The sequence below is a fragment of the Nostoc sp. MG11 genome (genome assembly GCF_014904695.1).
Classification (GTDB): Bacteria; Cyanobacteriota; Cyanobacteriia; order Cyanobacteriales; family Nostocaceae; genus Komarekiella.
In genome coordinates this window covers 1-115343 of sequence record NZ_JACXXN010000006.1, presented here as the reverse complement: position 1 = coordinate 115343, position 115343 = coordinate 1, and the positions used below count along the sequence as shown (strand labels likewise).

Below are 115343 nucleotides of genomic sequence, written 5' to 3'. Positions count from 1 at the left end.
AATACGAACAACCAGCGGAAAATCTCCAGCTAGCTATTGATGTCTATAGTGAAGCTCTCAAGTATCGCACTCCAGCACAGGTTCCTAGCGCCTGTGCCGCGACACAAAATAATCTAGGTACTGCCTACTGGCATTTAGCAAACCTATCTCAAACAACTAAAGAAGTACGGCAAAAGTATCTGCAACTATGTATTAGTGCTTACGAAGAAGCTATTGCTCTGGCTTACTCACTTAATGATACTTCTTTGAATTTTGATTTGCTAGCTACTCACAATAATCTGGGACTAGCCCATTATCAGCTAGTAGTAGATAATTCTTTCAATGGGGATAAGACGACGCGTTCTCAACACCTAGAAGCATCATTAGATAACCATTTGCAAGCTTTAAATGGATTAAACAAACAACCAGAAGTCTATCAAACAACTTTTGCTTATGTGGTAAAAACTATTCGTGCTTTCCATAATGAGTTAGGAATACAAGGACAAAATCTGGCTTTATCTAAAGTTCCTAGTCAGTTATTACCAGAAATTTTGTCCAAGTTGTAGTTCTATCAACATTCAACTTTATTACTCTAGAATTTTTGTATCACGGCATCTTTTTGCATTTAAGGCGATTTGAATTGAAGAAGCGATCGCTTAGTCAGTTTTTAGTTATGAATATATTAAGATTTTAACAATCTCCTGCTGGAAGTGACGACGATAATTAAGGAAAGTAGCCACAGTATAGGTAATTGAAGCTAAAAACCAATGACTACAAACACACATTTTAACGCTAGAGTTAACAACGGAAAAATTGAAATACCTGTTGAGTATAAAAACAAAATACGCAACATTTCAGATAAAATTGAAGCTATTAACCAATTTGAATAAGGTGCGTAATTGCTTTGATTGGAGCAAGTTTAACACAATAAAGCTTGTTAAGATTGAAATAATGAAGTATGGCGATCGCTTTTTTGCTTGCGTTCTGCATAAGTAGTTGATAACAAGCCTATAAAATCATAAATAATATGCTAACTTTTCTGTGTTTCTTGAATTTTGCATGAGTTAATTTATTAGCTAAAATATTAGCAGCATAACTAAAGTAAAAGGCGTTAGTAACAATAACATAAACGTTTTACCACTTAATGGGAAAGGTCAGATAATAGAAAATATGGACGCAGTTATTTCTGGTTTCTCAATTTAATAATCCCACATAGTGAGGCAACAACCATGCAAAATATCACTAGAATTACCCGCAATACAGAAGTGATGGGCGGTAAACCCTGCATTCGAGGAATGCGTGTCACTGTTGGTACTATTGTTGGGTTAATGGCATCTGGACACAGTAATAACGATATTCTCAAGGCATATCCCTACCTGGAAGAAGCTGATATTTATGAGGCGCTTGCCTATGCTGCATGGCCAGTTGAAGAAATTGAAGTGCCTCTAAGAAGTGCATGAAAATTTTGATTGATTATGAACCTTTCCCCTGATTGGGTTGCGGTTTTTGAGAGGTACAGTATTTTATCTGTCCACTGGTCTACCATTGGCAACCCCCGTGAGAAGGATTCAATAATTATGGAGTGGGCAAGATTAATGGTTATATCGTTTTTACCCACGATTTAGATTTCGGCTCCTTGTTAGCTGCAACAAGTGCTGATAGCCCTAGTGTAATTCAAGTTCGCACCCAGGATATTTTGCCGAACAGTATCGAAAATCTAGTGATTTCAGCTCTAAATCAGTTTGAGTCTTTACTAGAGTCAGGCGCATTGATCACGATTGACCAAGCTCAATCGAGGGTGCGTATTTTACCAATTAGACGTGAATAGCGGGTAGCTTTGATTCTGGCATTTATTGCTTGTTAGTAACAACAATATAAGCATTTGCCACAAATATCACGACATTCGTTACCAACATTACGACTTTCATTGCTAACATTACGACGTTCGTGACCAACATTACGACTTTCGTCATCAACATTACGATGTTTGTGACCAACATTACGACGTTTGTGACCAACATTACGACGTTCGTAACAAATGGGCAAGCTGTCATTACTGACCGCACGACATTTGTAACGTCGCTGCTGCAAAAGTACTTAAATTATTCTTGTGAAGAGGATTTCCTCTAAGCTTCGCATTGCACGAGTAGAAAACTTGGAGTAATGCCAAGCTTGATAGAAATCGGGGTAAGGCATATTCTGGGCGCATTCCCAAAAGACACCATAGCAATTATAACCACTTAAAGCTTTGATTACCTCAAAGCGATGCTTATTATACTGTAAAATTATCCTTAAGCTATGTGCTGCCTGCTTACGGGTGGAGTCATTCACAGTTTTTGATTGCAGCAGTTGCACCAAGGCAGCGATCGCAGTCACAATAGCCGTCAGCGTCACAGGTTCCATAAATTCACTACAAATAAATAGTGTCAAAATGTTATGTGTATAGTTTATTCGCAAAGTTACTTATGCCGAAAGCAATTTGGAATGGAACTGTTTTAGCCGAGAGCGATAATACCGTAGTTGTAGAAGGCAACCATTATTTTCCTGCTGATGCAATTAACAAGCAGTACTTTCAGGAAACTAACACCCATACCACTTGTCCTTGGAAAGGTGTCGCTAGTTACTACAGCATCGATGTTGATGGTCAAGTCAACAAAGACGCTGCTTGGTACTATCCCAGCGCTAAAGAAAAGGCTAAGAATATTGAGGGCTATGTTGCCTTCTGGAAAGGTGTAAAAGTTGAAGCTTAATAAAAGACTCTGGAAGTATTTCATTTCCAGAGAATTAACTCAGAATTTACGACAATAATCAAACTAAATATATGATGGCTGACATAAATCAAACATCATATATTTAGTAAGGTTATGATAGAAAATCCTTAGTTTGCCTGATAAGTTTTGACCAACTATTAAGTGTAAGTTTCCTAAAAATTGGTATTAATAAAATACCTTCTATTCCCTAGCAATGACTATATCATTGGACTTGATGACTGCATAGGCTTCTGTTCCTTCAGACAGTTCTAATTCCTCTGCTGACACTCTGGTGATCATCGAGGTTAACTCAACTTTGTGAACAATCTCTAGCGTTACCTCAGTATTAACTGCTCCTGTAATCACTCGTTTAACAACTCCCTTCAGCACATTACGGGAGCTAACTTTTAACAGTTTCTTTTGACTATTAATTTTTATATCAGGAGCGTCAACATTCTCCTTGATCTTCTGCTTGGTTGGTATTGGTGCTGGTGTTGAAGAGTGATCATTCAGACCGCGTACTAGTTCTCGAAGGATCTCAGTTTTTGTACGCTGAGACTGCTGGCAGAATTCTTCTAGTATTTTCCGCTCCTCTTCTGATGTTTGAAATGTAACCCATCCTTGTTCTTTTCTTGGCATATTTTTACCAATTGAATTGGTATATATTTCTGATCTTGGTATGATTTTACCAAGTGTCAATCCTCCAAAGCAGAATCTATCTGAGGCTATATGGCAGGGAACAGGGAATAGGGAACAGAGGACAGGCTTGAAAATTTTTTAGGAAAAAGACACTTACTACCTGACACAAAATCCCCGGTTGAATTTAATTAGATGTCGCTCCGGCTACAGTACAAATTATTTCATCCATTGTTCGTAGTAATTCTTGCTCGTTATAAGGTTTAGAGAAGTAGGCTCGCGCACCTAGTTGCATTGCCAGTTGCCGATGTTTATTACTGCTACGAGAGGTCAGCATGGCAACGGGAATATTTCTCATATCAACGTCTGTATTTACACGATCTAGAAAGCCATAACCATCAAGGCGAGGCATTTCAATATCACAAATCACGGCCTGGACTTGCAAACCACTCTGAAGTTTTTCTAAAGCATCTTGACCGTCTTTAGCTTGTTCTACTTGATACCCCCCTTTTTCCAAAGTCAGGGCTAAGAAGCGACGAACATTAATCGAGTCATCTACGATCAAAATTGTGCCTTTCTGATTAGCAGGGGTTGCTGGTACTTTTTCGTCCTCAAACATGAGGAACGCTGTTTTTAACCTGGCTGACGGCAACTGATTGCTTCTAGGGGTACGCTGATTAGTAGCAATCCAATACAGCAACTCGTTGGTATTAACTAGGGCTACTACTCGACCATCGCCGAGAATCGTACAATTGCTAAAGCCTTCAGGTAGAGGTATGTTTCCCTCGACTTGACGGATGGCAACTTCCTGTTCACCCCAGCAACGGTCTACTTGTATGGCGACTGGCTGATTATTGCTTTTGACTACTAACACGCTGCTAGCATTAATCGCTGGCGGAGTTTCTAGTTCTGGGCTATCGTAACGCGGGCAATTAAACTCTAAGTAGCGGCCAAGGCGAATCAGCGGTAGCATAGTTCCTTGCCAATTCAAAACTTCACTACCCGCCATTGGGAAAACTCGGTCGTTTTGAAATAAGAATATTTCCGAAATGACATCTGTAGGAAATGCCAAGAGTATTCTGTTGATTTCTACCAACAAAACTCGTGCTACGGAAAGTGTAAACGGTACTGATAGGGTAAAGGTCGTGCCGATACCCCACTCTGTATCAACTTTGACATCTCCACGAATCAGTTTGAGGTTGTTGCGAACTATATCCATCCCGACACCGCGACCAGATAATGCTGTAACTTGGTCGGAAGTGCTAAAACCTGGTTCAAAAATTAGTGATAACAGTTCTTCATCGCTAGCACTAGCGAGTAGAGAAGCATCTAATCCCATTGCTAGGGCGCGAGCGCGAATTTTCTCTAAAGAAATGCCCCGACCATCATCACGCATAGTGATAAGGGTGCGATTACTGTGGTGAGTGGCTTTAATTTCAATCAATCCTTGTTCTGGTTTACCCAAGGTGCAGCGTGTCGCAGGTTCTTCGATACCATGATCGAAGGCATTCCTTAACAGGTGCATTAAAGGCTCATTCAAAGCCTCCAAAATGCTGCGTTCAATTAGGGTGTTGCCACCTTCAAGTTTTAATTGTACATTTTTCCCATACTCTACATTTAGCTCGCGCAAGGCTCTAGGAAAACGTTCGACTAAATCGGACAGCGGACGCATTCGGATGTGATTGAGTTTTGTCTGTAACTGTTTCGATGTTTTATTAAGTTTGCGAGCAATCTGATCTGTATCGTCAACGCTCAGTTGAATATCAGTTGTGACTTCCTGTACCTGAACAATGGTTTCCATGACTTCCTGTGATAACAGGTTTAAGTCGTTGTAGCGATCCATTTCTAAGGTATCAAATCCTCTTTTTATGCCTTGTGTTTGATAGTTATCTTCAGATATCGAGTTAGGTTCTATATTATTAGATGACATACCGGATGGCATCACAGTTTGAGTCGCCATTTTGTCGTATGCTGTACGAAGTTCTTGATTTTCTCGTTCGAGAACTTGTACTCGCTGATTCAGGTGACGTACTAGCTTGCGTAATCTTTCTAAATGCGAGTTCAATCCATTACGTTGGACAATCAGTTCTCCAAATAAATCATTAATTTGCTCAAGTTGTTTGCTGGGAACTCTGACGTTATTTTCTTGAAGTTCACGCTCTTTGCCAACACCAACTGACTCATTTTTGCGTTCAACAAATTCCGAATCTGTAGCAACTTCTCCAGCAACTATTGTGCTTGGTGGGATGTTGACAGCAGCCACGTCATTAGCAATATCTGTATCCAAAAAAGTGAAATTGGTAGCAATTGGTTCATTTACTAGCCAATTCTCTTCAGTTTGCTCTGGTTGTAAATTATCCGTTGAGATTATTTCTATATCGTGGAGATTGGTGTCAGTTACATCTGTGGCGAGGAACTGAGCTATTGTTTCTGCTGTTGAGAATGACTCAGATTGAGTGTATGTATTTGCCACTCCACCGAATTCAATTTCTGTAGGCAGATTATCTAATTGATTTGTCAGAACTAAAGCTTGCGATCGCCGCCACGCTTCTAATGCTAATTGGGCAATTTCGGGAATGCGATCGGAGGTTACTGCTTCTAAATGCTGCGTTACTGACTCACACAGCTGGGTAAAAGCTGGTAACTGGAGCATTTCCCCCAAACCGCCTAATTCCGCTGCCATGATCACAACTTCTTCGTGCAAACCAGGCTGCTCGCTATCGCCCAATATAGATTCCAAACGCTGTAAACAGCCTTCTACCTCTGTTTCAAATAGCAAGGGGATGATATCTTGTCCATCCTCTGGTGAAAGCATGGTCGTGGCGTCTTCAGGAGTGGGGTCGCCTAGGCGATCGTGCAGCTCATCAAAAATGGGGTAACAAAAGGTGGCCAACCACTGTTCTTCAACAGTATTTCCTTCTGAGAGCAAGTCCACTATTTGACGCAGCCAGTCAACTCCAGATAACAGTAAACTTTGCAACTGAGTGTCAATTTCTAGGGAGTTTTTTCGGGTTTTTAAAACTTTAAAAGAATCTTCTAAACGATGAGCTAAATCACTCAGTGCCCGAAATCCCATCATGCCCGCACCACCTTTAATGGAGTGAGCAGCTCGGAGTGCAGCATTGATTTTATCCAAATCGATGCGGTTACTGGTGTCGATTTCCAGTAATACCCCTTCTAATGTATTCAAGTAATCAGTTGCTTCTTCCAGAAATTGCATCTGGATTTCTAATTCTTTGTCCTGTGACATGGTTTTTGTCCTTAGTCATTGGTCATTAGTCATTGGTCATTAGTCATTGGTCATTAGTCACTAGCAAATAACGAAGGACAAAGGACAAAGGACAAATGACACATAACTTACTTAACTGACTTTAAATGTACCAACTGTCTCCTGCAACTCTTGAGAGATCTCGACAGTTTGTTGCAGAGATTCAGAAACCTGGCGAGAAGAATCGCTGGTGCGTTGTGATACAGCAGAGAGGTCTTTCATTAATTGTCTGACAGTTTGGGATGTTTGTACCTGAGATGTGGTTGCAGTAGAAATTGACTGTACTAAAGAGTCGATTTGACGTGATACATCCAAAATCTGACCTAGACTTTGCTTTGCCTCCTCCACAATTCGAGTACCTTCTACTACTTGGGTAGTGCCTAGTTCCATTGCTTGCACCACTTCACTGGTTTCTCGTTGGATATTACCAACAATTTGTTCAATTTCTTGGGTTGCAGCTGCACTTCGGACTGCAAGTTCACCGACTTCTTCTGCAACTACGGCAAAACCTTGACCTTCTTCACCCGCACGTGCTGCTTCAATACCGGCGTTGATGGCGAGTAAGTTGGTTTGGATCGCGATTTGGTTAATCAAAGATACCACGCGGGAAATCTGTTGAGAAGATTCTCCCAAACGCTTGACTTTCTTGGCAGTTTCACCAATGGTTTCCCGCAGAGACAGGATATTTTGTACTGTCAAATCCATTGCGTATCCACTCTTGGTGGCAGTTTGGGTAGCATGGTTAGCAATGGTAGCAGCTTGTTGAGCGTTTTCGGCTACGACTTGCATAGACTGCGTCATTTGGTCAACAGCATCTAGAGTATGGTTGATTTCGGCAGCTTGGGTGAGTGCTTCCTCTGCTAGTTGGCGGATGGCTACTTCATTAGAGCCAACTGCACCATTCACCTGAGTAGCAGCTTGTTTAACTTGGGTAACAATATCCCGGAGACTTTCGACAATGGAGTTGAAAAAGTCGGCAACAGTGCCTATTTCTCCAGCGGTTACGTCTGCACGCACTGTTAGGTCGCCTCTGGCTGCACCTTCTACATCGTTGAGCAGTTCTAAAAGTTGCTGTTGTAGTGCTTCTTTTTGTTGCCGTTCCTGATCTGAGCCTTGTTCTGCCGTTGTCTTGGCTTGTTCTATCTTTTCAAGCAGTTTGGCTTGTTCTAAGGCGTAGCCGACTTGAGTTGCTATTTGTTGAAACAAGTCAATTTCCGGCTGTTGCCAAATCCTAGGAATTTCGCAATGATGAGCAATTAGTAAGCCTAGGAGTTGTTCTTGAGCAAAAATCGGTATGCTCAAAATACCTTTGACGGCAAATTTATCCAACAGTTGAATGTAACTATCGGCATTTTTCAGGCTTTGGTCTTGATGAATATTGGCGATTGCCTGCACTCGATGATCTTGATGCGCTTCTACGTAGCGTTCTTGAAAATAGGGGTCGTCGATTTGTACTCCAAGCATTTTCGGCCAATTACCAGTTACCGATTCTGCAACAACGATGCCATCCCAAGTATCTGGATTCAAGTTATAGATGATTACCCGGTCTGTATTCAGCGCTTGCTGCACTTCTTTGACTGCTGCTTGATAAATATCTTCGGTTTTCAGAATTCTCCGAATTCGCAGGGTAATATCTGCAAGTAACTTTGCTCCTTCAATATCTAGTTCTTGTTCTTTAACTAAGACCTGCAATTGTTCAGCCATCTGGTTAATCTTTGCATTCAATACTCCTAATTCGTCTTCTGTTTCTATCACCAGACGGGTATTGAATTTACCTTTACTTAGCTCTGTCAATGCCGCAGTCGCATTCAGAATTGGCTGCGTGGTACGCTTGGCTAACCAAGATGCGATCGCTCCCACAATCAAGGCTGTTAATGCTGTCCCAATTGCGATAATCCACAATAATTGTTTTTGAGGCTCAAATGCAATTGCTGTATCTGTAGATAAAAGCACTTGCCAATTTAAATCTGGCAAGCCATCGAGCTTTCTAAATGGCACATAACTTACTAGTTCTTGCTTGTTGTAAGTTTTAGGAACTGCTGTGAAACTATCTACCTTTTTGTCCACTAGCAGTTTAGCTATAGGATACTCAGCCTTTGCCTGTTTACCCAAGAATTGCTTTTGTGAACTCAGAAAAACTTTTCCCGAAGCATCAACTAGAGAGTATTGATGTCGGGTTGCGTAGTTTTCAATTACCTCGTTTAAAGATTTTAGGGGCATACGCGCTCTTACCACGCCGATGCTTTGACCTGTAACTTTATCTTTAACGGGTGCAGCTATGTAAATGCTGATGACACCTGTACTTTTTGAAGCTTCAGCCTTACTGATAACAGGAGCGTCTTTTTGCAGAGCATCTTGAAAATAGTTACGGTCTTTGTGATTATCCAGAGTTTCGCCTGTGGATTGGACAATCGAGTTGCCTTGAAGATCAAAAAAGGCAACACTGTCATAAGCTTTATAAGCTTCGACAATGCCATCTAGAACTGCTTGCTTTTCTTGAGTAGTTGTGCTGACGCTAGCTTGAGGATTTGTCAACACTGGCGAATTCGAGAGGACTTGAATATCTCCATAGCGTTCCAACATGAAACGGTTGACTTTATCGCTTAAGCCAGCTGCTTCAGCTTCTTGAGATTGAGTAATTTGCTTAGTAATCGATTTGTTGACAAAACTGTAGGCGATCGCGCCTATGCCCAATACTGGTAGTATACCGATTGCGATCGCCAAAATTGTCGCTTTCGTATCCAAGCTAAGCCTTTTAAAATAGGCATCTGCTTGGTTGCGTGGAGAATTATGAGAAATTTCCGTAGTTGGGTTATTCGTTAGTTGCACTCTACCATTAATAACTTTTTGAGATGAAATCATTGATGCCCGATTTTGAGCATCACCACTCTTAGCCGTGTCAGTTTTATTAAACATAAAGGATTTCCCCTAAGTATGTGAATAAGAACACTAAAAATCTTTTTAGTAGTAGACCCTAATCACTGCGGAGAATGGAAGACTGCACAATCGCCTGTGCATCTAATACCAATAATATTTCTTTCTGTTGCACAACACAGCCACGTAAATAAGGAACTAAACTAGATGCAACCTGTCCCACAGGAGAATGAACATCATCAGATAAGAACTTAGTTGTACCTTTGATTTCTTGCACAACTAAGCCCAACAGCAGCGATTCCACTCTGATAACAATTGCATTGTACTGCCGTAGTCTATTATCTAGGGATTGTAAATTTAGCATTCTTGGCAGATCAATTACCCAAATTATCCGACTCCGCCAATTCATTAATCCTAGTATACAGGCGGGCATATTTGGCATCGAGGTTACAGACTCAACAGGCACAATAATCGCTTCTTGCGTATACTTCATCGATAAAACAGCAGCAGTCTGCTGATTTAGTTGAAACTTCAGATAGCCATCTCCCGAATTATTGTAGGTTTGTTTCGAGGAAAGTGTAATTTTTGAACTAGTCATTGATTCAAATTACCACTGATTTAATAGTATGCAGGAGATGGTCACGAGTGTAAGGTTTTGTTATATAAGCATCAGCACCTTGTTTCATCGCCCAAAATCGGTCAATCTCCTGATTTTTAGAACTGCAAATCACAATCGGCACTTTTTCAGTAATTGGGTTTCTTCTCAAAGAGCGACACAATTCAAATCCACTCATTTCAGGCATAACCACATCGGTAACAATCACATCGGGCTTTTGTGACGCAGCTTTTTCTAAAGCTTCTTTTGCACCAGTAGCTTTAATTACGTTGTAACCACTCTCTTTGAGATAATGGCTCATTAGTTCCAATTCGCTGGGAGAATCTTCTACAATTAGAATTGTGCCAAGTAAAATCAGGCTCACTACTAAATCTCCTAAAAACTAACTTAAAACTATTAAATTTGATTATTTTTATTTACTATTACTACTAAATTAACCAATGTATTTAAAAACCATTTTTAGTAAATCTGATTGTGTAAAAGGTTTAGTCAAATAGCCTGATGATCTGACCATTTTGGCTTTTGCCCTGTCGATAAATCCTGTTCTGCCAGTCACCATAATAATGGGCGTATTTTTAAAAGCTGAATGTTTTCGTAATAATGAACATAGCTCATATCCATCTAAACTTGGCATTTCCACATCTAGTAAAATCAGGTCTGGTTTACTCCGAAGAATTTGCATTAAAGCTTTCACTGGATCATTGATCATCACAACCGAGAATGTGTTTTCATCCAAAAAATGTTTGATAGAATTCAAGACTGTTTGGCTATCATCAATGCAGGCAATTGTATAGAGGGTCTTGCCAATAGATGATTGAGTAGTTTTATTATTCTTATTATCAGGAAGATCAAAATTAATTTTTTTAGGCAATTGTTGCCCAAGTTTTATTTGCAGTTGTGGCTGAACTTGAGGCGGCTGCGTTGTAGGCGAAACTTGGGAACTCCCAGCCGCAGGAATTGATGACTGGATATTTTGCCGAGTTCGTAGCTGCTTTTGACAATGTTCAACTAGTAGCCGCAAATCTAGGCGACAGAACTTTGGTAGTTCATTCAAGGAGTCTTCAGGATTAAATTCATAGCTCCCTTCTTTTAAGCACAGAAATGACTCCAGCACTTCTTTCGCCAATTCATCTATCAGGTTTCCTGCTTGCACAGAGGTGATGTAATTCTGATTAACTAACCAAGAAATAGCTTGATAATCTGCATTCACTATCGATTGATTTTCATTCTGATTTTCAAACCTCAGCCGCATCTGCACGCGAGTAGCGCTGTTGAGAGCGGGAATTTGCTGGCTCAAGCGTCGCAAGTGACTATCAAGCCGCTCAAACAGTTTATCTGAATAGGAGGCATAAGTAAGTTTACCGTCCTCTAGATAGATTGACCAAGAAACTGTCCCGGTAAATACCCGTAAACAACCTGTAGCATGTCGGCTGGTTAATTGTGCCAACAGAGATAGCGGATGTAGTTTCTGGAACAACCTGTAGCTACCTATAGGAGTTGTGCTCATTTTACTTCAGCTAAATTCGATATGTGTAAGCTTAATTCGTGCAGTAGCTTTCTTCCACAATTAAAATTAAATATGAAGTTAAATTTTCGTATCATAAACATACAGAAGTTCATATCCAGTTTTGTGGTAAGAGTCCACAGCAGAATTATTTTCAGATTTTCAAATCTCAGTAAACTCATAAGTTGCTGTTATTTTACTTACCACTACTGAGATTAATAAACACGTTTAGAGAATAATGCACAAAAATGTCAAGACTAGATGAAGCCACTTTCCATTGAGTGACCCCTATCTGACTACAGGAATAATACTGATTTTATTGACATTAATATAGTTAAGTCCCAGTATTTACTCGTAAGCGAATACTAGGACTTAATTCAGATAAACTTTCAGACAATCTAAGTAAAATTATTTAGAATATATGAATTTTGATAATAAATTTCTTCAGTTTTGACTGTTGTTACTGTCTATTTTAGTTCTGTCAAGGTGATAATCTCTACAATTTTGATGAAGTCAGTCATTATTGATTAGTACTATTTGATACAAGGTATAATTTGTATTTATTTAAATCAAGAGGTTTGCAAATATAATTCAAAGCTAGTATTGCTTTTACCGTTTATGCGGGCAATTTTCCTAGTATATTACCGTAATTAAATTAAGACTATTTATACTTTTAACAAATGTTCAGTGTTACTGAGATTGACATTTTGCGTTTTCAGCATCTTTGTATATTTTATTTAATTGAGTACTGAGATTTAAAAGCATTGGGCATCGCTTCATCTCGATGTATTGTGACACTAGGTCGCACAAAACATTAGACCAATCTAAATTATGCCCGTTTGTAACATCAATTTGGATACGTAAATTCTAAATTTTCTACGCCCAGTTAGGATATGGCAATCTCTCAAAAGTGCGGATGAAAGGACTTGAACCTTCACTCCTTTCGGAACTAGAACCTAAATCTAGCGCGTCTGCCAATTCCGCCACATCCGCATCAGTTTACTATAGTACCATAAAAAATTGTTTATGGGAATAGGTATTAGGGAATGGGGAAGAAACCCCATGCCCAATGCCAAGGCCCCATGCTTACATAACTGCAACACGAGGCAGACGATGCTTGAAACCACAAAGAATTTCCCAAGAAATAGTATTTAATTGTTCAGCCCAATCGTCCGCTGAGATTTGTTCGTTTCCCTGTTCTCCCAGTAAAGTGACAACTTCTCCTTCTTGGACGTTGGGTATGGCACTTACATCCAGCATCAGCTGATCCATTGTAATTGTCCCGATCTGTGACACTCGTTGACCACGAATTAACACCTGCATTTTATTGGAAAGGTTTCGAGGGACACCATCAGCATAACCAATTCCCACGACGGCGAGGCGAAGTTCACGCGGGGCAATAAATTGATGGTTATAGCTGACACCGGTTCCTGGGGAAATTGTTTTTACTTGAGTGATTCGCGCATTAAGTTGTAAAACTGGCTTCAGGTCGATCACATTTTGTAAATGAGGTGCTGGGTAGAGTCCGTAAATCGCTAAACCTGCTCTGATAATATCGTAGTGCAATGTTCGATCTGTGAGAGCTGCCGCTGAGTTTGCCAAGTGCAAACAGGGTGGTTGTATTCCCATTGCCTTGATGTGAGCGATCGCTTCCTCAAATCGGCTATGCTGTTCTTTCATGACTGTGGTGTCAAAACTATCGGCTGTTGCCAAATGAGAATAGACGCTGGCAATAGAAAGATGTGGTAACCGTTGCACCAACTGCACAAACTCACCCGCTTCTTGCCAGTTAGTTCCCAACCTAGACATTCCCGTGTCTAATTTAATATGTACAGGTACGGGTGAATCATAGTTCATCTCTTCTAGGATGTTGGAAAATACCAAAGCTTGTTTGGGGCTGCACAATGTTGGCTGAAGTTTCCAGTGAGCGATCGCATGAATTTGCTCTGGTGTATGGGTTGCCCCTAAAATCAAAATTGGAGCTTTAATCCCGCCTTCTCGCAATTGAATAGCCTCTGGAACTGTAGCCACTCCTAACAAACTTGCTCCAGATTGTAGTACTGTCTGGGCAACTGTTACGGCTCCATGCCCATAGGCATCAGCTTTCACCACTGCCATTAGCTGAGTCCGCGGCGATAAAAACTGTACTAGCTGCTGTACATTGTACGACAACGCCCCCAAATCAATTTCTACCCAAGCTCGTTGTGAGAACCACGCATAAGTGTCGCATTGCTGATTAGAAACTACACCAGGGGTTTGCTTGCGGCTTAACATTTTCACTAACTCCTATCACACCACTGCTAAACATCCAGAATATCTATTGACGCTCTGAGAAGCGATATCAGATTAAACAGGAAGTTTACCGTTCATCCGGGAATTGATACAAGATGCTTATAGCGGTTTTTAGTTACTTGCAATGCACTTTCCCTTGGATAGTCAGAAGTCAGGTTGGCTCCTAGTATTCCCGGATAGTAGCAACTGCTGTCCATAATTATTCCTCTACGAATATTTCCTGACTCACTGCTACAAACCCCCTGGACAACGAGTAGAATCGGAATTGCAATCCGATATTCAAATCTCATCCCTTTGTGGATAAGTTCTCCTGACTCTTATCTCTTGTCTCCCAAATTTAATTCTTGAATTATCTCGGAAGTATAATTTATTCTTCTCTCTCTGGCAGAGTATATTTGTGTTAATATATGTAAAACTAATACCCTGAGCGCAGATCAATGGGGAAGGTTTTAGTCTTAAACGCTTCTTACGAACCGCTCAACATAACGAGCTGGCGTCGCGCTACGGTTCTGTTAATCAAGGGCAAAGCAGAACGCGTGGAACATAACGGTAAATTCCTGTACTCGGATTTCCCGCTGCCAACTGTGATCCGTTTGCGTCACTATGTGCGCGTTCCCTATAAGGAAATTCCCCTGACCCGCCGAAATATACTGCACCGTGACGGTCACACGTGTCAATATTGCGGTTACACAGGGGATGAATTGACCCTAGACCATGTGATACCGCGATCGCGCGGCGGGGGTGACACTTGGGAGAACATTGTTACAGCTTGTGTCCGTTGCAATGTTAAAAAAGGCAACCGCACGCCCCACGAAGCCCATATGCCTTTGCGTCATCCCCCCCGTCAACCTTACAGCAGCCTCTATTTCGAGGTTAGTAAACATCTCAAGAGTGGACTGCACCAAGAATGGCAAAAGTATGTTATTGGTCTTTGACATGAAGCAATTTAGCCCCAGAAGCGCAGAAGAATAGTCATCTGTTGATCTCTTTGCTTGTTTGTTGCCATAGCTGTCTATCCTTTTGGAGGGCAGCTAAACTTTTACTGAATGCATTTGACCTTGATCGCTTGTTCCCTGCGTAAGAATTGTCTGAGGCTTGTGAGGTAAGTTTTCAGGCATTAGGAGATAAAGTAATTTGCACAAATTTCAGCGATCAAGGTAACAGCCTATTATTTTACCTCATGAAAGTGAAAAATAACTGAAATGCGCTTTAATTTATTCAAAATGATGTAGATACGAAAAAAGCGTATTTCGTTAAAAACAATTGTTAATTGCTCATTAATCACAAGGATGAGAATATTGACATAATAAAAGGCTGTCAAATAAAAAATTGAGTACAAAGTGCGAGGTGGTTAGTATACCTTAAGTGAGATAAATTTTGAGGTTAGCGAGCAACTTTAAACAAAAATTCAGTTTATTCAAACTATAGAAGAGAAAAAAATTTGTGTTCCAGATACAGTCAGAGATATACGAAGTCATTATTTGTAGAACTGACATACGTTCTGGATGGATTTAGTTGATTGATAAGTGTGGTAGCACTGCTACTAACAAAAAATATACTTAGGTATATAGTGCAATGATTTTATATTTTTGCGAAAATTATAATATATGACTAAATCAGTAAATTGTTAATTTTAGTATTTTTTAATGAATCAACGGAGCCTTACACTTCAAACAACGTTTCCTATGTACTTGAATTCTCCTGTTACTCAGTTTGATAGTTTTTCATTAACCACAGAGCCAAACTCAGATGAACCTGAAATAGAGAAACCAGTGGAACTTCCACTTACCCGCCCGTCTTTACCGTTATCGACAGGTGAAGGTGGCACTTATCCAGCGCAGCGTGGTAATTCTCTGGCAAATCAGAAATCAGAAGAACTGCAAAAAACCCTCTTGGCGCACCGACACGATCGCCAATTGGTAATCCTGCAAGATTTCCCTGATCCAGATGCTCTATCCTCTGCTTGGACTTATCAGTTAATTGCTCAGCAATACGATATCAAATGTGAAATCATTTATGCAGGCGCTTTAAGCCACCAAGAGAATATTGCCTTGGTGAGACTGACTAATTTGCCTGTTCAACGCTGGACACTGCAAACCTTGAAAAGTAAAGATTTGTCATCTTATCAAGGTTTTGTACTAATTGATAATCAGGGAACTACTTCTCAGCTATTATCAGCGGTACAGCAGGCTGGAATTCCTTTAGTAGCGCTGATCGACCATCACAGCTTACAGGGAGAACTCAACTCAGAGTTTGAGGATGTTCGTCCTTATGTACGAGCCACAGCAACAATTTTTACTCAATACTTACAATCGGGATTACTGGCTCTAGATAGCAGCATAAATCAACATGTCAAATGTGCTACTGCCTTGATGCATGGCTTGCGATCAGATACAAATCGGCTAATGCAAGCGCAAGAAGAGGATTTTATGGCAGCTGCATATCTAAGTCGATTTTATGACGCCCAACTGCTCAACGCGATTTTACAAGCAAATCGTTCCAAGCGGGTAATGGATGTGATCGAGCGATCGCTTAAAAATCGCATCGTCCAAAATAACTTTTCTATTGCTGGTGTGGGTTACTTACGCTACGACGACAGAGACGCCATTCCACAAGCTGCTGATTTTCTCGTCACCGAAGAAAACGTCCACACTGCTGTAGTTTACGGCATTGTTCACGATGAAGATGAAGAACTGGAAATAGTCATCGGCTCCTTAAGAACCACCAAACTCACCCTTGACCCTGATGAATTCATCAAAGAAGCCTTTGGCCAAGATAGCACTGGGCGCTTTTTTGGCGGTGGACGGACAAGCGCAGGTGGCTTTGAAATCCCAATGGGCTTCTTATCTGGCAGTAATGAAAATTCTGCTTATGCGAAAATGAAATGGGAAGTCTTTGACGCTCAAATTAAGCAAAAGCTGCTGAGGTTAGTAAATCCCAAAGACAACCCAATTCAGTCGGAGTAGAGGGACAAGGAGATATTGATACTGGTCGCGGTGTTCTTGAAGCAGCAACCTGTTTGCAAAATTTGAAAGCCAGTTCTGCCTTGGCAATTAGCATAGTCACACAAATGGAACTAATGATTGGTTGTGCTAACAAAGCAGAACTACAAATACTAGAAAATTTCCTCAAGCACTTTTACATCATCAAGATTGACCAGGCTGTGTCAGACAGAGCAGTTGATTTATTGCGGTCTTATCGCTTAAGTCATGGCTTGCTCATTGCTGATAGTCTCATTGCAGCTACAGCAATAGTGTGCAATTACCCGTTCATTACAAAAAAGCAACGGGATTACAGGTTTATTCAAGGTTTAAACCTATTGCCATATTCATAACACTTAAAACACCCAATACTGTGCTGCACCGAACGGATGCAGATCAACGAATACGTAATGATGATTAGGGTTAGGATATGTTAATTCACATCAAGCATAACTACTAACTCAGCACGCGCTACGCCACGCTGCGATCGCAAAATTCAGAGTATGGAACTTTACTTAATTCGTCATGGCATCGCCGAAGACAGACAAGCTGGTATCAAGGATGAACAGCGAAGTCTGACCAAAGAAGGGTTACAAAAAACCGAGAAAGTTGCCCAGCGAATGAAAAAACTGGGTTTGCAATTTGATTTGATTGTCACTAGTCCTCTAGTACGTGCTCACCAAACTGCTGAAATTCTTATAGCACAAAGACTCAGTTCCGAGTTAGAGGAATCGACTCACCTTGCCCCTGATGGGCAAATTTCCGGTTGGTTGGCTGACTGGCTAGAACCCAGAAATTTTTCCCAAAATACCCAACTTGCTTTAGTAGGACATGAACCTTGTTTGAGCAATTGGGCGGAAATTCTTCTTTGGGGGGAGGTCAAGGCCAGTCTAGTCTTGAAAAAAGCAGGTATGATTGGGATAAAACTACCAGAAACAGGCTCGGTTTTGGGTCGTAGTCAGATGTTCTGGTTGACACCACCCAAGTACCTGCTGTAACAGTTTTTCAACCTTTCTCTAAGGATTGTTGTTAGCTCGGCTACTGTTATGGCAAAAATAATTTTCTGGTAAATTAGCTAGTCGGATATTTCACAAAGCAAATGGTGTTGCCATGATGGTGTGCGAATACAAGCCTGGTCTAGAAGGCATTCCCGCCGCTCAATCGAGTATTAGCTATGTTGATGGGCAAAAGGGAATACTAGAATATCGTGGCATTCGGATTGAGGAACTAGCAGAAAAAAGTACATTCCTGGAAACTGCTTATCTCTTAATCTGGGGCGAACTGCCAAGCAAGGAAGAACTGGAAGCATTTGAGCATGAAGTTCGTTACCACAGGCGGATAAAATACCGCATTCGGGACATGATGAAATGCTTTCCAGAAAGCGGTCATCCAATGGATGCCTTACAAGCTTCTGCTGCCGCTTTAGGCTTATTTTATTCGCTCCGGGATTTACATAATCCTGCCTACATTCGAGATTCGGTGGTTCGCTTGATAGCAACCATTCCCACAATGGTGGCGGCCTTCCAGTTGATGCGAAAAGGCAATGACCCCGTACGTCCCCGTGATGACTTAGACTACTCCGCCAACTTCCTATACATGCTCAATGAGCAAGAACCCGACCCCTTGGCAGCACGGATTTTTGACATTTGTTTGATACTTCATGTCGAACACACGATGAACGCTTCCACCTTCAGCGCTAGGGTGACAGCTTCCACTTTGACTGACCCCTACGCTGTCGTTGCTAGTGCAGTGGGAACTTTGGGAGGGCCCCTGCATGGTGGAGCCAATGAAGAAGTAATTCAGATGTTGGAAAACATTGGCTCTGTAGAGAATGTGCGTCCCTACATCCAAGATTGTCTGGAACGCAAAGCTAAGATTATGGGCTTCGGACATCGTGTCTACAAAGTAAAAGACCCACGAGCCACGATTTTGCAAAAATTGGCAGAACAGTTGTTTGAGAAATTTGGGCACGACAAGTTCTATGACATTGCCCAAGAGATGGAACGAGTGGTAGAGGAAAAACTCGCCTCCAAAGGGATTTATCCCAATGTTGACTTTTACTCTGGTTTGGTGTATAGAAAAATGGGGATTCCCACAGACTTGTTTACACCAATATTTGCGATCGCCCGTGTTGCAGGTTGGCTAGCCCACTGGAAAGAACAACTAGCAGAAAACCGAATTTTCCGTCCTACACAGATTTACAACGGTCGGCACGAAATTCCTTATACACCAATTGAGCAACGTTAACTAGCAGTTTGATTGCCATTCATACTAACCTCAGTTCACAGGAAGCACAAAAATCAAAAGCAGATAACCGTTACTGAAATGGCAGCGGAAGTTTTGTGTTGACATGCTAAGGGAATGAAAAGATGAAAAGAGGGGGAGACAAGAGTAATTGTTCACTCACTCCCCCTACTCCTCCTCAAAATAAACGGCTTTGTTCGCTAATCTCAATGCCAACCATAAGTAGAAGTTCTCATATCGCTTCAGGGTGGTCAAACCATCCAAGGATATACTAGGCATGGGAATTAGCAACAAATCTTCAATCAAGTATCGTCTGAGCAGAGATTATAAATCGGTGAATTTACAGGTATTAATTGAACTAATAGTTGTAACTCACCATGACTCGATGACTTAAAGAGCGGAAACATGAACTCAGGAATTGACCTCCAAGGAACTTTTATTGAATCCCTCAAGGATTTAGGAATACCAGCAGGAACAGCCAAAGCGATTTGGATGCCACTGCCAATGATACTGATGCTAATTGGAGCAACAGTAGGGGTTTTGGTCGCCACTTGGCTAGAGCGAAAAATTTCCGCCGCCGCGCAGCAACGGATTGGCCCAGAATACCAGGGGCCTTTTGGGTTGTTGGTGCCTGTAGCGGATGGTCTAAAGTTGGTCTTTAAAGAAGATATAGTTCCAGCCAAATCAGACCCCTGGCTATTTACCCTCGGCCCAATTATTGTTGTGATTCCGGTGTTTCTGTCGTTTCTGATTATACCCTTTGGACAGAATATCGTAATTAGCAATGTGGGCATGGGTGTGTTTTTGTGGATTGCCTTGTCTAGCATTCAACCTATTGGCTTATTGATGGCTGGCTATGCATCTAATAACAAATACTCCCTTTTAGGAGGCTTACGAGCAGCAGCACAGTCGATTAGTTATGAAATTCCTTTGGCGCTGGCGGTACTTGCGATCGCTATGATGTCTAACAGCCTCAGCACCGTTGACATTGTTAATCAACAATCAGGCTACGGTATCCTAGGCTGGAACATTTGGCGTCAACCAGCCGGGTTCGTGATTTTTTGGATAGCAGTCTTAGCTGAATGCGAACGATTGCCTTTTGACCTACCGGAAGCAGAAGAAGAACTGGTAGCAGGCTATCAGACTGAATACGCTGGGATGAAATTCGGTCTATTCTACCTAGGTTCCTACGTTAACTTGATACTTTCTTCCCTATTGGTAGCAGTTTTGTACCTAGGCGGTTGGGACTTTCCCATTCCCCTCAACCTCATAGCTAGTTGGCTGGGAATCAGTGAAGCAAATCCCGTATTGCAGATAGTCACTGCTTCTTTGGGTATTACCATGACCGTACTCAAAGCCTATTTACTGGTATTTGTCGCCATCTTGTTGCGCTGGACAGTGCCACGGGTGCGGATTGATCAATTGTTAGATTTAGGATGGAAGTTTTTGTTGCCTGTTGGTTTAGCTAATCTCCTATTAACAGCAGCTCTGAAACTAGCCTTTCCTTTCGCCTTCGGCGGATAGTTATTAGTCATTAGTCATTAATCATTTGCAAAGGACAAAGGATAAATGACAAAGGACAAATAACGCTGATAGCTTAAATAGAAAGAGTGAGACACAATGCTAAAGTTCCTGAAGCAAGTTGGTGATTACGCCAAAGAAACCGTGCAAGCTGCGCGTTACATTGGTCAGGGTTTGTCTGTCACCTTCGACCACATGCGGCGGCGCCCAATTACCGTACAGTACCCTTACGAAAAACTGATTCCTGGCGAGCGGTTTCGCGGTAGGATTCACTTTGAGTTTGATAAGTGCATCTCCTGCGAAGTCTGTGTTCGAGTTTGTCCAATTAACCTGCCTGTAGTGGATTGGGAATTCGACAAAGCGAGTAAAAAGAAAAAGCTCAACCATTACAGCATTGACTTTGGAGTTTGTATTTTTTGCGGTAACTGTGTGGAATATTGCCCCACTAACTGTCTCTCCATGACAGAAGAATACGAGCTTTCCACTTATGATCGCCATGAATTGAACTATGACAGCGTAGCACTAGGTCGTCTGCCCTACAAGGTAACAGATGACCCAATGGTAACGCCACTGCGTGAACTAGTTTACCTGCCCAAGGGCGTACTCGAACCTCACGGTCTGCCTGCGGATGCGCCTCGTGCAGGTGCGCGTCCAGAAGACCTTGTAGAACAAATGGAAAAATAAATGTCAAAAGTCCAAAGTCAAGAGTCCAAATATTGACCCTTGACCCTTGACTATTGAACGCCAGTCGCCTCAAGTCGGGAAACCCTTTCGGCAGTTCCTCCTGGGGGACTCGGGGCCCCCACGGAGTGGGGATTGGGGGAGAACCCCCATCGCCCTTGGCGTCTCCGCTTGGGAGAAGACTGGACTGTCTCACCACGGCGCTGGATCCCCTTGACCAATGACTATTGAGGACAAAAAACAGTGAATTTAGCGGAAGGAGTACAGATTGTATCTTTTGGCGTGCTGGCTACGATGATGATTGGGGCAGCTATTGGCGTGGTGCTGTTTGCCAACATTGTCTATTCCGCTTTCATGCTGGGAGGTGTGTTCATCAGCATAGCGGGACTGTACCTATTGCTGAATGCTGACTTTGTTGCAACCGCACAAATACTAATTTATGTTGGGGCGGTTAACGTGCTGATTCTGTTTGCCATTATGTTGGTGAACAAACGGCAGAATTTTGTGCCGTTTCCCAACTCTTGGGTGCGGAAAGTACTAACGGCCATAGTCAGTCTAGGGTTGTTTGCTCTTTTGAGTACGATGGTACTGGCGACCCCTTGGGCTTACTCAACTGCTCCTGTAGCTAGTGAAAGTTCTATAGTTTTAATTGGTGAACATTTCTTCACTGACTTTTTACTACCTTTTGAACTGGCTTCCATTTTGCTGCTGATAGCGATGGTAGGAGCAATAATTTTAGCGCGTCGCGAGTATTTGCCAGACCAAGCTACATCATCCGAACAGCGGCAAACCGTTTTGACTTTGCCAGAACGTCCTAGAGAACTGATATCCACAAGCACCAGTACTGGAAGTGATACTGATACCTTTCGTGGTGGTTCTCGTCGCGAATAGGGAACTGGGGGCTGAGATTAGGGACTGGGGATAAATAACTACTACCTTTTGCCTCCTGCCTCCTGAATTTTGACAACTGACAACTGACAACTGACATAAGATTCATGCAACTCCAGTACTTTTTATTACTAGCAGCCGCTCTATTCTGCATTGGCATCTATGGCTTAATTACCAGCCGTAACGCCGTACGGGTGTTGATGTCAATTGAGTTACTGCTCAATGCTGTTAATCTGAATTTAATGGCATTTTCCAATTTCCTTGACTCAACATTAATTAAAGGTCAGGTTTTCACCGTGTTTGTGATCACCGTGGCAGCGGCCGAGGCGGCGGTAGGTTTAGCGATCGTGCTTGCAATTTATCGCAACCGCGATACCGTCGATATGGAGCAGTTTAATCTCCTGAAGTGGTAATAGTGCGTGCAACTAAAGCAGGTAATCATTGCTTATAAAGCGCGAGACGCCCAGAGTAAACGCTGGGCTGAAATCTGTGCTAAACAACTAGAAAATCGCGAGTGCCAAGTTTTGATGGGGCCTAGCGGGCCAAAAGACAATCCATATCCAGTGTTTTTGGCTTCGGCGGGTCAACCAATCGATCTAGCTTTGGTACTCGGTGGTGATGGTACTGTATTAACTAGTGCCAGACATTTAGCCCCAGCTGGCATCCCCATTCTGGGAGTGAATGTAGGAGGTCATCTGGGGTTTTTAACTGAATCAGTTGAAGAATTTCAGGATACAGAGCAAGTTTGGGATCGGCTGTTGGAGGATCGCTATGCTATCCAGCGGCGGATGATGTTGCAAGCAGCGGTGTATGAGGGTCATGGTTCCAATTTGGAACCAGTGAGTGAGCGTTATCTCGCTTTGAATGAATTTTGTGTCAAACCCGCTTCCGCTGACCGAATGATTACCTCAATTCTTGAAATGGAAATTGATGGTGAGGTAGTCGATCAATACGTAGGAGACGGGTTAATTATTTCCACTCCTACAGGTTCCACTGGTTACACCGTTTCTGCCAATGGCCCAATTATGCACGATGGTATGGAGGCAATTACCATCACTCCCATTTGTGCAATGAGTCTTTCTAGTCGCCCTCTGGTTTTGCCCCCTGGTTCTGTGGTCAGTATTTGGCCTTTGGGGGATTACGATTTGAGTACTAAACTGTGGACAGATGGCGTGTTAGGAACTTCAATTTGGCCAGGACACCGCGTTGATGTACGGATGGCAGAGTGTCGGGCTAAATTTATTATTTTACGGGAGAACAATTCGTATTATCAGACGTTGCGAGAGAAGTTACTCTGGGCAGGTACAAGGGTTCGCTACAGTAATAATCATCGAAATTAATTGAGTAGCTCAAGAGTGCATTTGCCGCAGATCGTCTGTAATGCTCCCGAAGGAGTCGCAAAATTATTCCAGCCCTCGGATTTATCCGGGGGCTTTCTTACCCTATCGTGACTTTCTTCGCATAGCGTATATAAAAGAAAAATTTTGTATCTTATTGCCAGATCTTTTCAGCAGTCAAGCTCATAATAAAAACACCCTACACCTTATCCAAGAAAGCAAGCAGAAATTGTGGGTAATAAACCGGACATAATATCGAGGGAGGATTTAGCAAAAAACGCTCTCTGGAGAATCTTTTCTCGAAAACTATCCTAATCATGCTTCGGCACATTAATACATAATGTGATCTGCTAAATCCTCATAGAAAATTCTCACAATTTAAGTAGGAAGACAGATGGAATCTGGACGCAACATCAATTACCCACTAAGTCCTACTACCCCCTTCGCAGATTTTCCCGTTCTTCAAACCGAAAATTATATCCTACGGCTTGCCTCAACTGATGAAGAATTAGAATCCATTTTCCAATTGCGCTTTGAAGTTTTTAATCAGGAACTAGGCCTAGGGTTTTCTACTTCTAACCTTACCCAAATAGAGCAAGACAATTTTGATGCGGTTTGCCATCATTTAATACTCATTTCCAAACAGACTGGTAAAACGATAGGAACTTATCGGATGCAAACCTATGCAATGGCTTCTCAAGGGCTGGGATTTGATGCTGCTGACATATTTAATCTCAATGCGATTCCTGACTCTGTGCTTCAGGCATCTGTAGAAGTTGGGTATGCATGTATAGCTAAAGAGTACCGCAATATTCAAGCGCTTTTATTACTCTGGCAAGGGCTAGCAAATTATCTCATCCAGAGTAGAAATCAGTACTTTTTTGGCTGTGCATCATTACTCACACAATGCCCTTTGCAAGCTGCTTGTGCTTTTGATTATTTTCGGCAGAATCAGTTGATGCATCCAAGTATTTTAGTTTATCCAAATTCACAATTTTGTCTAGAACTTACTCAACAATGTCAAGATGCATGTAATGTGGAGCTTCCTAATATTTTGCAGGCATATTTAAATATTGGAGCTAAAATATGCAGCTTTCCAGCCATTGATCGACAGTTTAAGACTATTGATTTTTTAACTATATCTAATGTTGCAGACTTTGCCAGATGGCGTTACCCAATTTTGTAAAAATGATCTTTTGCCATCACTACTGTAAGTCGGGGTTACACGACCCAAGTCTGCTTACAGAGAGTAGATAAAAGAGAGATATTTAAAGCGGTTTTGATATAAAAGTTATAAGTTATTACTCAATATTTTTTAACTAAGACACAAACAAACTCAGTCTCAAGTTCTGCCCAATATTTGTGATGTAAAATGAGCATAATTTCCTAAGTGTTTAGCAATAACTTGGAAACCTGGGCAGGAGTTGAAGGGTGGCAAGTACGCTATTGAGACAGAGTTAGGGCGGGGGCGCTTTGGCATTACCTATCTAGCTAGGGATAGAGATGGCAATGGTCATGTGATCAAAACTCTCAACGATCAGGTGCTTAATGACCCCTTAGAATTTGAGCGGTGGCAAGACAATTTTGCGGGAGAAGCCTTCAAATTAGCTCAGTTCACTGATATCTATTCTTTAGCAGCAACGCTGTATGTTTTACTAATGGGAGAACTGCCTGCTAGTGCTAAAGAGCGCAAGTTTGCCAATGCTCGTTTAGTTCCACCCAAGGAAATTAATTCTGGGATTAGCGATCGCACCAGCAGAGCAATTATTGCAGGAATGGAGTTAGAAGTGGTGTATCTAATATTTCTCGGTCACGCCGCACTTGCATTGGTTGAGGGCTGACAATCAGCAAGCAAAGTAGGAGCAAAGTTAAAGGGATTGTCTGTGGCTGCTGACAAAACTTGCAATTTGAAGCAGTTTTGCGGGATTTGATACAACCTTAGCCAATTCTTTTCAGAGTTAATAGAGAAGAGGTGTTCATCCCCAATCTCCCAAATCAAATGACCCTCAATGTACAGTTAGTTGATGTCTTACACCTGTCACAACAACCGCCTGGGAATTTATGGTGCTGTGGCATAATTAACCGCAGGGTTTAACCCCTCACCCCAAAAACCTTGATTTTAGACTATTCATCTGTAACAGCACAAATGCGTTATAACGCACTGAAATCAAGACAGATTGTGACTGACGGGTCATACTCCCCCATCTATCCGCCCACAATATCCTTCAAGTTATGGGCTGGTGCTAATGGAGAATGCTGCAAGCTATGAGGTTGGCGATGTTTAACGAATAAGCTCCACTTGACGTTTTAGCGATCATCGCACTTCATCCAGTCTGCTTTACTGGATTATTTTGGACAACTTTTTGGGAAACCTAGTTATGCGCCATCTCAAACTTGGCCCGAGTTGGTTGCGTTTTTTAGTTGTGTTTTTGTTGGTGATGAGTATATTGTTTCGCTTTGTTAATCTTGATAGCAAAGTTTATTCGCATGATGAAACTCATAGCTCATTACGAATTTCTGGCTACACAACAACTCAAGTAAAACAGCAAATTTTTAACGGTCTGATCATTGCCAGAGAAAGCTTTGCTAAGTTTCAAGGTGTAAATCAGGAAAAAAACTTAAATGACACAATTATGACTTTGGTAACGGCAGATTCTCAGCATCCACCACTTTATTATCTAATAGCTCGATTGTGGATGGGAATCTTTGGCAACTCGGTGATAGCTATTAGAAGTTTGTCTGTCTTGATTAGCTTTTTGGTTTTTCCTTGCGTTTATTGGTTATGCCAAGAATTATTTAATGTGCCGTTATTAGTATCTGGCATAGCGATCGCACTTATGGCAATCTCTCCAATTCACCTAGTCTATGCCCAGGAAGCACAAGAATATATTCTCTGGTTAGTCACCATATTGCTATCTAGTGCTGCACTGCTGCAAGCAATAAATCTGGAATCAAAAGATAAAGACGAATTAGCAAAAGAACAGCAACGATCAGATCGCTTCGCCACCTGGAGCATTTATTCAGTAACTTTAGCGCTGAGTTTTTACACATTTTTGTGGAGTGGATTTGTGGCAGTTGCTCATGGAACATATGTAATTATTACTAACAGATTCCAATTGACTGAAACTGTTAGAGCTTATTTGCTAGCATCCCTGGTGAGTTTTTTAGCCTTCATGCCTTGGATGACAGTTGTAATAGCTGACTTTTTCCAATTTTTAATTTCAGCAGAGGTGACAACTAAAGATTTATCTTTAGTGCCTGTATTGCCCTTTTTAGTAATGCAATTAAGCCGGATTTTTTTTGATTTGAATTTAGCTTGGGAAAATCCTTTCAGCTATTTAATTGCATCATTGTTTTTAGTTTTGGTGGGATATGCAATTTATGTTATTTGTCAGACAACTAACCAAAAAACTTGGTTGTTTATTGTGACATTGATAGTAGTGCCAGCACTACCCCTAATGCTACCTGATTTATTTTCTGGGAGCATTCGAGCCGCTTCTGAACCATATTTAATACCAGCTTATTTAGGTATTCAAGTAGCTGTTGCTTACTTGATAGCTACGCAACTATATAATGGCAGCGAGTCACGCCGGAGAAACTGGCAAATAATCATAGGGCTACTGATTATTTGTGGTATAATTTCTTCGAGGGTAAGTTCCCAGGCAAAAACTTGGTGGAATAAAGGTGTGAGCTACGGGAATCCCCAAGTTGCCCAAATTATTAATCAGACTGCTAGCCCATTGTTAATTAGTGATGCTTCTGGCATTAATTATGGGAATGTCTTTTCCTTAAGTTATCTTTTGGAACCTAAAGTACGATTTCTGTTGGTACAAGACCAAAAAGTTCCCAAGATTCCTGATAAGTTTACTGATATATTTTTACTCAATCCTTCATATGATTGGCGTCAAATAATCGAAAAAAGATACGACTCGAAGACGGAGATTGTTTATAGTGATAATTATTATTCAGTCTGGAAACTAATTAAACCTCGCAGCTTGCGCCGACGCGATATCCCACGTAAGAATAAATTATCTACTGCTTGACAGTGTGATACACAATGTGAGAGAAACTTAAACTCTGGAGACTTATTTGTGAAACCTGGTTATGCGGCATCCCAAACTTTCTCCGAGTTGGTTACGATTTTTTATCGTCGTAATATTAGTACTTGGCGTTTTTTTCCGGTTCTTTAATCTGGATCATAAAATTTATTGGCATGATGAAGTCTACACTTCCTTCCGAGCCGCTGGATTCACAGGTCAAGAAATTGGTGAAGAAATTTTTCAAAACCAGGTTATTTCACCACAGGAATTACAGAAGTATCAGCGTCTAAAACCAGGAAGCACTCCAGTAGATACAATCAAATCTTTAGCAGTTGAAGACCCGCAACATCCACCGCTATACTTCTTGATGGCTCGTTTCTGGATGCAGGCATTCGGCAGTTCTAGTACAGCATCGCGGACTTTGCCAGCTTTATTGAGTCTGCTAGCGTTAGTGTCGATGTACGCTCTTGGACGAGAGCTTTTTACCTCCCGAATAGCAGCTTTGTTAGCGACAGCGCTTTTAGCTCTATCTCCGTTTGATATCTTATTTGCTCAGATTGCAAGACAGTACAGTTTTCTGACAGTATGCATCATTGCCAGTAGTTTTTTCTTGCTTAGGGCGTTGCGCTTGCCAACTTGGTATAACTGGGGACTTTATGCACTGGCAATTACACTCGGCTTGTATAGCCAACCATTTTTTGGGCTGACTTTGAGTGGTCATATAGTTTACATGCTGTTAGCGCATCTTTTGGCTAAAAATCCCAAGATGAGGGCAGAAGATTCCCAGAATTTGCCTGGAAATCAAAACAGATTTGCAATTTCTAATTTAATATTTTTCGGACTAGCGATCGCCACCTCACTGATTCTCTACAGCCCGTGGTTATTTGTGTTGAAAAGCAATTACCAGCGGATTTTGGACACTACAAGCTGGGTTAAAGGCGGTGACGTTCTTTACCGCGTAAAGCTGTGGATTCTAAGTTTTACTGCCCTATTTTTAGATTTAGATTTTGGTTTTAACAATATCTGGACTTATATACCCAGGTTGCTAATTCTGCTGCTGATTGCTGCGGCTATCTACCAATGTCGTTACACCAGTCGGAAAACCTGGTTATTTATCCTAACTGCGATTTTTGTGCCTTTTTTGATATTGGCTGTGTCAGATTTTGTTTTAGAAACGCAGCGGTCTGCGGTTAGCCGCTATTTAATTTCTTGTTTTCCTGGAGTGCAGCTAGCTGTAGGTTATTTTCTGGCAACTAAAATACTGAATAGACAACGCTTCTGGCGGGGTGTCATGGTGGTACTAATTACATGTAGTGTCGTATCCTGTACAGTTAGCGCTTTTTCTAATACTTGGTGGAGCAATATCCCTAGCCATTTTAATGCTGAAATGGCACGGCGAGTTAATGCGGTTTCTTCCCCGGTTTTACTTAGCGATGGTGGCTATGACGGGACTAATTTAGGAGACTTACTGTCTTTGAGCTATTTACTAGATGATGATGTGCAATTGGTACTGTTTGGTCAGCCTCCTAAGCTAGAAGCATTAGATTTAAAGTCTTTACTTTCAGGAAATTCTGAAACATTCTTGTTCCGTCCTTCGCCACAACTCGTCCAGGCTATTGAGTCGAAATATGGTCAACTAGTGCAGGTAGTTCCGACTGGGGGACTTTGGCAACTAAAAAGGCTATGAGTTCTAATACACCTAGTAGTGCTATGGTCTGCACCTATAGCTATAGTTTATTTTGCTAAACTAAGTGCAAATAAAATCAGGATTGACGGAGCCATGAGTGCTACGACAACTCGACCTCTAACCCTAGAAGAGTTTCTGAAGCTCCCAGAAACTCAACCAGCTAGTGAATATATTAATGGAGAAATTATTCCCAAACCAATGCCAAAAGGGAGATATAGCCGTTTGCAAGGAAAATTGTGTGCGGTAGTAAATCAAGTTGTAGAATTGCCAAAGATTGCATACGCATTTCCAGAACTACGGTGTAGTTTTGGAGGACGCTCAATATTACCAGATGTGGCTATATTCAACTGGGAACGCATACCATTTACTGTCGATGAGCAAGTACCGGATAACTTTGAACTGCCACCAGATTGGACAATTGAGATTCTCTCACCAGAACAAAAACCGAACAAAGTGATTGGTAACATTCTCCAGTGTTTGAAGTATGGTAGCCGCTTGGGGTGGTTTCTTAATCCTGATGACCTGAGTATTTTGGTATTTTTGCCAGAGCAATAACCAGAGTTACTTCAAGGTGAAGATTATTTACCAGTTTTAGAAAAAGTTGAACTGACACTAACTGTTAATCAAGTTTATGGATGGTTAAAAATGGGTGGTTAAAAATGCTGGCATTTGTCAGCTATCTATCACTAGAAACTATTTAATCGAATATCCTGAAAAATATCAGAAACCTGCCATCCTGAGTTACCAATACCATTTGTTCCACTAGCTAAGTAAGGACTTTTCTTAAAGCGAGCGCTTACTTTTTAACCCATTTGTAGTTAGACTTTAGAAACTGCGATCGCACTTACATCGGCTTTTCGATCAAACAAAATTCGTGGTTTCAGCAAGATTTTCAACAGTAACAAAAATGAGCCAAATTCTCTTGGTGTATTCTGGCATTTCCACTGTCCTGGACGACAAAATAACATTTCTATCAAGTGGCGATGTTGATTCAAATTCACTGATTCAAACCGGACGCGCACTGTGGGAAATTCATTATTAAACCCTGTACGCACAATCTCACCAGCTAAATGAAGATTTTCCTCAACAATTTCGATGTTTACTAGCTGATTTGCAAATAAATTTCCGCAGGGTAGCTGAGTCAGAGCAACTTCAGTGCCTACTTCCGAAATCATTGTAGTCACACCCCATAAATTTTGTTTACCAATTTTTAACCGCACCACTCGCCGCAAATCAAACCATTCATAAACATCTTTTCTAGGAGCATCTAGCAAAATCAACAAAGCAATGCCAATCATGAACAAATTATAAGTACTCCACAACCAACCTAAGCCTACACCTTTAATTCCTTGAGCAACTTCTGGCGGTAATGAGGTAGCCGACATTTCTTGAACCATACTAAGACCAAGATTACGCCACAAGCTAATAGCAGTAGCGATAAATATAATAATTAAAGGTAAAGCTAAATTCCAGTTGAAAATATAGCGATCGCTTGCTATTCCTTTAGGTGTGACTTTAAACCCTTTCGAGAAAGGATTTAGCATAACTTTGATTACAGTCAGAGCTAAAGGACAACATAGTAATAGAGAGTAAACATCTGATAATAAGGCTGAACGCGATTGGTGATTTAACCAACTAAAGACTGTAAAGCTTACCAAATAACAAGGTAAGATGAAATACATTATTTCCGCTAAAGTTGCTCGAAGCGGAATCACACCTAAAAACGAATAAGCTAACGGCATCAGAAGGAAATAAACGCGAGATATCGGGCTAAACCAACTTAATAATCCCTCGAAATGAGCTAATCTTTGAAAGATATTTAATCCAGGAATAGTTAAAGGATTAGATTTAATAAAAAATGCTTGTAGTGTACCCTGTCCCCACCTTAATCGTTGAACCGCATAAGCAGCAATATTTTCTGCTGCTAAACCAGCGCTTAATTTTTCATTTAAATAAATTAATTGGTAGCCTTGAGCAGTTATCCGAATTCCCGTGAAATAATCTTCGCTTAATGACTCAGTTACAAAACCCCCAGTTTCTTCTAAAGCACTGCGACGAACAACGAAGGAAGTACCAGCACAAATCACGCTACCTGTAACATCACGTATTGGTTGAATTAGCCGATAAAATACTTCTTCGTCTGAGGTAATAACATTTTCTAATCCGAGATTATGGGCTACGGGGTCAGCGTTGTAGAAGCTTTGAGGCGTCTGTACAAGGGCGACTTTATCATTTTGAAATAAGCCAACAGTGCGAGTGAGAAAGTTTTTTGTTGGGACAAAATCGGCATCAAAAACTACAATTAACTCACCCTGAGTTTTGGCGATCGCATGATTCAAATTTCCAGCTTTGGCATAACTATTATCGGGTCGTATTACATATTTACATCCTAATTCTTTAGCTAAACTTTTGACTTCTGGACGTTTAGTATCATCCAAAAGATAAATGTTTTTATTGGCATACTCCAGGGCTTGACAACCAATAATCGTGCGGCGCAAAATAAACGTTGGTTCATTGTAAGTCGGTATTAAAATATCCACAGATGGAACAAAGCTACCATGAATAACAGCTAATGATTTTTCGTCTGCTTCACGGTGTCGGTCTTTGACATTCAACATGAAAAATAGTTGGATAATATTACCCACGAGCAATGTCATTTCCATGAAGAATAACCCTAGACTAAACACCCCATTTAGTGGGTCTACAACATTTAGAGTAGAGAGCGATCGCCAAAGAACGTAACGTAAAGTGAGAATAATTAAAATTCCCACTACTAGCCGTCGCGACCAAACACGAGGCTGAGGCGAAATTTTCATCACTAAAAATACTGTTAATAAAAGTACCACAGTCGGTGCAAGTAAATATTCGACCTCCACCCTTGGCACTTCTAACCACGTTGGTGGCTGCTGTTGTAAAGTATTAATTTGAGAAAAAATTTCCGTAATTCTGCCTTCACCAGCAAACCATGCTGTGACGAAGATACCAGATAAGAAAACGATACCCAATAAAATCAGCGTTGCTGTTCTAAATTGAAAAATTCTCTTGGAAACAAGAGATTGAGAGGATTTATAGCTTAGCTTTGATACTCTTATTTCGCGCTTCTGCACCTAAAACTCTCCTGAAAAACCAAGAATTTTGTCTGATTATTGTGACGTAATTATTGAAAAAATGTTACAAAAAATTAACTATAATATTTTACATTATAAAAGTGCAAGACTTGTGCTTTTTAATACATAAGCTTGCTGTTTGCGCCAGTCATGATCTTTTGTAAAATGGTTAGCTGTTTACTTTTAATAAATCAGCCAAAAATAACGATAATTAAGAGTAATACACAAAAAAAAATTGAGCCAATAGCTGAACTAACTTACTAAAAATTTATACAAATAAGAGTTGCTGCTCACATCTAAAATAAATGTCATATCTAAACCATTACATTTTTCATAGTGTTAGGAATTGACCGACATTCCTTTATGCTACAGAGCAAGCAGATTTATCTGTGGGATAAATCCAAAATCTAAAATCCAAAATCTAAAATTGAGTGACTTTCCAGTATTCTAAAATCAATTATTCATTTCGCGGTTTATTCTCAACCAATTCTCAGGTTAAATTAATTTTAGTGATGGCACGAGGCTTTAAATTATCTTTAGAGATGAATTTAAGGATACCAAAGCTATGAGATTTCAGCATTTAGCTATTCTTGGGATCGTTGCCGTTATAAATATCAGCTGTACAAGCAAAGAAACTTCAAATCTGCCCAATATTCAAGCGCAATCTACAACAACCTTAGCTAGTGCAGCGGTAGGAACTGGAACCTTTAAAGCCGGGGAACATCCAACTACAGGAAAAGTTAGCATTGTCACCGAACAAGGAAAACGCTATCTTGAGTTTGATCAAAGTTTCAAAACTAATAAAGGCCCAGACTTATTTGTAATTCTGTATCGTTCTGATGCACCGCCAGTATATGGTATTAAAGAGAAAGATTATGTAAGCATTAGCCGCTTACAAAAGACAAGTGGTTCTCAACGCTATGCTTTGCCTGAAAATGTCAAGCTGACAGATTTTCGCTCAGTAGCGGTATGGTGTCGTCAATTTAATGCTAATTTTGGTTATGCTTCTTTGCCTAAATAGTTTGATTAACGGGTAATAGCTAATTAACAAGTAAGAAATTTCTCAATTTAGGTTGTATGCAATTAACAGATTTTTTGGGACTTATACATCCGGCGATCGCAGTTATTTTTGTGTTTCCCCTCATTGGTATGGTGGTTAATTTCGCTTGGCAAACACGTCAACGCCGCTTGCAAAACTTAGCTGGAAATAAAAGCAAAATTCCCCCAATAGTTGGTTCAGAACATAGAGATTTAGGAAAATGGCTAACAAGTGCAGTTGTGGGATTAACTTTACTAGGTTTAGCTTATCCAATTGGCAAAAATATTCTGAATAATCAATTATGGAGTAAAGTACCTTTCCAAGTTGTTTTTATCTTATTGATGTTTGCTGCAACTATTATTTGTTTGGTATTACTTTATCGAGCAAATCAGAAAGTATGGCGAGCAGTTTTTGCAACTTTAACAGGTGCAGGCTTAGTAATTTTGGGCTGTCAGGATGGAGTATTTCGCCGTACAAATGAGTGGTATTGGTCACATTATTATATTGGCCTTAGCGCAGCATTGTTGATGATTTTTTCATTAGCAATTGTTCAAGATATCTATCAGGATAAGTCTCATCGCTGGCGCACCATCCATACAATTTTAAATTGCATTGCCTTGTTATTATTTATCGGGCAAGGTATGACAGGTACACGAGATTTATTAGAAATTCCCCTAGGTTGGCAAGAATCTCATATTTATCAGTGTGATTACGTTAATAAAACTTGTCCGACACTAAACCCCCAAGCACCAAAGTAAATCTCATCAAACTTACTTCAGATAAATCAGCAGATTTAATCCTGGAATTGTGCGGGAAAGAGTCCACAAAACTAAGGTAATATAAATAACACCCAAACTCCACTGATACCAAGCAAGTGCAGAGATAATACCAGGTAGGTGTTCGTCTCGTAAGCGAATGTCATTAAAACCTAATCGCAATAGGTTGTTGAGGCTAAAATCATAGTAGTTGAGCCAATTCCAGCGACGATTCCATAATAATGGCATATATCGTTCGCGGAAAGTCTCATTTCTAGGAATAACTGGTAAGCGTCCAATTAACAATCGTAACTGTCGAAATGTTCCATCTTCTGTAAAGTAGGAAACGTTCATTAAGTCGTGATAACGACCTTGTTGATAAAGTTTGAATAATAAAGCTATTGGTATAGGAATAATGATAATTAAAAGACAACCTAGTGTCAGCCAAGGTTGTTCAGCATTACGAAAGATAGCTAATAAACTAAATAGTGTTAACAGGCTAAAACTAACTAACATTGAAGTGGTTTCGTAGTATGTGGGAATAATTGGTATAGGATGCAAGCGGCGGTAGCGATCCACTAGCCAAAATAGCAAGCCAAAACAGGCGATCGCTAATCCCCCCACACCAAAAACTAACCAAAAATCTGTACCATAGCCACTCAACAGCAACAATACACTTAATGTCAACCAACTCCAAGCTTGCAATAACCACGCACCTGGAGAAAGGGGTTCACTAACAACTAAGCGATCGCTCAGCTGCATGTATTTCTCTAAATCAATGTCTGCTAAAGTTAGTAACTCGCTGCGACTGCGAAACGATTTTATCCGACGGCGGTAGGCGATCGCTTCTGCTTGAGTTTTGGAAAAACCCAGATTAATCAAACTTGCAGGAGTTGCACTATTAATATTTGTAGCCATCAAACTGCGGCTTAACTGTGTTAATCGCAGCTGTTGTTTTGTGTATTCCAGTTGATTTGCATCAGTAACTTGCTGCTGCTGACGGAAATTTTGCCCCAAATTACGCAAAACGTTTTGATTACCTTGCAAAGTAGGTATGGAAAACATCTTACCAATCTGACCGGGATTGCCTAAAATTTTCGCTTGATTAGAGTTAAAAGTTAAACCAGGTACACTTAAAAAAGCTGCCGTGGCAAACCTCGCATCGCTAAAGTCTGCTTGGTTGAGAATACTAGCCCCACGCAGATTTACAGGTTCGTTAAATTCCGCTTCCCGAAAGCTCACAGCTTGCTCAAAAGTTGCTTCTGTTAGTAGCAACTGATTGAAACTAGCTTTAGTAAACTGTGCTTGATCAGAAAAACGTACATCAGAAAAATCTGCATTATCTTGCCACTGCCCACTACTAAATTTAGCCAATTGTTTAAAACTTGCTTGATTAAAGTTAGCAGTATTTACAAATATGCTACCTTGAAAATTAGCGGTTTCCTGAAATTGGGTTTGTTTAAAATTAGCTTTGTCAAAAAAAACACTGCTTTGAAAATTGCTTGCTTGCCGGAAGTTAGCACTCATAAAGCTAACAGGACGGCTGAATCTGGTTTCAGTCCAGTTAGTGGGTTGGAGAAAGGTGGCATTTTGAGCATCCACAGACTGAAGAAAGAATGTATTGAGAAACTTCACTTCTCCATTAAAGCGAGTTTGCACCAATGTTAAAACCCCACGAAAGACGGTGATTTCACTAGCTGGAGTTAGCTGAGTTCCTAAAAGCGATCGACAATCTTTTGAATTGGGTAAAGCAATCGCAAGTGACTGCAAACATACAAAACGCAAGCGTTCCAGTTCTTTTTGTTCAGTTGCAGTGAAAATAGGGGCAATCGCTTGAGCGTAGAGGGGTGTTCTTAAACCCAAATCGCTACCCACAAAATCCCCTTGAATCAAAGAATAGCTGAGGTCTAAACCTAAAGGTTTTGCACCCAATTCTTTTCGCAGCGTTTGGTAAAAAGCATCACGAAAGCTGCCATTTTCTGGACGCAAATCGATCACCATTTGCCGCAAATCCACTGTCAAACTGCCTTCACGAAGCATCGGTGTACGCAGCCGCTCTTGCAATAATTCCAGAGTTAAGGGTGTGCGTTCTAGTTGTACCTGTGCTGCCCAAGCTGGTAGAGGTAGAAAAAGGAGAATTAATAAAACGCAGAGGCTAAACGCCAAGGTACACAAAGGCTTTTCGCTGCGTTCCTCTGTCTTGAAAAGTTTCCTACGCCGGGAAACCCGGCTTTCCTTCGGAACGCTTATGCGAACGAGGAACTTTTCGTTGCGCTTCTCTTCGCGTTCCTCTGCGTTTAAAAAATAACTTATGCAAATTGCTCGCTCATTCATCACTAATCAGCAGAACAATTTTACCTGTAATAGACCCAGTTTCAAGTAATTGGTGTGCTTTCGCCGCTTCTTTTAGAGGAAACTTGTGACTAACGTGGATTTTTAACCTGCCCTGATCAATCCAGTTAGCAGACTGTTCGAGAATTTCTGCGTGGTGCTGAAGGCTCTCCTTCAATCCTAGCAACGCTGGTGTCAACATTAATTCTAAACCAATGCGGAGATTACGCATTCTGGCATTTTTCCAAACAGTATTGGCATCTGGTTCGAGAATCGTCACGATATCGCCATACACTCGCACCGCTGGGAAAGTTTTATGAAAAGTTTCTCCACCTACAGTGTCAAAAGCCAAGTCTACGCCTTCGCCATTAGTCCAATCTAAAGCCGCTTGCACAAAGTCAGTTTGTTTATAAAAAATTACATGGTCAGCACCGAGTTGTTTGACAAAATTAGCCTTTTCCTCAGAACTCACGGTAGTAGATACACTAGCACCTTTGAGCTTAGCCAATTGAATTGCTACATGACCAACACCACCAGCACCCGCATGAATCAAAACCCGTTCCCCAGGTTCCAATCGTCCGCGTTCATACAAAGCTTCCCAAGCGGTAATTAACACCAAAGGCGCTGCTGCCGCTTCTGCAAAGGAGATGGAAGCAGGTTTCCGCGCCACAAACCGCTCATCGACAACGGTATATTCGGCATAATTACCTTGGTGTGCGCCTAAGCCACCTAGGCAAAAATATACTTCATCTCCTGGGCGAAAACGCTGGACACCAGCCCCTACTGCTTCAACAACACCCGCACCATCACATCCTAAAATTGCAGGCATTTGATCGGGGTAGAAAGTACCTCGGCTACGAAGTTTAGTATCAATGGGGTTAATTCCAGCCGCAACCAAGCGTATTAAAAGTTCAGTATTCCCTACAGGAACACCAGGGTTTGGTACTTCCTGTAATTGCAAAACTTCAGGACTGCCAGCTGCCGTCATCAAGACTGCTTTCACGACTCTTTCCTCCTGGTAGATGCACGCTCATTTGCAACTTTAGCGTAGGTACTACCCCGAACACAAAACAAGCAACCCGTTGTGTATGGGGTTTTAAACCCCTTTTAGTAGGATAAAATGCCGTACCCCTGGCAGCCAGATGAGTAGAAATGATGGCGATCGCTCCTAAAGCATCGGCATTGCTAGCATATTTAATCAGCAAAAAGGCATATTCCTTTACTAAAACTTCATATTCAATAAGCAAAAGGGCATTTGACTTACTAAAAAAGCCATTTGACTTACTCAAAATGACGTTTAACTTGCTCATTTTGGTGTTTTCCGCAAGCAAAATAAGCTTTTACCTACTCAAAATGACGTTTGACTTACTCATTTTGGTGTTTTCCGCAAGCAAAATAAGCTTTTACCTACTCAAAATGACGTTTGACGTACTCATTTTGGTGTTTTCCGCAAGCATTTAGGCATTTGGCTTACTCAAAATGACGTTTGACTTATTCATTTTGCTGTAGCGTTGACCTAAAAGCTAGCGATGTCTGTCTTGAAAAGTTCAGAGACGCTCGCGGACTCGCTACCGCTGCGCTAACGGCGGAAACCGCCGCTCCGACGCCAGTTGCTTTCCGACGCAAGGCGACAGGAACGCACTGGCTCGACTTTTCGCTACGACGGGCTACGCCTACGCCATCGGTTTATACCAATTACCTAAAATAAAACTACAGATGGAAACCTCAAAACCCAGATGAAATATGACTTTCATAATTATGAATTATGAATTATGAATGTGTACATAGTACCTACTTCTGAGGCCAGCGCCAATTGTAGCGATTCCATTCGTAGATTCCTTGAATTTCGTACTCAGCGCCGTTGTAGAAGCGGACGACGCAATTAGTAGAGAAATCATCACCATTGCTAATTTCCTCAACTTGAATCACCATACAGGGAAACCATTCACGCTTACAGGGGCCATCCTCTTGCACCCATTCCCATAACGCATTTGAAACTTCAATGCGATCGCCTAGTCTCAACTTCAATGCATCCTCAAAATAAGAATACTTATCAAAATGGTATGACTCAACACGATTTAGCCACTGCAAACCATAGCGCTGGCGGATAAATTGTACTGTTCCAGAGTCATTTTCCATTAACCAGTCGTTAAGTAATTGCACTTTCCAGGTGCGGTTGCGTAGTTCTTCATCCTTAACAAACTGTAAAAATGCTTCTAATTCCTCTGAGTTAAGTTCGTCTAAGGGATTAGCAATATCTGACGCCCCAGATTTAGAATTTCCCTGAATTTGCTCGACTACTTGCAGTAATATCTGTTTCTGCGTATCAGTGAGAGGACAGCCTACTGCATCACAACTATTGAAGGCTGCTTGCAAGACTGTTTCAATCTCATCTGGAGTCATAAGTTAATAACAATTGAGGGTTTGTTTACCTAATTATTACAAAGGTTAAATTAAAGTCTCCAATCTTCTAGTAGTGAAATTCAGGTAAGCTGGGGTTAAAAACAGTCTCGTTCGTGATGCGCTGGTGATACAGACTATCGGATAGCACCGATTTGCTGTTTCCGCGTCGTAAGCTGACCCTTGGACTTCTCACACTCATGCTGAGTTAGTTGCAGTGCTTTCCTTTGTACAAAGTTTAATTACTTTTATTTACCACCATTTTGAGATATGGAAAAGAAAAACAGCATAGTATCCTTATTGAATTCCCTAGCTTTGGTTAGATCGAACTACTCACAACTCAGGAAACAGTACTCATTACCACTAAAGGTCGTCTTTATTTCCTGCTTGATCACCTTTTTATCGTGGGTGATTACTCCCCCAGCCCAAGCGCTGACACAGATTAAACTATCTGATATTTCTTATAAAGAATGCCCACCAGAACTAGCACAAGGGGCAGTTATTAGTAGCGGTTCTGCGTCTGCCAATTGCTTTATTGTCATTGGCAAAGCGGAAAATGGCACTAATAAAACAGTTTACGACGCAGACATTTTTGGACGCATCTATGATGCAAACAATGACTCGGTGATGCAAAACCGCACTCGCTTGGGTTCTATTGCCGAAGTGCCACCAGGTACTAGCGATTTTGAATTGAGAATTTCTGTGCCTGCTAATCAGCCGTTACCCTTAAAGCTGAAGCAGTTTAAGGCAGCTGGGTTCAGCGGACAAGTCCGGCGTTAATAGACAAAATAAATGAGTCTGGACTAAACTAGCCCAGACTTAAGAATGTTTTACTTAAATTGCAATAAACTGCAAATTTTGTGTTGTCTACACAGCTTGCAAACCGCCACCTACTATTTGAAGCAGTATAATAGCTAACATCGGCGAAAAATCCATGCCACCTAATGGAGGAATAATTGAGCGGAACAGATTTAGATAGGGATCGGTTATCTGGCTCAGAGTGGTAAATGGTTGGTTGTACCAGTTGATAGTGGGGAACCAGGTCAATAAAACCCGAATAATTAGCAGAACAGTATAAATCTGGATGAAAGTAGCCAGAGTGTTGACCAGTAATTGTAATTCCATAGATAGCTTGGTTTCCTGCTAGGTGTCAAAAGTGGTCTTGTTATTGATTTTAATTTAGCCCATGTCATAGTGTATGCAGATTACGCATTTACCACACTTGACACTTTCACCATGCCTAAACAAACTTCAAGAGTCTTTAGTGACGGATCGGTCATTAATTGCCTGTGGTGAGCCACCATTCACATTCCCCAGTTGCTTTCGCACTTCATCAATTGTGGAATTAAGCTGAGCAATTTTATCTTCTAGCGATCGCCGGGCCGTTTCCATTGCCATACCCTCACTTTCTACAGCTCTCATCTGACGTCGTTTCGCTGATATTTTCTTAGCTTCGACTTGGCTATCTGTAAGTTCTGTGTCCTCCTCACCTGTCAATTCCAGATCACGTCGAGAAGCAATCAGTGCCCCGACGACGCCACCAAAGACACCTCCGACAAATGCTCCTGCGACAAAACCACTGGCAAAACCATCTCGCTGACTCATATCTTTACCACCTTCAACAAACTTTGCAACTGTTACATATAGTTAAGCTATTTTTCTGCCTTAGCTGCATACTAGCTTAAGTCCCAAAGATGCGATCGCCTGCATCTCCCAATCCCGGTACAATATATCCCTTGCTGTTGAGTTTTTCGTCGATAGCAGCCGTATAAATAATTAAACCTGGATAAGCAGCACTGAGTTTTTGCAAAGCTGGCGGAGCCGCCACCACGCAAACAATCCGCGTTAAAGCTGGATCAATACCTCGTTGTGTCAATTCTGTCATTGCAGTCATTATCGATCCTCCTGTCGCCAACATCGGATCGGTAATTAACACCCTTGTTTGAGGATCAAATTTTTCTGGCAATTTATTCAAGTAACATGAGGGTTCCAGCGTCTCTTCGTCTCGGACTAAGCCAAGATGGTAAATCGATGCTAAAGGCAATAAAGTCTGCGCTCCCTCTAGCAATCCTAGCCCAGCCCGCAAAATCGGCACTACTACCACAGGCATCTGTGGATCAATCAAAGTTGCCGGACAAGAATCCAACGGACTCTGCACCATTGTCTCTTGCGTTGGCAACCAATCTCGCGCAGCTTCATAAGTCAGCCATCTTCCCAACTCAGTCATCGCACTGCGGAATAATACTGAAGGTGTGGCAGCATCACGGGCTACTGCCAGCCAGTGCTTTATCAGCGGATGGGGTGGAACATAAACACGCAGTTGTAGCGTCATAGCCAGAACTAGGCGACTTTTTATTGTACAAGAACTGAAACATCATAATACTCTTTCCTGCCTCCGACTGACAGCTAAAATCAACATACTAAAAATTATTGATAAAGTTTTTCATTAGCAGTTGACATCTATTCTCAATCAAGGCTATATTGTTATACAGTGTTCTCCTCTCTTTAAGGATCGGCAGACGGGATTAGCCAGCGGTAGCAGGCTCGTCCCTCTTTTTTTGTCAGGAGTCAAGGGTCAAGCGTCAAAATAGGTTACTCTTGACTGTGAACTTTTGACTTTGAACTTTGCAAAGTTGACATGCAAGATATTGACGTAATTGTAATTGGCTCAGGCATTGGCGGATTAGTGACAGCAACTCAGCTAGCAGCAAAGGGCGCTAAAGTGCTGGTACTAGAACGTTATCTGATCCCCGGTGGCAGCGCTGGTTATTTTGAACGCCAAGGTTATCGATTTGATGTTGGGGCGTCGATGATTTTTGGGCTAGGACATAACGGCACTACCAACTTACTCACCCGCGCCTTGGACGCTGTGAATGTTAGCCAGCAAACAATCGTCGATCCTGTGCAGATTCACTATCATCTACCTCAAGGTCTAGACCTGAAAGTTGACCGGGTTTATGAAAAGTTTTTGCAAAATCTTGCTGCTTATTTTCGTCATGAAGAACAGGGGATTCGTCGCTTTTATGACGAATGCTGGAAGGTTTTTAATTGCCTCAACAGCATGGATTTGCTGTCGCTGGAAGAACCTCGGTATTTAATGCGGGTATTTTTCCAGCATCCCTTGGCATGTCTCGGTTTAGTCAAGTATCTGCCCCAAAACGTTGGCGATGTGGCGCGACGCTACATCAAAGACCCCCAATTATTGAAATTTATCGATATGGAATGTTATTGCTGGTCGGTGTTTCCAGCTAACATGACACCAATGATTAATGCTGGAATGGTCTTCTCTGACAGGCATTATGGCGGAGTTAATTACCCCAAAGGCGGCGTGGGACAAATTGCCCAAAAACTAGTTGAAGGTTTCGAGAAAGCTGGGGGTATGATTCAGTACCAAGCCAGGGTTACAAAAATTCTCACAGAACAAGGAAAAGCCGTGGGTGTGCAACTGGCTAATGGTAAAGTATATCGGGGTAAACGCATAGTCTCTAATGCTACACGCTGGGATACTTTTGAACAATTACTACCAGTAAAGGAAATACCCCATAATGAGAAAAAATGGCAACAAAATTATCAAAAATCACCGAGCTTTTTGAGCTTGCACATAGGGGTGAAAGCGGAAGTGTTACCTAGGGGGACAGAGTGCCATCATATTTTGCTGGAAGATTGGGAGAAGATGGCAGCAGTGGAAGGCACAATTTTTGTTTCGATTCCCACATTGCTTGACCCAGATTTGGCACCAGCCGGATATCACATCATTCATGCTTTCACGCCTCACTGGATTGATGATTGGCAAAGGCTTTCTCTGGGTGAGTACGAGGCGAAGAAAGAAGAGGCGGCTTGGCGAATTATTGACCGATTAGAAAAGATTTTTCCCGGTTTAGATGCCGGATTAGATTACCTGGAGGTGGGAACACCACGCACCCATCGCCGCTTTTTGGGTCGTGAGGATGGCACTTATGGGCCAATCCCTCGGCGCAAGTTGCGGGGGTTATTAGGGATGCCGTTTAATCGCACCGCTGTTCCAGGACTTTATTGTGTGGGGGATAGTACTTTCCCAGGTCAAGGATTGAATGCGGTAGCTTTTTCTGGGTTTGCCTGCGCTCATCGCATTGCCGTGGATTTGGGATTGTGATATTTTCCCAAATTAGTTGAATATTTCTCAAAGTTCTCATAATAACTTGCAAGCGATCGCTTTTTCGCCTAAGTGCATGATTCCGAAAAATTTTAGGATTGTGCTTTAATGGTGAGCGCCTTTTGTTTTTTGATGAATCCTCCTCACACAGCAAGTTACCATTGATGCGACTTACACCCAAAGCAAATATTGTGAAAGTAAGCTGGTTTCTACCCAGCTTTTTAAGTGTGTTCCTACTTGGGTCTAACGTCCAAGCTGTTGCGAAGTTTCAAGAAATTAGCTCGGTTCAACCCAGTACTGCCCCAACAGTTGATGATAAAAGTTTATTTGCTGATGTGGTTCCCTTACATTCACCAATGAAAGTGCTGGAACCTCAAATTAAAGCTTTAATGGCTCGCTACAGTTTTCTGAAAACAGGAATGTTTTTCCTGGATTTGGATACTGGGAATTATCTAGATGTTGGGGGCGATCGCATTTTCCCAGCTGCTAGTACAATCAAGCTACCAATTCTCATTGCCTTTTTTCAGGATTTAGATGCTGGTAAAGTCACCCTAAATGAAAAACTAACTATGCGGCGCGACTTAGTTACCAATGGCTCTGGGACAATGCAGTATGAGCGAGTTGGTAAGAAGTACACAGCTTTGGAAACCGTCACTAAGATGGTTACTATCAGTGATAATACTGCCACCAACATGATTATTGATCGCTTGGGTGGAGCAGCACGACTCAATCAGCGTTTCCGTAGTTGGGGACTGAAAGACACAGTAATTCGGCGTCTTTTGGCTGATTTGCGAGGAACCAACACTACAAGCTCTCAAGACATGGCGCGGACGCTGGCTTTGTTAGTCAATAACAAGCTAGTTTCCCCGCAGAGCCGGGAGCAAGCCTTAGATATTTTGTATCACACCGTCACTAATACACTGCTTCCCGCAGGTTTGGGTAAAGGTGCAGTGATTGCCAACAAAACTGGAGATATCGGTTTTCTCATTGGCGACGCTGGATTTATTACTATGCCCAATGGCAAACGCTACTTAGCAGCCATCTTTGTCAGGCGTCCATATAAGGACTCCAGAGGAAGAGACTTTATTCGTCAAGTTTCCCAGCTAGTCTACAATTACCTGAATCAGCCGAACCCAGTCGCTACTGTTGATTCTCCCAACAGTGCTACGAGGTAAAACGCTTTAAGACAACATTTGAAAAGTTATGTTCGCCTAAAGTTTGGATTCGGAGGAAGCCGGCGCACTCTACGGGTTCTTGCTTACTACATACTTTTCGCAGTGTCTTGGTGGTTAAAAAAACTGACTTTTCAACCACTAAGGCACTAAGACACTAAGGTGAAAAGGCTAATGATTAAACCTAGCTCCTCGTCGTTGTAAATCTTGGCGTTGCAACTGTGTTAATCCGATTCCTGCTCCAAATTCGCACTCATCTACTAGCGTATCTAACCAAATAGTCTCATTCAGAGTTGCACATCTTAAATCTGCATTTCTTAAGTTAGCTCTTGTAAAATTGACAAATAAGAGATCTGCGTTAGCTAAACTGCTGCCTTGCAAATTAGCTTCTGATAAATTCCCCTTGATGAAATTTACTCCATCTAAAATTAAACCAGATAAATCTGCTCTTATCAGATTAGGAAATTTTAGTTTATTTGGATATTGTAAAAACTGGATTGTACAAATTATATTTGCTTCATTTAAGCGGATTTTAGTTAAGAATTCATAACGAGCTATGCCTAATTGCTTGAGTATTTGTAGACGCTGGGAGGGACTTTGTTTTAAAAATTTGATGGCTGTAGAGCGTAAGTCTTGAGTAGAAGAATTTAGCATTATTATCAGATGGTAATACTTTTGATGTGACAAATTTTAAGCAGAAGCTACTAGTAAATAACTTTGCCCCTTGCTGAACATTAAGACTTGATGAGTACGAAAGTAATATTTCACTATTTGCAAAAGTTGATAACAAAATTTGCTGGTAAGCAAGACGTTGATAAGAGTTCTGAAATGCAATAACAATTGGATGTTTGTGTACTTAAGTATAATTTATACATTTTTTTGAAATTTAACTAGTTTTTGTAACACAACCAAAATTGTTTACAACACAACCATTGAAAGAGTGAATTCATCTAACAACTTACGATGAGAAAACCTCTGTCTAAGGAAAGATTTGGCTGATAAGCCAGATGAAGTAAAAATAGTAAGCTAAATCTCGTACAGATTGTATTCTATGAAACTAAATTATTTTACGAAACGGCTTTCGACTGTAGGACGCTGGATAGCTACAACTCTATTTTGTGTATCAGCGATCGCCTTCGTTTGGCAAGGTGCGTTTTTCTCAAACACCTCAGCAATGGCTGAGCCTGCTGTAACCTTGATCGCATCAGCAGACGCAGGCAATCAAGTTAAAGGCAAAGCCAGTGAAGATGCTGGACGAGCCAAGAACTTTATCCGAGATACAGCAGATAAAGTTGAGAGCACTGCAAAGAAAAATGCCGCTAAAGTTGATCAAGCAACAGACAGTGGTAGTTTTGTTGAACGCAAAGCAAAAAGAGATGCCGCTCGAATTGAGAAAAGAGCAGAGGAAGATGCAGCTCGCACACAGAAAGCAGTAGACAACACAAAGAATGTTGTTGAACGTACTGTTGATAGCATCAAGGATGCTTTTGGCAACTAAATAGAGCTAGCTTGGACTGGGATTGGGGACTCTTAAGAGGGGGAAAAGGTTAAAGGTTAAGGGGTAAAGGGTAAAGAGATGGTTTTTCCCTTTTCCCCTTACCCTTTTCCCATACCCAATGTCCCTTGTAGGATGATGAAAGACGCCGCTTTGAATAAATTAAAAACTCCACAGGTACATTTTGCTCGGTATGATATTTAATCTGCAAGCATTTACCGAGTAAAAACTAGCTATGACTCAGAACTACCGCATTACCTTACTCTCTGGCGATGGCATTGGCCCTGAAATTATGGCAGTGGCGGTAGATGTGCTGAAAGTTGTAGGGAAGCAGTTTGATATTCAGTTTGAATTCCAAGAAGCCCTCATCGGCGGTGCAGCAATAGACGCTACAGGTGAACCTTTACCAGCTGTGACGCTAGATACCTGCCGCAATAGTGATGCTGTATTACTCGCTGCTATTGGTGGTTATAAGTGGGATTCTTTACCATCTCACTTACGCCCAGAAGCAGGTTTATTGGGACTACGCGCCGGATTGGGACTATTTGCCAATTTGCGCCCAGCAAAAATTTTGCCTCAGTTAATTGACGCCTCAACTTTGAAACGCGAAGTTGTGGAAGGCGTGGATATTATGGTAGTGCGCGAACTCACTGGTGGAATTTACTTTGGTAAACCCAAGGGAATTTTTGCCACGGAAACTGGTGAGAAGCGCGGTGTGAACACAATGGTTTACACAGAGTCGGAAATTGAACGCATTGGGCGAGTGGCGTTTGAAGCAGCGCGAAAACGTGGTGGTAAACTCTGTTCGGTGGATAAAGCGAATGTATTAGAAGTATCTCAGTTGTGGCGCGATCGCATCACCCAACTTTCTCAAGAATATCCAGATATCGAACTTTCTCATCTATACGTCGATAATGCTGCTATGCAACTAGTACGCGCTCCCAAGCAGTTCGATACCATCGTTACAGGAAATTTGTTTGGCGATATTCTCTCTGATGCTGCTGCCATGCTCACAGGTAGTATTGGGATGTTACCCTCTGCTAGTTTGGGTGCTTCTGGGCCTGGCGTGTTTGAACCTGTCCACGGTTCCGCCCCAGATATTGCAGGACAGGATAAGGCAAATCCTCTAGCACAGGTTTTGAGTGCGGCGATGATGTTACGCTACGGTTTAGACCAGCCAAAAGCGGCAGATCACATTGAACAAGCCGTATTCCAAGTTTTAGAACAAGGCGATCGCACAGGCGATATAATCTCTCCAGGAAAAAATCTTTTAGGTTGCCGCGCGATGGGCCATGCACTGATTAAGGCTCTTGGAGAAAAATAATTTTGTAGTTTAAACCGGGCGATTTGGCAACCTTGGCTAGAAGTTTCGGGTAGACTATAGGGAAATCTAGCAATTATATAGCAGTCGATAGTGTACGCATTACGACAAGGACAAACAAATTTTACTGCCCCTAAGAATCAGCCTCCTTTGATTGATCCCGCTGTAATCAGAGCCGCTGGGCAAATTTACTATACCCACTGTGAGGTTCATCCCGAAATAGCTGGGCAACCTTCAGGTGTAGCAATTAATCGTGTAACTCATCGAGGTAAGGTAATTTTTACTAACCAACCAGTTCTCTTACCTCAAGAGTGCTTTGTACCATTGAATCAAATTGAGTCACACATGTATTAGTCATTGCTCATTGGTCATTAGTCATTGGTCATTAGTCATTAGTCAAGATTGATTAACTTCTCGACAAAGGACAAAAGATAAACGACAAATGACACAGGACAAATGACAAAGGACTATATGAACATTTTGATGGTCGTCTCGGCGAGTGTCATTGTTTTTACATTAGGTGCATCTATTGGCAGCTTTATCAATGTTGTTGTTTATCGGCTACCTGCTGGGTTGTCGATTCTTTGGCCTCCTTCTCGCTGTCCCCATTGCTTAAACCAGCTAAAAGCCTACGATAATGTTCCAGTACTGGGATGGGTATGGTTAAAAGGGCGATGTCGATATTGCAAAAGCAAGATTTCTGTCCGTTATCCAGTGGTAGAAGCGATAACTGGCATAGTATTTTTACTTGTATTTTTTATATTTAAAGTTTCAATTTTAACTATAAGCTATTGGGCTTTTTGCAGTTGGTTATTGGCATTATCGCTCATAGACTTAGATACGATGACCTTACCCAATGCACTTACTCAGTCTGGTTTGGTAGTAGGGGTTATATTTCAAATGATGGTTGGTTTTTTACCAGAGGCTAGTTGGGAAGCATTGATAAATCACCTGATGAAGGCAATAGTTGGTGCAATATTGGGCTTATGGCTGTTTGATGCGATCGCAATAATTGGCTCAATTGCTTTTGGTAAAGCGGCGATGGGTGCAGGTGACGCCAAGTTAGCTGCGATGATGGGAGCTTGGTTAGGATGGAAGTATTTGCTCCTGGCTAGTTTTGTTGCCTGTGCGCTGGGAGCGTTAGCGGGTGGCGGTGCAATGATGCGATCGCGACAGTTGGGACAAAAAATACCTTTTGGGCCTTTTCTAGCTTTAGGATCTGTAATTACTCTATTTGGCGGCGAAGCTATTTTGTCTAGCTATCTGAGGCTATTTTTTCCAGCATCTTGAACAACACACAGACTGGATACTAGGGGAATTTCTCAAAAAGTTGAAATGTGTTGAAATTCGGTGAGAAACCTCATCCCCATTCCTCATCACTTATTATCCGCTCGTGATTGTAACCTGCATTACCCCATCTGTCCTTCAGATTTTGATAATATCAGGCTGTGACTTGTATTACCCTCTTAACGACGATTACCCGTTGGCAAGCACAGCTAATGCAACAGATGCTCATTGCTCATGACTCAGCAACACGAATGATTAATTTGGGTGCAAAGGGTACAGCATCCTATTTGGAGGTTGGTATTCTCATGGCTTTGTCAGTACGTTTACATAACAAGTCCTCTAGAAGACGAGCAAGAGACTTGTATTGGCATGAGTATTTTCGTTAAGCTGGCAACCAAAGATGCAAAATAAGGTCTGAATTGCTTACAAACGTAATTTGACGATGTAGTCAAGACTAAATGAGTGAGACGCACTCAAAAAGCGCGTCTTTACAAGAGTCAAGAGTCCAATTTAATTGGACTTTAGGCTTTTTACCTTAGACTCCTCATAGCGGCTTGACCTATTTTCTACCACATAATCCCTTGAATAAAATAAAAATGGCGAACAACGAAGAATCACGCGGTTTAAAGTCTCTATTTGATTGGTTTGCAAATCGACGTAAATCAGGATCTACCAGCCTCGAACGCCAAGAACGTGAAATTGCTGATGGATTATGGCATAAATGCTCAAAATGTAGTGTATTAGCTTATACAAAAGATCTGAGAGCGAATCAGATGGTTTGTGTCGAATGTGGTCATCATAATCGGGTGGACAGCGATGAACGCATCCGTCAATTGATTGACCACAATACCTGGAGAGCGATGGATGAGCATTTACGTCCAAGCGATCCGCTGCAATTTCGCGATCGCAAACTATACAGCGATCGCCTACGAGAAACCCAAGAGAAAATTGGCTTATTAGACGCTGTTAAGACAGGTTTGGGTCAAATAAATGGCTTGCCCATTGCTCTTGGAGTAATGGACTTCCGCTTCATGGGTGGTAGCATGGGTTCAGTCGTGGGGGAAAAACTCACCCGCCTAATTGAGCAAGCCACTCAACGGCGTTATCCTGTTGTAATTATTTGCACCTCCGGTGGTGCCAGAATGCAAGAAGGAATGCTTTCTTTGATGCAGATGGCGAAAATCTCCGCAGCCTTACAACGCCATCAAGATGCGAGACTATTGTACATACCCGTTTTGACAAATCCCACCACAGGCGGCGTTACCGCTAGTTTTGCGATGTTGGGTGATCTCATCCTCGCAGAACCAAAAGCAACCATCGGTTTTGCCGGTCGGCGAGTGATTGAGCAAACCCTGCGGGAAAAACTGCCCGATGATTTTCAGACAGCAGAAGATTTACTTAAACACGGTTTTGTCGATGATATCGTACCCCGTACCCAGTTAAAGAATACATTAGCGCAGCTAATTTCCTTGCACCAGCCTGCACCAACTGCACCACACATGGTGTTGTGGGAAACAATGTCCTTGAGTTCTACCGCCGCTGAGTAGAGCAGAGGGGCAGAGGGGCAGAGGGGCAGGGGGGCAGAAGAACACGAGGAGAATGAATACTGACCCTTGACTCTTCTATCTTCTCGCCCTCATCCCCCTGGCTCTTGGACAAACATGAGTGGAATAAGCGCTGCTAGTCGAAATAGACTAGAGAGAGCAAATAATCCTAGTAAGCCTCCAGATTCGGCAAATTGGACGATGAAGCCACCTATAGTTGTGCCTAAAGCACCACTTGCCCCAGCAACGGCGGCTGCGATCGCAAAATAGATAGACTGATTTTTAATTGGTGCAATCCCCAGCTGCATATTGTTATTGCACAAGTCAATTGCTGCCCCAGTACCGCCACAGAAGATGTGTAATAGTGGCAACCATACCCAGAGATCAAGGCGATTAGCACCAATCCCCAGCCACAGCAATGGTGTAACTGCAACCAAAATACCAACGAAAATCAGGATGGGACGATTACCTATCTTGTCTGCTAATTTGCCCCACAGGATGAGCATCAGCAGATTCGCCCCTGCTTGCAGGCTACTATAGACAGTCACCCAACTTACATCAATATCCAGCGTGTCCAGCATGTAAAGATTAAAAAAAGGAGCGCTGAGATTAATAGCAAGCATCCACAAGCCCGAATAAAGCAGGAACATCAAAAAGTTAGTGTTTTGCCAGATGTCGCTATTTAACTGGTTTTGGGAAGTAGGCGGCTGTGGTAAACAGATTGATTCAGATATCTCACAAGATTCATTTTTTTTAGCGTTTGACTGAATCTCACTTTGAGGTAACTTAGCAACATAAGTGTTTTGCGATCGCGGATTCACATCCACCTGGAAATACTGACAGCCTATTCCCACAATCCCGAACACGATACCTACCAGTAGAACGACTCCATAACCTTGTAGAGTTCCTCCGTACCAGTGTGATACAGCTAGACCTGCCAAAGGTAAGCAGACTAAATTAGTTAAGCTAGCGGCACTGTTACGTAACCCGAAATACCGACCTCGCAATCGCCGAGGGACTATCATCGCCACCCAACTTAGCCAAGCTGCGCTTCCTAGACCTCCCAAAAGATGGGTGAACAAGACAATCAAAAGCGTCAATATCACCAATTGATGATTATTAACTCCACCCCAGCTTGTGGCTAAAATGCCAATTACTAGAATTAGCCACAGTGGTCGAGAGATTCCATGAGTCAAAAGAGAATACTGAAAGCGGCTGGTAGTGGTCTCAGAGAAGTAAGCACCCAACGGCTGAATTAGATTCGCAATCATGGGGATAGAGGATAGCATCCCAAATACCACTGGACTGGCGTCCAACTCCACCAAGAAATTAGAAAGCAAAATCCCGCCAGTAGTCAAGGAGAAAATTGCTGACAAAACAGCATCCCCAGTGGAGGCTCTCAAGCTGGTGCGAATCGCATCCTTAGAAATTGGGAGGCTGGGTTGTGAGGTAGGATAAAGTGCTGTGGGTGGTGAGGCAATCTGGGAAATTTCTAAAGTTAAAGGCGTAGCAGTTTCAGCTGGAACAGAATTCATACACTATCGTCTACGGGTGAAGCATTCTAGCAAGAGTCTAGGTGCTAAGAGTAAATCTTTTTATCAGCATTGTTGATAATTCTTAGTCATTTTAGCTTGTGTTTTTCAATAAAATTTTAGAGAAGTCAAATATTATTTATTAGCTACAAAAGATATTAAGTTAGGTGAGAGAAACCGTCATTCGTCCGTGAGCAAAAGAAGTTTATTTAACTTTTTGGGATTAATAATAGCGATCGCTATCACTATTATTGGTTATCACAACCTACAAACACTAAGCAAACCGTCAGCACCTACAGCAATCAACATCAAACTCAGTGGTTGGGGAGGCTCTCCTGTTGAACAAAAGCTCTTGAGACAAGTACTGCAAGACTTTGAGGTGCAGCACCCCACTATCAGAGTTAAGTATGAGGTGATTTCTGACCAATACATGGATGTAATCAAAACGCGTTTGGTTGGGGAAGCCGCGCCTGATGTTTTTTATCTCGATGCTCTTGAAGCTCCTTTCTTGATGAGTCAAAATGTCTTAGAACCGCTAGATGCTTACATTACCCCAGAATTTGACCTAGCAGACTTTGAGAATACTCTACTTGATAGTTTCAAATACCAGAACCAAATTTACGGTCTTCCTAAAGACTATTCTACTCTTGCCTTGTTTTATAACAAAAAAGCATTCGCTGCTGCTGGCTTGAGTAATCCGCCAACTACTTGGGATGAATTACGTACTTATTCCCAAAAGTTGACAGGCAAACTTAATAAATACGGCTTTGGCGAAATTCCAGAATTGGCACGTCAAGCTTACAAAATCACAGCCTTTGGTGGGCATGTCGTTGACCAAAAGGGTTATGCTACCTTCGCTAGTACAGCAGGTGTGCAGGGTTTACAGCTAGTAGTAGACCAGTATCAAAAAGACCGCTCCTCGGCACAAAAATCTGATGTAGGCACAAACTCAGGTAGTGAGATGTTTGGCCAAGAAAAAGTGGCAATGGTCATTGAAGGCAACTGGGCAATTCCCTATTTAACCGAAACCTTTCCCAAATTAGAGTTTGCTACCGCAGAAATACCAAGTATAAATAACAAAAAAGGCACAATGGTATTTACTGTTGCCTATGTGATGAACAAGCAAGCGCAGCATAAAGCCGAAGCCTGGGAGTTGATTTCTTATCTCACCGGTAAAGAAGGGATGCAGAAGTGGACAGGAAAAGGATTTGCACTGCCAACACGTAAATCAGTAGCAGAGAAATTGGGTTATGACCAAGACTCATTGCGATCGCCATTAGTAGCGGGAGTTAACTACGCTACACCGTGGCAGGTAGGCAAGTATCCAGCGGCGATTGTAAATAACTTTGATAACCAGTTTGTTAGCGCTTTGCTAGGGCAACAACCATTAAAGCAGGCAATGCTGCGGGCGCAGAATGAAGCTAATAAGCAAATTAAAGCAATGGAGTAATGCATAGTCTGAGTAAGCAATCTTTCTTGCCTCTACCAAATCACTTCTGAGTAGAAATTTGCTATTTCTTTATCCGCTGTAATTATTGCAGCTTGATTGCTTCTAGCTAGTGCTACAACGACTCGATCTGCTGGATCTCGATGACCCCATTCTAAATTGACACTTTCTATCCAAATATTTTCATCAATGGGTACAATCTGAACGGCACTAGACTTTTTTAGCGTTACTACGTAATCGTTAAGATTGACTCCTAAATCTAGTTTTTGATTTTTGATTTTTATAGCAATTTCCCATACAGCTATAGACGGAACAAGACCATTTTTATCCCTTTCCATGTAGTTGCACGCTTCTTTGGCTTGTTCAGAAAGTCTGGCTGGATCTAAACTCCACCAGATCAGGGCACAAGTGTCAAGGACTATCTTCACAATTGTGTCCATTCCTCAGTGGTTGGTGTAGTTAAATCCTCAAAGTACTTCACTTGACCACGCATCTCCCCAAATAACTCTTCTGTTGAAGGTGCTTGTGCGTATTTGGAAATTTTCACGACTGGCTTACCGCGATCAGTAACTACAATTTCTTCTCCCTCTGACTCTACAAGTCTTAAAAACTCAAGAAGCTGAGCTTTGAGTTGACTTTTAGAAATTGATTTCATAATAACCGTAGTTATGACTATAGTCATATTTTAAAAGGCATAGCATAAACTATTGCTCAATATTTATCAGCTATGACCAAGACTCATTGCGATCGCCATTAGTAGCGGGAGTTAACTACGCTACACCGTGGCAGGTAGGCAAGTATCCAGCGGCGATTGTAAATAACTTTGATAACCAGTTTGTTAGTGCTTTGCTAGGACAACAACCATTAAAGCAGGCAATGCTGCGGGCGCAGAATGAAGCTAATAAGCAAATTAAAGCAATGGAGTAGCTAAAGGGTAAACTACTCACTCTCTCGAAATTATCTCAGGCGATGTCTGAGAATAAGCCGCTTTGCGTCTACGCTTGACAAGTTTCTTAGGTAAATTCTAGTAATAAATTTACCATAGCCGTTGGTTTCGACTTCTCTGCGAGACGCTACGCGAACGCTCAACCAACTGAGTGGTCGAAAGTTGAGCGACTCGTGCCGAGCTTGTCCTGAGCGTAGTCGTTGGCGTAGCCTCCCATAGGGAAAGGCGGAGCCGAGGTAAGTCGAAACTCGTCAACATAAGTATTTTGGCATTGCTGAATTGAAGTATGAAATTTAAAAACTTAACATCTTAAACTCTAACTCTTACTCTCTGCGCCTCTGCGTCTCTGCGTGTTAGCAAAGCGGGGCGTAGCCCGGTAAATTCATACCTGGATTCAGCAACGCCAGTATTTTTTCATCAGAAATCACCTTAGTTTTGCTAAAGCGTTCATTGCAAACCTTCAATACTCATAGGTAAATATTCAAGTGTTTATGGCAAATGTTTGAATGTTCCTTATGAATGTCGTAATGTTGGTCATCAATATGACGATGTTGACCATCAATATTACGATGTTGGTCATCAATATTACGATGTTAGTCATCAACATTACAATGTTAGTCATCAACATCATTATGTTGACCCAATTATTTATAAGATTGCAATTTGGAATTTCCTGAAGGGCTGCGCTTGGTGAATAAACCAACACCTAATGCACCAAACGCTACTAGTGTACCCAATACAGAAGTCGGTTTGCGGAGGTTCAATTGTGTTTGAAATTAGCAGACGGCGGAGTAACCCCAGGTGGAACATAGCAGAAGACTTGGCTGGGTACATATTCATGATGCCCACCATTTTAGTTTTGGGGACTTTTGTAGTTTTACCTATTCTCTACGCCGTTTTTCTTTCCCTGCAAAAAGTCCAACTTCTTGGCGGTATCGAGTACGAATTCATCGGTTTGCGGAACTTCACGCGTTTAGTTGAAGATGAACGGGTTTTGATTGCTTTAAGAAATACAGCAGAATATGTAGCAATTGTTGTACCAACTCAAACTATTCTGGCTTTAATTCTGGCAGTAACTCTCAACTCTGGGATTCGTGGCAAAAATTGGTGGCGCATACTTTATTTTTTGCCAACAGTCACGTCTTCAGCAGTACTGACGCTCATTTTCATGTGGATTTATAACACCGATGGGCTACTAAACAATTTTCTCGCTTCTATAGGACTACCTACTTATAACTGGTTGGGCGACCCAGCAGTTGCCCTCAAAGGCATTATGCTGATGAATATATGGTCAACCGCGCCGTTTTACATGGTGATTTATTTGGCAGCGTTGCAAGATATTCCGCAAACACTTTACGAGGCGGCAGAACTTGATGGAGCTAATGAGTGGCAAAAGTTTATCCGCATCACTATTCCTTTGCTCCAGCCTGTAACATTCTTTGTAGTAGCAATAGGGGTAATTGGCACTTTTCAACTATTTGACCAATCTTATATCTTCTCTGGCGGTACTGGCGGGCCAAACAACGCTACTTTGACTGTGGTGCTGTTAATTTACCAAGCTGTGTTTCGGAATTTGCAGATGGGATATGCTGCTGCGATCGCCTTTTTACTAGCGGCAGTTATTATTACTATTACTTTGATTCAGCAGCGACTTTTTGGAGGCGATAGGATTTGACTAAAATCTCTGGCTCGTCCTGGCTCAAAGTACTATTATACGTATTACTGACACTCTATGCTCTGATTACTCTGATTCCCTTTCTTTGGGCACTTTCAGCATCATTTAAGTCGCTTACAGAAATTGTTAGCGGTGAACCCAATTTTTTCCCCAAAAATTTTACTCTCGATAACTACAGGCAAATCTTCCTGCAAGAACCGTTATTTTGGCGCTGGTTATTCAACAGTGTGGTAATTGCTGTCAGCGTCACTATTTTAAATTTGTTGTTAAATTCAATGGCGGGTTATGCCTTGGCGAGACTGCGCTTTGTGGGCAAACGCTTTTGGCTTTTCCTAATCTTGGCAGTGCTGGCAGTGCCGGCGCAAATCACGCTGATTCCGACATTTTTGATTTTAAAAGCGATCGGCTGGCTGAATTCCTATCAGGGCATGATTGTGCCTAGCATGGTTAATGCCACTTTTATCTTTATGATGCGGCAGTTTTTTGTTAATTTTCCTAGAGAACTAGAAGAAGCCGCTCAACTGGATGGCTTAAACACCTTTGGGATTTTCCGACATATTGTCTTACCTTTAGCAAAACCAGCACTGGCAGCACAAGCAGTTTTTGTGTTCATGGGGAGTTGGAATAATTTTTTGCTGCCGATAGTTATCCTATTTGATCCAGAAATGTTTACCCTACCTTTGGGGCTGAACACCTTCAAGGGTCAATACATCAGCTATTGGAATTACATAATGGCAGCTTCTATGGTGTTCACCTTGCCAGCTTTAGGCATTTACGCCTTTTTCAACCGCTACTTTATTCAAAGCGTGACGTTTACCGGGGGGAAAGGTTAATAGGTGTTGGGCATTGGGTATTGGGTATTAGTTATTAATATTCTCCTTTATTCCCTATATTCCCCTTATCTCCACCTTGCTTCTATGCTTCATGCCCTATGCTCCATTCCCCAAACCGTATTTTAGGCAACAAATTGCACTCTTAACGTGATATTGGTATTACAGCGACTCAATCTCTATCTGTCAGTTAACAAACATTATGGGTTTTGCAGACCTATCGATCGCAGAGATAGCAGCAGACTACAGTATTCCTGTGGAAAAGGTGTTTTCTCTGTGCGACCAACTAGGAATTGCCTATAAACACCAAAAGACCCGTTTGGCGTTAGAGGATGCAAAGGCAATTATTTCGCAAATATTGTCTGAGATACACCCAAAAGGGACTAGCGACTCGGTGGGCGATACCGGAGTCACCTAAAGGGCTATTTTAGACTTTGGCTAATCGCTAATGACAAAAGACAATGAGCCATTAGTAATTAGCAGCATGGAGGGAGATTGAGAATCGCTGTATTAGCTGTGTTGAGCGTCAAAATCTTTAAGGGGAAACATGTTTAGAAGACTAATTGGCGTTGTTGTGGCTACTGTTTTACTCACGTTTCAGTTGATTGTCGGTAGCGCGACAGCAGTGGAACTAGACGAAGCTATCCGAACAGTGCCATTAAATGATCAGGGAGATACCGTCGTACTCAGCCTAAAACAAGTCAAAGAAGGCAAACGCTTATTTAATTACGCTTGCGCCCAATGTCATGCTGGGGGAGTTACCAAGACAAACCAAAACGTGGGACTCACTCCAGACGACCTGGCACTGGCAACACCAAACCGTAACAATATTGAAGGCTTGGTGGATTACCTGAAAAATCCCACTACTTACGACGGGGAAGAAGAGATTTCGGAAATACACCCCAGCATGAAGAGTGCAGATATTTTCACAGAAATGCGAAATCTGACGGATGATGACTTGGAGGCAATCGCTGGTCATATTCTCTTGCAACCAAAAATTGTTGGCACTAAATGGGGAGGAGGTAAAATATATTACTAAATCTCCAATAATAAATCGCCATACTGTGTGATGTAGGGGCGGGGCAATTCTGCCCTTACTGTCCGGGAAGTCCTGAGTTCTAAGTCCTGAGACTTGAGCGTATTCAAGGAAGACTTTCAGACTTTCGTTATGTCCCGGTTTCGATTCTTGACTTTTTCTCTGGAATCAGGACTGAGAACTCAGAATTTTAACATCCTCAATGAAATAAAATTTCCTACATTTAGGCGATCGCTCCATAATATACTTACTAGCTTCTGATGCTGTGTCGATTTTTGGCTCGTTTCCTAGTTTTAATCTTTGCTTTTGCAGTTTATTTCAGCTATAGCTTACCTGCTCAAGCTGCTAATATTGACCCCTATATAGTCCGATATTTGCATGTTACTGAGCCAATTGCTTTAGAACTGGATGAACAGGGCAATACTCGTCTGTTTTCACCACAAGAATTATCTGCGGGCAAAAAACTGTTTGAAACCAACTGCCTTAATTGTCATGTTGGCGGCGCAACTTTGCCAGATCCGCTAGTGTCTCTATCTCTGAACACACTTAAGGATGCTAATCCCCCTCGCGATCGCATTAATACTCTTGTTAGCTTTATGCGCCAACCCATGACCTACGATGGTAGTGAACAAACTTATTGGTGCCGTCAGATGCCTCCTAGCTTGTTATCACAACAGCAGGTGGAAAGTTTAGCTGCTTTCGTACTCACAGCAGCACAAAAGGCTCCTGGTTGGGGCACAGAAAATTTTTGAAAAGCCTATGAGTACTTCTAAACAATAATAAAAATACTTTTTTATTCTTTAACTCTTTTTACAGCCTTTTTGGTGTATGGCAGTCTAGTACTTATTACCGATTGCATGATTTTTTGCTATTGATTGCTCCCCATTATTGAAAAAAAAAATTGCATCTACGACAGATTGTCATATTTGGTGTTGATTTTATTTAAAATAAAAAAGAGAAAATAAAACTATTTGTTAGGAGAGAGCCATGAAATCGATTGCGGCAAGCTGGCGACGCTTTAGTTTAGCTGTGTTGACAATCCTTTTAGTTGTTAGTAGCTTCGCTGTTTTTACTCCCAGCGCTGCGGCTGAAACATATAAGGTAAAATTGGGTAGTGATAAAGGAATGCTGGCATTTGAACCTGCCAAGTTGACCGTTAAGCCAGGCGACACAATTGAATGGGTGAACAACAAAGTTCCTCCCCACAACGTTGTATTTGATGCTGCTAAAAACCCAAATAAGAGCGCTGATTTAGCCAAAGGTCTGTCTCACAAACAGTTGATGATGAGTCCTGGTCAAACCGAAAAGACTACCATCCCCGCAGACGCACCAGCTGGGGAATACACCTTCTACTGTGAACCTCACCGTGGTGCTGGTATGGTTGGCAAAATCACTGTTGAAGGCTAGACATAGTACTTTTGGCATCAGATGATTTTCCTTGCTTGTTAGCATTAGCGAAAAGCAAAACGCCATAGTCTTAAGGTGGCAGACAAAATGGATAAAGGAGGCTGGGTAATATGAATTGGGTACTGAAGAAGAAATCCACCTATGAAGAACGGGATTTTAACCTTCTTTAAGATGAAGAATTACGCTCACCAGAGGCGGGTTTTTAGCCAAATCTTCCCAGTCTCCAATGCTTAATGAAGGGCGGTAATGAGTCCTATCCCTGGCTAAAATGCTAAACGCCGCGTGGTGATAGAAGGGATTAGTCGTTACCGCCAATTTTGAGCAAATTTGCCTAAATTATGAATTAATCGCGTTTATACTCTATAGAGACTAGAGCATCATGATGTAAAGTACACATAGCAGTTGGCAACTGTAGTTGCTGAGGCTTGTTACAAGGAGAATTTCTTGAGAATATTTTTATTAATCTTGCTGTTAGCGATCGCTCTGTCCAGATTAACATTCGTCCGTCCAGCATTAGCTGCTGAAACATCCAATGGTGCCAAAATCTTTGATGCGAACTGCGCTTCTTGCCATATAGGTGGTGGTAACATCCTCATTAACCACAAAACCTTAAAAAAAGAAGCATTGTCAAAGTACCTCGCAAATTATGATAGCGACTCAACCAAGGCAATTATCTACCAAGTGCAGAATGGTAAAAATGCCATGCCTGCTTTCAAAAGCAAATTAAGCTCTCAAGAAATTTTAGAGGTAGCCACTTACGTTTCCCAACAAGCAAAGCAAGGTTGGTAAGTAACTAGAAGATTTATTTGTCCGCATATAATGAAATCCCTTTGGTTTTCCAGAGGGTTTTTCTGTTAGAACTTACGGACGGACAATCTTAAACTTTATGTACTCCGCGCATCCCATCAGAGCAAGCTTAAAAAAGTGGAAACCTCAAATTTTCCCTTTATAAAGAGGAATATCTTCTGCATAAATCTGAATTCGGTATCAAATAATCATGATTTTTTTAGAATGAATGATAAATCTTAAATTTTTATCATTCATCATTTTTCGCTTATACCTAATCCAAAACTGCCAACGTATTTTTATTTCTCTTGAGCAGATTTTTCTCTTTTTTCCTTCAACTGACGCAACTGTTCTAACAGCTTTTGATCAGACTCAGCAGAGAGTGCAGATTGATTGTTATTCACTGTTGGCACAGATAATGGTTTGAGCGTAGCTGCTGATGATGACGCTGGTTGATTGGTTCTATTTCGCAGTTCCAATAATGGTTTTGGCTTAGCTGCTGGTTGATTATTTCTGTTTCGTAATTCCAGCAATGGTTTGGGATTGCCTGTGGGTAAGGGTGCTAGCTGGTTATTTCTGTTTCGCAATTCCGATAATGGTTTAGGAGTAGTTACCGATGATGGCGTAGGCTGGTTGTTCCTGATTCGCAGTTCAGGTAATGGTTTGGGATTAGATGCTGGTAAGGGCGCTAACTGGTTGTTTCTATTTTGCAGTTCTAACAGAGGTTTAGGAGTAGCTTGAGTAGTCCCAGTAGTATTGCTGTTATTTTGGAAACTCAGGCTAAACGGGTAAGAACTAGTTTTCTTTTCTCCTTTGGGGGTTTGCGTGTTGAAATATTCTCTAGCTTTTAATTGCAGTTCAGGAGAGACTGACTTATTTTGGAACTTGATATCTAAGACCTTGCCATCGGGATCTACTACTAATACACCCAAGACAGTACCTTGCAGATTCGGTTTATCTGTAGGGATTGTGTCACGGATGACTGCTTTTTCTTCCGCATTAGGGTATTCTTGCCGGACTATTTTTCTCAAGTCTTCATAAGAGTTTACCTGAGCGATCGCTTGTTCGATCGCTTTTGAGGGTAACTCAGGCGTATTCGGCATAGTTCCCGGCTGCAATTGCGGCAAGCTTTGTCCTGCTAGGGCTAAGTTGTCTGCACCTTGTAGAGGTTGTCCTATGGGAGCTACTGGTTGCTGGTTTTGAGCAATTTGAGATACATCACCCGACGGCATGGTTGGCGGGGTCGTATTTACTGGCGTTGCTGTATTAGAGGCAGTCTCAGAAAGGTTGGGATATTGGGTATTTCGCAGAATATCATCAGGTATTTTCTGCGACTGCAATTCTGGTAACTTGTTTACAGGCAGCGGCTTAGATGCTTCGTATTTGATGTCACTATCACTCAAACGAGGAACTGCTGATGAGGAAAATTTTCCACTGGCATTGAACCCAGCGGCGTTAAATCCCAAGTTTGCTCTGGGAACCATCCGCACTGACTGCTTTGTGGGCAATGAGGAGACGCGATAGTTGTTAAGTGATTGAGGTAGTGGTGGCAGTGTGAACTGGCTAGAGGCAGCGGGTGGCAGTGGAGGTAATACAGTCTGAGCACTAAAATTCGGAGGCGAAACTTGCCCCATTTGGGGAAGTTGCTGTTGTAGGGCCACTTGGGGTGTGTTGGGATTCTGTGGCAGACGTGCTTGGTCGGTTGAGCTTAATTCCAAGAGTCCAACTGTTTTTGCTGCTTCTCTAGGTTTGCTAGAGTCCACAGGCATTAATGGCACAATTAACGCAATAGCACCGTGGATGCCAATAGAGGCAATAGCTGCTATCCCAATTGGCTGGCTTAAGATATCTGGTATATTTTTTAGCAGGGAGACGTAAGACATAGCTGTTATCGTTCACTCGGCTCGGTTGCAGTTGAATAGTGATCTTATCTTTCAAACTATATTGCTGTAGATTCTTCCCTTCACAAATAATAACTTCTTACGCTTGGCACTCAAAACAGCAAGATTGGCATTATTTGAAGCATTCAATTTTTATAATGATGCAATATTATAATTTAAAGTTGCACTTGCTAGCGAGAGATGTTAAAAATTACTACTTTTGATTTTTATGAATTGCCCGAAAAATCAGAGATTAAGCAGTTGGCAGTTTAGGCGATCGCAAAATTCCTGTATGTATAACTACAATCTACTCAATTTTTTGTTTTACTTTACTTTTTTTAGTTAAACCTGACGCTTCTGTAACAGTTGTCACAATTGAATCGTAGACTGAAAGACTTTCGATAATATTACCACATCCGCAGACTCTAAAACTGTTTCCAGCTTTTCCAATTTGTTGAGTATTCCATGAATAAACGCCATTATTAGGTATTCAGGTATTTGTAAAAAAAAATCTCAAATCAGACTTTTCTTTGAACATGCCTGACTCGACATTTTCGCTACGTGCTTGCATCCAAAATCTAAAATGCCATTACCGATAGTTATTTTACCTGGGTATTTAGAAAGCGCGATCGCCTACCGCCAACTAGAACAATCACTACAACAGTTGGGTTTTCCTACGGTTACAGTACCCCTGCGACGACGTGATTGGCTACCCACTCTCGGCGGAAGACCAGTAACACCGATTCTGTGGCAACTTGATCGGACTGTAAAGCAGATATTGCAGCAATACAACGCTACTCAAATTAACTTGATTGGTCACTCAGCCGGGGGGTGGATATCTCGCATCTACATGGGAGAAAAGCCTTATTCAGCACGCGGTGAGCTTAATCCATCCCTATGGGAAGCGCATTCCCTAGTTGCGACCCTCGTCACCTTGGGTACACCCCACACTAGCCAAGAACGCTGGACGCGCTGGAATCTGGATTTTGTCACCAATAACTACCCTGGAGCTTTCTACAAAAACGTTCGTTACGTTTGTGTAGCTGGCAAAACTATTTTTGGGGAAAGGCGGCGCGGTAGCTGGTTAGCTTACAGTAGTTACCAATTAACCTGTGGCAAGGGTAACACTTGGGGCGATGGGATCACGCCCATTGAAGCTGCTCACCTAGAGGGGGCAGAAAATCTTGTTATTGAAGGTGTAAGGCATTCTCCCAGAAACCCTGGTATTTGGTATGGTTCACCAGAACCGTTAAAAGCTTGGGTACAGTATTTAGTTTAAAAAAATTTATCAGACTCTTAAAAAAGTAAAATATCTTAATTTTTCTTAGCTAAAATTGTAATTAAGAATAAATACTCACTTAAGCCAGGAGAGCTTAGCTATGCAAAGCACTCAATTCGATATAATTTTGCGGCGACTGGCGACGACATTAGCAGTCGTAATTCTTACTCTGTGTTTAATTTATCTCTCTACCGGAGTTTTACTTTCTTTTGATTACGAACCTACAGCAGGCGGTGCTTATAATTCTTTGAGAAGAATTAATACGGAAGTGCCTTATGGCTGGCTGTTCCATAGAGCACATGATATTTCTGGTAATGCAGTAATTGTCGTTGCTCTAATTCAAATTGTAGTGATGTTTTTAGGTCGGCAATTTCGCAAGAGTTGGCTGGCTGCTTGGATTAGTGGAATTTTGTTTACCCTGAGTGCGATCGCGCTAGATTGGAGTGCGATGCTTTTAGACTGGACTCAAGAAGGATACTGGCGTTTTAGCATTGAGCTAGGAACCATCGAAGCAATTCCTTTTATCGGTGGGCAACTGCGAGACATCCTGACTGGCGGTGGAGCTATTAGCACTGTTACCATCCAACACCTTTACACCATACACAGTTATCTGATCTCGGTGGCTACCCTAATTCTTGCTGTAGTACATTTATCTGCTTTACTGTGGCAGGAAAAGCAAATGTATCAACCGAAATCTGAATTCGGTAATTTACAACAACCACCAGAAGGCAAGTTTATCCCTTCCGAAAGTTAAGAAAAAGAAGTGCTAAGTCAAGAGACAGGAGTCAGCAAGCAGGTAGAGGAGTAACGGCTTTTAGATTGTTCAATCCAAAATCCAAAATCTAAAATCTAAAATTCTTCTGCTCCCCTTGCTCCTTTTCTCATCCTCCAGGAACCTCACTAGTTGAAAGTTGAGATAATTGGGCTAGGGTGACTTCCTCAACCTCTGGTAACTTTTCTAAAGAGAGGCGAGTAGACTGGGTAGCGCCAGATAAGCGTTTTAAAAGCTTAGGTCTGGGGTCATACAATAGATAAATAATGCGATCGCCAGCTTCCCACTCTTGATTTGCTGGCATTACTTGTAGGCGTTCTTCTCGCTCTAGCAATAACGGTATCAACACCTTAGTCCGAATCATTTCTTGGATGCGATCGCTTTGATTAGAAAATTCTGACTCAACCAATGTAGTTGTCCCCAGCTTAACTCGCCCATCACTCAGATATTCATTCCAAGTCTTAATTGCTAAATCTGGGATGAAGGCTTGGTTAACTTTATTCTCGTTGGCTGAACTAGTAGCTTGCGGATCACGAGGAAAAACTGCTAATACACGCGGCGGATTAAACTCTTCTGCTGCACGTTGAGCCAAGACAAAATTCACTTCGCCATTCTTAGTCATAGCCAGAAAAGTTCCCACAGAGGCAAGTCCCGCCTCTTCCAAAACATCCGCATTCAGAGCACTGCTGGCAATAACCCGGAGATTTTGGGCTTCAGCTTGCTCAAAACAGTCTGGATCAGTATCAATCATCACTACGTTTTCTCCCCGCTCTTGAAAGAATCGCGCAATCAAAAGACTCAGGGGATTACAACCAACAATTACCGCCCCAGTTGCATCTTTGGATGTGATTTTTAAGCACTGAGCAATCCATCCAGCTGTTAGCCCTTGGCAGACAACTGTCATGATAATTGTGAGAAAGACTAAAGCTTTGATGGCATCACCGCCGTTGAAGCCATGCTGTGTTAGCAAAATTGCAAATAAAGAAGCAACAGAAGCAGCAACAATTCCTCTGGGAGCAACCCAACTCAAAAACAGTTTTTGTCGCCAGTTGAGATCACTGTTCCAAGTACATAAAAGGATGTTAATCGGACGAACGACGAACATCAGTACCAGAACGGTGAATAAACTACCCCAACCCAAGGCAAACACACTGGCAATAGACAAGTCAGCTGCTAGGAGGATGAATAGCACTGAAACACTGAGAATTGTCAACTGACCTTTGAAGTTTCTCAATAAACGTTCTTCTGGCACCGAAGAATTGGCAAATACCGCTCCTGCGACTACTGTTGTCATTACTCCTGCTTCACTGCGGATTGTCTGAGCTAAAGCAAACAGACTCCAGAGTACCGCTAGCACCACTAGATTTTTGAGTTCAATTGACAGAAAATTGGCGCGTTTAAAAATCAAGCTCATCAGATAACCGCCAGCACCACCAATTGCCCCACCAATACCAAGACGCAAAAGCAAACCGATGATGGCATTGATTGGGTCAGCATCGCCGTTCAGAATTGTATCTAGAACAACGAAGGCAAGGATAGCTCCTACTGGGTCAATTAAAACCCCTTCCCCTTCCAAAAGAGTCGCTACTTGTCGATCTACGCTGATTTGTTTGAGCAGGGGACTAATGACGGTTGGGCCTGTAACTACGACTATGGAAGCGTAGAGAAAAGCTATGTTCCAAGGAAATTCACCCAGCCAGTGAGCTGCCATGCTACCGCCAAGTAGTGTAATCAGTGTTCCTAGAGTCACGAGCAATTGCAGGCTGAGTGAGACTCTACCCAACTCTCGTAGATCCAAATTGAGTCCGCCCTCAAACAAAATTATTGCCGTCGCTAGGGAGACAATAACTTCTAGTCCAGTGCCTAGCAAATGCGGGTGCAACAGCCCCATACCATCAGAGCCAAGTAAAATGCCCAACAGCAGTAACAAGACGATGCTGGGTACCCGGAGGTATGCAGCCACTACCTGGGCGCTAATGCCTGCAAGGACAGTGATCACCATTTGTAGGGTGATTTCAAAAGATGCTTCCATGTTGTAGATTTTGAGCGATATATTTCAAAATCTTTTGTAAAGAATCACACATATTAACTCTTAAGGGTACAACATCATACCTTTTATTCCTTGCCAATTCAGAGATCTTGTCATATTGAGTTCTCCATAAGACAGCATTTGCAACTGATTAGTTGCACAAGGTGTTCTTTGAATTAAGAACAAACTTAGGCTGTTTGAAAATTCTCCGTGCTTCATGCAGAGAAGGATGTCGGTTGTTTGGTTTATGTTCCGCTTAGCGACAAGGACAAGTTTTGAGTAAGAGTTTGTAGACGTTTTTGCTTGCATTCATAGCTACTACCAAACTTTTTTAGCAAAACCTGTTGACATCAGCAGGGAAATTCGTTAATTTATAAAAGGTCTGAGTCCAATGCCCCCATCGTCTAGAGGCCTAGGACACCTCCCTTTCACGGAGGTAACGGGGATTCGAATTCCCCTGGGGGTACTTAAGGTAAAAAGCAAGAATATCCTTGGTTGTGTTAATCAACCTATCGCTTCATATGAATCTGAATGATATGAAGGTATTAAGGTTCTTTGCTGGCTAGTTCTCCTACACGTTGGTGAATCGCTAGCATGTTTAACTGCAAATCCTTGCTTAAGCGATTTTCAATGATTGCTACTGGCATGGTGAGTTTAGGCCAAACTTGAATTGTGTAGCAAAGATTTGTTCCTATGTACTCACCGAAGGAATAAGGCTCTAAACACCAGCTACCAGAAAAGCCTTTGAAATCTCCCTCTACCATGCGGAAATTAATTTCTTTAGGGAAGTATTCTTCCAGATCCAAAACGACACGCGCACAAAAGTTGAAATTTAGTAAGCGCCCAGAGCCTATTTGCTCCACTCTAATGCCACCGTTGGGATGCTCAATTAGACGGCTCTTGGCAAGGTTGGGGATAAAGTCAGCCAAGGCTTCATAATCTGTCAAAACCTTCCAAATTTGTTCTACTGGTTGGGGAATTTGGATTGTAGCACTGATTCGCCTTTGTCGCTCTGCTATCTTCTCGACTTGGACTTCAACTTTAGCTGGCACAACTGTATCAGCAAGCAAATCACCTTCTAGGTTGGTGTCATCACTAGAGGACTGGAAATCAAAGTCTTCTGTTGTGTTATGTTCTTTAGTCACTTTCAGAATATGGTTTGCTTTCAGAAAATTGGGGCAGAGTCAGGGTAAAGCAAATTTCGCTCAGTTGAGAATCTGAGATTGAAGCACTCTTAACAGTGATCGCTCCATTTAAATGCTGCACTAAAGACTTAACTAAAGCAAGCCCCAAGCCAGTCCCCGGAGTCCAGCGCCCTTTACCGCGACGGAACTTATCAAATATATATGTCGCTTCTTCTTCGGAAATGGCACGTCCTGTATTCGTCACTTTAATAATAACTTGATCAATCAGTTGATCAACTTGGTGAGAGGCTTGCAAGTGGACGAGAGTATCATGCTCCGAGTATTTACAGACATTAGTTAATAACTCTTGGAGGATACGGTCAAAACTTTCTAGTTCGGTTTGCAGTGTTAACGGCTCTTGTGGCAACTCTACAGAAATTTTTAATCCTTTCTCTGCAAGTTTTCGCTCAAAAGAGACTGCTATATCCTTGACTCTGTTATTTAAATCAATAGTTTCTAATTGTGGAGCTTCTTGATGAGACTCTAGTTTTTGGAGTGTCAGCAAGTCATTAATTAAGTTGATTTCCTTTGTACATTCTTGTTCTAAGATGTCCAAATACCTAACCTGACGCTCTGGTGCTATTCCTGGCAGACGTAAGTTACGAATTGACATTAGCATGTTTGTCAGAGGATAGCGTAAGCGATCGCTCATGTTACTCAAGAATTCATCTTTAAGTTCATTGAGTTTCCGCAGTTGCTCAACATATTGCCGCGTTCTTTCATGCAATTTTGCCTGAAGTTCTAGACTGCTTTGTAGTTTTGCTGTTCGCTCATCTACCAAAGTCTGAACTTGCCGCAATGTCTGTGACTGAATTATGGCATTGCTGACTTGGGCGCAAACCATTTCCACAAGATTTAATTCTGCTGATTGCCAATTGCGAGCAACCGTTTGCTGTAGCACTAAAAATCCTAAAACTTTGGCCTGACTTTCTAATGGCATTAACAATGCCGTAGGCAATTCTTCTATAGCAAATAATGAGGCGGCTGGATAGGTATCGTTTTGCTCTGTATAGTCATCAATGATTACTGGTTTTCCAGAGTCTATGAACACACGCTGGCATAAACCACACTCTGAGAGCAAGAAGGACTTATCTAAAACATCTGGTTTACTAGTACCGGAAATTTGTGTTGCTCTATTCCATTCAGCATGTACGGTAGCTTTTGCTCTAGGAACTTGTTTTTTGGGTCGAGTCCTAAACAGTGGATCTGTATATTTGAGTAGTATAAGCAAACCGCGATCTGCTTGTAGAGATTCAGCGGTAGAGGCGATTACTAACTGGAGCATTTGATTCAACTCCAAATTACTCCGACTCAATAGAGTTAATTGCTTGATCAAGCTTTGATGCTGGTCGCTTTTTTGTAGGTACTGCTGTTGATGAGCAATCAACTGAGCTTGTGCTACTCGAGAAAAAGCGATCGCGCAAGACGACTCCAGTGTTTTGAGTAACTGCTTTTCTGATTCACTCCAATCATAGGATTGAAATTTAATCAGACTAATCACCCCATTATTATTGCCACCAAGCCGGGTAGGAATTGCCAAAACCGCTTTTATCGGTAGTGGTAAATATTGACACCCGATTACCAAACTGTTCTGAATAATTGAAATATCCTCAATAGTCAATGGTTCAGCAGCACATTGCACTACTGGCGAGTCCATAAGCAACTGTTCCATCGAGAATATCTCGTTTGGGTGTGGCAACCCTAGATACTCATCAGCACACCAATTAGCAGTAGTCGCTTCGCTAGTAGATTCCTCACTCGTCACTGGAACCAAGCAACAGCAATCTACCTGGAAGACAACTCCTAGCAATTGGGCTATCTCTTGCAGCATCAATGTAGTCGCTGAGCTATTGGCGATGATTTGGTTAATCTTTTGTACCAACTGGTGGGCTGGTTCTTCCTGATGCTGCATCAGCTTGATTTGGTATGGTTGTAGTTGATCTACGTCATCTGGGGATTGTGGCGGCGATAAAGGCTTTTTCATTCCTGGCACGCCCTTGGATAATGGCCCCATTGTTTTTGCACCCAACCTCTTGGCATATTCTTTACTAATAGTGGTGTTGTTGCACCCTGATGATTTGCAAATTTTGTACGAATACTTTCTCTCACCTGTTATAGCCTCTTTCTATGTCAGATGACCAAGTTTGTGGTGTATTAAACAAATCTCTACATAGGTAATAAGATACTTAGAATATCCTAAAATGCCTCAGCCAGGTTATACTTGGCTTCCTGATGTTGAGGTAATTTACTCACTTTGGCTTAGAATATCCTGTCTGTAAGTATACATAAACCGTAATTTCTCTGGAATTAGGGCAATATCTCTAGAAAAACTCACCGCGTTAATACTGAAGTATCTATAAAAATTTTGTAATATTTTTTATCATCCGCACGTTGAACAAGCTACTCTTATATCCGTTCAACTTTCAAGAAAATATTGTTAAGGCAAAGCTTCAGGAAAATTTTGACAGTTCTTCGAGGATAATAGCTAAGGATTTATCGGGGTATTTTTGCCTAACTTCTATTCTTTATAATCATTTTGATATATGTTAAATGTTGTTAAATATTATGTTCAGAGAGCCAGGAATCGTCTAGTAGCTGGTTGCTTTACAATTTAACTACTATATATATGAGATAAATTTTACAAACAAAATTCTGAATGCAGTCCAGTTACCCTCAGTAGTAACTGGACTGCATTCTCCTGAAGATAAGACTATCCAGCCAAACTCTCGACACTGAGAGGAACCATGTCCCCATTCCTCGTCAGTCCTAACAACATCGGTTGTTGGGGTTGAATTAATTGACCTGTAAGTACGCAGCGTTCTTCTTGCTGAGCTGTGGCAGCTATGCTAGCTCGAATGTCGGCTCGCGAAAATCGAGGCTTCCACTCACCTGATTTTTGCTGTACATAATTCCAGAGGATATCTCGGATCAGAGCTTGATATCCCTGATTGCCTGCTATTTCTTTGAGTTTATCTTTGAGTTCTCGCTCTAGGCGAATGCTGGTAACTTCCATGTCAGTAGTTGGGGTGCGCGCGATCGTATGCATGACTTTTTCTCCTTAAAGGTATAGACAGGATAGTAATACAAGTGTAGTATGTTTAAAGGAATGTTCAATAGGTGAAATTTTCTGTGAAATCCATTTACCCCATCTCTACTACCTTACGTGCTACTAACTGCCGAGCCGGTTGGGAATTAGCCGTTGTGGAAGTGGAGTATTTATTTATGGGCGATGGTAGCCGAAATCATGGGCAAATCACAGAGGGTAATAATGATTTTAGATATCTCAGCATTGGTGTGCTGAATGCAAAACTACAACTAGATGAAGGAAGTGGGAGGTACAGGCATAGAAATACTGTACCGATATAAGACCAGAAAATTTTCCGGTCAATTTCTAACCCCCGCTTCACCTAAACAAGAAGCGGGGGTTTTTTTATGAGGAGTGAAGCTGTGACGATATCTTCTCTACGAGATGCGCCAAAGCGAACGAGACGCTGTGCGGTGGTGCAAAGCACCTACCTAACGGCGATCGCAACGCAAATGTTAGAGCAATCTGTGGTGGTTTCTCAAAATTACTTGCCACTATGCCAAGTCAATATTAAGCGGGCGATGATGCTGTTAGTCACAAACAAATCCCAAGCACTAAGTTTTGTGATCCAAGGCGGATGGCTTCACTCTCCCAGCTTGGTTATTGAAGCGCCGAAACACATTCGCTTAACGATCGCTACTAATGAGCGAATGTGGAAAGTTTGGCGGCGAAACAATCACAGTTGCCAATATTTTACCGTTAGCGCAGCTTGGCGCGATCGCGCTACACAGTTCTGGATAGATGTGCAAGCAGACCTGGAATAACAGGAGAGCATAAGGAATGCTGAAATTAACTTACACCGATAGGAGCTTTTATTTAGAGTGTCTCACTCTATCACTGGAAGAATGGGTAGCGCAGCGAGTGATTTTGGCAATGCGAGTCGGTCAATGTCTATGCGTTGAACCTAGTACCGCTTCCTTTTTGCTTCCTATTGATTTACCAGGAGTAGAAGTACTAAAGACTGAGGTGAAGCGCGATGACAGAGAAATCATTACTCTGTGTGCCTGTGATACTGAGTGTATGGAGGTCACTCTGCGGGGTTCTTGGCTATCAGATGGTTCTGAGGATGCTGTGGGTGTGTTTGTCACTACTATCAGCGATCGCGCTGAGTTCTTTTTGCACAAACTTTGGCAGGAATCTCAAGAAAGCAGCGCTTCTGTCATGAGCGAGTAAACGAAATAGGAGGATTAGTATAATTTTTTACTAAGAATCGGCGGTAAAGAAGCCCATTTTCTTCTATGGATGGGAAGAATCACCGCCGACTGAGACTATAATAACTCAGATTAAACAATCGATAGCGCAGCTAAATTACCATTAAAACCAGTAATTTCAATGATGCCGTCACTTGTGGCAGAGAATCCATTACTAGCATCATTAATAGCCAAGAACGTCCGTTGAATAGCACCCGTACCTAGCTTAAATGTTGCTGCCTGATTGGCAACAAAAGTGGTTGTGTTCAATAAGCCTTGGATGTCAGACTCTACCAGGGTACTAATATTACCAAGCCGAGCAAGACTGGCAGCATTCACTGCATTGGGTGCATCAATGACATCTACACCAATCTTTAGGTCAGTGATTACATCAAAGTTGGATAGTAACGAATCGCTTAAGTACTCAAATATAAACTGATCACGACCACTACCACCAGTCAGGATATCAGCACCAGCACCACCAATGAGGGTATCATCACCCTTGCCACTTATAAGTTGGTCATTGCCAGGAAATCCCGATAGTTGGTCGTTACCGTTGTCACCAAAAAGTTGGTCATTGCCATCAAATCCTACGAGATCATCATTACCTTTACCACCGTAGAGAGAGTCATCGCCAGCTAATCCCAACAGTTCATCGTTACCGTTGCCACCAAAGATTTGATCGTTACCAGCATCACCGATTAATTCATCGTTACCACTGCCACCGTTGAGGATCAAACCTTGTACTAGTTGATCGTTAAAGGTCTTGGATGTAAGTTGACCGTTGCCATTATAAATGTAGCTAACAAACGCATCAGTGACGCCATCGTTATTGTTATCAATCTGCTCAGATGTCAGCTTGCCATTGGCATCATAGCTGTAAGTGGTAACGGCGTCTGTTATGCCATCGTTATTGTTATCAATCTGCTCAGATGTCAGCTTGCCATTGGCATCATAGCTGTAAGTGGTAACGGCGTCTGTGATGCCATCATTATTGTTGTCGCTCTGCTCAGATGTCAGCTTGCCATTGGCATTGTAATTGTAAATAATAACCGCATCAGTTATGCCATCGTTATTATTGTCATAAGTTGCAGATGTGCGATCGTAAGTATAGTTGTAAACAAATTCAAAAATGCCGTCGCCATCGTTGTCATAACTCTCAGATATTTTGTTGCCGTTGGCATTGTAAGTAGCAGTATAGATAGATTCAAGGATGCCGTCGTCATGATCATCACGGCTCTCAGATATTTTGTTGCCGTTGGCATCGTAAGTAGCGACGTAGATACTGTCAGCAATGCCGTCCCCATGATCATCACGGCTCTCAGATATTTTGTTGCCGTTGGCATCATAGATAGTAGTATAGACATAGTCAAGGATGCCATCGCTATTGTTGTCATACCTTTGAGATGTTTTGTTGCCGCTAGCATTGTAGGTAGCAGTATAAACATACTCAAAGATGCCGTCACCATTTTCGTCACGGCTCTCGAATGTTAATCTGTCGTTGGCATCGTAGGTAGCGGTGTAGGCATATTCAAAGATGCTGTCGCCATTGTTGTCATAGTTTTCGGATGTCTTTTTGCTGTTGGCATCATAGGTAGCAGTGTAAACGTACTCAAGGATGCTGTCGCCATTGTCGTCACGGCTCTCGAATATCTTGTTCTTATTGGCATCGTAGGCATAAGTGTAAACACTGTTAGGAATACCGTCGCCATTGTTGTCATAGCTTTGAGATGTCTTGTTGCCGTTGGTATCGTAAGTATAAGTGTAGACACTGTACGCAATGCCGTCGCCATCGTTGTCATAACTCTCCGATGTCTTGTTGCCATTGGCATCGTAGGTAGCGATGTTGATACTGTCAGCAATGCCATCGCCATTATCGTCACGGCTCTCGGTTATCTTGTTGCCATTGGCATCGTAAGTATAGGTGTAGACGCTCTCCGCAATGCGATCGCCATTGTTGTCATAACTCTCGGATGTCTTGTTGCTGTTGGCATCGTAGGTAGCGGTGTAGATATATTCAATTGTGCGATCGCTAAAAACAGAGCTTTCGGATATCTTATTGCCATTGGCATCATAGACAGATGTAATAACCTTGTCAACTGTGCCGTCGCCATAGACATCAATGCTTTCAGATGTGCGGTTACCGTTAACATCATAAGCAAAGGTAAAAATAGTTATATCCTCAGATTCTTCGCCATTAATTCTTCTAGAAATTAGCCTGCCGTTGATATCGTACACATAACGGCTAGCGCTATAGGTATACTGATTAAAAAATTCTTCAAAAATCAAGTTACCGTTGGCATCGTAGGTTTGAGTGCGACCAAATGTAGCGTAGTCAGCGCTTCCTGGGTACATCCTATAGAATGTTTCTCTGCCGTTGACATCGTAGATGTAAGTTTCGGCATATTCAATCGTGCCGTCGCTGTAGTAGTATTCTGAGTTTTTGGTACTTACATTGCCATTAGCATCGTAACTACCAGCCTCGACATAGAAAAGATTACCTTCATTATTGTATACATAGCTTTTGTAAGTAGTCACGCTGCCGTTGGCATCGTAGGTATAAGTTTCCACAGGTTTAACTGTATCGTCGTTACCAGACTTATAGCTTTGAGATATTAGATTATATCTGTAGGTGATGACCGAGTCCGTTATTTCATCACTGTTATTGTCAATCTTCTCGGATATGACGTTTCCATTTTTGTCGTAAGTATATGTTGTAGCTGATGTCATTAATTTTATCTAGATGTACTGACCCCAGGTATTGTAGCCGGTGCTAAATTACTCTGCCTACCAATTAATTTATTGCAATAAATCAGCCGACTATAGAACTAGATATAAATCCTGGGGCCCTTGGCTTGCTAAAATTATGTTAAGTTGATCTACCTAGGGAATGATTTTGTTGTAAATATAAATAGCAGCAACTTCATTCCACAGACCGATTCAAGCATTAATGCCTTCAAAGTAGAAATATATAGGCGAACCATAAATGAAGAATCTGGTCAACGCAATGTATTCATCAAATAGTGGGTAGAGTATTTACTCATTACCCATTAATGAATGGATGCAGAATACAAAGACAATTTCTTTCGTAAAGTTCGGTTGAACAAGAACTTTAAGATGGAAGCACATCTATGAATTCGACTGGTCAAATCGACTATGTGAAGGCGTGAGTTTCCCTCTCCAAGTAAAAGTTCTGCGTTGTTAAAGCTGTTATTGAGGATTCCAAATGAAGATTATTGCTTCTGTTCTATCTATCTTACATCCAGTACGCTTTCTAGTTGTGGCTTTTACCTGCGCCTTACTATTTTTATCTAGTGCTTTTCCTGCTTTTGCGATCGATAGCTATCAAAGTGACCCTACCGAAGCTACTACACAACTACTTGAAACTCAGAGCGAAACTGACGAAGTAGCAAAATCACCACCACCAGGACTGAAAGAGGTTCAAAAGAAGTCAAACGAAGGACTCAATGAGGTTCAGGGAGCTGCTGATATTGACAAGATGAAGCGTCCCAGCAATTCACAGAGTTCAACCTCAGTAGAAGAAAACGTAAAGAACTTTTTGGAAAAAGTTACAGGTAAGTAACAAAACGAATAAGTTGAGCATGTATCAGTAATAATGGGTAATTGCGTAGAAGCAGTTACCCATTATTTATTAGTAATATTTAAGCTTGCACCTTCTTAAGGTATAGGCATAATTATAAATCTAGGACTTAATTTAAATTAACAATCTTTCCTTGGGTTGATGTGTATTATGTCTTGAATTTGAGAACTTAGTAAATAAGTTCGCTTAGGGATGGAAAATAATGCGTGCGATAAACATTGGTTTGACAGAAGAACAGCGTCAAGGTGTGATTAATCTGTTGAATCAAGATTTGGCAGATGCCTATCTACTGTTGGTAAAAACCAAAAAGTACCACTGGGATGTAGTCGGGCCTCAGTTCCGCTCTTTGCATCAGCTTTGGGAAGAACACTACGAAAAGCTGACTCTCAATATTGATGCACTGGCAGAGCGGATTCGGGCTTTAGGCGGTTATCCAGTTGGCTCAATGGAGGGATTTCTCAAGATTGCTACCCTCAAGGAACATGCTGGTAGTGTTCCTACAGCAACGGGGATGGTATCTAATCTGGTAGAGGATCACGAGCAGGTTATTCGCAACTTAAGGGATCATGTGGATCAGTCTGATGATAAGTTCCACGATCAGGGAACCGCTGACTTTTTGACTGGACTGATGGAAGAACATGAAGAAATAGCTTGGATGCTGCGTTCATTTATTGAAGGACAGGCGCTCGAAGGAGACGGTACACAGCCTGCAACACAAACTAAAACTCCTGTAGGTGTGTAGCTATTAATAGACACAGGCAAAAATATACAGTCTAAGTAGAGGGTGCTGTGTAGCCAGTTGAGGGAGGATTAATTCCTCCCTCAATACTGGTGTTGAGATATTAATCTCCCGCATCTGTTTATTCAGTTTGTCTACTGCAAAGATAACATAATACAAGGAGTATTCAAGTGCCAGAAACGTATAAAGCAGAACGTACTATCTCTGCTGCATTTAAAGAACAAAAGCAAATTGATGATGTGATTCGACGTTTATTAGACAGGGGTGTGCCGAGAGATCATATTTCGGTTATGGGCAGAAACTTCCAGTCTGAAACTCGAATTTCTGGCTTTATTACTAAAAAAGATGTGATTCTGGGAGGCTTGAGAACAGGGGCGATATTTGGTTCGTTGTTTGGCTCTTTCCTGAGTTTACTTACAGGTGTAGGCGTACTATTTATTCCCTTTGTCGGTTCAATAGTTGCAGCAGGCCCTATTAGTGCAGTGCTGCTAGGAGCTGCAAGTGGAGCGATCGCAGGTAGCGCTGGTGCAGGTTTAGTATCAGTTCTGACTACTTTGGGTATGCCAGAAGATAAAGCCGCAATTTACCAAACCCGCTTACAAGCTGGTGAGTTCTTATTGATGGCAGAAGTTCCGAGCGATCGCGCTGGAGAATTTCAATTACTGTTAGAAAGTGCTGGTGGTGAAGAAATTCACACAATTGAGAAAACTTTGGCTCGTCCTTGTGCTGGTACATGCAACAGTCCAGAAGATTTGTCTCCTGAAGTTCGATCTCATCTTTCTGATGAAGCTCAGCGTACATTCATTGAGCGGTATAACGCTGTCTTTAATGAGAAAAATGATGAGTTTACGGCTGAAAACGCTGCTTGGGAAGCAGTTCACCAGCAATTTGATGAAGATGAGAACGGCGTTTGGTCAAAAGCTAAGGCCAACGTATAAACTATTGAACGTTAGCAATTATAGATTTTTGGGTGTTGTTGGTAATTGGTAACTATTAATGGGTAATGGAGTAAAATCCATTACCCATTGTCTATTTTATCTGCGATTCCAAATTCTAATTAAGGCAATTTGTAGCTAGCAACACGTAGAGTTAACTGACCTTGGTGAGGATTCTGACTAAATACAAATGCGCCTTCCTCCATTTCACCGCTAGATAAAAAGTCAATCTGTTGCTCTCCTGATTCTGCAACTTTGCCGTTAATCAGTAACTCAGCCATAATCTGAACTGACTCAGCTGTGTCTCCTCCAGTGTTAACGACTTCAAAAGGAACATAAAATTGCCCATCAATTTCCCGAATAGTTTCTTTATTGGTGACAGAAAGTATCGGTGGTTGATTCTTGTCGTTTAGCCAAGTGTAGCCTACCAAGCTAACAACCACTGCGAGGATAAATGAAGCAGCGCTGAATGTCACCCATTCGGCAACTGAACGCTCTGGTTTCTGCTGTTCGGTTTTAATCATATCGCTAACCTTCCTGCTGCACCACCAATAGTTGCAGGTAATCCCAATACCAAGGTGTGATCTAACCACATTGTCCAGGGGTCGCTAAAAGTCAGTTTTTGAAAGAACCACAGCATAAAAGCGGCTGCTAGCAACGAAACTAAGTACGACATTATGGTTTCACTCGATGGTCGTTGGAAGACTCCCTGTTGCTGCATCCGCTTTTGCTGGTCTGAAAAGCCTGCCTGAAATACAATGCCATAAGAGATTAGCAGAGATGTGGCGATCATTGCCAACTGCCAAGGTGGCGAAGTTGCGGCTGCTAGCATGGGAACTTCATCTGTTGGAGCAATGCTAAATGCAATTATGGCTGCACCAATTAGGGTTGCACCCACATCGGCGAAGGTGGCGTGTAACTCATCTTTTGTTGAACTGTTTCCCTGACGGGTTGTTTGTTCTTCTCCATTACTGCTACTAATATTTCCCAAAAATTGGTTTGCTAATGCCACACCGAAAGTGAAAGGTACACTTTCAAAGATAATTTTACCTACGATTCCCCTGACAGAAGTTTCAAATGTCAATTCTCGCAACAGCAACAGCACAAAGGCAGAACAAGCTAGTCCGATCGCCATTGCTTCTACAGTGTCTATTACTGCTTGATAAGGTCGCCAGTTATGTCTGCGTTTACGAAAACCTTCTGTTTGGTTGAGTAACAAAATTATGGTAAAGGTCAATGCGATCGCCATCATCATTAATTGTGGTTTTGCCTGTGTCCCAATCCACCAGACTTCCATTGTATAAAGCAACGGGATGCCAAATAAAAAGCCTCCACAAGCACCGCGAATGATGTCATTTATCTCACTCTTCCAAACATTTTTATTACGTTTTTTTACCACTCCTATACTTCCTTATATTTAGAATTCGCTTAGATTTAGATAAATATAGTTAAGATAAATCAACTTGCACAGAAATGAGATATCGCATCTATATACTTCTATCTAAGAGCTAATCCTAAACTATTTATGTCATCCTTAGCAAAATGCAGTGTAGCGTTTGTGTAGCTCAGAATGACAAGTAACAATAACTTGGCATGAGAATACTTTCATATTCCACATTTATACTTGGTTTACTCTAAGTTATAAAATTTAATTTATCTACTTACAAAAGTCAAAAACAATACAACAAAGTACTATATACATAATTTAGTAATACTTTGACTAACTACAAGATATAAATACAAAATGTAAGCACTGAAAAAAGAATCAAGGCTACTGCTAAAAATATTAACTATAACTTAAAGAAAGCTCTAGACTAGTCTACAATGCAAATAACAATTTTACTGAGAATTGAGGACTGATAATCTAAAATAATTTACTCCACTATGTTTTTAGTAAGTGGAGTTTTTGTCTTCGATTGAAGAGTGAAAAGGTGTAGTGATTAATAACTCGGCTTTAACCATGATTTTTCTGGCAATTCAACTAATAACTAGCACGTCCAGCAAACAAGTTCCATAAAAATATAGCAACTATTGCACCAATAATAGCAACAATTACACCAGGGATACTAAGGGCTGCTGCGGTGAGTTGTAGTCTTCCTGTCTCTAAAAGAGTAACTATAGTACCCCCTATCAAAGCACCGATGATACCTAAAATCATGGTTGTAAGAATTCCGCCTCCCTGACGACCAGGATAAATAGCTTTAGCTATGGCTCCAGCAATCAGACCCAGAATTATCCAAGCAATAATGTTCATAAATTTAATCTACAAAGACTTTATATCTAGCCTATTAATTACAATACTATTTTCCTTCTATCGGAAGATATAGCTATTAAACATTAATAAATTTAGCCCCCTTTCTCAAACTCTGAGATACAACCTTATAGACACTCTTCCTAGTTAGTAGCGATGGTCTATTGCTTCGGTTGTGAGGACTTCGATCATCGTTACTTAAAAAATCTATGTTATTACATATAACAGTAAAATCTCTACCAACATTGAGTTTGCTTGATTACATACTATATTAAAGTCTGTATAAAACTCAGCAAAGCTATCTACTTAAAAACCTCTAGAGACTTAAATCATTTGTAGATATTCAGTTGATTCAATACCAATACTATCTGCTTGATGGCGCAGATATTTGCTGAGATATTTGCTAATTTTGAATAAACGAGAACTATCCATAATGCCAGTCTCTTGAACCTTACTCGTCGTCAGGTATCATTACCAAGTTTTTTTGATAGTTTCACATTCCATAGGAGATTAACAAAATTTGTTTCACTATCAAGGCTAATGCAACTCCAATCATTACGATGAGTGTTAACTTACCACCAGGAACAAGTGGTTGATTCACACTATTTAAGTTTTCCTGCTCTTGACGTTGCTTCCAACTCATCAACGCCGGAATAATCCCGCCTAAAACTGAAACACTGAATGTTCCAGTGTAGTCTAGGGCAGCAAAGAAGATGCTGGGATTAAGCGTCCCAAGACTCATAGGAGGGAAAAGAACCAGTGAATACAGAGGTAGGCGACTAGAAGATTCACCTTGGGTAATTAGAGAAATATCTTTGAAGAAATCTAACAACCCGTACACAAATCCAATAAATGAGGTGACGATCGCAAACTCTGAGAAAATCGATACTAGTACTCCTAACCATTCTCCTGCACCACCAGCTCGCAAAATTTGCAGTGGATCAAAAACGGTTCTGCCATCAGAAATACCTTGTAATACATCGGAACTGACACTTCCCAAAATCACAGCATTCCACGCCAAGAACATGATGAGGGGAATCGCAGAACCAATGACGATGGAATTACGAATCTTGCGGACATCTCCTTCTAGTTGGGTCACAACTACAGGCACAACGTTATGGTAAAACAGGGCGACACACATGACTGAAACGGCGCTACCAAGGGCACTCCAGTTCTGAAATAAAAATTGGGCACTTTTAACTTGCCCTCCTCCCAGCAGTAACAGTCCTAAGAATGAAACAATCACAATCCCGACAAAGGCGCTGTTTAATTTCTCAATAAACTTTTCTCGCCCAAGATACATGATGCCGCCAAATAGGAGAGTGAAAGTCGTTGTCCCCACCCACATAGGCAAAACGTTCTGCACACCCCAGACTTTTGCAACCGCAGAGATTAAAATTTCCCCACCCTGCGTAATATATGCCACTAACAGAGCATAGTGCATGAATAGATAAGCGCCGCCAGCAATTCGTGCTCCCAGCTTACCAAGAGTCTTCTGAACAATTACCAACAAACCTACACTCTGTCGCCCCTCTAGATGCATTGCATTCAAGGTTACTTCTGCAATTAACAAACCTGAGACTAAAGCGTAAAGCCAAACAGCAATCAGTAGGGCTGTGGATGGCAAAATCCCAGATGGCAAAGTAACCGCAGGTAGGGCGAGAATACCAGCCCCAACCGTAGTTCCCGCAATCAGAGCAGTACTCCCCAATACACTACCCGGTTGATGGTTGAGCTTATTTCCATCAAATTCGAGGTGAGAAAACAACCGAGTGACTTGCTCTTGATTTGATTTGAGAACAGTCTTCATAAGGGTAATACTAAAACATACACGCCCAGGCCAAGTATACAATGTTAACATCTGTAAAGATTTAAGCAAAAACCCTTGACTTACTGCTCTTTCAGCTAAATTTTAGGATTAACAGAATGATTGCTCACTTCATAATTAATACAACTTTCTGAGTGGGGGTGTAATTTGGTAACACGAGATTAAGCTTTGCTTGGTTGAGATGCAGATGACGTTCTAGCACAGCAGAGATTACATCCCGAAAATCAGTAGCGATCGCTAAGTCTCTGCTTTGGTAAAGTTGAGCTGTTGATAGACCAGGCCATTCCCCATAAACTTTACCGCCACGAACTTGACCACCCAAAACCCACATCACATTGCCATGTCCGTGGTCAGTGCCACCACTACTATTTTGCTGCACTGTGCGGCCAAACTCGGACATCACTATAATTGCCGTGTTTTGGTAAACGGGCCCCAAACCTTTGACCAGCGCCGTCAAACCTTCTCCCAATTTTCCTAAGTTCTGGGCTAACTGTCCTTGAGTGCCACCCTGATTGACATGGGTATCCCAACCACCCAAAGCTACAAAGCCTAACTCAATTCTGGGGTCTTTGACCATCAGTTGTGCTAATCGTTGGGCATCGCTAGTAAACCCGCTGGGTAAAGGCGCACCATTATTGGCCATTGCCATTTCGCTATCTAGGTTACTCATTAAAGCCTGACGCGCCATCCGTCCTTGCCGATAAGTTTGACTCAGGGCATCATTACCGCTATAAAGTTGGTCAAAAGCCGCTCCGACTTGAGGATGATCTATTGACAGAGGCTTACTAGCATTTTTACCTCTTGCTAAATTAGCTACAGCCATCCGACCAGAAAAAATCAAGGGTATTGTCTCCCCCAGACTCACTGCTTGTATGGGTGTCTTGTTGGAAATCACCCCCAGTAAACGATTCATCCAACCATCCTGAGTACGTTTTTCACCAGGCGTAGCACTTTCTATGTATTGTTGAGCATCAAAGTGAGAGCGAGTCGGGTCTGGAGAACCGCAAGCATGAACAAATGCCAGACTACCTTGCTGCCAAAAGGGCATCAAAGGAGCCAATACTGGATGCAACCCAAAGCGACCATCTAAATCTAGGACTCCCCCGTTCTTACCTGGTTGGGGAATAGCAATTTGCGGTCGGGCTTGATAGTAAGCTGTCTCTGAGTAGGGAACCACTACATTTAAGCCATCCACGGCCCCACGCAAAAAGATTACAATCAAGCGCTGCTGTTTACTGTTCTGGGTAGAAGATTTAGCTACCCAAGCATTGCTTCCTATGGCTGTGATTGCGGAAGCTGAAAAAATTCCACTTTGGATGAGAAAGTCGCGTCTTTTCATAATTGTTAGCGGCGCATAAATTCTGGACTGCCCAAAATTAAAGCTGTACGGATTTGAGGAGAACTGGAGGCGATCGCACTTTGAGTTGTTTCTGAAAAAGAATTGCCCAATGTATTACTTAGTTGTCTAGCATCTACAGTCACAATGGGAGGTCTTTGCCGTGTTCTAATTCCCTGCTGTTCTGGCGTTCCTTTCTCCACCTCCATCTTTGTTAGTGAGCCAGATTGCGGTAAATTTGCAGTGGTGATCGCAATAACAAAGCTGAGGCGGCGAGCGATGGCGTCAGGATTTAACCATGCATCTTCGGTGTTTTTATAACCATTTGGTGTCTGACAACGGTAGAGGGGCATTGCCAACTGTTTGAGAAAGTCGATTATTGATATTGGTCTGACGTGCTTCACGTTGATATCTGTCGCCCGCACCACTGAGATAGCGTATTGATATGGCGTTTTGAACTTGGTGTTAAAGTTTTTCGTGTCCCAGAACTCTCGGCTGTGAAAGAGAGTATTGAGAACCTGGCGAATATTGCCATCGGTGGCGAGGTAGCGCTGTGCTAACTGGTTTACCAAAGCACTGGGGGGGCGATCGCTAACAAAATATTGAGCTAACTTGTAGCTAATATGACGTGCGGTAGCAGGACTGCGAGCCAATATATCTAGAGCTTGCTCTCCCTCGGCTTCACCACTGCCTTTAATGGTGTGTTTTAAGAAAACTTTGTCACTAAAATCATGACGCTTTGGGTTGAAGAAAAATCCTGAACCATTCTTCGTCTGCTGTTCAGGACGACTTAATCCCCAGCCACTCAAAATCCGCGCTAGAGCAATTACATCTTGCTGAGTATAGCCTCCATCCACACCTAGGGTGTGTAGCTCCATTAATTCACGAGCATAGTTCTCGTTCAAACCTTGGATATTACCACGAGCATCAGGACGACTAGCGGCACTATTTCGGAAGTTGTCCAAATAATACAGCATCGCCGGATGGTGAGCTGTTGCTCCCAACAGATCACGAAAGCGACCCAAGACATGAGGTCTGATAGCCGCTTGTTCGTAGGCTCCCACCCACAAACCATTGTGTCCTTTACCAGCATCCACATTGAAGTGGTTAAACCAAAAGTCCGCCATCACTTCCTGGAGTTGTCGGGAACTGCTAGTTGCTCGTAATAACCGTGCTTGAATTGCCTCATTTAGCACCTGTCTAGCATGTCTGTCAGCGACTTTAATTTGTTCGGAGCTGGGTTTTTGTTCCGGGGAAGGAGCTTTTCCATACGCCAAGAGTTCCACCGGATTTAGGCGTAAAGTTTCTAGCTGAGAGATTTGGCTAGTGAGGCTTGGCGGCTCAGAAATAGAGTTGGGTGAGAGTTGTTCTTGGATGTAACGCTCTACACCCATAGACTCCACTCTTTGCATATCTCCAGGGCGAGGCCCAAAGCTAAGGCGATTGACTATATGTATTACTTTTGGGTCAATTGATGTAGGAGTTGCGTTGCTGGGGTCAATTCCTCCCAGTAAGATCAATAGCGATAACACCCAGTGTTTAGGTTTCACAGTCATAGGGCTAATGTTACTGTGGTGGAGGATTTTTTTTTACATGCGATCGGCAAACTTTAGATATCATAACTAATACCTTAAGCTTTTCTATCCATCCGTGTCATTACTTATATTTATGAGACTGTATGGATAGAAAAAGGTTCAAATGCGTACTCTCAGTCAGGAAAATAATTTACCAACTTGTGCCAAATCTACATTCCCACCGCTGATGATTACACCAATCCTTGCGTGTGGTGCTTTAACTACACCTTCTAATAAAGCTGCTGCTGCTAATGCGCCAGTGGGTTCTACTACAATTTTGAGGCGTTCCCACAAAAAAAACATGGTGCTAATAATCGCTTCTTCCGAAACTGTCACCATATCATCGACGTAATGCAGCACTAAGGGAAAGGTAATCTTACCAAGGCTGGGAGTACGAACACCATCGGCGATAGTATCAGGATTTTTGACGGTTTGTAGAGTTTTGCTGTGAAAAGAGCGGGTAGCATCGTCAGCTAGCTCTGGTTCTACGCCAATTACTTTACAATTGGGTAAAAGTGCTTTGGTAGCGATCGCACAACCGGAAATTAATCCGCCACCACCACAACAAACTAACAGCAAGTCCAGTTGACCAACTTCTGCAATTAGTTCTAAAGCCGTTGTCCCCTGTCCCGCTACTACATGCGGATGATCGTAAGGGGGAATAAGTGTGAGAGCGCGAGCGTGTGCTAGATTTTGAGCTAATTCTTCCCGGTTTGTTTCTTGGCGATTGTACAAAATCACCTCAGCACCGTAGCTACGAGTAGCAGTCTGCTTGACTGCGGGAGCATCGTCAGGCATGACAATTGTAGTGGGAATATTTAGCAGCTTTCCAGCTAAGGCGATCGCTTGGGCATGATTCCCCGATGAGTAGGTAATCACGCCTTTTTGTTTTTGTGCTGCGGATAGTTGCAAGAGTGCATTGTATGCACCTCTAAATTTGAATGCTCCTGTGCGTTGAAAATTTTCGCACTTAAAAAACACCTGGCTATTGGTGCGATCGTTGACTATTCTGGAAGTTAGCACAGGTGTGCAATGAGCAATACCCAAGAGCCGCTCTTGCGCTGCTTGCACATCGGTTATGGTGACGGAGTTATGCTGAGGCATTGATGGCAGTATTGTCACTCAAAGACTAATTATACTTCTCAATGCTGGCTTCCATACGTAGATGCAGAGCATCTTTTCATTAGATATCGCCTTCAAAACTCCAATTTTTTAGCTCAGAACTCGGAACATCGAGCTTGGAACTCGGAACATCGAGTTCTGAACTCGGAACATCGAGCTTGGAACTCGGAACATCGAGCTTGGAACTCGGAACATCGAGCTTGGAACTCGGAACATCGAGCTTGGAACTCGGAACATTGAGCTTGGAACTCGGAACATCGAGCTTTAATTTCCAAAATTCAAGCTCAAAACTTTAACTTTTAACTTTTCAAGCAGAATTGCCGAGACAATAACATGAACATGAAAGTTATTATTTTAAACTTTCGTCGCTAACAGTTGTACTGCTCATTTGTTCTCGTAAAACTGCAACTTGAGAAAGCATGATTTTCTCCATCGCACCAGTTTCCATCACTCCCATCCAGCGAATCATCGACGAGATAAATAGTTCTTTGAGGTACGCGAAGGAAAAGCCATCTGTCAGTACAACCATCTGACTCAAAACCTCGTCAGATAAGCGCATTGTAGTTTTCAGTTTATTGTTCCACAAAGCGATATAAGCTTCTCTTTCGAGAATCTCTGGTAATTCAAAGTGATACTTGCGGTCAAAACGGCTGGGGCGATCGCAAATTGCAGCATCTAAACGCTCTGGATGATTAGTACTGGCAATGGTGACAATCCCCTGGTTCAAGGCGAAGCCATCAAGTTCATTCAAGAAGAAAGAACGATTTTCGTCAGTCAACAGAGAATCGATATCTTCTAATATCAAAATACAAGGCGCAGACTGCCGTGCTTGTTTGAATACTCTCCGCATATTTTCACTATCAGTAGCATATTCAGACTTGAAACTTTTTACATACAAACAAGGCTGCTGCATTTGATTAATCAATGCTTTGATCGTGTGAGTTTTGCCATTTCCCGGTGAGCCAATTAGCAAAATACCGCGCTTCCAAGGAACACCATAATCTGCGTAAGTTTCTCGGCAGGCAAAGAAATTTATTAGGTCATCTTGAATATCTTGTTTGAGATTACCATGCAATATCAGATTCTCAAAATTTGCACCTTTGATAGATTGAAAAAGGTCTGGGTTTTTATCCCAGTAACCATCTTCAAAAACTAAAACTTCGTCACGAATTTCTGAGTTCCATTCACAAACAGCAGCAAAAAATTGTTCAGCTAATTCTTTGGTATCAGCCAAAATCCAGTGATAGCGAGTTTTACAATAACCCTCATGCCAACTCATTAAAAGTACATCGAATTTATTTCCTTGCCATGTCACTTCAAAGCTGGCATTTTCTGTATAGTTATAAATTTCGTTATCCATTCCATTCCAACCAGTGATAATCTGATTGTGGATATAAGCGTCATATTGAATATGACAGAGGTTTGCTTTAGCATAGCTCTCTAAATTAAACGAAGAGTCACTACCTTCTAGTAGTACTTTCTGAGGATAAATTGCTGCTAACTCTTGACTGACGTGGTAGGCGATCGCACTATTAGGTAAGCTCAGTGCTTCTATAATCAATTGTTGGATTTTCACAGTGATTTAGTCTCTTGGGTGGTAGGAATGTAGGAATCCTGACATTAGCAATTAGCTACAATACATCTCAAACAGATTCCAGATAATCAATTAAAAATTACAGAATTCTTAAGCAGTAACCTCTACCGCTCATGTTCACATTCATAATCTATCTCCCCTGTGAAAAGCCTCTATTTATCCACATCTACAGTTTTATTTCCAAACATCGACTTTACGCTACAGGTTAATTTTATACAAATCGCTGCATAAACTCATACATTAAATCTACCCTGCCCTTACGTAACATCGCTGGGTCTAATCTTTCGGTAGTGTTACAAGTCATCAAGATAGCCAAACGCTGCTTTATCTGAATCCCAGAATCATCAATTACACTTTGATACAAAGTCCCATCCAGCAAACTCAGAATATGTTCCGTTTTGTTATTGTATTGAGCTACTTCAGAAGCGCGATTTTGTGCTAAATTATCAGCTTCATTAATCACAATACAAATACGCTCTAAATAAGTTGGTGGTACAAAGTTAGCGATCGCATCATGATCTAGAATAAAGATTACATATCCTAAAGGTACAAGAATTTCTTTTGCTACTGCCTGCGTCCATGCAGTTTTACCTGTACCTGGTTCACCATGTACAACAACTGCTAACTGGTTTTGATTAAGAACTGCTTGCTGTACTAAGTCAGTAAAGTCCTGAATATCCGTCGGGAATGTCCGAATAGGAAATTGACTATGAACTTTGCCTACACGACTTTGATATCCACTCAGCATTATTGCTAAGTCGTAAGTTGCTTTGTTAATTAATGGCGTGATATTTGTCGCCATTAAAGTATACTGTCGCCGTCCGCGATCATAGGGGTCAATTTGTAGCCAAATGTCATATTTAGACCAGTAAGCATAAACAGTATTAATAACATCTAGACGTTCCCAGCTAATAAATCTATTTACAGGAAAATAAAAATCTCTTTCTGAATAATACTGGGTAATAATATCAGGACGTTCCAATAGCTGTAAAACTCGCAAGATAGTAATTTCTTGCAGTCGGTTAAGAACGTAATCAATGGGAATACTACTACGGCTGACAAATTGTACAATAGGTGTTTCTGTTGTTAAAACATCTTTGTATCGATGATCTGGCGACAGAGGATCAGGTGTGATATAGCTCCAAAATTTTTCAATTTCGTAGCGTGTGTTATCAGATACAATATTCAATAAATTAGCCCACCAAGCATAATTAGTGCGTCCTAAAGTATCAGCAACGGTACTTGCTAAATTCAAACCTTTTTGGCTTAATTCTTGCGTGTCATTGTACAATAGCTGCCATAAAAATCCCCAGTCTAATTCTCGATGAAATGGTCGCCAACCGCTAGCAAGTAAGCTCTGACGGTTGTTATTTGCAGGAGTGCCTTCATTGCTTCTAAAATAATCAAAACCCATATTTTTAGTTTTGCAGCGTTAACAGAGTTATTTTTTCTGACGCAAGGGATTCTCAAAAGTTTTCTTGTAATATAAACTACTTGCGTGCAAGTCGCCATTATAAAAGTATCTATCTATTAAAATCTGAACTTTTAAGACACGCAAGCAGGTGAATAGTAATATTTTTTACATTTAAATACGTGAGAATGAGTGGTCAATACCTTAATATTCTGTTACGGCTGGCAAAAAAATAGAACGTTATGGCTAACTCAAATCTTTGAATTTTACATAACTTTATATGTCCACTCACTCCTAGGATTTAAATAATTAATAATCAAACTAGACGAACTCTTTTGCTCACTTATAGCTAGAGAGTTAGATAGAGGTTTAAGTCCTCTTGTAGTATATTGTAATACAAAAAAAGTTTGAGTCAAGTTTTTTAATTGTTTTGGTTAAAAACTGAGATAAAAATATTTAAGGAACTGATTTATTACTTTACACTTTGTTTCAATATATTTTGATCTCATTAGCGACTTGATAAACTAAAAATAGTTATTTGCTAAAATCAGGGATTTCAAGGCAATGACAGGAATAATTTGGTTTTTGATTTTCTGCTTTCTTTGGCTAATTGGTTTAACCCTTTTGGCAGAAGTTTGGTTTTATGAAGAAGAACAAGAGTTTTAATGGCGAATGGTAGCTTGTGCGATCGCCAATGTGTTTGAATATATTACTTTTGAATTATAAAACTTCGAGATGCCTGATATGAGAAGCCTATTGAAGGACTGGGGGATTTTTTCAAGATATTAAATCACAAATCATTAAGCAATTTGGCCCAAAATAAAAAAGTAAACGTAAAATAACTCAATTAAATACCATAGACATTTAGTAAAAATGACCTATGGATAGCCGCTACAGTTTTACGTCATTAGACCTTTTGCATAAATGCCTAAATTGTCATGTTGAGCGGAGCGAAACATCTCGGTGATTCTTTCCTGCGGAACTAAGGCGTAGCTTGGCTTTTGCGTAGGGGTATACTCCACTACGTTCTGGTCAGAATACACCTACTCATAATTAACAAATTTCTCCAGGCATCTAACAAATATTTCCACACCCATTGCCAACGCAGTTTCATCAAAATCGAACCGGGGATGATGATGAGGATAAGCTAAGTCTTTGTCCGGGTTAGCAGAACCTAAAAAGAAATAACAACCAGGAACTTCTTGTAAGAAGAAAGACATATCCTCGCCGCCCATAGTTTGACATTCCGGCACAATACCCACAGGAGTTTCTATCACTTCTTCTGCCACCGATCGCACCAGTTCCGCCATACCAGCATCATTAATTACAGGTGGATAAAGTGACGAATATTCTAATTCATAACCTGCACCATGACTGTGGCAAATTCCTGTAATAATCTGCTCGATTCGCTGTTTGAAAAAGCCTTCAAAAGCAGGATTAAAATACCTGACAGTGCCACTCATTCTCGCTGTATCAGCAATTACATTGCGTCTCGTTCCAGCATGAAGTTCGCCAACTGTCACCACAGCTGAATCAATGGGATTAACATTACGAGCGACAATGGTTTGCAGGGCATTAACGATTTGGGCAGCAACGACAACAGAATCAACAGTTTGATGGGGTATAGCACCATGTCCACCTTTGCCCAGAATGGTGCAGTCAAATAACTCTACAGCTGCCATCAACGCCCCGCTGCGGACACCCACTGTTCCCAAGGGCAAATTATTCCACAAGTGCAAACCGATAATTGCATCTACATCAGGATTTTTGAGTACCCCAGCTTCAATCATCGGTTTTGCACCTCCTGGCCCTTCTTCTGCTGGCTGGAAGATAATTTTCACCGTGCCGGCAAAGTCTTCACGATGCTGATTAAGATAGTAAGCTGTGCCGAGTGCGATCGCTGTATGTCCGTCATGTCCACAAGCGTGCATTACTCCATCATGCTGCGATCGGTAGGGAACTTCGTTAAGTTCTTGAATTGGCAAAGCATCCATATCTGCCCGAATCGCCAAAACTGGCAATTTTGGATTTTGAGAGAAGTCTGAGCGGAGGCTTCCTCCGTTGGCGCAGCCCGCCGCAGGCATCAGAACTTCGGAGATTTTGGATTTTGGATTAGATTGTGGATCTAGTTTGTTACCTTTAATGATGGCAACAATTCCAGTCTGAGCTATACCCGTTTGATGCTCAATTCCCCATTCTTGCAACTTGCGCGAGACAAACTCAGCAGTCAGTTTTTCTTGAAAACCTAACTCTGGTTGTTGATGCAATCGCCGCCGCCACTCTACTAACTGTGGTTGCAATGAACGGATTGAGAGCCGGATGCGAGATAGATCAACAGAAGCGGGGTTGGGAAAAGTAGAAACCATTATAAAAACAACCTAGGTGAACACTGCTAAATTAGGTTATTTTCCTAGTTTAATCTTTCAGAAAGTGTCAAGTATTTCTAAATCTAAATCTGATGCTATTTGGGCAAGTTTATCCAAATCAGTTGGGTTATCTAGATAGGGTAAGCAGCCTAAAACAGGCGTGTTAGTTAGTGATTGAATCAAGTCTGGTGGTGTCCAGTCGGCTATTTCGGCATCGGAACGGGGTTGTATGCAGTTAAGGACAATGCCTTTGAGATTGACGCGTGATTGTCTAGCTAATGCCACATTCGCTACTGCTTGGGCGATCGCTCCTAATCTGACTGGCACTACTAACACTGTTGGTAAACGCCATTGTCCCGCCAAATCAGCTATTGTTAGTTCCTCGGTTACTGGTGAGCCTAACCCTCCCAAAGCTTCTACGAGAAGGAAATCGTGACGTTTTTGCAGCCCTGATAAAGTTTGCCACACCACTGCTAAATCAACTTGACGGTTTTCTTTTGCTGCGGCTATGGGAGGCGCTAGCGGCGCTTGAAAGTACAAAGGTGTAATTTCTTCAGCAGATTGCTCTAGCGAAAATAGCTTTTGATATAATTCGCGATCGCCCACTCCCGATTGAATCGGTTTCATAATTCCCCAGCGACGCTGCGGGTAATATTTTCGCCAATAGGCTGCCAAAGCTGTGGTTAAAACAGTTTTGCCAGCCTCCGTATCAGTTGCAGTAATCAGTAGTGTGTTCAACATTAATTTCTTTGATCAGGAAACGGTTGGGGAGTTACATCCGCAGGCGGGAAAGTTTGTTCTGCGCCAGTTGTAGGAGTTGGTGTAGGTATCTCAGTAAAAATTGGCGTCGGTGTCTCTATGGGTGTTGGTGTCTCTATGGGAGTTGGTGTAGGTGTCTCAGTAAAAATTGGCGTGGGTATCTCTATGGGCGTTGATGTCTCTGTCGGCGTTGGTTGAACTGGTTTTTCTAATGCCACATTGAGGTTATAGTTGCTTTCGGCAACTCCCGTATCTAGAGTTAGCTGAATAGTGTATCTACCACTAACTGGTAATGTTCCGTCATAGGATGTTACTTGCTGGGAGCTACTATCAATTGGTTGCTGATTGGGATCTAATACTGTTAGTAAAATACCGCTTCCTTGCTCAATAAATGTTGTTAACTTAGCTCCCTCTTGCCCAAAAAATGTGTATTGGATGATTTGATTTGCTTTTAGGGTATCTTCAACCGTAGTTATGTTAGATGCTCCCAGCCTGAGACGCTTATTAGATATGACAGGTTCATCATTAGTCGGTGTAGGTGTAGATGTGAATGTCGTACCACCTGAAATCACTGGTGAAGGGAAAGTTTGTGGTGGTGCTGTTTGTGAGGGAGCATTTGATTGACTGCGGATAGAACTGACCAGCGCCCAAGAACCAAATCCCGCTAATATTACCACAGCACTGCCAATAGCCCCGATCGCCAGTGGATTATCTAAGACTGAGCTTGCACGGCTGGGTGGAATCACAGGATCGGGTTTATTTGACGCAGCTGGTGGTGATACTGGGTTGGGGGCGCGACCAACAGCCATTGTTTGCAAGTTGGATACATCGGGAGTCGAGACACTGGATTGATTCGCTTGCAATGCTTGGATTACACTAGTGGCACTTTGGTAGCGATCGCTCGGCAGATGATTCAACATGCGATTTAACACCAGAGCAAATTGCGGATTCACTCTTACCCAGCGTTGCCAATTCCAAGTTAGTTGATTTTGATCAAATAAAGCATTTGGTTCTTTACCAGTCAGCAAAACTATCGCTGTGACTGCTAGTGCATACAAGTCACTACTAGGATAAGCTCGCCCTGTTTGCATTTGCTCACTGGGAGAATAGCCTAGTTTTCCTACAGTAGTAACTGGCGATGTGCTATCTGGGGATTGCAATCGTGTTGCTAGTTCTTTTACCACCCCAAAGTCAATTAACACTGGTTTAGCGTCGCTATCTCGCAAAATAATATTTTCTGGCGAGATATCTCGGTGAATAATTCCTCTACTGTGAATATGCTCTAAAACTGGCAACAGAGAGCGCATCAACTGTAATACTTCGGTTTCTGTGAAAGTTTGATTAATAGCTTGGCGCTCAGTCAACAAATCTCGATACGTCTTCCCTGCAACGTAGTCCTGCACTAAACATAAGCGCTGGTCTTGCTCAAATCTTTCTCGGAATTTCGGCACTTGAGGATGTTCTATTTGATACAAAATTGCCGCTTCTCTATGAAAAAGCTCTTGCGCTTTTTCCCAAGCAGAAGCTTCCGTTACCGTTGAGAGTAACTCTTTGATGGCGCAAAGTTCGTTAAAGCGCCTCTGATCTTCCGCCAGATAAGTTCTACCAAATCCTCCCTGTCCGAGAATTTGAATTATTCGATAACGATTTTGCAGGACAGTGCCAATTGTAATGGGTGGTTGCATGATCAATTGGTTAAGTGTAATAGCAACTGAGGAGTAACTTACTTAAAGTATGAAGTATAAACTTTCAAAGCTGAATTACTTAGAATAAAATACACTGGCTATAAACAACTGGCGTCAGCAGTCTTCCATAGAGGTTGGAACTTACATACAAAGACATACTTAACTTGATTTTCACGCTCTGCCCTCAGTAAGAATGTGTGAAAAAAGTGAGAAAGTCAACAATAGCAGGTATAAAATTGCTTTATTGATTTTATGTAGTTTACTGACGACAAAGAAGTCCCAGCGACAGCGGTATGGCTTGCCACGTAGTGCTTTGCCGTCCGCATTTAGCCATAACCAACACACAGGAAGGTTTGACAAATGCGGATGCTCTGAAAATTTATTGTATGAATTAGAACTTCTAAACAAGTCTGTCAGCTTATTTATTTGCCGCTAGTATCATAGAATAATCAGCTACTTTTATGTCCTTGCTCACAGGTGTTTTACCAATACGGTTTGTATAAGCACTGTTCCACATTTATTGTGGTCTGGGTAAAGGGCAAGGGTGAAAAGTGAATTCAAACATTTCCCTTTTTCCCTTTCCCCTTTCGCCGAATCGTATTGGGTGTTTTACTGTCTGAGAACCAACTTAAAGATTACTTAAGCTGTGAATAGTTCCCTCTCGGTTATAAATGAAGTAATTAGAAGCAGCAATTTTCCATACCCATCTTTGAAAGATTGAGATTATTTACCTCAAGCAGAAAAAAATTTGAAATATACATCTAGTGGACGTACTTAATGTCAGTTAAGCTATCAATGGTTTGTTTGCCATAGGGACTAGAGAATTAGTGAATAATAATTTTATGGAGAAATGTTTAAAGTTTGTATAAAAGCTTCAATAAACCTCACAAATGATTTTTTAGGCTATTTTTCGGTTAAATCTACTAAATCTCTGATGGTAATATTGCCATGAATGCACATCGAGGATCTGCTGTGCTCAGCTCTGCAACTTTCAAAGTGCAACCAGCAGCAACAGGACTGACTGATAATCATCGCCTGCGGCTATTTTCTGGCTCTGCAAATATACAACTGTCTCAAGAAGTCGCTCGTTATCTGGGTATGGACTTGGGGCCAATGATCCGCAAAAGATTTGCGGATGGAGAACTCTATGTTCAAATCCAGGAGTCGATCCGTGGTTGTGATGTTTATTTAATCCAGCCATGTTGTCAACCCGTGAACGATCACTTAATGGAATTATTAATTATGGTTGACGCTTGTCGTCGAGCTTCCGCGCGACAGGTGACGGCAGTAATTCCCTATTATGGTTATGCCCGCGCTGACCGAAAAACGGCAGGACGAGAGTCAATAACTGCTAAGCTGGTTGCTAACCTGATCACAGAAGCAGGTGCTAACCGAGTTTTAGCAATGGATTTGCACTCGGCTCAAATTCAGGGCTATTTCGATATACCCTTTGACCACGTTTACGGTTCGCCAGTATTGCTAGATTATCTAGCAAGCAAAGAACTGCCTGACCTTGTGGTTGTTTCGCCTGATGTCGGCGGTGTCGCACGGGCTAGGGCATTTGCGAAAAAGCTGGGTGATGCGCCATTGGCAATTATTGACAAACGTCGCCAGGCACACAATGTTGCTGAGGTGTTAAACGTCATCGGCGATGTTAAGGGCAAAACGGCAGTGTTAGTGGACGACATGATCGACACTGGGGGAACAATTGCCGAAGGGGCGCGATTGCTACGTGAGGAGGGAGCAAGTCAAGTATATGCGTGTGCAACTCATGCAGTGTTCTCTCCACCTGCAATTGAGAGATTGTCTAGTGGCTTGTTTGAGGAAGTCGTTGTCACCAATACAATCCCGATCACAGAAAATAATCACTTTCCACAACTAGTGGTGCTTTCTGTCGCTAATTTGCTTGGAGAAACCATTTGGCGGATTCACGAAGATACCTCAGTCAGTAGTATGTTCCGCTAACAAGCAGAAGACTGTCATTATTGTTACAGTCTTGTATGAACAAGTATGAGGTGTGAAGTATGAAATTTTTCAGCCTTCATACTTCATTTTTTATGAGATGCTAACGTTTCTACCTCAGAAACCACCCGTTCTAATTCTGCAACGATCGCAGCATTTCCAGTCTTTTTAAAGGCATCCACAAGCGCTCGATAATACCAAAGAGTACCTTCTCTACCTCCCTTAAAACGTTCCCAAAGTGATTCGCCCAACACGCGATAATCTTTGAGAATCGATTGAGCATTGTAAAGTTTATCGGCTAACGATACAAGTAGTACTGATGGAGAAGCATTAGGTATATGAGCAATGTATGCTTCCTTACGCTTTCGCCAAGGGGGTTTAGGTATTGCGTCGGCGTCAGTGCAGCCATCCACAATTTCTGTCACCTTGTCGTCAAAACGACGGCGAATTTCTTCGCGTGTTGCAGCACCGCCTTGATCTTCTACAGCATCGTGCAAAAGAGCCGCGATGGCTTCATCTTCGTTTGCTCCGTATTCTAAAGTAATACTGGCAACGCCTAACAAATGGGCAATGTATGGAACACCTGAACCTTTACGAACTTGGTTGGCGTGGAGTTGTGTAGCGTAGACAAGGGCTGCGGTAAAGCGTTCTGAAAGCATTGTATTCAAAGAATTATCTTGCGTACGTAGATACATAGCTGCTTGTCGTCAGACATCGCATTTTAACTAAAAAATTATGCGATCGCACTGCTTTTAGTATAATTTTGAGGGCAAACAACAGAGGCGAGATTTTGATTAGCGTAAAGTTTGACAATTTATCAAACTATTTAATTTAAACAAATAGCAGTAAAAGTTTACTTTCAAATAGCCATCTGTCATTTGTAATTGAGTAAATTAAACTTTTTAAAAATAAGCAAATTATGAAATATTAAACTTTTATAAGTACAATATATAAAAATTGTCTTGGCACTCTAATTTATGCAGATTTTTATCAATTAATTAGATGTGCTAGACCATTGTGGATATTTCCATAGCTCAGGATGTAATTAGGAAACAACATGGGATTACTAAGAGTTCTTTTAGCATTGACAGTTGTAGTAGCTCACTCAAACGCTATTTTTGGATTGATTTTTACACAAGGAGTAGTCGCTGTTCAGACTTTTTTTATCATCTCTGGGTTTTACATGACGATGATTTTAGAGAAAAAGTATATTGGTAAAGGTAGCTATAAATTATTTCTTTCAAATAGATTACTTCGACTTTATCCTATTTACTGGGTGGTACTAATTATCACAATAATCGTAAATTTAGTTGCAGTTTTTGTCATAGATAAGCCTGTGACTCTTTCTTATTATATTAATTATTTCTCTCAGATGAACTTTGGCACATTCTTGTTTACAGTCATTACGAATATCATCCTGCTTGGACAAGACGTTGTTATGTTCTTAGGGTTAAACACTGAAACTGGAAAAATGTTTTTTACAAGTGATTATTTCAAGACTGACCCGGAATTTTGGAGATTTTTATTTATACCCCAGGCATGGACTTTAGGCATTGAACTATCATTTTATTTAATTGCTCCATTTCTTGTCCGTAGAAAGACCTCGACAATATTAACATTGATATCTATTAGCTTGTTGCTTAGAGTCTACATATATTTTTATCTGGGATTGACTAATGATCCGTGGATTCATAGATTCTTTCCTACAGAACTAGCTTTATTTCTTCTGGGAACTATTTCTTATAGAATCTATTCAAAAATAGCAAATAAAAAAAATAGAAAGATAGAATTATCAATTACAGTAGTATTTCTTTTGGCTACTATTTTCTACCAGTTTATTCCAGATTTTTATAAGATGTGGAGTTTTTACATATTCTCATGCTTATCAATACCATTTATTTTTAAAGTTACAAAAGATTCAAAGTTTGATATGCGTTTAGGAGAGTTTTCGTATCCTATTTACATTGTTCATAGGATTGTTATTCAGGTGCTCACACCAATTACTGATCGCTTGAGAATTGATGACTACAGAGGTGAATTGGCGACAGTGTTATCATTTTTAGCCGCATTTCTATTAATAAAATATGTCTCAGATCCAATTGAAAAAATTCGTCAGTTAAGATTTAAAAATGCTAAAAAGACTATGGTTTAAGAATAAAACCATAGGACTCCTATTTGATTTTTGAAATACACGTAGGGTGAGCTTTGCTCAGCATATCCAGGTTTTGGTGGGCAAAGCCCATGCTACTTAAATTTCATCATTCATCAAATAGGATTGCCATATCATTATGATACATGCGTAAATTTTGTTAAATTTCTGGTATGCCCAATCTATAACTGGGGGAAATTATTAAATTTGGCTTATCAAAAAAAAGCTAGAGTCTTTACAGAAGCAACATCCCAAAGCTAAACAGGCAATTCGGTCTCTCTTAAGTTTTCTGAACCGAGAGAGTTTGCAAAAACTCTCTGGAATTGTGACGATTACGCTAGAATTGTTAAAGGTTCTTTACAGAGTTTGCTGATCATCCCCAATTCTGTTAGAAAAGCCTAGCATTTAAATGTAAATGTAAATCTCAAAACCCCTTCTAGAGTTCACCAAAAGCTTCTATGACGCTCCCAATTCGTAACGTCGCCATTATTGCCCACGTTGACCACGGCAAAACCACCTTGGTTGATGCACTTCTCAAACAATCCGGTATTTTCCGCGAAGGCGAAGACGTTCCGGATTGTGTCATGGACTCCAACGCTCTAGAACGGGAGCGGGGGATTACTATTCTGTCCAAAAATACAGCGGTTCGCTACAAAGAGACGCTGATCAACATTGTCGATACTCCTGGACACGCGGACTTCGGCGGCGAAGTTGAACGCGTACTCGGCATGGTTGATGGGTGTCTTCTAATTGTTGATGCCAATGAAGGCCCCATGCCTCAAACGCGCTTCGTGCTGAAAAAAGCGTTGGAAAAAGGATTGCGCCCTATTGTTGTTGTCAACAAAATCGACCGTGGTCAAGCTGACCCCCACGTTGCTGTTGATAAAGTTTTGGATCTGTTCTTAGAATTAGGAGCAGATGAAGACCAGTGTGATTTTACCTATTTGTTTGCCTCCGGTATGGGAGGTTATGCTAAGGAAAGCCTGGAAGCAGAATCGGTAGATATGCAACCCCTGTTTAATGCGATTCTGCAACATGTTCCACCACCTGTAGGCGACAGTAACAAGCCTCTGCAATTGCAAGTCACAACCCTCGACTATTCTGAATATCTGGGACGGATTATCATCGGCAGAATCCATAACGGTACTATCCGCACAGGACAGCAAGCTGCTTTGATAACAGAAAATGGCAGCATTGTCAAAGGTAAAATCAGCAAGTTGATGGGTTTTGAGGGGTTAAAGCGGGTGGAAATGGAAGAAGCAACCGCAGGTTATATTGTTGCGGTGGCTGGTTTCGCTGACGCTTATATTGGGGAAACAATAACTGATCCGAATGAACCCCAAGCTTTACCACTAATTAAAGTGGACGAACCAACCTTACAAATGACCTTTTGGGTGAATGATTCACCCTTTGCTGGTCAAGAAGGAAAATTAGTGACTTCACGGCAAGTGCGCGATCGCCTATTCCGTGAGCTAGAAACCAACGTCGCCCTACGCGTCGAAGAAACCGATTCACCTGATAAATTCCTGGTTTCTGGTCGTGGTGAACTACACTTGGGTATCTTAATCGAAACCATGCGCCGGGAAGGCTTTGAGTTTCAAGTATCTCAGCCACAAGTAATTTACCGAGAAGTCAATGGACAACCTTGTGAACCCTTTGAACTCTTAGTACTAGACGTTCCTGCTGATGCTGTTGGTAGCTGTATCGAACGTCTGGGACAACGCAAAGGCGAAATGCAAGATATGCAGCCAGGTGGTAGCGATCGCACCCAGCTAGAGTTTGTCATTCCCGCCCGTGGCTTAATTGGCTTCCGGGGTGAATTCATGCGGATGACTCGTGGTGAAGGCATCATGAACCACAGCTTCTTAGACTACCGTCAACTCAGTGGTGATATTGAAGCTCGTAATAAAGGCGTTTTAATCTCCTTTGAAGAGGGCGTCTCTACCTTCTACGCCATGAAGAACGCCGAAGATAGAGGCTCATTCTTTATTACTCCCGGTACTAAAGTTTACAGAGGTATGATTGTAGGAGAACACAATCGTCCCCAAGACTTGGAATTGAATGTCTGCAAGACCAAGCAGTTAACCAACCACCGCGCCGCTGGTGGCGATGAACTAGTACAACTGCAAGCACCAATAGACATGAGCTTAGAGCGTGCTTTGGAATACATTGGCCCCGATGAATTAGTGGAAGTTACACCTAAATCAATTCGTCTGCGGAAGATGTCGAAAAAGTTGGCGAAACGGTAAGTAAAATTATTTAGTCAATTTTGAAAGCCCGCTGATGCGGGCTTTTTGATTTGTTAGTTACAGATACCTATCTAATTAGGATTCGGCTTGCTATGAAAGATTAGGTGACTAGATGTAATCTTCTGTAAAATAATTTGATACCGGACGTTTGTGTAAGTAGCGAAGGATGAACGATAATGGTCGGTTCTAATAGTTCATTGAACATGGCACAAATCTCCCCAGATGTTAAAGTTACAGAGCAACAAGTCAGTGAAGAAGAGTTGCAACCTTTAATACAAGGATTTCAACTGCAATACACACATCTTCATGGACAGCTTTATCAAGGTAATTCAATTGATTGGCTTGCATCGCTTGATACTGAAAGCGTTGATCTAGTTTTTGCTGACCCACCTTATAACATTAAGAAAGCTGACTGGGACAACTTTGAGAACCAAGAGAAATATATTGAGTGGTCAATTCAATGGATTAGTCAAGTTTCACGTATCCTAAAGTCAACTGGCTCTTTTTATATTTGTGGTTTTTCCGAAATCTTGGCTGATTTAAAGCATCCAGCATCAAAATATTTCAAAAATTGTCGTTGGTTAATTTGGCACTATAAAAACAAGGCTAACTTAGGTAGTGATTGGGGACGTTCCCATGAAAGTATCATTCATTTTCGTAAATCTGATGCCGTTAAATTAAGTATTGACGATGTGCGGATTCCTTATGGAGCACATACATTAAAATATCCATCTCATCCGCAAGCAAAGACAAGCGCCTACGGAAAAGGAGCAATCAAGAAACACAATAACTGGACACCTAACCCAAAAGGTGCGAAGCCTAAAGACGTAATAGAGATTCCTACTACTTGTAATGGGATGGGTGAAACAACGCCTCATCCAACTCAAAAGCCAGAAGAATTATTGAGAAAATTTGTTCTTGCATCATCCAATGAAGGAGATTTGGTCATTGACCCATTTTCGGGTTCAGGAACAACTCTTGTGGTTGCAGAGCAACTTAACCGTCGCTGGATGGGATGTGATCTAAATATTGAGTACAACTGTTGGGCAACAAGACGATTAGAAAATGTCCGTCGCATGACAAAAGAAGAATGGATAGCCTTTGATCGTAAAAATGCAGAACGAAGGGATTCTATCCGATGAGTCTAGAGAGTTTGGTAAATCATGCAGTAGACAAAGAACGTTTTCAGACTATTCAAAATTACATTACCTTTTGCAGGAATTATCTACAATTTATAGCCACGGGCTTACAAGCCAAAATTGTTTCACAAAATGAACATCATTACCAGTTTTATCAATACCAGGATGATGGTTATTACAACATTACTCGCCCAATAAATACTCACTTAATGTATGAGGTAGAAACATTTGATATTGCTTCTAATCAGTTTTTACAAGCCCTTGAACAGTTGCGAGAGAGACAGTTACCTGATGACTCATTGAGGCAGGTTGTCATCTGTACCATCTATACAGTTCAGCAAGCTATTGGCGCTACCCTCGATGCATTACCCTCTGGAAAGTCTAACCAAGCTCGTAAAGTAAATGGGGATCTTTTCGAGCGTCTAATTCGTCTTTTGATTGCATCTCTCAACTTAGATTGCGTTTCTGGAACAGTACAAGTTCCAATTAGAGACGAGAGCGGAGCAATCTTGTTTCATACTAGCTATCAGCATGACTTGTTGATTAGTCAAGACGACGAACTCAAGATAATTGGCTCAGTTAAAACTTCGAGTAAAGACCGTATTGATAAAATTTTTGTAGATAAGTTCTTATACAACAAGCTAACTAGCACTGCTTTGCCTCACATTGCAATTTTCTTGAACGATGTGCAGAGAAAGAAAGCAAAGCAGCAAAATCGTTATGGCATTAGTGCAACATTTTTGCCAGGACACTTCAAAGCTTACACTATAAAACTAAATCTACTTGACGGTGTATATTACTGCGATATTCGTCCGAATATGATTACGGATGGATTGCTTTCACAACAAATCCAGACCATTGACAATTTATTTTATCGTGATATTTGGCAGTTACTAAGTAGTCATGGGCAGTCTCTAGAAGAAGTTGAAATTGAGGAAGGTGAGAACGAGGAAAGCGAATAATAGTGAAGTTTATTGCGATCTAACAATTAGATACCGATCAGAGCGCATTTGATAAGTGAAAAGCGATCGCTCAAAACTAGTTAAGGCTTCAGCCTATACTAAAAAGTAAGACTAGAACAATCTTGATCTCAAAATCTACTGGTTTCAATAGATGACCCGATTCCGCTCGCAACTGAATGTAAATTAAAAACCTAATTATGAAAAATATTGGGTTGACACCAGGAAAAATTACAGTTCCAGAAAGCAAGACTCTGGAAGAGTTTTTCAAACTTCCATACATTGAGGAGTCACCAGCTTGGGAATATATTAACGGCGAGGCAATTCAAAAACCAATGGGAGGAGGTAAACACAGCTTATTGCAAAAACGTTTAGTTGCAGTAATTGATGCGTTGGGAAGTAACTACGAAGCTTTTCCTGAATTGCGCTGTACCTGTGGTAATCGTTCAGTAGTTCCTGATGTAGTTGTTATTTCTACCAATCAACTACCACTGGATGAAAGCGGTGATATTATCAGCAGCGGTATTGATTTTGCACCCGCTTGGGTAATAGAAATTCTTTCACCGTCTCAAAGCCAAACTAAAGTAACTGGCAATCTTTTACACTGTTTGAGAAATGGCAATCAGCTAGGATGGTTGATTGATCAAAGTGAACGCTCTATTTTAGTTTATCAGCCTAATTCTTTGCCAGATTTGTTAGCAGGCAAAGATATATTACCAGTATTAGAAGATATGAATTTGACACTCTCTGTTGATGAAATTTTTGCTTGGTTACAGCGTAAAAATTGACATTATTCCTTCGGCTTAATAAGAAAAGGCAGGGTGAGTTTTTTGACTTAAAATGGTGGAAAATCTGAATAGAGGTTTTCTATGAGCATCAGTCTCACACCCGATCAAGAACGCTTTATTCAAACCAAGCTCCAGGCTGGGAAATATCGCTCCGCAGAGGAAGCCCTTGAAATGGCCCTACGGTTGCTGGATGAATATGATCGCGCTAATGCTGAATGGGTTGAGGATGTGCGAGAAAAAATTGATGCAGCGATTTTAGCTTCAGACCATACGCCACCTATTGATGGAGAAACGTTCGTAAACCAAATTTTAGAGCGATTTCGACAAGGACATCAAGCGCAAGCATGAGTCGCTACGTCATCAACATTCTTGCCAGCCGAGATCTCAATGAAATTGCCGACTACTTTGCCGAAACTAATCTTGAAGCAGGAGAGCGATTTTTCAGTGAATTCAACCGCAAGTGCCAACAACTTGTTACCTTTCCAAACAGTGGTAAAAGTTACGCGGAAATTCGTCCAGACCTCCGAGAATTGTCCTTGGAAGGCTACATCGTTTTCTACAAAGTGCTAGATGATGGTATTGAAATTCTGCGGGTTGTGAGTGGTCGTCGCAACTTTCCGTCTCTTTTGAGGAATCCAATTAAAAGCCTTTTTGGTAAACCCTTGAGACACTGTGAATTTCAGTCGGTGTTGGGCTAGAAAGGAAACTATGAAAATCATCAAACCCATCACTAACTGGTTAGAAACCCGCGCTTGTGCTCCTGCATATAGCGGTTGGGTATTGGCAGGAACCGCTATTTGTTTTTTTGGAGCAGCTATTAATACGATGGCTGGCTGGTTGTACGTTATCAGTGGTGTGAGTTTTGCTCTTTTGGGTGTAGCAGCGTTTTTACCACCGCGATCGCTCAGAGGTCTATCCATCAGACGTCTTCCTATCCAGCCAGTGTCAGCAGGTGACGAATTGACTGTGGAATTAGAAATCTGCAATCAGTTACAACAGCCTGTGAGCTTATTGCAAGTTGAGGATATATTACCTTTCGTCTTAGGAAAACCGATACAACAAGCAATAGAGACAATTCCTAGCCAAGGAAGTTATCGCTGGATATACTACCAACCTACCCAGCGTCGGAGCGTCTATCGTTGGCACACAGTTGAACTCGCTACTGGTGCGCCTTTGGGATTGTTCTGGTGTCGTCGTCAGCGGGAGTGTGCCGCGATCGCGATTGTTTATCCCACGGTGTTACCCCTTGCTACCTGCCCTCTAGTGGATGAAATGGGTCAAGAAGTAAGCAAGAAAGGTGATCCTCGTGGTAGACCCTTGCAGACAGCAACAGCAGGGTTAGTGCGATCGCTACGTCCTTATCGTTTAGGAGATCCCACCCGCCTAATCCATTGGCGTAGCAGCGCCCGCTATGGAGAATTAAGAGTACGGGAGTTAGAGATGATTACAGGTGGACAAGAGATAATTATTGCCCTTGACAGTGCCGTTAATTGGGAAGAACAGAATTTTGAGCAAGCAGTAATTACCGCAGCATCATTGTACTTTTATGCACAGCGTCAGCAAATGCCAGTGCAACTGTGGACATCATTGACAGGTTTAATCAAAGGCAAACATGTTGTTTTAGAAACCTTAGCAGCAGCCACAGTTCTAGAAGACGCCAACACAAAAGTTCCTGAAACCTACCCCTTGATTTGGCTAACTCAAAATCCCCTAAGCCTTTCTTCTCTTCCTCAAGGTAGCCGTTGGCTTTTGTGGCAAAATATTTCTTCCCCACCAGAACAAGTAATAATCAACTGGGATTATCCTGGCATCATCCTACAGAGTGATCAAGCTCTACAAACCCAGCTACAAAAAACATTACGTTGATTATTAATTCAAATTTTATGTCGTATTCAAGTTAAGCTTTTGTGATTTCCTCAATTTTGTTTGATCCCCACAGACCAGACATACAAGCCTTTGAGCAGAAGAAGGACAATTTAAACAGACAAGGTTGGGGAAATACCCCCAGTAATCCGCCAGTGAGGCTGAGGTACAATGCAAAGAAATATTTAAATTATGAGCGGCAAATCAAAATGATCACATCAGGAGTTAACACAAAATCCAGCGATAAAAGCCTAGAGGCAATGCGGCATTTTTCCGAACAATACGCCAAGCGGACTGGAACGTACTTCTGTGCTGAACCTTCTGTTACAGCAGTTGTAATTGAAGGACTAGCCAAACATAAAGATGAACTGGGTGCGCCTTTGTGTCCCTGTCGCCACTACGAAGATAAAGAAGCTGAAGTCCACGCCACGTATTGGAACTGTCCCTGTGTGCCAATGAGAGAACGCAAAGAGTGCCACTGTATGTTGTTCCTCACCCCTGACAACGAGTTTGCTGGAGAAAACCAAGAAATCTCTCTCGAAACAATTAAAGAAGTCCGAGACAGTATGGGATGAGCCAAACCATCCCCCAAGAGTTTTGGCAAGCCGTAGAACTGTTCAATTCTGGGCAGTTCTATGCCTGTCATGATACTTTAGAGGCTCTATGGATTGAAGCCAGCGAACCAGAAAAAACTTTTTATCAAGGTATTCTGCAAATTGCTGTGGCGCTGTATCATCTGGGTAATCGTAACTGGCGAGGTGCAGTAATTTTGCTGGGAGAAGGTAGTAATCGCCTGCGGCGTTACCCATCTAGTTACAGTGGCGTTGATGTAGATGAGCTATTGAGTCAAAGTGCAGCGTTGTGGAAAACATTACAACAAATAGGAGCAGACAAGATTACCGCTGGTGATTTAAGTGAAAATCAAACCTTATCTTTGCCTAAAATTTTACTAATTTCTGAATAGTAAAGTTTACTTAAATGATTCGGATCAGTGCTTGGGGATAAACTTTTCACGAATGGTTCTAAGTGTTACACCAGTAGGGTGCATTACGTTGTTCAAGAGCGCACCCCACTGGCATAACACTTAAGCTTAACCAAGAATTATTGGATGAGCGATGCCCAACCAATGACGATTATCTGTCTACAGACCCCATGATCACATCAATACTGCCGAGAATGACTACGATATCTGCAACTTTCATCCCTCGCAGTAAATGAGGGAGAATCTGAAGGTTGTTGAAATCAGCAGGGCGAATCTTCCACCGTAAAGGGAAGACGTTATCATCACCAACCAGATAAATTCCCAGTTCACCTTTACCGCTTTCTACACGGGAGTAGATTTCACCCTTGGGAATCTTAAAGGAGGGGGAAACTTTCTTACCGATGAATTGGTAATCAAATGCATCCCATTCTGATTTTTTCCCTGCTGCTAAACGCTTAGCTTCCAAGTTTTCGTAAGGGCCACCGGGTAGTCCTTTGATGGCTTGGTAAATAATCTTCACAGATTCGCGCATTTCCCGCATTCGCACTACGTAACGAGCAAAGCAATCACCAGCAGTTTCCCACTGCACATCCCAGTCGAAGTCGTCGTAGCACTCGTAGTGGTCAACTTTCCGCAGATCCCACTTCACTCCAGAAGCGCGTAACATCGGGCCAGAAAGCCCCCAGTTAATCGCTTCTTCGCGAGTGATAGTACCAATACCCTCAACACGCCGCCGGAAGATGGGGTTATCGGTCACTAAGCGTTCGTACTCATCAACTTTGGGTATCAAGTAGTCGCAGAATTCTAAGCACTTATCTACCCAACCATAGGGCAAATCAGCTGCCACACCGCCAACGCGGAAATAGTTGTTATTCACCATCCGATAACCAGTGGCGGCTTCCCATAAATCATAAATCATCTCCCGTTCCCGGAATTGGTAGAAAAAGGGAGTTTGAGCACCTACGTCAGCTAAGAACGGGCCAAACCACAGTAAGTGGTTAGCAATACGGTTCAACTCCAGCATGATGACGCGGATGTAGCTAGCACGTTTGGGAACAGCGACACCTGCCAGTTGTTCTGGGGCGTTGACGGTGACGGCTTCATTAAACATTCCCGCAGCATAGTCCCACCGACTAACGTAGGGGACGTACATAATTGTGGTGCGGTTCTCAGCGATTTTTTCCATTCCCCGGTGCAGATAGCCGATGACTGGTTCACAGTCAACGACATCCTCGCCATCCAGGGTCATAATTAGCCGCAGAACCCCGTGCATTGAGGGATGGTGTGGCCCCATATTTAGCACCATAGGTTCAGTGCGGGTTTCTAGTCTGGCCATAGATTTAGTGTTCTCCGTTCGTGAAAATTTTGAATTGAACCGTCAAGATGCCAACCAGACCCGATTTGTCGTGTCTGCCAATCTAAAGTGAAAGCTGTAGAAGCAATACTTTTAGAGTAAACTGCCCTTGGTAGGTGTTCTTGGCGTCTACATGTATTGCCCATACAGGGGTATGTTGGAGAGAGGGCGACAGAGAAGGGATTTTTCTTGATGTTTCATTTTGTTGCACTTCTTCAATTATTATATGGAAGCTCGATTTCAGGGACTTGAGGCGCAGGAATTTTTTCATGTGCCTGTGTTGAGTCAGGAGGTAGTTGCAGGTTTGGCGGTGCGTCCAGGCGGGCATTATTTAGATGCGACGGTAGGCGGTGGCGGTCACAGTCGCCTCATCTTAGAAGCTGCTGCGGATGTGCGGGTAACGGCAATTGACCAAGATGAGGATGCTTTAGCGGCGGCGCAGAAGTACTTGGCTGAGTATGGAGAACGTGTACAATTTATTCTCACTAACTTTGCTGCTTACCATTTTTCTTCTAACACTTTTGACGGTATCCTCGCTGATTTGGGGGTAAGTTCTTACCATTTAGATCAGCCAGAACGGGGTTTCAGCTTTCGCCAGGCCGCGAATCTAGATATGCGAATGGATAGGCGACAAGCACTAACCGCAGATGATGTAATTAATACTTGGGATGAAGCCCAATTAGCAGATATTTTCTTTAAATACGGCGAGGAACGACTATCGCGGCGCATTGCTAGACGCATTGTCGAAAGACGACCCTTTCAAACGACTGTTGAGTTGGCAGAGGCGATCGCTTCTTCTGTCCCGCCTAAATACCGTTATGGTAGAATTCACCCTGCTACTCGCGTTTTTCAAGCTCTGCGAATTGTCGTCAACGACGAGTTAAATTCTTTAGAAAATTTTCTGGATAAAGCAGCAAACGCGCTTGTCCCTGGTGGCAAAATTGCGATTATCAGTTTTCACAGTCTGGAAGACCGCCCGGTGAAACATGGTTTAAGAAATTCACCTTTGTTAAAGGTCTTGACAAAAAAGCCAATTATTGCACAAAAAGACGAGATTGAGAGAAATCCGCGATCGCGATCAGCCAAACTGAGGATAGCAGAAAGGCTGCTGTAACTGCAATGCAGCGTCCAAGCTTTCAATTACTTGGGTATTAATTTGATTAATCCCAATTTTTAATAGCACCGTTGCAGTCTAAAGCTTTAATGACGGTGTGATACCTTTGTTGTACGTCTTTGCGGTCTTGTTCTTGTGATAGCCCCTCATGACTATCTTGCAAAATCTTCTCAGCATGATGTCGTAGGGCTTTACAGTATTTACTATTATTTGTATAGATGGCAATATTAGCTATAGTTTCTAACAACCTAATAGTTACTCCTGCATCCGACTTTCCATACTGCCGAATTTGGTTAAAAGCACGGTCAACCAATCCTTGAAAATCTACTCCTTCGGCAATTATGCGTAATCTGTTCTTGTTATCGTAGCGGTAGGATGAAGGGAAATCTCTTTGAACTAAGTGGCACAATCCAGCGCTAATTCGGTCAATACAGCGAATAGCAGTAAATGGATCATTTATTCCAGGGGAAATGGCACGCAGAGCAATTTCTACTAATTGATCAATTGGAAACTCTACATCCTGTTGCTCTGTACGTTCTTTACCCAAAATAAAGGCATCATTGATTTGTTTGGTAAGTTTTTTATTTACTTTTTCACCAGGAAAAACTAAGACTAAATCGCCACCTTGAACCAAAAATTTTCCCGGTCGAGTCTGAAGGCGTACTAGCAAATTATGTTTACAAGCAATTTCTATCAATTCTTCATCATCGATCGCTTGTAAATAACCAGTGCCATTAGCTCGAATTGGTAAAGCTTCTTCTTCAAAAGACATTGGAATTTCTTCAACTCCAAGGCTATCTTCTGATTCACCACACCCAATTTTTTCTGGAAATAGCCGCTCAATTGCTGAATGTAAATCTTCACTAACATTTTGGATTACATGAGATGCCTGAATTATTGTTGAAGCATGATGGATAAAATAAATCAATACACCAATACTAATAATTGCCAGTAAAGTGCCGACTGTAACCGAAAGTTGTGGTACAAACTGTTCGTATCCATCTCCTTCTCCATGAATCGTCCGCAGTACGAGTAAGCAGTAGATGAACGTACCGATGAATGTACCAAGTACAATTTGATTACCCGTATCCTGCATAAAATTACGCAGTAGGCGGGGGCCAAAGTTGGAAGCAGCAAGCTGAAGCGCCACGATTGTAATTGAAAAAGCTGTAGCAGCAACGCTGATCATAGAACCTGCAACAGTTCCCAGTAGCGATCGCGCTCCATCTGCTCCACCAGTGTATATCCACCAATAATCAATTTCCACCTTGTCTGTGCGGTCAAGACTTAGCATAACGAAAGCTAAAGCAGTAGCTACTACCGCCATGACTGCTGGTATAAACCAGTAACTTGAGTGGATCTGATCCCAAAGTTTGCTTAATTTGACGTTTCTCATTGTTCGTTAATTTTAGAATCTACCTTATTGTTGCCATCTTGTGAGAAACGCTCTTGAGCAAGTAAAAGAAGTGAATCGCTGATCCGGCGAGGCTTTGGTACTTCACCTTTACCAGATCGGTCTGGTCGTGGAACAGAATTTGTTGTGTTGGGAAGGGCAAATCGATGCCGTTTGCAACGAGCTTTTTCTTAATTGCTGTAATCACCTTGTCCCGTGATTGCAAATCGTCTATTCGTCGTGGTGGATGAATCCACCAACGCACACGGATGTTTACACTGCTTCCGGCTAGTTCCATTACCAGTACATCAGGAGCCGGATCTTTTAAAACTTCATTTACACTAAGCATTGCGTCTAGCATTAACTGCTTGGCTACATCAACGTCGTCGCCGTAGCCAATGCCGACATCGTACTCTAATCGACGGTTATCAAAAGCAGTGTTGACAGTTACAGCATTGGTAAACAACTCAGAGTTAGGAATCACAATCCGCCGCCCGTCGTAGGTTCTAATTGTCGTCGCGCGTGTCTCAATATTTTCTACAGTCCCCTCAAAACCTTTAAAAACAATTTGGTTGCCAATCGGTTGAGACGGCAACGATGGTATCCAAGGTAGTCGGCTATGACTCAGGTAAAAAAATCAGGGGCGTAAGCGGCACATATTGATTGATACCTTGGGCTTACTAACTATTATTTTCTAGGATTTTATGGGCAACAAGCAATGTCTGGCGACAAGTGGCTCTACAACATGCTATTGATTATCTTTTAAAAAGTGCGATCGCAGATGCATTAGCAGCTAGTATTATCATCAAAACTGCGATCGCAGTTCCCTTTTGCAAAGATGGTGAGATAACACGTAGGCGATCACAGCAGCTATTGAAAATAGAAAATACAAGTTCTGCGGATTTTGCTGAACCAAAATGCAACTTCAGTAGGGCAAGCTAACTCTAGAATCATCGCAAAGGAGTATACCTATGTCCTACAGAAAACGTACATACCGCATTCTCGAAAAAGCTGAGTTAAGACTTGCCAAACTCAACGCAATTGATTCAACTATGCATTTTGGAGATGCTGTGAACTTAAAAAAGTTAACACAATTAATTGAGGAGTTACACACTAAGATTGATGCTTATAATAAAGCTTTAGAAGCAATTAAGTCTTCTCTAGCTGAGATTAAAGAGTTAGAAAAAACCTTAAGTGATTTTTCTGAAATGATGCTGTTAGGAGTTGCCACTAAATACGGTAAAGACAGCTGCGAGTATACTATGGCGGGTGGTGTTCGCAAAAGCGATCGCATCCGTAAAAGTAGGTTGACCCGTTTGAAGGCTAACGCAAAGAAAGCATCTGCTAAGAACGCTCAAACTGCTTAGTAAACAAAAGACTGGGGAAAGAAGAAGCAGGATTGACATTCTCATACGTCCTTGCGCTTATTGTTGTCTAGAAATCTTGCATAGAGTCGAGATCACACCTAGACTGCTGATGAGGCAGGTTCAATGGGGCGTTTAAATACCACCCATTTCCTGACCATTAATTGCCAATTACTACCTAATCCCTGGAGGGCAGAATGTTTATCTGCGTCATTGCAGACTACGGTACAGGAGATCCAGCATTTACTGAAGTCACGCAACGTCTACTTCTTGCTTTTCCCCATGCCCAAATTCATTTACTTTCGGTTCCGCCATTTAGTACCTTAGCAACAGGTTTCTGGATTGCCCAATTGGGGCTGAACCCAGGCCCTAGCGAGCGGCTGATTTATCATAATTGTGCGCCTCGCCAGGATGATCTACAAGCCCGACGAGACAATGAGGGTGAAGGCCTAACCTATGCTCTTTTACCCAATGGAGTAAAAGTAGTAGGTGTCTTTGCAGGCTATACCCTCTCCTTTATCAAAGACCATACTAAGGAGTTGCGAGTGGTCAATGTTTCTCGTGGTGGTTCGCAGTTTCGCTCACGGGATGTGTTTCCTGTGGCGGCGGCGGCCATCATGGGTGAAGATTTCAGCCTTCTAGGAGATAGCCTTAACAGTAAACAAATCCCGGATGTTCCACCAAACCGAATTGCCTGGATTGATGGCTACGGCAACATCAAAACAACTATTGGGGCGCATACGCTGAACTTGGAGCCAGAAACCAAGATCGTAATTCGGATTGGAGATGTGGTCAGTGATGCAGTGTATTCTGATGGCAGCTTCAAGGTTCCTGAAGGAACTCTGGCCTTTTCTCCTGGTAGTTCCGGTTGGTCAGTTGGTGACTCAACACAGCCATTGCGCTTCTTAGAACTCTTTCTGCGAGGAGGGAGTGCTTGGGAGCGCTTTGGCCGTCCCCGTGTGAATCAGCAGGTAACTCGAATTACCTAATTTCGGGATAACCCTGCACTGGCGATAGTCATCAAAAAACTGCTGGCAAAATTTCTGCAGTGGGGGGTTACGTATCTGTATGGGTTGCTGGTTGATTGTGAGGAGTAGCGATGCTGTTTGCAATGGTTTTAATCAACAGGGGTGGTCAAGAAATATTAGGTAATGGGCATTTTCACTCTCTTTATATATTAAATGCCTTAAATATCTAGTACTAAAAAATTAACTGCTTAAATGTCTCAACTGTCTCAAAATTTGCTTAAATGTCTTAACTGTCCTTGCGTTTTCGCTCTGATACTGAGAATATTTGAAGGCATCTATACTAATAGTAATTCAGCAATTTTTCAAGGATTTTAATAGGTAGATACTAATTAAAAACCTGGACAAAAATTGTTGTGTTTATAGATAGCATTCGCTAAATAATAAATTCTCAGAAACATCAAAGAGGTAATTTATGAGCAAAATCAAAGAAGTACTACCTGCTTCAGAATTTCTGAAAAAGAACTTAGGTATTTCCGAAATTCCACTTGAAGCATACCTTAACTATGGATATGCACTGCTCGCTATTTCTGGAGCTGATGGAGAGGTTTCAGAAGCCGAACTTAATTGGTTACTAAATCATCAGCGCATGGCTGGCGCTCCTGAAGAAGTAATAGAAAAATACAAAACATTTGAATACAAAAAGGCTGATTTAGAAAACCTGCTGACCAAGATTACAGTTGATGTTTCTACTTGGTCAAAATCAAGGTCATTGTTGTATCATGCAATTCAAATGGCTCGTGCTGATAATAATTACTCAATTGAGGAGCAAAAAGCTGTAAAAAAAGCAGCTAAACTGCTGAAGGTTGAAGATGATATTGCACTTGCTCTCAATAAGTTGATAGAAACAGAAGAGGCAGTAACCGCATTACGTAAGGCGCTACTACAAACTGAGGTTTTAGCTTAATCAAAGAACTTTAGTATTGCTAAAAAATATTGGTTATTTGTTCGCCTTTAGCGTACCGAAGCCATACGCACTTTCGGTTAGCTAATGAGGTGTCAGCTATCCAGATTTGGCAAAAGCAGAGGAGCAAGCCTCCGTAGGAGCGTCAAGGGTTTACCGCACAGCAATTGTGCGGGGGGGAACCCCCGCAAGGCAGTGGCTTGAGGCAACTGGGTTCAAGAGTCAAGAGCCAATAATTTTTCCCTTGTACTCCTCTGCTTTCCTAGTTCCCCAATACCCAATTAGAAGTTGAAAGTGGTTCTGACTGTACCAATGATTGCATCGTCGCCGTTGCCAGTAGCTTGACCAGGATTTGTCAACCAAATCACCCCTGGGGTAATAGAGATGTTGTCGGTGACGCGATACTTATAGAAACCTTCAAAGTGGTATGGTTTATCGCTATCAACAGTTCCTAGGTATGGTTGGACGCCTGCGAAGATTCCTAAGACGTTGCCTCTCTTACCGAAGTCGGGTAGGGCTACCCCAAGTCCATAACTCCAAACTTCACCATCATCACCAGCACCAAAGCCTGTGATGTCACTGTAAAGTACAAAGCCACTAATTGACAGTTTTTCACTAGGTTTGAAAGCTGCCTCTAAACCAAAGGAATTACTGACATAAGGATTGCCACCAATATTACCAGCGACAAAGTTGGCTTGTGAAGTACCAACTACAGGACTAGCTCCGCCTGCGTTGAATAGAGGAGTGCCTGCACCATGATAACCGTGGACGTAGGTTGCTGCTAAGGTCAGGCGATCGCCAACGTTCAGATTTAACTGTCCTAAAGCAGCATAGTTACCCTCAAATAAACCTGAACCAGGGCTAGGATTATTTGCTTCAGATGCCAAGTAACCGAAGGTTAACGAAGGTTTGAAGGTACCACCGCCACCAAAGGCTAAGTTAAAGCCGACACCAGCACCGCCACCGATCCGATAGATTGGGCTTTCAGAAGCAAAGGTAGACAAAGCACCGTTACCACCGTCAAAATCCTCAAAGTATGGGTTGACAGTCGGAACGTAATCGCTATGAATACCCCCAGTCGCCGCAAGGTATACTTGGGAGTTGCCGATAGGGAAGTAATAAGACAACCAGTCTATGAAAGCACTGTTGTCAAGACTAGGCGAGAGGTTAAAAGTTTGAAGACCCTCGGCTGTACCATTTGGTAAAGCTAAAGGATTTGCATTACCAGCAGCAATCCGAGTGTGCAGGGTATCTCTACCAGTGAAGCTAGATTGCAGGTCTAAACGTACCCTATTTTGAAAAACAGTGTTGTTGTCATCGCCGCTGCCAAAGTTGTCAGTAATAGCGAAAATTGCTTCACCAACCAGCTTAGTTGTAGTAGAAAACTGATTTGCTTCTAGTTCAGCAGTACGTGCTTCTAAAGAATCGACTCGCCCACGCAGAGTTGCTAATTCTGCTGAGAATTCTTCTTGCAAACGTTGCAGAGTTGCCAAATCTTGCTTGGTGACTAAATCAGCAGTTGCAGTAGCAATCAGTTCATTAACCCGATCTAAACAAGCATTTAAACCTGCGGCAAACTCATAACGAGTCATTGCTCGATTGCCACGGTACGTACCATTGGGATATCCTGCAATACAGCCGTAGCGTTCCACTAAGGATTGCAATGCTTGGAATGCCCAGTCAGTGGGCTGTACGTCCGAAAACTGAGAAACTGATGTCACCTGAGACAGTGAATTTTGGTTTTTGGCTTCACTGCTGTAGCGGTTAACTTGTTCTAAAACGTTGTTTTCATCAGTCTTTGCTTGAGCAACCAATTGCTGATTAACTTTTGCTTGCTCTGTTTTGATGAATGTAGAAGCATTAGCAGCTATGGGTGCATTTACTTGACCAACTTCTAACTTTGTATTGTTAGAAGAGTCTAGCACTTGAGCAGCCATTGCTCTAGCGGAAACCAACACCGTCACTCCTAAAACTACTGGACTTAGTACCAGAGTTTTCCACAATAGTTGAGACATTTCTTGCTTTTACTTTCCTAAATAAAGTCCCAGAATTATTATCTTCAAGGAAAAGAAATTGAGCATTGATTGCTCAGTTGGAAATGTAATTTGGAATATAGTACACTAGACCATCTTTGATGTAAAGACTTGCCGAGAGCTTGTTTGCGAACCGGAGGTTTTTGCTTGTCTTTTGCTAGTTAGTTATTCTGTTTTCTAGTTTTTAACTGCTTAATTATTGACCCTAATTTGCAGTAGCTCCTCTTTGTTTTTCTAAAAGAAGCAAATTTCAATCAAAATAGGTCATATTTTGAGAAATTCATGCAATTGGCTAATAACATCATCGATAATTCTGGAGAGTTTTGTTTTGGATGAAAAGACTTAGCTTCAAAGCCGTAAAATCTTCTTGATCCGAAAAACTGTAGAGCAAGCAATAGAAGTAGTAGCGATCGCTTTCCTATATCTTTATTTCCCAACTCGATCTAAAGCTAGATTCAGTTGCAAAACATTAACCCCAGGCTTACCAAAGATTCCTAGAAAACGATCATCGGTGTTTTGGACAATCAAATTTTTCATTTGATTAAGCTCAATTCCTCTCGCCTTTGCTACTCTTGCAACTTGCACTCTGGCGGCTTCAGGAGTGATGTGAGGGTCAAGGCTAGAACCAGAGGTGTAAACGAGATCCGCAATTGGTTGCACACTTGCTGTTTTCAGACGATTAAGATCGCCCTCAACCCGTTTGCTAGGGTCGGGGTTATCTTTACCTTTGATGCGTTCCAGCAATGCTGGATTACTAGGAGCTAAGTTACTAGCACCAGAAACCCCAGTTTGTAAAACGCCAGCATCATCTTTTTTGGGGTTGGCTGTGCTGTAGCTGGTGGTGCTGGGACGACTGTTAAAATAGCGATCGCTCACAAAAGGCTGACCAATTAGAGCAGAACCCACAACTTGACCTGTATTATTTTTCAGCAAACTACCATTAGTTACTAAATCAATTAGCTTGGTGGGGTCAGAGTCTAAATCCAGTATTTTGGCAGCTTGCGTACCAGAGTTCATCGCCAAACCCACATTTGCTTGAGCTAAAGCAGGTGCATTGTTACAAATCGGCAGCAGAATCCGCATAATTGCGCGAATCAGGTCTACGTAAAAGTTACCTAAAGGTCTCCCGTTAACCCTCGAATAAAAGCGATCGCTACGTTAACTGAACCATATTACCTATTAGGGTATACTTAACCTGATACTCTCATAACATGAAAAAACCGTAGCTGGACTACTACGGTTAACTCAGTGAACTACTGAACTCTAGCTTGCTATGAAAAGCTGGAAGTCTTACAAATTAAGCTCTTTTCCTATTTTGTAATCTCTATTCTCTCTGAGACTACACTCTAACTCCTCTAAATACATTCGTCATTACTAGTCTGGGATAGTTAGTCTAGTTAAATATTTATCAATCTTATCCGTATTAACTACAAGGCTTTGTTTGTAAGCGATCGCTTAACCAAATAAGCTGAGAAAGCCTGATAAACTGAGCATGTAGAAAATCTAGCAAGGTCATATAACAACCTGTATAACTCTATTCATTGCATACAATTGAGAAAAAGAAGTTTATCATTTTAACCGTGAAAATACGCAACTAATCAACCAATAAGATACTTATGCAGTAATCTAAACTAGAAGCAAAGTAAAATTAGTCCTAATCAGTCAAAAATAAATTTCAGTAATTTACCGGAGATAAAAGTTTTGATCTGCCTTTGAGACTTGCTCGTGTCGCTGCCTAATACCAATGCGAGCATCTTCATCCACTATCAGGTCAAAATAGCCTTGGTGAAAAGGTAAAATCAGAACTTATACCATTTCACCAAAAAAATGATAAAGATAGTTAAGTCAGAAATATGAGCAGAAGTTCATGGCTGGAGTCACCAAAGTAAAAATAGAAGAGTCAGC

The 115343-nt window shown here is 41.8% G+C and carries 106 protein-coding genes, 2 tRNA genes and 4 pseudogenes (1 of these 112 running past the window's edge); 65 read left to right on the top strand and 47 right to left on the bottom strand.

What is annotated here, in order from left to right; translation table 11 throughout:
- The 3 genes from HCR01_RS11515 to HCR01_RS11505 form a co-directional block, all read left to right on the top strand.
- Window positions 1–545 carry the end of a tetratricopeptide repeat protein gene (locus HCR01_RS11515; RefSeq protein WP_193196513.1) on the top strand. 1669 nt of this gene lie to the left of the window's left edge, so the window shows 545 of its 2214 coding nt (coding positions 1670–2214); its start codon lies beyond the left edge, outside the window; the stop codon is at window positions 543–545.
- Between the two features lie 663 nt (window positions 546–1208).
- A complete protein-coding gene (locus HCR01_RS11510; RefSeq protein WP_193196332.1) occupies window positions 1209–1439 on the top strand; it encodes a DUF433 domain-containing protein in 231 nt (76 codons plus the stop codon).
- A gap of 122 nt (window positions 1440–1561) precedes the next feature.
- Window positions 1562–1807, top strand: a complete 246-nt coding sequence (locus HCR01_RS11505) for a DUF5615 family PIN-like protein (protein ID WP_226889271.1) — start codon at window positions 1562–1564, stop codon at window positions 1805–1807.
- A gap of 32 nt (window positions 1808–1839) precedes the next feature.
- Here the strand turns inward: HCR01_RS11505 and HCR01_RS11500 are convergent, their stop codons facing one another.
- The gene (locus tag HCR01_RS11500) at window positions 1840–2070 is read right to left on the bottom strand and encodes a hypothetical protein (protein ID WP_193196331.1); all 231 of its coding nucleotides are present in this window, start codon (window positions 2068–2070) and stop codon (window positions 1840–1842) included.
- 6 nt (window positions 2071–2076) lie between these two features.
- Window positions 2077–2409 (bottom strand): hypothetical protein, encoded by a 333-nt coding sequence (locus HCR01_RS11495; RefSeq protein ID WP_193196330.1) that lies wholly within the window; start codon window positions 2407–2409, stop codon window positions 2077–2079.
- A gap of 35 nt (window positions 2410–2444) precedes the next feature.
- Between HCR01_RS11495 and HCR01_RS11490 the strand changes: the two genes are divergently transcribed.
- Window positions 2445–2729, top strand: coding sequence for a DUF427 domain-containing protein (locus tag HCR01_RS11490; protein ID WP_193196329.1), 285 nt, complete (start codon window positions 2445–2447; stop codon window positions 2727–2729).
- A gap of 201 nt (window positions 2730–2930) precedes the next feature.
- On the opposite strand, the gene HCR01_RS11485 is transcribed toward HCR01_RS11490, so the two are convergent.
- The 9 genes from HCR01_RS11485 to HCR01_RS11445 form a co-directional block, all read right to left on the bottom strand.
- Window positions 2931–3368, bottom strand: a complete 438-nt coding sequence (locus HCR01_RS11485) for a TOBE domain-containing protein (protein ID WP_193196328.1) — start codon at window positions 3366–3368, stop codon at window positions 2931–2933.
- A 184-nt stretch (window positions 3369–3552) separates the two neighbouring features.
- The gene (locus tag HCR01_RS11480; RefSeq protein ID WP_193196327.1) at window positions 3553–6615 is read right to left on the bottom strand and encodes a hybrid sensor histidine kinase/response regulator; all 3063 of its coding nucleotides are present in this window, start codon (window positions 6613–6615) and stop codon (window positions 3553–3555) included.
- 111 nt (window positions 6616–6726) lie between these two features.
- Window positions 6727–9549: a methyl-accepting chemotaxis protein gene (locus HCR01_RS11475; protein WP_193196326.1), complete on the bottom strand. Its 2823-nt coding sequence runs from the start codon at window positions 9547–9549 to the stop codon at window positions 6727–6729.
- Between the two features lie 58 nt (window positions 9550–9607).
- A complete protein-coding gene (locus HCR01_RS11470) occupies window positions 9608–10105 on the bottom strand; it encodes a chemotaxis protein CheW (RefSeq protein WP_193196325.1) in 498 nt (165 codons plus the stop codon).
- 4 nt (window positions 10106–10109) lie between these two features.
- Window positions 10110–10487: a response regulator gene (locus HCR01_RS11465; protein ID WP_191757881.1), complete on the bottom strand. Its 378-nt coding sequence runs from the start codon at window positions 10485–10487 to the stop codon at window positions 10110–10112.
- 69 nt (window positions 10488–10556) lie between these two features.
- Window positions 10557–11630, bottom strand: coding sequence for a response regulator (locus HCR01_RS11460; RefSeq protein ID WP_193196324.1), 1074 nt, complete (start codon window positions 11628–11630; stop codon window positions 10557–10559).
- Window positions 11631–12538: 908 nt separating this feature from the next.
- Window positions 12539–12620 (bottom strand) — tRNA-Leu (locus HCR01_RS11455).
- Window positions 12621–12713: 93 nt separating this feature from the next.
- Window positions 12714–13901, bottom strand: coding sequence for an alanine racemase (alr, locus tag HCR01_RS11450; protein ID WP_193196323.1), 1188 nt, complete (start codon window positions 13899–13901; stop codon window positions 12714–12716).
- Between the two features lie 92 nt (window positions 13902–13993).
- Entirely contained in the window at window positions 13994–14209 is a 216-nt protein-coding gene (locus HCR01_RS11445; protein ID WP_193196322.1) for a hypothetical protein, read from the bottom strand.
- Between the two features lie 147 nt (window positions 14210–14356).
- Between HCR01_RS11445 and HCR01_RS11440 the strand changes: the two genes are divergently transcribed.
- The 15 genes and pseudogenes from HCR01_RS11440 (at window position 14357) to HCR01_RS11370 (ending at window position 29955) form a co-directional block, all read left to right on the top strand.
- Window positions 14357–14854, top strand: a complete 498-nt coding sequence (locus tag HCR01_RS11440) for an HNH endonuclease (RefSeq protein ID WP_162396860.1) — start codon at window positions 14357–14359, stop codon at window positions 14852–14854.
- 750 nt (window positions 14855–15604) lie between these two features.
- A complete protein-coding gene (locus HCR01_RS11435; RefSeq protein ID WP_193196321.1) occupies window positions 15605–16885 on the top strand; it encodes a DHH family phosphoesterase in 1281 nt (426 codons plus the stop codon).
- Between the two features lie 53 nt (window positions 16886–16938).
- Window positions 16939–17253 carry a type II toxin-antitoxin system VapC family toxin gene (locus HCR01_RS11430; protein ID WP_226889270.1) on the top strand — a complete coding sequence of 105 codons (315 nt, stop codon included), beginning with the start codon at window positions 16939–16941 and terminating at the stop codon, window positions 17251–17253.
- Between the two features lie 150 nt (window positions 17254–17403).
- On the top strand, window positions 17404–17898 hold the full coding sequence (gene sixA, locus HCR01_RS11425; protein ID WP_193196320.1) for a phosphohistidine phosphatase SixA: 495 nt from the start codon (window positions 17404–17406) through the stop codon (window positions 17896–17898).
- A 112-nt stretch (window positions 17899–18010) separates the two neighbouring features.
- Complete coding sequence (locus HCR01_RS11420) at window positions 18011–19147, top strand: citrate synthase (protein WP_193196319.1); 1137 nt, start codon at window positions 18011–18013, stop codon at window positions 19145–19147.
- A gap of 402 nt (window positions 19148–19549) precedes the next feature.
- A complete protein-coding gene (nuoH, locus tag HCR01_RS11415) occupies window positions 19550–20668 on the top strand; it encodes an NADH-quinone oxidoreductase subunit NuoH (RefSeq protein WP_193196318.1) in 1119 nt (372 codons plus the stop codon).
- 96 nt (window positions 20669–20764) lie between these two features.
- Window positions 20765–21349, top strand: a complete 585-nt coding sequence (gene ndhI / locus HCR01_RS11410) for an NAD(P)H-quinone oxidoreductase subunit I (RefSeq protein WP_193196317.1) — start codon at window positions 20765–20767, stop codon at window positions 21347–21349.
- A gap of 240 nt (window positions 21350–21589) precedes the next feature.
- On the top strand, window positions 21590–22237 hold the full coding sequence (locus HCR01_RS11405; RefSeq protein ID WP_193196316.1) for an NADH-quinone oxidoreductase subunit J: 648 nt from the start codon (window positions 21590–21592) through the stop codon (window positions 22235–22237).
- Between the two features lie 104 nt (window positions 22238–22341).
- A complete protein-coding gene (gene nuoK / locus HCR01_RS11400; protein ID WP_006199065.1) occupies window positions 22342–22647 on the top strand; it encodes an NADH-quinone oxidoreductase subunit NuoK in 306 nt (101 codons plus the stop codon).
- A gap of 6 nt (window positions 22648–22653) precedes the next feature.
- Window positions 22654–23574: an NAD(+) kinase gene (locus tag HCR01_RS11395; RefSeq protein ID WP_162396853.1), complete on the top strand. Its 921-nt coding sequence runs from the start codon at window positions 22654–22656 to the stop codon at window positions 23572–23574.
- A gap of 391 nt (window positions 23575–23965) precedes the next feature.
- Window positions 23966–24757 carry a GNAT family N-acetyltransferase gene (locus tag HCR01_RS11390; RefSeq protein ID WP_193196315.1) on the top strand — a complete coding sequence of 264 codons (792 nt, stop codon included), beginning with the start codon at window positions 23966–23968 and terminating at the stop codon, window positions 24755–24757.
- Between the two features lie 238 nt (window positions 24758–24995).
- Window positions 24996–25412, top strand: a complete 417-nt coding sequence (locus HCR01_RS11385; RefSeq protein ID WP_193196314.1) for a hypothetical protein — start codon at window positions 24996–24998, stop codon at window positions 25410–25412.
- Window positions 25413–25949: 537 nt separating this feature from the next.
- Window positions 25950–27614: a glycosyltransferase family 39 protein gene (locus tag HCR01_RS11380; protein WP_193196313.1), complete on the top strand. Its 1665-nt coding sequence runs from the start codon at window positions 25950–25952 to the stop codon at window positions 27612–27614.
- 61 nt (window positions 27615–27675) lie between these two features.
- Window positions 27676–29298, top strand: coding sequence for a glycosyltransferase family 39 protein (locus HCR01_RS11375; RefSeq protein WP_193196312.1), 1623 nt, complete (start codon window positions 27676–27678; stop codon window positions 29296–29298).
- A gap of 93 nt (window positions 29299–29391) precedes the next feature.
- Window positions 29392–29955, top strand: a pseudogene (locus HCR01_RS11370) (Uma2 family endonuclease).
- Between the two features lie 161 nt (window positions 29956–30116).
- Here HCR01_RS11370 and HCR01_RS11365 read toward each other — a convergent pair.
- Window positions 30117–32405, bottom strand: coding sequence for a glycosyltransferase (locus HCR01_RS11365; protein ID WP_193196311.1), 2289 nt, complete (start codon window positions 32403–32405; stop codon window positions 30117–30119).
- Window positions 32406–32970: 565 nt separating this feature from the next.
- Between HCR01_RS11365 and HCR01_RS11360 the strand changes: the two genes are divergently transcribed.
- Together HCR01_RS11360 and HCR01_RS11355 are read left to right on the top strand one after the other, a co-directional pair.
- Window positions 32971–33426 (top strand): DM13 domain-containing protein, encoded by a 456-nt coding sequence (locus tag HCR01_RS11360; protein WP_193196310.1) that lies wholly within the window; start codon window positions 32971–32973, stop codon window positions 33424–33426.
- Window positions 33427–33482: 56 nt separating this feature from the next.
- The gene (locus HCR01_RS11355) at window positions 33483–34202 is read left to right on the top strand and encodes a DUF4079 domain-containing protein (RefSeq protein ID WP_193196309.1); all 720 of its coding nucleotides are present in this window, start codon (window positions 33483–33485) and stop codon (window positions 34200–34202) included.
- A 12-nt stretch (window positions 34203–34214) separates the two neighbouring features.
- Here HCR01_RS11355 and HCR01_RS11350 read toward each other — a convergent pair whose 3' ends face one another.
- The 3 genes from HCR01_RS11350 to HCR01_RS11340 are packed head-to-tail and all read right to left on the bottom strand — an operon-like array spanning window position 34215 to window position 37840.
- Entirely contained in the window at window positions 34215–36533 is a 2319-nt protein-coding gene (locus tag HCR01_RS11350) for a pentapeptide repeat-containing protein (RefSeq protein ID WP_193196308.1), read from the bottom strand.
- The gene (locus HCR01_RS11345) at window positions 36526–37533 is read right to left on the bottom strand and encodes a zinc-dependent alcohol dehydrogenase family protein (RefSeq protein ID WP_193196307.1); all 1008 of its coding nucleotides are present in this window, start codon (window positions 37531–37533) and stop codon (window positions 36526–36528) included. The genes HCR01_RS11350 and HCR01_RS11345 overlap by 8 nt, the downstream gene beginning before the upstream one ends.
- A complete protein-coding gene (locus HCR01_RS11340) occupies window positions 37496–37840 on the bottom strand; it encodes a hypothetical protein (protein ID WP_193196306.1) in 345 nt (114 codons plus the stop codon). Before HCR01_RS11340 ends, HCR01_RS11345 begins: the two co-directional genes overlap by 38 nt.
- Before the next feature lie 176 nt (window positions 37841–38016).
- Between HCR01_RS11340 and HCR01_RS11335 the strand changes: the two genes are divergently transcribed.
- On the top strand, window positions 38017–38238 hold the full coding sequence (locus tag HCR01_RS11335; protein WP_193196305.1) for a hypothetical protein: 222 nt from the start codon (window positions 38017–38019) through the stop codon (window positions 38236–38238).
- Between the two features lie 83 nt (window positions 38239–38321).
- On the opposite strand, the gene HCR01_RS11330 is transcribed toward HCR01_RS11335, so the two are convergent.
- Window positions 38322–38933 (bottom strand): hypothetical protein, encoded by a 612-nt coding sequence (locus HCR01_RS11330; RefSeq protein WP_193196304.1) that lies wholly within the window; start codon window positions 38931–38933, stop codon window positions 38322–38324.
- Between the two features lie 312 nt (window positions 38934–39245).
- On the opposite strand from HCR01_RS11330, the gene HCR01_RS11325 reads away from it, so the two are divergent.
- Window positions 39246–39710: a biotin carboxylase gene (locus HCR01_RS11325; RefSeq protein WP_193196303.1), complete on the top strand. Its 465-nt coding sequence runs from the start codon at window positions 39246–39248 to the stop codon at window positions 39708–39710.
- 87 nt (window positions 39711–39797) lie between these two features.
- Here the strand turns inward: HCR01_RS11325 and HCR01_RS11320 are convergent, their stop codons facing one another.
- The 3 genes from HCR01_RS11320 to upp all read right to left on the bottom strand — a co-directional run bounded on the left by HCR01_RS11320 (window position 39798) and on the right by upp (window position 41262).
- Window positions 39798–40055 (bottom strand): YggT family protein, encoded by a 258-nt coding sequence (locus HCR01_RS11320; RefSeq protein ID WP_193196302.1) that lies wholly within the window; start codon window positions 40053–40055, stop codon window positions 39798–39800.
- A 126-nt stretch (window positions 40056–40181) separates the two neighbouring features.
- Window positions 40182–40535, bottom strand: a complete 354-nt coding sequence (locus HCR01_RS11315) for a hypothetical protein (protein ID WP_193196301.1) — start codon at window positions 40533–40535, stop codon at window positions 40182–40184.
- Between the two features lie 76 nt (window positions 40536–40611).
- Window positions 40612–41262 (bottom strand): uracil phosphoribosyltransferase, encoded by a 651-nt coding sequence (upp, locus tag HCR01_RS11310; protein ID WP_193196300.1) that lies wholly within the window; start codon window positions 41260–41262, stop codon window positions 40612–40614.
- 306 nt (window positions 41263–41568) lie between these two features.
- On the opposite strand from upp, the gene crtH reads away from it, so the two are divergent.
- On the top strand, window positions 41569–43062 hold the full coding sequence (crtH, locus tag HCR01_RS11305) for a carotenoid isomerase (protein ID WP_193196299.1): 1494 nt from the start codon (window positions 41569–41571) through the stop codon (window positions 43060–43062).
- Between the two features lie 164 nt (window positions 43063–43226).
- A complete protein-coding gene (locus tag HCR01_RS11300; RefSeq protein ID WP_193196298.1) occupies window positions 43227–44237 on the top strand; it encodes a serine hydrolase in 1011 nt (336 codons plus the stop codon).
- 168 nt (window positions 44238–44405) lie between these two features.
- Here the strand turns inward: HCR01_RS11300 and HCR01_RS11295 are convergent, their stop codons facing one another.
- Window positions 44406–44888, bottom strand: coding sequence for a pentapeptide repeat-containing protein (locus HCR01_RS11295; RefSeq protein ID WP_193196297.1), 483 nt, complete (start codon window positions 44886–44888; stop codon window positions 44406–44408).
- Window positions 44889–45285: 397 nt separating this feature from the next.
- On the opposite strand from HCR01_RS11295, the gene HCR01_RS11290 reads away from it, so the two are divergent.
- The 6 genes from HCR01_RS11290 to accD all read left to right on the top strand — a co-directional run bounded on the left by HCR01_RS11290 (window position 45286) and on the right by accD (window position 49884).
- Window positions 45286–45732 carry a hypothetical protein gene (locus HCR01_RS11290; protein ID WP_193196296.1) on the top strand — a complete coding sequence of 149 codons (447 nt, stop codon included), beginning with the start codon at window positions 45286–45288 and terminating at the stop codon, window positions 45730–45732.
- A 232-nt stretch (window positions 45733–45964) separates the two neighbouring features.
- Window positions 45965–47053 (top strand): 3-isopropylmalate dehydrogenase, encoded by a 1089-nt coding sequence (leuB, locus tag HCR01_RS11285; protein ID WP_193196295.1) that lies wholly within the window; start codon window positions 45965–45967, stop codon window positions 47051–47053.
- Window positions 47054–47143: 90 nt separating this feature from the next.
- Entirely contained in the window at window positions 47144–47404 is a 261-nt protein-coding gene (locus HCR01_RS11280) for a hypothetical protein (RefSeq protein ID WP_162396835.1), read from the top strand.
- A gap of 117 nt (window positions 47405–47521) precedes the next feature.
- Window positions 47522–48340, top strand: a complete 819-nt coding sequence (locus tag HCR01_RS11275) for a prepilin peptidase (protein ID WP_193196511.1) — start codon at window positions 47522–47524, stop codon at window positions 48338–48340.
- A 158-nt stretch (window positions 48341–48498) separates the two neighbouring features.
- Window positions 48499–48723: a hypothetical protein gene (locus tag HCR01_RS11270; RefSeq protein WP_193196294.1), complete on the top strand. Its 225-nt coding sequence runs from the start codon at window positions 48499–48501 to the stop codon at window positions 48721–48723.
- Between the two features lie 210 nt (window positions 48724–48933).
- The gene (gene accD / locus HCR01_RS11265; RefSeq protein ID WP_193196293.1) at window positions 48934–49884 is read left to right on the top strand and encodes an acetyl-CoA carboxylase, carboxyltransferase subunit beta; all 951 of its coding nucleotides are present in this window, start codon (window positions 48934–48936) and stop codon (window positions 49882–49884) included.
- Window positions 49885–49973: 89 nt separating this feature from the next.
- On the opposite strand, the gene HCR01_RS11260 is transcribed toward accD, so the two are convergent.
- Entirely contained in the window at window positions 49974–51416 is a 1443-nt protein-coding gene (locus tag HCR01_RS11260; RefSeq protein ID WP_193196292.1) for an MFS transporter, read from the bottom strand.
- A 187-nt stretch (window positions 51417–51603) separates the two neighbouring features.
- Here HCR01_RS11260 and HCR01_RS11255 point away from each other — a divergent pair, with 187 nt between their 5' ends.
- On the top strand, window positions 51604–52863 hold the full coding sequence (locus HCR01_RS11255) for an ABC transporter substrate-binding protein (protein WP_193196291.1): 1260 nt from the start codon (window positions 51604–51606) through the stop codon (window positions 52861–52863).
- Window positions 52864–52895: 32 nt separating this feature from the next.
- Here the strand turns inward: HCR01_RS11255 and HCR01_RS11250 are convergent, their stop codons facing one another.
- Together HCR01_RS11250 and HCR01_RS11245 are read right to left on the bottom strand one after the other, a co-directional pair.
- Window positions 52896–53288, bottom strand: a complete 393-nt coding sequence (locus HCR01_RS11250; protein WP_193196290.1) for a type II toxin-antitoxin system VapC family toxin — start codon at window positions 53286–53288, stop codon at window positions 52896–52898.
- Window positions 53285–53515, bottom strand: a complete 231-nt coding sequence (locus HCR01_RS11245) for a type II toxin-antitoxin system Phd/YefM family antitoxin (protein ID WP_193196289.1) — start codon at window positions 53513–53515, stop codon at window positions 53285–53287. The genes HCR01_RS11250 and HCR01_RS11245 overlap by 4 nt, the downstream gene beginning before the upstream one ends.
- Before the next feature lie 65 nt (window positions 53516–53580).
- Here HCR01_RS11245 and HCR01_RS11240 point away from each other — a divergent pair.
- From HCR01_RS11240 to petJ, 8 genes and pseudogenes are all read left to right on the top strand, one after another.
- Window positions 53581–53787, top strand: a pseudogene (locus HCR01_RS11240) (ABC transporter substrate-binding protein); the annotation flags it as partial.
- 785 nt (window positions 53788–54572) lie between these two features.
- Window positions 54573–55481 (top strand): carbohydrate ABC transporter permease, encoded by a 909-nt coding sequence (locus HCR01_RS11235; RefSeq protein ID WP_193196288.1) that lies wholly within the window; start codon window positions 54573–54575, stop codon window positions 55479–55481.
- Entirely contained in the window at window positions 55478–56314 is an 837-nt protein-coding gene (locus tag HCR01_RS11230) for a carbohydrate ABC transporter permease (protein WP_193196287.1), read from the top strand. Before HCR01_RS11235 ends, HCR01_RS11230 begins: the two co-directional genes overlap by 4 nt.
- A 199-nt stretch (window positions 56315–56513) precedes the next feature.
- Window positions 56514–56729, top strand: a complete 216-nt coding sequence (locus HCR01_RS11225; protein WP_162396827.1) for a hypothetical protein — start codon at window positions 56514–56516, stop codon at window positions 56727–56729.
- A gap of 129 nt (window positions 56730–56858) precedes the next feature.
- Window positions 56859–57350: a photosystem II cytochrome c-550 gene (psbV, locus tag HCR01_RS11220; protein WP_193196286.1), complete on the top strand. Its 492-nt coding sequence runs from the start codon at window positions 56859–56861 to the stop codon at window positions 57348–57350.
- Window positions 57351–57607: 257 nt separating this feature from the next.
- Complete coding sequence (gene psbV2, locus HCR01_RS11215) at window positions 57608–58099, top strand: photosystem II cytochrome PsbV2 (protein ID WP_193196285.1); 492 nt, start codon at window positions 57608–57610, stop codon at window positions 58097–58099.
- Window positions 58100–58334: 235 nt separating this feature from the next.
- Complete coding sequence (petE, locus tag HCR01_RS11210; RefSeq protein ID WP_193196284.1) at window positions 58335–58754, top strand: plastocyanin; 420 nt, start codon at window positions 58335–58337, stop codon at window positions 58752–58754.
- 444 nt (window positions 58755–59198) lie between these two features.
- Window positions 59199–59543, top strand: a complete 345-nt coding sequence (gene petJ, locus HCR01_RS11205) for a cytochrome c6 PetJ (RefSeq protein WP_193196510.1) — start codon at window positions 59199–59201, stop codon at window positions 59541–59543.
- Window positions 59544–59839: 296 nt separating this feature from the next.
- Here the strand turns inward: petJ and HCR01_RS11200 are convergent, their stop codons facing one another.
- On the bottom strand, window positions 59840–61423 hold the full coding sequence (locus HCR01_RS11200) for a hypothetical protein (RefSeq protein ID WP_193196283.1): 1584 nt from the start codon (window positions 61421–61423) through the stop codon (window positions 59840–59842).
- Between the two features lie 580 nt (window positions 61424–62003).
- Here HCR01_RS11200 and HCR01_RS11195 point away from each other — a divergent pair.
- Together HCR01_RS11195 and HCR01_RS11190 are read left to right on the top strand one after the other, a co-directional pair.
- Complete coding sequence (locus tag HCR01_RS11195; protein ID WP_193196282.1) at window positions 62004–62699, top strand: esterase/lipase family protein; 696 nt, start codon at window positions 62004–62006, stop codon at window positions 62697–62699.
- Window positions 62700–62799: 100 nt separating this feature from the next.
- Complete coding sequence (locus HCR01_RS11190; protein WP_193196281.1) at window positions 62800–63453, top strand: cytochrome b N-terminal domain-containing protein; 654 nt, start codon at window positions 62800–62802, stop codon at window positions 63451–63453.
- A gap of 127 nt (window positions 63454–63580) precedes the next feature.
- Here HCR01_RS11190 and HCR01_RS11185 read toward each other — a convergent pair whose 3' ends face one another.
- Complete coding sequence (locus tag HCR01_RS11185) at window positions 63581–65503, bottom strand: cation:proton antiporter (RefSeq protein ID WP_193196280.1); 1923 nt, start codon at window positions 65501–65503, stop codon at window positions 63581–63583.
- Between the two features lie 390 nt (window positions 65504–65893).
- On the opposite strand from HCR01_RS11185, the gene HCR01_RS11180 reads away from it, so the two are divergent.
- Window positions 65894–65966, top strand: a tRNA-Glu gene (locus HCR01_RS11180).
- A 79-nt stretch (window positions 65967–66045) separates the two neighbouring features.
- Here the strand turns inward: HCR01_RS11180 and HCR01_RS11175 are convergent.
- From HCR01_RS11175 to HCR01_RS11165, 3 genes are all read right to left on the bottom strand, one after another.
- Complete coding sequence (locus HCR01_RS11175) at window positions 66046–66645, bottom strand: SRPBCC family protein (protein ID WP_193196279.1); 600 nt, start codon at window positions 66643–66645, stop codon at window positions 66046–66048.
- Window positions 66638–68698: a GAF domain-containing protein gene (locus HCR01_RS11170; RefSeq protein ID WP_413773937.1), complete on the bottom strand. Its 2061-nt coding sequence runs from the start codon at window positions 68696–68698 to the stop codon at window positions 66638–66640. The genes HCR01_RS11175 and HCR01_RS11170 overlap by 8 nt, the downstream gene beginning before the upstream one ends.
- A 696-nt stretch (window positions 68699–69394) precedes the next feature.
- Complete coding sequence (locus tag HCR01_RS11165; protein WP_069070862.1) at window positions 69395–69730, bottom strand: hypothetical protein; 336 nt, start codon at window positions 69728–69730, stop codon at window positions 69395–69397.
- A gap of 71 nt (window positions 69731–69801) precedes the next feature.
- On the opposite strand from HCR01_RS11165, the gene HCR01_RS11160 reads away from it, so the two are divergent.
- The 3 genes and pseudogenes from HCR01_RS11160 (at window position 69802) to HCR01_RS11150 (ending at window position 70942) form a co-directional block, all read left to right on the top strand.
- Complete coding sequence (locus HCR01_RS11160) at window positions 69802–70050, top strand: hypothetical protein (protein ID WP_193196278.1); 249 nt, start codon at window positions 69802–69804, stop codon at window positions 70048–70050.
- A 171-nt stretch (window positions 70051–70221) separates the two neighbouring features.
- Window positions 70222–70461, top strand: a pseudogene (locus HCR01_RS40740) (HNH endonuclease); the annotation flags it as partial.
- A gap of 88 nt (window positions 70462–70549) precedes the next feature.
- On the top strand, window positions 70550–70942 hold the full coding sequence (locus tag HCR01_RS11150; RefSeq protein ID WP_193196277.1) for an alr0857 family protein: 393 nt from the start codon (window positions 70550–70552) through the stop codon (window positions 70940–70942).
- Between the two features lie 110 nt (window positions 70943–71052).
- Here the strand turns inward: HCR01_RS11150 and HCR01_RS11145 are convergent, their stop codons facing one another.
- Window positions 71053–73689 (bottom strand): bluetail domain-containing putative surface protein, encoded by a 2637-nt coding sequence (locus HCR01_RS11145; RefSeq protein WP_193196276.1) that lies wholly within the window; start codon window positions 73687–73689, stop codon window positions 71053–71055.
- Between the two features lie 496 nt (window positions 73690–74185).
- Here HCR01_RS11145 and HCR01_RS11140 point away from each other — a divergent pair, with 496 nt between their 5' ends.
- From HCR01_RS11140 to HCR01_RS11130, 3 genes are all read left to right on the top strand, one after another.
- The gene (locus HCR01_RS11140; RefSeq protein ID WP_193196275.1) at window positions 74186–74542 is read left to right on the top strand and encodes a hypothetical protein; all 357 of its coding nucleotides are present in this window, start codon (window positions 74186–74188) and stop codon (window positions 74540–74542) included.
- A 220-nt stretch (window positions 74543–74762) separates the two neighbouring features.
- Entirely contained in the window at window positions 74763–75302 is a 540-nt protein-coding gene (locus tag HCR01_RS11135) for a Dps family protein (RefSeq protein WP_193196274.1), read from the top strand.
- Window positions 75303–75469: 167 nt separating this feature from the next.
- A complete protein-coding gene (locus HCR01_RS11130; protein ID WP_193196273.1) occupies window positions 75470–76237 on the top strand; it encodes a ChaB family protein in 768 nt (255 codons plus the stop codon).
- A 119-nt stretch (window positions 76238–76356) separates the two neighbouring features.
- Here HCR01_RS11130 and HCR01_RS11125 read toward each other — a convergent pair whose 3' ends face one another.
- The 12 genes from HCR01_RS11125 to HCR01_RS11065 all read right to left on the bottom strand — a co-directional run bounded on the left by HCR01_RS11125 (window position 76357) and on the right by HCR01_RS11065 (window position 92160).
- Entirely contained in the window at window positions 76357–76758 is a 402-nt protein-coding gene (locus HCR01_RS11125) for a TIGR02588 family protein (RefSeq protein ID WP_193196272.1), read from the bottom strand.
- On the bottom strand, window positions 76755–77639 hold the full coding sequence (locus tag HCR01_RS11120; RefSeq protein WP_193196507.1) for a TIGR02587 family membrane protein: 885 nt from the start codon (window positions 77637–77639) through the stop codon (window positions 76755–76757). Before HCR01_RS11120 ends, HCR01_RS11125 begins: the two co-directional genes overlap by 4 nt.
- Window positions 77640–78215: 576 nt before the next feature.
- Window positions 78216–78488, bottom strand: coding sequence for a GlsB/YeaQ/YmgE family stress response membrane protein (locus HCR01_RS11115; RefSeq protein ID WP_193196271.1), 273 nt, complete (start codon window positions 78486–78488; stop codon window positions 78216–78218).
- Between the two features lie 490 nt (window positions 78489–78978).
- Window positions 78979–80295 carry an amino acid permease gene (locus HCR01_RS11105; RefSeq protein WP_193196270.1) on the bottom strand — a complete coding sequence of 439 codons (1317 nt, stop codon included), beginning with the start codon at window positions 80293–80295 and terminating at the stop codon, window positions 78979–78981.
- A 124-nt stretch (window positions 80296–80419) separates the two neighbouring features.
- Window positions 80420–81652, bottom strand: coding sequence for a DUF1501 domain-containing protein (locus tag HCR01_RS11100; RefSeq protein ID WP_193196269.1), 1233 nt, complete (start codon window positions 81650–81652; stop codon window positions 80420–80422).
- A gap of 5 nt (window positions 81653–81657) precedes the next feature.
- Window positions 81658–83205 (bottom strand): DUF1800 domain-containing protein, encoded by a 1548-nt coding sequence (locus tag HCR01_RS11095; RefSeq protein ID WP_193196268.1) that lies wholly within the window; start codon window positions 83203–83205, stop codon window positions 81658–81660.
- A 156-nt stretch (window positions 83206–83361) separates the two neighbouring features.
- Window positions 83362–84327 (bottom strand): threo-3-hydroxy-L-aspartate ammonia-lyase, encoded by a 966-nt coding sequence (locus HCR01_RS11090; protein WP_193196267.1) that lies wholly within the window; start codon window positions 84325–84327, stop codon window positions 83362–83364.
- Between the two features lie 367 nt (window positions 84328–84694).
- Window positions 84695–85921 carry an AAA family ATPase gene (locus HCR01_RS11085; RefSeq protein ID WP_193196266.1) on the bottom strand — a complete coding sequence of 409 codons (1227 nt, stop codon included), beginning with the start codon at window positions 85919–85921 and terminating at the stop codon, window positions 84695–84697.
- A 229-nt stretch (window positions 85922–86150) separates the two neighbouring features.
- Complete coding sequence (locus HCR01_RS11080; RefSeq protein WP_193196265.1) at window positions 86151–87353, bottom strand: AAA family ATPase; 1203 nt, start codon at window positions 87351–87353, stop codon at window positions 86151–86153.
- Window positions 87354–88393: 1040 nt separating this feature from the next.
- Window positions 88394–89716 carry a M20 metallopeptidase family protein gene (locus HCR01_RS11075; RefSeq protein ID WP_193196264.1) on the bottom strand — a complete coding sequence of 441 codons (1323 nt, stop codon included), beginning with the start codon at window positions 89714–89716 and terminating at the stop codon, window positions 88394–88396.
- Between the two features lie 57 nt (window positions 89717–89773).
- Complete coding sequence (gene bioD, locus HCR01_RS11070) at window positions 89774–90454, bottom strand: dethiobiotin synthase (protein WP_193196506.1); 681 nt, start codon at window positions 90452–90454, stop codon at window positions 89774–89776.
- Window positions 90455–90456: 2 nt separating this feature from the next.
- A complete protein-coding gene (locus HCR01_RS11065) occupies window positions 90457–92160 on the bottom strand; it encodes a serine/threonine-protein kinase (RefSeq protein ID WP_193196263.1) in 1704 nt (567 codons plus the stop codon).
- 948 nt (window positions 92161–93108) lie between these two features.
- On the opposite strand from HCR01_RS11065, the gene HCR01_RS11060 reads away from it, so the two are divergent.
- On the top strand, window positions 93109–94125 hold the full coding sequence (locus HCR01_RS11060; protein WP_193196262.1) for a ribose-phosphate pyrophosphokinase: 1017 nt from the start codon (window positions 93109–93111) through the stop codon (window positions 94123–94125).
- A gap of 83 nt (window positions 94126–94208) precedes the next feature.
- On the opposite strand, the gene HCR01_RS11055 is transcribed toward HCR01_RS11060, so the two are convergent.
- Window positions 94209–94781 carry an HD domain-containing protein gene (locus HCR01_RS11055; protein ID WP_193196505.1) on the bottom strand — a complete coding sequence of 191 codons (573 nt, stop codon included), beginning with the start codon at window positions 94779–94781 and terminating at the stop codon, window positions 94209–94211.
- A gap of 398 nt (window positions 94782–95179) precedes the next feature.
- Between HCR01_RS11055 and HCR01_RS11050 the strand changes: the two genes are divergently transcribed.
- The 10 genes from HCR01_RS11050 to HCR01_RS11005 all read left to right on the top strand — a co-directional run bounded on the left by HCR01_RS11050 (window position 95180) and on the right by HCR01_RS11005 (window position 104233).
- A complete protein-coding gene (locus tag HCR01_RS11050) occupies window positions 95180–96274 on the top strand; it encodes an acyltransferase family protein (RefSeq protein WP_193196261.1) in 1095 nt (364 codons plus the stop codon).
- 455 nt (window positions 96275–96729) lie between these two features.
- Window positions 96730–98520, top strand: a complete 1791-nt coding sequence (typA, locus tag HCR01_RS11045) for a translational GTPase TypA (RefSeq protein WP_193196260.1) — start codon at window positions 96730–96732, stop codon at window positions 98518–98520.
- Window positions 98521–98696: 176 nt separating this feature from the next.
- Window positions 98697–99662, top strand: a complete 966-nt coding sequence (locus HCR01_RS11040) for a DNA-methyltransferase (RefSeq protein WP_226889266.1) — start codon at window positions 98697–98699, stop codon at window positions 99660–99662.
- The gene (locus HCR01_RS11035) at window positions 99659–100621 is read left to right on the top strand and encodes a hypothetical protein (protein ID WP_193196259.1); all 963 of its coding nucleotides are present in this window, start codon (window positions 99659–99661) and stop codon (window positions 100619–100621) included. Before HCR01_RS11040 ends, HCR01_RS11035 begins: the two co-directional genes overlap by 4 nt.
- Before the next feature lie 197 nt (window positions 100622–100818).
- Complete coding sequence (locus HCR01_RS11030) at window positions 100819–101406, top strand: Uma2 family endonuclease (RefSeq protein WP_193196258.1); 588 nt, start codon at window positions 100819–100821, stop codon at window positions 101404–101406.
- 81 nt (window positions 101407–101487) lie between these two features.
- Window positions 101488–101754 carry a type II toxin-antitoxin system ParD family antitoxin gene (locus HCR01_RS11025; protein ID WP_193196257.1) on the top strand — a complete coding sequence of 89 codons (267 nt, stop codon included), beginning with the start codon at window positions 101488–101490 and terminating at the stop codon, window positions 101752–101754.
- A complete protein-coding gene (locus tag HCR01_RS11020; RefSeq protein WP_193196256.1) occupies window positions 101751–102104 on the top strand; it encodes a type II toxin-antitoxin system RelE/ParE family toxin in 354 nt (117 codons plus the stop codon). The genes HCR01_RS11025 and HCR01_RS11020 overlap by 4 nt, the downstream gene beginning before the upstream one ends.
- Window positions 102105–102114: 10 nt before the next feature.
- On the top strand, window positions 102115–103272 hold the full coding sequence (locus HCR01_RS11015) for a DUF58 domain-containing protein (protein ID WP_193196255.1): 1158 nt from the start codon (window positions 102115–102117) through the stop codon (window positions 103270–103272).
- A gap of 206 nt (window positions 103273–103478) precedes the next feature.
- Window positions 103479–103844: a ferredoxin thioredoxin reductase catalytic beta subunit gene (locus tag HCR01_RS11010; RefSeq protein ID WP_162399418.1), complete on the top strand. Its 366-nt coding sequence runs from the start codon at window positions 103479–103481 to the stop codon at window positions 103842–103844.
- A complete protein-coding gene (locus HCR01_RS11005; protein ID WP_193196254.1) occupies window positions 103841–104233 on the top strand; it encodes a DUF309 domain-containing protein in 393 nt (130 codons plus the stop codon). The genes HCR01_RS11010 and HCR01_RS11005 overlap by 4 nt, the downstream gene beginning before the upstream one ends.
- 169 nt (window positions 104234–104402) lie before the next feature.
- Here the strand turns inward: HCR01_RS11005 and HCR01_RS11000 are convergent, their stop codons facing one another.
- Window positions 104403–105587, bottom strand: coding sequence for an NAD(P)H-quinone oxidoreductase subunit H (locus HCR01_RS11000; protein ID WP_193196253.1), 1185 nt, complete (start codon window positions 105585–105587; stop codon window positions 104403–104405).
- A 244-nt stretch (window positions 105588–105831) separates the two neighbouring features.
- Between HCR01_RS11000 and rsmH the strand changes: the two genes are divergently transcribed.
- A complete protein-coding gene (rsmH, locus tag HCR01_RS10995) occupies window positions 105832–106719 on the top strand; it encodes a 16S rRNA (cytosine(1402)-N(4))-methyltransferase RsmH (protein WP_193196252.1) in 888 nt (295 codons plus the stop codon).
- A 46-nt stretch (window positions 106720–106765) separates the two neighbouring features.
- Here rsmH and HCR01_RS10990 read toward each other — a convergent pair whose 3' ends face one another.
- Window positions 106766–108115 carry a DUF2254 domain-containing protein gene (locus HCR01_RS10990; protein WP_193196251.1) on the bottom strand — a complete coding sequence of 450 codons (1350 nt, stop codon included), beginning with the start codon at window positions 108113–108115 and terminating at the stop codon, window positions 106766–106768.
- Window positions 108112–108692, bottom strand: a pseudogene (locus HCR01_RS10985) (mechanosensitive ion channel family protein); the annotation flags it as partial. The pseudogene HCR01_RS10985 and the gene HCR01_RS10990, both read right to left, overlap by 4 nt.
- 152 nt (window positions 108693–108844) lie before the next feature.
- Between HCR01_RS10985 and HCR01_RS10980 the strand changes: the two are divergent.
- The 4 genes from HCR01_RS10980 to HCR01_RS10965 all read left to right on the top strand — a co-directional run bounded on the left by HCR01_RS10980 (window position 108845) and on the right by HCR01_RS10965 (window position 111408).
- Window positions 108845–109054, top strand: a complete 210-nt coding sequence (locus HCR01_RS10980; RefSeq protein ID WP_193196250.1) for a hypothetical protein — start codon at window positions 108845–108847, stop codon at window positions 109052–109054.
- A gap of 29 nt (window positions 109055–109083) precedes the next feature.
- Window positions 109084–109479, top strand: coding sequence for a hypothetical protein (locus HCR01_RS10975; RefSeq protein WP_193196249.1), 396 nt, complete (start codon window positions 109084–109086; stop codon window positions 109477–109479).
- Between the two features lie 194 nt (window positions 109480–109673).
- Entirely contained in the window at window positions 109674–110465 is a 792-nt protein-coding gene (locus tag HCR01_RS10970; RefSeq protein ID WP_193196248.1) for an S-adenosyl-l-methionine hydroxide adenosyltransferase family protein, read from the top strand.
- A gap of 451 nt (window positions 110466–110916) precedes the next feature.
- Window positions 110917–111408 (top strand): TerB family tellurite resistance protein, encoded by a 492-nt coding sequence (locus HCR01_RS10965; protein WP_193196247.1) that lies wholly within the window; start codon window positions 110917–110919, stop codon window positions 111406–111408.
- Window positions 111409–111686: 278 nt separating this feature from the next.
- Here the strand turns inward: HCR01_RS10965 and HCR01_RS10960 are convergent, their stop codons facing one another.
- Together HCR01_RS10960 and kdpC are read right to left on the bottom strand one after the other, a co-directional pair.
- Window positions 111687–113420 (bottom strand): iron uptake porin, encoded by a 1734-nt coding sequence (locus HCR01_RS10960; protein WP_193196246.1) that lies wholly within the window; start codon window positions 113418–113420, stop codon window positions 111687–111689.
- Between the two features lie 444 nt (window positions 113421–113864).
- The gene (kdpC, locus tag HCR01_RS10955) at window positions 113865–114521 is read right to left on the bottom strand and encodes a K(+)-transporting ATPase subunit C (protein ID WP_226889265.1); all 657 of its coding nucleotides are present in this window, start codon (window positions 114519–114521) and stop codon (window positions 113865–113867) included.
- Window positions 114522–115343: the final 822 nt, after the last annotated feature.

Excerpts from the sequence above, each read along its gene's own strand:
- HCR01_RS11510 (WP_193196332.1), top strand. The coding sequence starts at position 1,209 with ATGCAAAATATCACTAGAATTACCCGCAATACAGAAGTGATGGGCGGT.
- HCR01_RS11490 (WP_193196329.1), top strand. The coding sequence starts at position 2,445 with ATGCCGAAAGCAATTTGGAATGGAACTGTTTTAGCCGAGAGCGATAAT.
- HCR01_RS11485 (WP_193196328.1), bottom strand. The coding sequence starts at position 3,368 with ATGCCAAGAAAAGAACAAGGATGGGTTACATTTCAAACATCAGAAGAG.
- HCR01_RS11480 (WP_193196327.1), bottom strand. The coding sequence starts at position 6,615 with ATGTCACAGGACAAAGAATTAGAAATCCAGATGCAATTTCTGGAAGAA.
- HCR01_RS11475 (WP_193196326.1), bottom strand. The coding sequence starts at position 9,549 with ATGTTTAATAAAACTGACACGGCTAAGAGTGGTGATGCTCAAAATCGG.
- HCR01_RS11470 (WP_193196325.1), bottom strand. The coding sequence starts at position 10,105 with ATGACTAGTTCAAAAATTACACTTTCCTCGAAACAAACCTACAATAAT.
- HCR01_RS11460 (WP_193196324.1), bottom strand. The coding sequence starts at position 11,630 with ATGAGCACAACTCCTATAGGTAGCTACAGGTTGTTCCAGAAACTACAT.
- alr (WP_193196323.1), bottom strand. The coding sequence starts at position 13,901 with ATGTTAAGCCGCAAGCAAACCCCTGGTGTAGTTTCTAATCAGCAATGC.
- HCR01_RS11445 (WP_193196322.1), bottom strand. The coding sequence starts at position 14,209 with ATGAGATTTGAATATCGGATTGCAATTCCGATTCTACTCGTTGTCCAG.
- HCR01_RS11440 (WP_162396860.1), top strand. The coding sequence starts at position 14,357 with ATGGGGAAGGTTTTAGTCTTAAACGCTTCTTACGAACCGCTCAACATA.
- HCR01_RS11435 (WP_193196321.1), top strand. The coding sequence starts at position 15,605 with ATGTACTTGAATTCTCCTGTTACTCAGTTTGATAGTTTTTCATTAACC.
- sixA (WP_193196320.1), top strand. The coding sequence starts at position 17,404 with ATGGAACTTTACTTAATTCGTCATGGCATCGCCGAAGACAGACAAGCT.
- HCR01_RS11420 (WP_193196319.1), top strand. The coding sequence starts at position 18,011 with ATGATGGTGTGCGAATACAAGCCTGGTCTAGAAGGCATTCCCGCCGCT.
- nuoH (WP_193196318.1), top strand. The coding sequence starts at position 19,550 with ATGAACTCAGGAATTGACCTCCAAGGAACTTTTATTGAATCCCTCAAG.
- ndhI (WP_193196317.1), top strand. The coding sequence starts at position 20,765 with ATGCTAAAGTTCCTGAAGCAAGTTGGTGATTACGCCAAAGAAACCGTG.
- nuoK (WP_006199065.1), top strand. The coding sequence starts at position 22,342 with ATGCAACTCCAGTACTTTTTATTACTAGCAGCCGCTCTATTCTGCATT.
- HCR01_RS11390 (WP_193196315.1), top strand. The coding sequence starts at position 23,966 with ATGGAATCTGGACGCAACATCAATTACCCACTAAGTCCTACTACCCCC.
- HCR01_RS11380 (WP_193196313.1), top strand. The coding sequence starts at position 25,950 with ATGCGCCATCTCAAACTTGGCCCGAGTTGGTTGCGTTTTTTAGTTGTG.
- HCR01_RS11375 (WP_193196312.1), top strand. The coding sequence starts at position 27,676 with ATGCGGCATCCCAAACTTTCTCCGAGTTGGTTACGATTTTTTATCGTC.
- HCR01_RS11360 (WP_193196310.1), top strand. The coding sequence starts at position 32,971 with ATGAGATTTCAGCATTTAGCTATTCTTGGGATCGTTGCCGTTATAAAT.
- HCR01_RS11355 (WP_193196309.1), top strand. The coding sequence starts at position 33,483 with ATGCAATTAACAGATTTTTTGGGACTTATACATCCGGCGATCGCAGTT.
- HCR01_RS11350 (WP_193196308.1), bottom strand. The coding sequence starts at position 36,533 with ATGAATGAGCGAGCAATTTGCATAAGTTATTTTTTAAACGCAGAGGAA.
- HCR01_RS11340 (WP_193196306.1), bottom strand. The coding sequence starts at position 37,840 with ATGAGCAAGTTAAACGTCATTTTGAGTAAGTCAAATGGCTTTTTTAGT.
- HCR01_RS11330 (WP_193196304.1), bottom strand. The coding sequence starts at position 38,933 with ATGACTCCAGATGAGATTGAAACAGTCTTGCAAGCAGCCTTCAATAGT.
- HCR01_RS11320 (WP_193196302.1), bottom strand. The coding sequence starts at position 40,055 with ATGGAATTACAATTACTGGTCAACACTCTGGCTACTTTCATCCAGATT.
- HCR01_RS11315 (WP_193196301.1), bottom strand. The coding sequence starts at position 40,535 with ATGAGTCAGCGAGATGGTTTTGCCAGTGGTTTTGTCGCAGGAGCATTT.
- upp (WP_193196300.1), bottom strand. The coding sequence starts at position 41,262 with ATGACGCTACAACTGCGTGTTTATGTTCCACCCCATCCGCTGATAAAG.
- crtH (WP_193196299.1), top strand. The coding sequence starts at position 41,569 with ATGCAAGATATTGACGTAATTGTAATTGGCTCAGGCATTGGCGGATTA.
- HCR01_RS11300 (WP_193196298.1), top strand. The coding sequence starts at position 43,227 with ATGCGACTTACACCCAAAGCAAATATTGTGAAAGTAAGCTGGTTTCTA.
- HCR01_RS11295 (WP_193196297.1), bottom strand. The coding sequence starts at position 44,888 with ATGCTAAATTCTTCTACTCAAGACTTACGCTCTACAGCCATCAAATTT.
- HCR01_RS11290 (WP_193196296.1), top strand. The coding sequence starts at position 45,286 with ATGAAACTAAATTATTTTACGAAACGGCTTTCGACTGTAGGACGCTGG.
- leuB (WP_193196295.1), top strand. The coding sequence starts at position 45,965 with ATGACTCAGAACTACCGCATTACCTTACTCTCTGGCGATGGCATTGGC.
- HCR01_RS11275 (WP_193196511.1), top strand. The coding sequence starts at position 47,522 with ATGAACATTTTGATGGTCGTCTCGGCGAGTGTCATTGTTTTTACATTA.
- accD (WP_193196293.1), top strand. The coding sequence starts at position 48,934 with ATGGCGAACAACGAAGAATCACGCGGTTTAAAGTCTCTATTTGATTGG.
- HCR01_RS11260 (WP_193196292.1), bottom strand. The coding sequence starts at position 51,416 with ATGAATTCTGTTCCAGCTGAAACTGCTACGCCTTTAACTTTAGAAATT.
- HCR01_RS11245 (WP_193196289.1), bottom strand. The coding sequence starts at position 53,515 with ATGAAATCAATTTCTAAAAGTCAACTCAAAGCTCAGCTTCTTGAGTTT.
- HCR01_RS11225 (WP_162396827.1), top strand. The coding sequence starts at position 56,514 with ATGGGTTTTGCAGACCTATCGATCGCAGAGATAGCAGCAGACTACAGT.
- psbV (WP_193196286.1), top strand. The coding sequence starts at position 56,859 with ATGTTTAGAAGACTAATTGGCGTTGTTGTGGCTACTGTTTTACTCACG.
- psbV2 (WP_193196285.1), top strand. The coding sequence starts at position 57,608 with ATGCTGTGTCGATTTTTGGCTCGTTTCCTAGTTTTAATCTTTGCTTTT.
- petE (WP_193196284.1), top strand. The coding sequence starts at position 58,335 with ATGAAATCGATTGCGGCAAGCTGGCGACGCTTTAGTTTAGCTGTGTTG.
- HCR01_RS11200 (WP_193196283.1), bottom strand. The coding sequence starts at position 61,423 with ATGTCTTACGTCTCCCTGCTAAAAAATATACCAGATATCTTAAGCCAG.
- HCR01_RS11195 (WP_193196282.1), top strand. The coding sequence starts at position 62,004 with ATGCCATTACCGATAGTTATTTTACCTGGGTATTTAGAAAGCGCGATC.
- HCR01_RS11190 (WP_193196281.1), top strand. The coding sequence starts at position 62,800 with ATGCAAAGCACTCAATTCGATATAATTTTGCGGCGACTGGCGACGACA.
- HCR01_RS11185 (WP_193196280.1), bottom strand. The coding sequence starts at position 65,503 with ATGGAAGCATCTTTTGAAATCACCCTACAAATGGTGATCACTGTCCTT.
- HCR01_RS11170 (WP_413773937.1), bottom strand. The coding sequence starts at position 68,698 with ATGGGGCCATTATCCAAGGGCGTGCCAGGAATGAAAAAGCCTTTATCG.
- HCR01_RS11165 (WP_069070862.1), bottom strand. The coding sequence starts at position 69,730 with ATGCATACGATCGCGCGCACCCCAACTACTGACATGGAAGTTACCAGC.
- HCR01_RS11150 (WP_193196277.1), top strand. The coding sequence starts at position 70,550 with ATGCTGAAATTAACTTACACCGATAGGAGCTTTTATTTAGAGTGTCTC.
- HCR01_RS11145 (WP_193196276.1), bottom strand. The coding sequence starts at position 73,689 with ATGACATCAGCTACAACATATACTTACGACAAAAATGGAAACGTCATA.
- HCR01_RS11140 (WP_193196275.1), top strand. The coding sequence starts at position 74,186 with ATGAAGATTATTGCTTCTGTTCTATCTATCTTACATCCAGTACGCTTT.
- HCR01_RS11135 (WP_193196274.1), top strand. The coding sequence starts at position 74,763 with ATGCGTGCGATAAACATTGGTTTGACAGAAGAACAGCGTCAAGGTGTG.
- HCR01_RS11125 (WP_193196272.1), bottom strand. The coding sequence starts at position 76,758 with ATGATTAAAACCGAACAGCAGAAACCAGAGCGTTCAGTTGCCGAATGG.
- HCR01_RS11115 (WP_193196271.1), bottom strand. The coding sequence starts at position 78,488 with ATGAACATTATTGCTTGGATAATTCTGGGTCTGATTGCTGGAGCCATA.
- HCR01_RS11105 (WP_193196270.1), bottom strand. The coding sequence starts at position 80,295 with ATGAAGACTGTTCTCAAATCAAATCAAGAGCAAGTCACTCGGTTGTTT.
- HCR01_RS11100 (WP_193196269.1), bottom strand. The coding sequence starts at position 81,652 with ATGAAAAGACGCGACTTTCTCATCCAAAGTGGAATTTTTTCAGCTTCC.
- HCR01_RS11095 (WP_193196268.1), bottom strand. The coding sequence starts at position 83,205 with ATGACTGTGAAACCTAAACACTGGGTGTTATCGCTATTGATCTTACTG.
- HCR01_RS11090 (WP_193196267.1), bottom strand. The coding sequence starts at position 84,327 with ATGCCTCAGCATAACTCCGTCACCATAACCGATGTGCAAGCAGCGCAA.
- HCR01_RS11080 (WP_193196265.1), bottom strand. The coding sequence starts at position 87,353 with ATGGGTTTTGATTATTTTAGAAGCAATGAAGGCACTCCTGCAAATAAC.
- HCR01_RS11075 (WP_193196264.1), bottom strand. The coding sequence starts at position 89,716 with ATGGTTTCTACTTTTCCCAACCCCGCTTCTGTTGATCTATCTCGCATC.
- HCR01_RS11065 (WP_193196263.1), bottom strand. The coding sequence starts at position 92,160 with ATGCAACCACCCATTACAATTGGCACTGTCCTGCAAAATCGTTATCGA.
- HCR01_RS11060 (WP_193196262.1), top strand. The coding sequence starts at position 93,109 with ATGAATGCACATCGAGGATCTGCTGTGCTCAGCTCTGCAACTTTCAAA.
- HCR01_RS11055 (WP_193196505.1), bottom strand. The coding sequence starts at position 94,781 with ATGCTTTCAGAACGCTTTACCGCAGCCCTTGTCTACGCTACACAACTC.
- HCR01_RS11050 (WP_193196261.1), top strand. The coding sequence starts at position 95,180 with ATGGGATTACTAAGAGTTCTTTTAGCATTGACAGTTGTAGTAGCTCAC.
- typA (WP_193196260.1), top strand. The coding sequence starts at position 96,730 with ATGACGCTCCCAATTCGTAACGTCGCCATTATTGCCCACGTTGACCAC.
- HCR01_RS11040 (WP_226889266.1), top strand. The coding sequence starts at position 98,697 with ATGGTCGGTTCTAATAGTTCATTGAACATGGCACAAATCTCCCCAGAT.
- HCR01_RS11035 (WP_193196259.1), top strand. The coding sequence starts at position 99,659 with ATGAGTCTAGAGAGTTTGGTAAATCATGCAGTAGACAAAGAACGTTTT.
- HCR01_RS11030 (WP_193196258.1), top strand. The coding sequence starts at position 100,819 with ATGAAAAATATTGGGTTGACACCAGGAAAAATTACAGTTCCAGAAAGC.
- HCR01_RS11025 (WP_193196257.1), top strand. The coding sequence starts at position 101,488 with ATGAGCATCAGTCTCACACCCGATCAAGAACGCTTTATTCAAACCAAG.
- HCR01_RS11020 (WP_193196256.1), top strand. The coding sequence starts at position 101,751 with ATGAGTCGCTACGTCATCAACATTCTTGCCAGCCGAGATCTCAATGAA.
- HCR01_RS11015 (WP_193196255.1), top strand. The coding sequence starts at position 102,115 with ATGAAAATCATCAAACCCATCACTAACTGGTTAGAAACCCGCGCTTGT.
- HCR01_RS11010 (WP_162399418.1), top strand. The coding sequence starts at position 103,479 with ATGATCACATCAGGAGTTAACACAAAATCCAGCGATAAAAGCCTAGAG.
- HCR01_RS11005 (WP_193196254.1), top strand. The coding sequence starts at position 103,841 with ATGAGCCAAACCATCCCCCAAGAGTTTTGGCAAGCCGTAGAACTGTTC.
- HCR01_RS11000 (WP_193196253.1), bottom strand. The coding sequence starts at position 105,587 with ATGGCCAGACTAGAAACCCGCACTGAACCTATGGTGCTAAATATGGGG.
- rsmH (WP_193196252.1), top strand. The coding sequence starts at position 105,832 with ATGGAAGCTCGATTTCAGGGACTTGAGGCGCAGGAATTTTTTCATGTG.
- HCR01_RS10990 (WP_193196251.1), bottom strand. The coding sequence starts at position 108,115 with ATGAGAAACGTCAAATTAAGCAAACTTTGGGATCAGATCCACTCAAGT.
- HCR01_RS10975 (WP_193196249.1), top strand. The coding sequence starts at position 109,084 with ATGTCCTACAGAAAACGTACATACCGCATTCTCGAAAAAGCTGAGTTA.
- HCR01_RS10970 (WP_193196248.1), top strand. The coding sequence starts at position 109,674 with ATGTTTATCTGCGTCATTGCAGACTACGGTACAGGAGATCCAGCATTT.
- HCR01_RS10965 (WP_193196247.1), top strand. The coding sequence starts at position 110,917 with ATGAGCAAAATCAAAGAAGTACTACCTGCTTCAGAATTTCTGAAAAAG.
- HCR01_RS10960 (WP_193196246.1), bottom strand. The coding sequence starts at position 113,420 with ATGTCTCAACTATTGTGGAAAACTCTGGTACTAAGTCCAGTAGTTTTA.
- kdpC (WP_226889265.1), bottom strand. The coding sequence starts at position 114,521 with ATGCGGATTCTGCTGCCGATTTGTAACAATGCACCTGCTTTAGCTCAA.